This is a genomic window from Nonomuraea sp. NPDC059007 (assembly GCF_042740555.1).
GTDB lineage: Bacteria > Actinomycetota > Actinomycetes > Streptosporangiales > Streptosporangiaceae > Nonomuraea.
Genome location: NZ_JBHYJD010000036.1, coordinates 22051 through 114758, shown reverse-complemented (window position 1 = coordinate 114758; position 92708 = coordinate 22051). Strand labels below are relative to the sequence as shown.

The window sequence follows — 92708 nt, the reverse complement described above, 5'->3', positions numbered from 1 at the left end:
CCCAGGTGGTGCTCTGGGCGACGCCGGAGTTGTTGTTGCCCGATGCGTCGGCGACCGTCGAACCGGTGCCCTCTTCCAAACCGAAGGCAGCCACCAGACCTTCCAGCGATGCGTTGGCTGTCGTGAAGGCCCAAGAGTGGGGGGCCATCACGTTGTCCGCGTAGTCAGTGGCTTTCGTAACCTCGACCGTGTACCTGGTGTCTGCTGCAAGCGGTGCAGAAGGGGTGAACGTGAGCGTCCTATTAGCGTAAACAGGCGTTCCCGCCACAGCGCCGCCATCCTGCTTCTTCACCTGGATGTCGCTGCCTCTAACCGCTTCGCCGAAGGTAGCCCTGATGGTCGTGATGATGGGAACACCAGTTGCATCACGAGCGGGTGAAGTCTCCACGACCGTCGGAAGAGTTGTATCGGGTTCCGGTTCGACAGGCGGATCCGACTCATGTGGCAGGGGCGTCTGCTGCTCCGCGTCCTGGATATCGAACTCGCTACCTGATTCCTTGGCTTGCTGCGCTTCCTCCCAACTCGGGCCGACGGGATCAGGACCGACGGATTGCGTAGCCCGCGCGCGAGCAGGATCGTTGGCCAGGGCCTCGATCTCGTCATAGGTGCTTGCCTCGGGCTCTGTGTATCGCCAAGCAACTGCGCTCACTGGTCGGTCGGCGGGCGTGTACTGGATGAACAGGACGGGGCCGCGGGGGGTGAAGGGGTAGGTGTCGTAGCCGCCATATTCGTGGGAGCGGTAGTAGCGCCAGTTCTGTGTGCTGTCGGGTTCGATGACGGAGTTGAGGCGGACGCCGAGGTCGGGGGTGCCGTTCATCCAGGCCTGGACGATGAGCTCGATGGAGTAGTAGAGCTCGCCTTCGCCCTCGGGGCAGCGGGTGGCGCTGTAGGCGCCGCGGTTGGCGACGTGGCCGGACAGCACGGTGGAGGGCTGGTTGTTCCAGCTGATCGTGCCGGTGTTCCAGGGGCTGGTGACGCGTTGCAGGTCGATGCCGGGACTGTCGGTGTCGCTGCAGGTGTGGGAGTCCTGGTTGTGCAGGCGCAGGTCGGCGTTGTGGACGGTGCCGCCTTCCAGCGGGGTCCCGCTGATGTGGAACATGATGTATGTGCGGTGCGTACGAGAGCCGCTGTGCGACTTGCCGGCCAGCAGCCATGGCAGAGTGGCGTTGGCGCTGCCGTCCGGCAGCACGTTGCTTACATGGGTGTCACCCGCGATCCCTGTCCCCTCCCATGTCTCCGACGCTGTGGTCACTGTCACTGGGTAGGTGGTGGTTGGATCGTTCAGGAAGGTCGCCGGCGCGGTGTAGATCACGTTATTGCCGTCTATTTTGGCCTTGGCTTGGCTGATGTTGCCCTTGTCGGGATCTCTCATAGCTGCTGCATCGATCACTGGTGCGGCCGCAAGATCCGCGGCTTCTTCACCTGTCGCATTCAGAAGACCGGGGGTCTTGTCCGCCCCGATACCAAGCTTCGTTCCACTAGACAGGCGCATCGGCACACGTAACTCTAGGGCGTTGGTGGGTCGCTGGCGGATCACCACGTCGTGCCGGAACCCGCTGGGCATGACGGAGACAACCAGGTCGATGCCTGGCCCATATGCGGAAGGATATGTGGCTACATTCCCTTTAACAGTCGGCTTGGGCAGCGTGCTCGGAGAGGCGAAGGCCATGCGGCCTTTTTCGCCGGAGAAAGTCGCGACGGTAGAGTCGTTGCCACGCGATAGGACCAAATCGCCTGGAGCGGTCTTGGGTCGCAGCGCACCATCCTTTTCGACCAAGGTGAGGTCGATTGGGCGCCAGCCGTCGTCTGTCTTGACCCGGATCGGGACACTGGACAGTTCGGCACGCAGGGTCTTCCCGTCCGGATTGGCATAGTAGGTCGCAGTCGCCGAGCGTAGCGCCTCGACCTCGACTCGCTCGTTGACTTCCTTGGCCTTTGCCAACGCGACATCGGTCGGGTTCGGGGCGGCGGTCCGCGCTACCTTGGCGCTGGGAGGCGGGGATGGCGGCGGTCCTTGCGCGATCGCCGGAGCCGTAAGAAGCGATACCGAGAGTGTCAGAGCAGCGATCATGTAGAAGTACCGGCGTGCGCGAGACAGTAAGCCGGACGCTAATCGATAGGTAGACACCGTAGCCTCCCGTCGAGGTTGGCAAAACAGTCCCGATCATCACATAAGATACGAATAAATGAAAGAGCGCCTTTAGTAATGGGAAGGGCGCACTCCGTTAATGTCGGACCGCCGTGTAGAATAAATGTAGATGTACTGTTGTAGTGTGCCGCTCGAATATTGAGTTGCGTACGCTGGGCTGCAGTTAAGCAGCGTGTTGGTATTCGCTGATCATGCCTGCGACGATGGATCTTCGGCGGATGGACCGCAGGGCGTTGAGATGGGTCGCGTCACGGACGGTCTAGGTACCGAATATGTGTCACGGGGCTTGATCTGGGGTTTTGCTGTGTTCGATGGCTCGGCTCCTGCAGGATCGCAGGATGGCTCTGCGGCTGTGGTACTTGATCGTTTTACGGGTATTCGGTTGGATCGCGCTGCTCGCCCGATCGCAGGCGTGTCCGATGCCAAAGCTCTGCGCCTGCCGAAAATTCATCCGTGCAGTTCAAGCAGCATGTGCGTACTGGCGGAGGACTCCAGCCGTTACGGGAGTTGACGCGCTGGTCGGACACCTCGCCGTAGCCGGCACCGCACCGCTGCCCGACCTCGGCGTCCACCATCATCTGCGTCTGCAGGCGTGGGCATGACGCCGTCCCATCAGATCGCCGTGCCGGCCCTCCTCGACGTCAGCGGGACGGCAAGGAGGGCACGGTCCTCGGGAGCGAATCTCGCCCTGGTGCCGGCGCCAAACTGCCGTTCGCGAACGGTGATCTGGTGGCGGAGGGCGATGATCTCGATGTCCTTGTCTCGATCGCCCCTACGCAGGAGCCGCGACGCGGCGAAGGCGTTCGTGACGGCGAGACAGGCCAGGCGAAGCGGCACGGCCGATCGTCGTTCCGCATGCGTCTCCCTCTGCCGAGGGCCGGAGCCGGCGCATGCCGTGCAAGGCCAACTTCGCTGTGAGCTGGGCGGACGCAGGTATCAACAGGCGCATAGTGCGTCTGGCCCAGCCCCACCGACGCGGATGGCTCGGCCGGCCAGGTGATCGACACCTTGCTCGCTCACGCTCCGTCGAGGGCCCTGAGCCTGAGTTCCTGGTCGGCGGCGAGGGCCAGGAGTTCGTCGTCGTGGCTGATGACGAGCACGGTGGTGCCTTCGGCGGCGAGCTCGCGCATGATCCGCGCGACGGAGTGCAGGTGACGGCGGTCGACGCCGGAGCTGGGCTCGTCGAACACGACGATCCGGCGAGCGCCGAGCCGGGCTGCGGCGACGACCAGGCGTTGCTGCTGCCCGCCCGAGAGGGACAACGGGTGCCGGTCCCGCAGGGACTCGAGGTCGAGGTCACGCAGGAGGCCGCCGACCTGCTGCGCGCCGGACCCGCTGAGTCTGAGCTCGGCGCTCACGCTGTCGGTGAACAGTTGCCGTTGCACGTCCTGCATGACGAGACCGCTCACGCGCTGGCGTTCGGCCCGGCCGAGCCGCCGCCCGTCCAGCGACACCTCACCCTCGTGCCGTTGCAGGCCGGTCAGTACGCGGGCGAGCGTGCTCTTGCCGGCACCGTTCTGCCCGGTCACGGCCGTGATCGCGCCGGCTGGCAGGTACGCCTCCTCGATGTCCAGCACCCGGCGGCCGTGGAAGGCGCACCGGACGCCGCGCAGGGTCACGCCTGCCCCCGAGCGCCGCGCCGAAGGCGTACCACCGTCGACGCTGGGGCCCCGGGCGAAGACACGGAGTGCCTCCGGGCGCCGGACGGGGTTGAGGGAACGCAACCCTTCGGCCGCCAGGGTGTCGTCGTCGAGGGCGGCGAACTCCGCACCCCGCCACTGCGCGTCGACGCGGCCCTCGCGCAGGGCGACGACGCGGTCGGCGACGCCGCGCAGGAAGTGCAGGCGGTGCTCGGCGATGACGATGGTCGCGCCGCTCGTACGGAGCCGGGCCAGCGTGGCCGTGAAGCGCTCGATCGCGGCGGCGGACAGGTTCGAGGTGGGCTCGTCGAACAGCAGCAGCGACGGATCGTGAGCGGTCGCGGCGGCACATGCCACCTGCTGTTGCTGTCCACCGGACAGGTTCTGCAGCCGGCGTCCGACGAGAGGGCGCAGGTGGTGGCCGGTGGCGACTGCGCTCACACGTTCCCTGATGCGCTCGGCTGGCTCGCCGAAGTTCTCCATCGCGAAGGCGAGTTCGGCCTCGCACTCGTCGGTGAAGAACTGGCGGCGGGGATGCTGGAGCACGGTGCCGGTGCGGCGGCCGACCTGGTCGAGCGTCAGGTCGGCGACGGCCTGCCCCTCGAGGTGCACGGTGCCGTCGAGTTCGCCGTCGTGGAAGTGCGGGATGAGGCCGTTCATGAGCCTGAGCGCGGTGCTCTTGCCCGATCCGCTGGGTCCGCACAGCACGACCGTCTCCCCTTGCCGCACGTGCAGGGTGAGGCCGTCGAGCGTGGGGCTTGTCGCGCCGGCGTAGGTCCAGCGCACCCCGTCGATCCGGATCACCACAGGACCGTGGCCGTGCCCAGCGCCAGCGCGGCGAGAACGGCCGCGCCGTCTGCGGCGGCGAGCCGCGGCGGGCGCATGGCGGTGGGGCGCGCGGTCGAGCCGAGCCCGCGTAGCAGGGCGGAGGCGGACAGGTCCTCGGCCACGCGCAGGCTGGAGGCGATGAGCGGGACCGTGAAGCGTTCGATGCCGAGCACGGGGTGGCGCAGCATGCCGCCCCATCCGCCGATCCCCCGCAGCCGCATGGCGTCGTACACGGCGCGGGCCTCGGCGAAGATCGTCGGCAGGAACCGCAGCATCACGGCCGCGGAGACGGTGATCGCTCTCGGCACCCGGGCGGCGCGCAGCGCCGCCGTCAGCTCCGTGGGAGAGGTCGTGGAGATCAGGTGCAGGGCCACGCCGCCGATGGCGACGAAACGGACGAGGTACGCGGCCAGGGTCGCGACCATGCCGACCGCCGGATGCGGGAGGAGTACCGGTAGCAGGTAGGCGACCGTTCCGATGGCGGCGGCACCGGCCGGCAGGGCGAGCGCGCGTACCCAGGCACCCTCGTTGAGCGCGAGCAGCACGCCGAGGACGAGCGCCGCGGGCACGAACGAGGCGCCCTGCGGGGCCATGACCACCAGGCTCGTCGCGAACACGAGCAGCGCTTTGGTCCGCGGGTCCAGCCGCAGCAGCGGGCTCGGGCGAGCCGCCGTCGCGGCGCGCCCGCGCGACGCCATGGTGCCGGTGCTCACGCCAGGCCCGCCTTCTCGAAGTGCTTGCGGGTCAGCCGCACGCCGAGCAGCCCGCCGAGCAGGCCGAAGACGATCGTGGAGACGTCGAAGGCGAGCAGGACCGGCGGGGAGAGCAACGTCTGCATCTGGCTGACGAAGTCGGCGCCCATCGCCTGCATCGAAGGTCCGGCGAAGTAGGCGTCGCGGTCGTAGAAGATGGGCATCATCGGCCCGGCGTACCAGGCGGAGTAGACGGCGTAGGCGAGCACGCTCAGGCGGCGTGAGGCGTACCGGCCGGCCCAGATGATCAGCTCCGCGGCCAGCGCGCAGCCGATGGTGATCACGAAGCTGATCAGCGGATGCCCGGTGAGCATGAGGAATCCGCCGGTGATGATCGCGAAGACCGTGACCATGCCCGCGTGCCGTACCCGGGTGAGGAACAGCACGAACGGGACTCCGGCGGCCACGATGCTCGCGACGAGGGCGGCCAGCATGACGGCCGGGTTGAGGAAGCCCAGCATGTTGATCGCGAACACGACGGCGAGGTAGAGGGCGCCGAAGACGCCGATGTTGATGAGGTCTCTCGGACTCATGCGCAGGTCGAGACGGCGCTCGGGCGGAGTGGTCGTGGTCACGGTGTTCCCTTCGAGGCGAGTTGCCAGCCGCGGGCGCGTACCCGCTCGTTCCAGAAGCGGGCGTAGGTGCCTCCCGCGGCGAGGAGCTCGTCGTGGTCGCCCTGCTCGGTGATCTTTCCTCGGTCGAGGACGAGGATGCGGCCGGCGGCGACCACGGTGGACAGGCGGTGGGCGACGACGATGACGGTGCGGTCGCGGGCCAGTTCGGTGATGGCGTCGGCGACGGCGGCCTCGTTGGCCGCGTCGAGGGCGGCCGTGGCCTCATCCAGGAGCACGACGGGAGCGTCCTTGAGCAGGGCGCGGGCGATCGAGACCCGCTGCTTCTCACCGCCGGACAGGGTCGAGCCCGCCTCGCCGACCCGGGTGTGCCAGCCGTCGGGGAGGCGTTCGACGACCTCGTCGAGCCGCGCGATGGCGGCCACGCGGTCGAGGTCGGCGTCGCTCGCGTCCGGCGCGGCCATGCGGAGGTTGTCGGCGATGGTGCCCTCGAACAGGTAGACGTCCTGGAACACCTGTGCCGTCAGCCGGGACACGCCCGCACTCCCGAGCTCGCGGACGTCCCGCCCGCCGATGGCGACCGTGCCCGCGTCGACGTCGAAGAAGCGGCCGATGAGCTTCAGCAGCGTGCTCTTGCCCGCGCCGGACGGCCCCACGATGGCGGTGAAGCTCCCCGGCGGGATCGTCACGTCGACGCCGTCGAGGACGACCGGGCCGTCCTCGTAGCCGAAGCGGACTCCGCGCAGCTCGATGCCGGAGCCCGCGGGCTCGGCGGGGCGCTCCGGCTCGGGCAGCGGTGGCACCGCCAGCAGCGCGCGGACGCGCCCGATGGCGTCGGCGTTGACCTGTACGTGCCCGGCCAGCTCGCCGAGCTGGGTGATCGGGTCCAGCATGCGCAGGGTGACGATCAGTACGCCGATCATGACCGGAAGCGCGATGGCGCTCTGCAGGGTGAGTGCGACCGCGAGCGCGATGACGGCCGTGACCACGAGTTGCAGGGTGCCGAAGAACACGATCAGCCCCCACGCGCCGCGGATCGTCAGGCGGGACTGCGACCCTTCCTGACGGATCAGGGACTCCTCCAGCGTGCCCATCTCCGGCCGGTCGAGCACACCGTAGGCACGCAGGACCGGCTGCTGGCGCGCGTACTCGACGATGCGGGAGGACGTCGCGCCGATGTCGTGCTCGTAGTCGTCGTCGTTACGGCGGACGATCACCATGAGCAGCCGCAGCGCCAGGGCGCACACCACCGCGCCGGCGGTGAAGGCCAGGCCGATCCGCCAGTCGAGCAGGAAGCTGCCGATGATCATGACCGTGGGCGCGGTCACCCCGACGACGACATGCCTCAGCAGGTGGGCGGGGATGTTGGCCACGTCCATGGTGCCCTTGCCGAGTATGCGCCCGACCGGTCCGGTACGGTCGCCGCCGAACCAGCCGATCGGGAGCGTGGCGAGGTGGCTGCCGATGCGCTCGTGGAAGCTGGTGAGCACGTCCGTGCCGACGAGGTAGCCCAGCGAGGTGCTCTTGGCCAGCAGCACGTGATGGACGCCGACCGCGGCGACGATCGCGCCCAGCCAGAGCCAGAACCGGCTCCAGTCCACGGGCGGGCTCGTCAGGCTCGCGACGAGCGGCGCCACGAACAGGAAGCCCAGTCCCTGCAGGACTCCCTGCGCCGCCTGTGCCATGAGCATGACCCGCAGATGACGCCGGCCCTTCTCGTCCAGCACCTCGGACAGGTATCGGATCATGGTGATCATCAGCGCGTCTCCGTTCCGGCCACGATGTCCTCGCGCGTGCGCTGATCGTGCTCCCAAAGGCGCGCGTAGAGCCCGTCGAGAGCCAGCAGTTCCTCGTGCCGTCCCCGCTCCACCACCCGGCCGCCGTCCAGCACGACGATCCGGTCGGCGCCGCGCACGGTGCTCAGCCGGTGGGCGATGACCAGCACGGTGCGGTCGCGGGCGACCTCGCTCAGGGCGTCCTGGATGCGGGCCTCGTTCTCCGGGTCGGCGCTCGCGGTCGCCTCGTCCAGCACCAGCACCGGCCGGTCGGCGAGGATCGCGCGGGCGATGCACACCCGCTGCCGTTCGCCGCCGGACAACTCGGCGTCCTCACCGGCCACGGAGTCGAGTCCGCGGGGCAGTTCGTCGAGGCGGTCAAGGATCTGTGCCTTGGCGGCGGCGGCGCGAACGGCCGCGTCGTCGGCGTCCGGGCGGGCCAGGCGGATGTTGTCCCTGATGCTCATGCGCAGCAGCGCCGCGTCCTGGAAGACGAAGGCCACGTGGCGGTACAGCTCGGCGGGGTCGATGTCACGCAGGCCGACGCCGTAGAGCTCGACGGTCCCCTCCTGCGGGTCGTCGAAGCGGGGCAGCAGCTTGGCCAGCGTGGACTTGCCGGAACCGGACGGGCCGACCAGCGCGGTCACCGTGCCGCGTTCGAGGTCCAGGTCCACTCCGTCCAGCGCCACGGTGTCGCCGTAGGCGAAACGGACTCCGCGCATCCTGACCACGGGGCCCGGCGTGTCCTGGTCGGGCACGATCGGGCGGGCCGGGACGGGCAGTTCGGGGCCGGAGAGCACGTCGCGGATGCGCCGGGCCACGCTCATGGCCGTGACCAGCGGATGGATCGACATCATGACCGTCATCAAGCCCGCGGTGGTGACCGTACCGAACACCAGGAAGGCGATGAAGCTCTCGACCGGCAACTGACCCGCCGCGGTGAGCGCGCCTCCCGCGCTCGCCATGACGACGAGCACGCTGGGCGGCGACAGGAGGATCTCCGCGATGACGCCCGCGGAGCTCGTCGAGCGGGCCCAGTCCAGGAAGAACCGCGCGAAGCTCCGCGAGACGTCCCGGAAGCGGCTGCTGGCGGCGCCGGGCGCGCCGAACGCCTTCACGACGCCGATGCCGTTGACGAACTCGACCGCGGCGCCGTTGAGGCGGGTCAGCCACTCCATGAACTCCGGGTACTTCGTGCCCGCGTCGGCCATCGCCCGCTGGTAGACGACCAGCCCGACCACCATGGGCAGCAGGCCGACCAGGGCCATGCGCCAGTCGACGACCACGAGGTACACGATCGCCACCACCGGCGGGACCGCAGCCGCGGTGACCTCCACCACGGAGTGCGCGATGAGCTGGTGAAGTGCCGCCACGTCGTCCTCGACGGTCTTCTTCACCGTTCCGGAGTTGCGATCGGTGAACCAGCCGAGGGGGAGCCTGCGCAACTTGCCCAGCAGGGCGCGGCGGATGCCGAAGGAGACCCGGATGTCGGCCAGATGTGTCAGAACGCCCGCGCTGAAGGTGCCGAGCTGCTTGACCGCCAGCGCCACGAGCGCGAGCACGATGATCGGCCACACGTCCGTGTCCCCGCGCAGCAGGCGCCGGCTGATCTCCACCACGGCCACCAGGGGCGCCATGCCGGCGAGCGCGCTGACCGCGGTCAGGAGACCGCAGCCGATCAGTGTGGCGCGTGCCGGAGCCAGCACCGATGGCGCCCGCTGCGCCGTTGCCATCAAGGACATTCCCCCACCTTTCACATCAAGCCGGACAGCGAGAGAGTAACGATAATCATTTTCGAGCGCTAGAGGCATCTCGCCCCGCGAACTCTTGCGTACTTAGTACACTAAAGCAAGGGTAGCCTTACTTCAGAGTCGGCAGTAGGCTCGCGCCACTACAGTGGAGGGAGTGATCGCCCGTTCGAGTGCCAGCCGACGCCGCCAGTTCCTCACCCGCGAGGTGGTGGTGGCCGCCGGGCGCCGGGTGGCCGAGTCCGAGGGCATCGAAGGGCTGACCATCCGCCGGGTCGCCGCCGAACTGGGCGCGGCGCCGATGGCGATATACCGGCATGTCGAGGACAAGCGCGAACTGATCCTCGCCCTGCTGGACGACGTGGCGAAAGGGCTGCCGCCGCTACCAGGCGACGAGGGCACGCCGCAGGAGCGCCTGGTCACCGCGTTCGCCGGGCTGGACGCCTATCTCGCGCGGCATGTGTGGGTCGTCGAGATCCTGCGGCAGGGCGAATGGTTCGCTCCGCGGGCCACCTTGATGTTCACCTGGGCCCTGGACCGGTTCGGCGACCTCGGCCTCGACGACCACCGCGCCACCGACGCCTACCTCCAGCTCTGGTGGTACGTTCTCGGCCACCTGAGCTTCCTGCCCGCCGCCGCCCCCGAACGACGCAGCTCCCGCGAGGAACTGCTGGCGTCCGCGGCGGAGGACCCGGAACGCATCCACCGCGTGTTCCGCGCCTTCGACCACGAGAGCGCCTTCCTGACCGGGCTCCGCACTCTGGTGGACGCCCTCGCCCGTCCCGGCCGCGACTGATCCGATCGCCGGGACCATACCGATGCCGTCGTTTGAGCGCGAAGTCATCGACACCCAGCACGCGTGGGGTCCGCAAGAGGTGGCAGCGACACTCGCATGAGCAGGCGCAGCGCCGTGGACCTCGAGATCGTGATGGCCAGGACCGCTGACAGTCGGGCACCAGCCCGGCCTGCCAGTTCCTTGGCCACCGCGCCTAACTGGCCGGTGAGCCTGTTCGTCCAGACCCGCAAACACCACACCCGTAAGATCGTCGATCTTCAGCACGGCCCAGGCCGGCAGATGATCACTCAGCGCCACCACCGATTACGGGGCCAGAGCCGACCATCCGCGAAACGATCAAACCCGCGTCCACCGCAACGAGCCGGAGGATAAAGAACAGCTCAGGCGTATCCCTTTGACCAGGGGTCGCCGTCGAGCGGGGTGAGCTCGAAGGCGGGGTGGAGTCCGGCTTCGGCGTTGAGCACCCAGGCGACCTCCCCGTAGGGAGCGACCAGCCAGCGTCTGCCCTCGTGTTCGATGACGGTCACGGGCTGGGTGCGCAGGCGGCCGCTCTTGCGGCCCCGGGTGGTCAACAGGTGGCAATGGGGGATCAGACCGGCACGGATGAGCACGCCGACGATCACGTTGCCCGCCCGTGTGATCCGGCTCGCACGGTACGGTCCGGTCGGCCCGGCGACCTTGCCGGAGTGGCCGGTGGTCATGTCATGCACCTTTCATCGGTCGTGTGGTGGAGGCGTCGCTCAGAGCGGCCTTTGTCATCTTTTGCCTGCTCTCTTCGGCTTCAACGCGGCGGCGATGACCGCGGCGACGTCGTACTCGTCGACCGGTGCCGGCGAGGCGTCGGGGAAGGCGTTGTACACCGTGTCCTCGGCACGGATGGCGGGCGCCCATGACAGATCGTTGGCCATGAACGCGGGCCGGAGGCGCGTACGGCGTCCTCGTTGGCGCGATGCTGCCGCACGATCACGCTGGGCTCACCGGGGAGGAGGCCGAGGACAGCAGGACGATCCTGCGTACACCGGCCTTACGCGCGTTCGCCAGCAGGTCGGCGAGGGGCCACCCCGGTACGGGGAACAGCTAGACCACGTCCACCCTCGAACGCCACCCCGGCGGACGCCGCCACCAGGAGATCGCCGGGCATCGTCGGGACGTCTGGTGAGCGTCCGTACTTCCGCGCCTGCCGCGGTGAGTTCGCGAACGACCCGGCTGCCCGGTCACAAGGATCATGCGCTTACTCCTCCCTCAGATGTTCAGCAGGGCAATGCTGTAGACGACGATCCAGGAGGCCCAGCCGAGCCAGCCGAACAGGCCCGTCAGTGCGATGCGGTTGGTGCTGTCGGCGTTGTACGGAGCGGCCGTGGAGGAAATGAACAGCAGGGCGGCGCTGATCCAGCCCAGCCACGCGTGCCAGGCGGGGATGAACGCGAGGCCGGCTCCCGCGGCGGTGAAGCCGAGTACCGCGATGGCCAGGAAGACCTGGTTGAACCCGAAGAGCACGTTGCTGAACGCCCACAGCCCGGCTACCGAGCCGCGGTGATGTCGGGCGGCCGCGGTCATCCCGAAGCGCAGTGATTCGACCACCATGAAGGTGGCGTTCTGCATGAGGACGCCGGCGAAGCCGGTCAGGGCCCAGATATTGCTGGCGGTCTGGTCGCCGCGCCAGAGCACGGCGAGCAGACCGGCGGCGAACAGGGTGGTGAACAGCCAGCTGGCCGGCGCGAAGACCGAGGGGAGGTTGATGCGTTTGCCGACGGCGGCCAGCGCGTCGGTGTTCGCCTCCAGGGATTGGCCGGAGGTGGGGAGCGGGAGCCCGGCCCGGACGTAGATGACGTTGATGACGACTGCGAGCAGGACGAATCCGATGCCTGCCGCGCCCGCCAGACTGGTGACGGTCACGGCGCCAACCAGTTGAGTTTACGATGCATATATTGAATATAAGCGGCGGAAGGAATTGATGCAATCATGGAGAACGAGCCAGGACGACGCCGCTACACCTCACTGCGCCGCGTGGCACAGGCACATCAGACGCGAGCGGAGATCGCCGACGCCGCGCGCCGGCGGTTCCTGACACAAGGATGGGGGGGCGACCACCGTGCGCGACGTCGCTCGGGAAGCCGGGGTCGCCGTCCCGACCGTGTACGCCGCGTACCAGAACAAGGCAGGGCTGGTCTGGGCACTGGCCGACGCCGCGGACCTGGCCGCCGACCTGCCCCAGGCGATCGACGAACTGGAAGCCACCACCGACCCCCGGCGGCACCTGGCCGCCATGGCCGGTTACGACCGGCGCCTCTCTGACGGCCACTCCCTCCAGCCCCCGCTTGTCCTGACATGGATCTCAGCGGACTTTGGAGAGGTGGCCTGGTGAGGGGCTATCCGATCTTGCGTACGCGCCGTGGATGGCCTGGCTGGCGCTGGCTACCACTCGACCAGGAGCTGGTCCACGCCGTAGACCGCCCTGTCCGTCCGCATCGGCACCTGCTCGGGAGCACAGCGAGCTTCAGCGTCGGGAAGCGCCGCGGCAGCGCGGGATAGGCGATGCGCATCTCCATACGGGCGAGCTGCCGGCCGAGGCACTGGTTACACGCCGTGGCCGAACAGGTCCGGATCGGTGAAGCGTGCGGGGTCGCGGTTGGCTCCGGCCATGGGGAACTTCTTGGTACGTCGGCGTGGTTCATGATCATCTCTGTCGGGACCAGTCGCCGTAGAGTTCGACGTAGGCCTGCCCGCTCACCGGCCGGCCGGCGTAGGTGCCGGTGACCGCCGAGTCCGCCTCGTACAGTCCGGAAGGCTGGCCGGGGTAGCGGATGTCGAGCTCCTGGTCGGTGACGAGAGACCGCACGGTGAGATCGGCCCGCAGGCCCGGGATCTTCACCTTCCATCGGGTGGGATAGTTCTGCCCGGTCAGGGGGCTGCGCCAGTGTCCTCCGGCGTTCTTCGCGAGAGGGACCATGGGCGCGATCGTCTGGCGCCCGTCGCGGTGCAGGATCGTGGCGTACGCTTTCTCGTCGCGGGTGCCGACCAGGTCCCAGACGTTGAGGCGGTCACCGTTGCCGAGGTGGACGGCCATCCAGGTCCAGCGCTTGATCTTGGACCATTCCCAGTCGCCCCATTGCCGGTCGAGCCATGACTCCCCGCGTACGGCGTGGGTCGTTCCCTTGACGGTGAGGTGCCCGCTCGTCTTCAGGCTGGGAAGTGAGTAATAGTAACTCTGGCCTTCGGCGAACGGGATCAACCCGGTTCCGCCTGGGTAGAGAGCCGGTCCCGAGTGCCGCAGGACGAGCTCGACGCGGCCGTCGGGGAGGGTCGCCTTGAGGGTCATCGCCTCCATCGGGCCGGTCAGTGATGCCTTGGGCGTACGAACGTCGAGCTTGGAGTCCGAGAAGCTCACCTCCTCCAAGGGGAACCGTTCAACGAGGGAGTAGTGTTTTCCGTTCTTCTCGTCGGTGATGGCCGCGTGCACCTCCGGTCCGGCGCTCGACCGGTTGATCGTGACCTCGTAGCCGAAGCGACGGTCGCCTGCCCGCACGTGCCCGACGACGTACCACCACTCGAAGGGGGACGACGGGTGGTTCGCCTGGTCCGCCGGCAACCGGACGAATTTCGGAAATCCCCGGTCCGGCTGGGCCACCTTCGTCATGGGCGCCGCCGATGCCGGGGTCACCGCTCCGGCCAGCCCGACGGCGGTCAGGCAGAGAGCGACCGCGATGTGTTTCTTGCGCATGGTCCTTCGTTCCTGTCAAGGGTGGGTGTGTTGAACCGCCGGCCGTCTGGTCCACCAGGTGGCCACGGCCGTGGCGAGGAGCACGGCGACCACCGTGTACAGCGCGGCCGGCATGGCCTGGACCAGGTTCGTCCCGGTTTGCAGGAGCGCGCCGACGACGGCCGTGCCGAGCACGGTGCCGACCTGGCGCAGGGTGCTCACCACTCCGGACGCCGCGCCGGAGAGCTCCGGCGGGACCTCCCGCATGGCCAGCGTGTTGGCCGGCGCGAACACCGCGCCCGCGCCCACTCCGCACAGGAGCATCCCGGGCAGCAGCGCGAGGGCGTTCGTCTGCCCGTCGCTGAACAGCGCCAGCAGGACGAACCCGGCGGCGAAGACGGACAGGCCCAGCCCGAAGATCAGTCGCGGGTTCACCCGGTCGGCGAGCCTGCCGGCGAGCGGCGAGATGATCAGGGTTGCCAGCGACGGCGGTGCCAGCATCAGTCCCGCCTGCGTCGGTGAGAGCCCGAGCACCGACTGCAGGTAGAGGGTATAGGTGATCAGCAGGCCGGCCGTGGCGAACAGGGCGGCCATGAGCACGGCGTTCATCAGCCCGAAGTTGCGGTCGTGGAAGAGCCGGAAGGGCAGCAGCGGCGTGCGCTCTTGCGCCGAGCGTTGCTGGGCCAGGAAGGCGCCGAGGAGGAGGCCGCCGAGGCCGGCCAGGTAGAGCTCGCCGCCCAGGAGCGCGAACACCAGCACGGACAACCCCGCCGACGACAGCAGCACGCCGATCGGATCGAGCCCCGCCCGCCCCTGCCGGGGGGCGCCGCCCGGCGGGATGAGGATGCGGGCGGCCACGAACGCGAGCACGCCGAGCGGCAGGTTGATGAGGAACACCGACCGCCAGCTCAGGGTGTCGACGAGCACGCCGCCCACGGCGGGGCCGGCGATGGTGGCCAGCCCGGCGACGCCACTCCACACGCCGAAGGCCGCGCCGCGCCGTTCAGGCGGGAAGGCGGTCATGATGATCGACAAGGTCTGCGGCATCAGCAGCGCGGCCCCGGCGCCCTGCAGCACGCGTACGGCGATGAGCTGCGCCGGATCCTGCGCCAGGCCGCACAGCCCCGAGGCGATGGTGAACACCGCCAGGCCGGCGAGAAACACGGCACGGTGCCCGTAGCGGTCGCCAAGGCGGCCGAAGGTCAGCAGCAGTCCGGCGAAGGCGAGCGTGTAGCCGTTGAGCGCCCATAACGCCTCATCCAGTGAGGCGCCGAGGTCGGCCCGCAGGCCGGGGATCGCGATGTTGACGATGGTGGTGTCCAGCATCGTCATGAAGAAGGCCAGGCAGACGGTGGCGAGTACGCCTCTCCTCAATTCAGTGCTCCCTTCCGAAGCGCCTTCAGCATGATTTTACGCACCATATATTCAATATAGTCACCGGAAGCTCGGCCCGGACGCCGGGGTGCGAGACGCGTACCGCTCGGAACATCTCACTGCGATCAGGCGGTGGCGATCGACGCATTGACGGCCAGGCCGTTCGAGGTCGCCGTGCTGGTCTTGATGGTGACGGTCTGCCGGGTGGTGGTCAGCGGCGGGTGTAGATGACGGTCGAACTGGTGGGCGGCAGGTCCACCAGATCACCCGGCGCGGCCTGTGCCGGTACGGCGGCGAAGATAGTTGTTTCGTGATCTGCTGAGGCCAGGATGTGTGGCGGGGTTCAATGGCGACCATGATGCGTAGAGGTCTATCCGCCGCTGTCGTCGCTATCGCGTTCGCCGCTCTCACATCGTGTTCTTCGGCTTCTTCGGACGGGTCCCGCTCCGGGTCGCTGGCGTCCGACTCCACGCCTTCTCCCCAGGAGACGGCCACGCACCCACCCTCGCCAACGGGGCCGTGCGCTGGCGGAACGTGTGAGGTCAAGGTCGCCGTGGGCGACGTGGTGACAGTGCCGGAAACATACGGCCTCGGGCCGATCGAGGTGAAGGCGATCACCCGCGACGCGGTCGAGATGGCCGCGCCGCTGACGGGGTCGGGCTACAGCCTTTCGGGCTGTAACGGTGGTGGCGGCGTCTCGGCGTCCAAGGACGGCGTGGTCGGCGGTGTCAGCTTCAGCTGCGGCAAGGGAGCCGTCGCGACCATCAACAACAGCATGAGCCTGGAGATCGTCAAGATCCACGACACCACCGCTGTCCTCCGTATCAAGCCCGCCGGGTGATGCACGGCCCGGCCCGACCATGCGCTGCCGACCGATCCGCGGTCGAGACTGGCCTGCGGACGCACCGTTCGCCGTGCGACGGCAGGACGGCTCGCCGGCCCGTCCTCCAGCGTCGGACACGACCAGCGGCTACCGGTGACCGGTGGCGGCCCAGCGGGTGGCCAGGATGGTAGCCGACGGGGTAGCCGGCAGCGGCGGTGAACCGGGTCCCGCAGCCGGGAGGGTCCGGTAGGAGTACCGCGACCAGTCCGTCGCCGTCGCCCTGGTCGAAGACCTCCGGCGCGGTGATCCGCATGGGCCGTCTACCAGGTGACGGGCAGTTCGTGGATGCCGTACGCGAGGTTGCCGTGCTTGTAGGGCAGCTCGTCCACCGGGACGGCGACCCGCAGGGTGGGGATGCGCGCGAACAGAGTGGAAAAGGCGATCTCCAGTTCTGCCCGGGCGAGGTTCTGCCCGAGGCACTGGTGTACGCCGTAGCCGAAGGCGACGTGGTGCCCGTTGCCGCGGTGCACGTCGAGCCGTTCGGGCTCGGGGAACACCGCGGGGTCCCAGTCGGCGGCGGCCAGCAGGGCGAAGACCCCCTCGCCCGCGCGGATCCGGGTGCCGCTGAGCTCGGTGTCCTCGGCCGCGATGCGGGTGGTGACGAGGTCGGCGATGCTGAGGTAGCGCAGCAGTTCCTCGATGGCAGCGGGGAGCAGCTCGGGGTTCTCTCGCAGGGCGGCGAGCTGGTCGGGGTGCTCCAGCAGGGCCACGGTGCCCAGCGAGATCATGTTCGCCGTGGTCTCGTGGCCCGCGTTCAGCAGCATCAGACACATCATGAGCAGCTCATCGCGGCGGAGCTCGCCGGCGGGCTCCAGGCGCTCGGTGACCAGCTTGCTCAGCAGGTCGTCGCCGGGTTCGTGCTGCTTGCGGGTGATCAGGCCGTCCATGTAGGCGCGCAGCTCACCCAGCGCGGCCGCGAACTGCCCGGCGGTGCTGGTCCCTGACACGCCGACCTTGCTCCTGCTCTGGAAGAACTCGTGGTCGTCGTACGGCACGCCGAGCAGCTGGCAGATCACCAGTGACGAGACGGGGAGCGCGAACGCCTCGACCAGGTCCACCGGCGGAGTCGTGGCGACCAAGTCGTCGAGCAGCCGGTCAACGGTGGCCTGGATGCCGGGCCGCATCGTCTTGACCCGCTTGAGGGTGAACTCCTGGATGAGCATGCGCCGGTAGAAGCTGTGCTGCGGCGGATCCATCCGGATGAACGGCGGGCGCCGCAGGACCTGCGCCTGCCCCGGCAGGAGCGTGGGGAAGCCGGGCCGGGTGCCGTCGGCGCTGAACGCCGGGCTGCTCAGCACGGTCCGGACATCCTCATACCGGGTCACCAGCCAGGCGGTGCCGCCGGTGGGCAACCGCACTTCAGAGACGGGTTGCGTGGTGCGTAGCCGGTCGTATTCCGGAGGCGGGGCGAACGGGCACCGCCGCGGGAGCGGGAAGCTCCCGCTGTCAGAAGTCGTGGTCGGGGACATCAGCCTCACCTCAATAAACGGAGGAGAACCCTTCGCTTGCTTTTGGCGCTAAGCTAACACAACCGAAGGGATTGCCTCCATATCAACGAGATGGGTGCCGGTTTGACCGAGAACACCACCCGGCTGCGGGCCGACGCCCGTCACAACCGTGAGCAGATCATCGTCGCGGCCCGCGAGGTCTTCCTCGAGCAGGGCATCCACGCGCCGCTGGAGGAGATCGCCCGCCGCGCCGGCGTCGGCATAGCCACCCTCTACCGCCGCTTCCCCGACCGCCACACGCTCGTCCTGCAGGTCGCCCTGGAGAACCTGACCTTGGTCGGCGAGGAGTTGGACCGCGCCACCGCCGCGCACCCCGACGCCTGGGGCGCTCTCGTGCAACTCGTACGCCGCCTGGTGGAGTTGCGGCTCAGCGTCATCATGCCGGTGCTGCTCCCCGTCCTGGAGGAGGACGCACGCGGCGAAGGGGGAGCCCTGAAGGCGCGACGCGACCAGCTCTACGAGCGGATGGAGCAGCTCACCCGCGCCGCCCAGCAGGAGGGGCGGCTCCGCCAGGGCATCAACCCCATCGACATCTGGCTCGGCGTCGTCAAGTTGTCCCGCCCGCTGCCCGTCATCGGCGCCGAGCTGAACGAGCTCATCACCGGCCGGCAACTGGAACTGTTCCTCGACAGCCTCGGCGGACTCCACCCCACGACGCCAGACACCTACGAGCCGCTACGCCGGCAGCCGCTCACCCTCGACCACCTGGACCGCCACCTCAAAACGGCAGACTAACGGCGACCCAGCACCCCGTGACGCACAGGGATTGGGCCAGGGGGCGACCCGCCGTTTAACGTGGGCAACATGCCATGATCACGCGGCAGCCACGAGCCCTGGCCGGCCGGACCGCGATGACGGCCCCATCGGAGAGCTCACGCCTCCGACCGGCCCGGACAGAGGGCTAGCGACGGACCGGATACCGCAGGTGCACGGCACGCCGGCTCTGGATGACGACCGGGTCGTCGAGCAGGAGATGCCCGCCCTCGATCTTGGAGAAGTACGGGATGCCCTCGCCGAACAGCACCGGTACGAGGCTGACGCACACCTCGTCCACCAGACCGAGGGCGAGCGCCTGCTGCGTCACGTTCGCGCTGGCGATCGTGACGTTCCGGTCGCCGGCGATCTGTTTCGCCCGATTGATCGCCGCTTCGACGCCGTTGACGAACGCCGTGGTCGGCCACTTCTCGGCAGCATCCGCCGGTGGCCGGTGCGTGACCACGACAACGGGCGCGCCGGCCGGATGCTTGTCGTTCCAGCCCTTGGCGATGTCGAACAGGCGGCGGCCGGCGATGAGCGCGCCCGTGTTCTCGGTCAGCTCCCGCCATGCCTCCGCACCCGCGTCATCGACCTTGAGCGAGATGTCCTCGTTCGGGTTCGGCACGGCCACGTCTCCGGACTCGTACCAATCGAACAGCTCGCCAACCTGGTCATCCGGTTGCGCGATATATCCGTCCAGCGACATCGTCATGTGGCTGAAGATCTTGCCCATGAGCGTCCTCCTCTTACTGCTCGGCCCGGTGGTTCCCGGCCCGTCTTACACGGTCCTGAGGTAGACCACTTTCAACGGCCGAACTCATCGCGCCCAGACAACTGATCACAACCCCACAGTGCGAGGCCGAGCCAGCCCCGCTGCGTCCCACCCCGGATCCGATCACAGACCCCGGTCGAATCATCGACCCGCACATCCGCCGCCGAAACCTGCTCGACGGCGTCCGCCACGAATACACGCATGCCGCTTGACCTGAACGGACGTCATCTTCGGCAGCCACAGTGCCCAAGGCGTCGAGATACTCGTCGAGCCGCGGCGGCGCGGCAGGCTTCGCGCAGTTCGTCGTCGGATTAGGGGCCCAGGCGCAAGCAGCCATAGTCCGTCGCGGGTGGCGCCGTTGGGTGGCACTGGGTCAGAGTTCGCTGTCCTGGGTCTCGCCCTTGGTCCAGTAGGCGGTCAGGTGCGTGGCGGCGCGGTCCAGCCCGGCGGTGCTGGTGTAGTGGCGCCGCAGCGCCCGCATGCTGTCGCGCTCGCCGCCGCCCCACACGCGTCCGGCGCCCGGCGGGAGGTGTAGTGCGGTCGCGTGCTCGTACAGCAGGCTGCCGTGTTCGCGGTCGTGGCGGTGGAGCCAGGTGACGGTGGCGTCGGCGCGGGTGGGCAGCGGCTGTTCCTCGTCACGGTCGGCGACCTCAATGGCGGCCAGCACGCGGTGACCGGCGGGAAGCTCGTCGAGAATGGCGCCGATGGCAGGCAGCGCGGTCTCGTCGCCCAACAGGAGGGTCCAGTCGGTGACGGGGTCCAGCGGGTAGGCGGGGCTCGGGCCGAACCAGATCACCTCGTCACCCGGCCGGACGCGCTCCGCCCAGCCGGAGGCGAGCTGGCCGGGGCCGTGCAGGACGAAGTCCATGTCGACCTCGAGGCGTTCTGGCCTGTGGTGGCGGATGGTGTAGCGGCGCAACCTCGGCTGGGCGAAGGGCAGCAGCGCCTTGGCGGCCTCGGTCGTGAAGGGGCGGGGCAACTCGACGCCGGGCTCGTAGAAGTACAGGGCGACGTGCTGGTCGCTGCCGTTGCTGCGGAACTCCGCCAGGTCCGGGCCCGTGAGGGTGAGGCGGGCCGTGCGGGGTGTGATATGCCGCACAGTCCGCACGGTGGTCACGTGGATACGCCCCGGCCTGCGGCTCCGGCGCTCTCCGGTCGAGGTCGTGCTCATGACGTACGGGCTCCCCACGGCTGGTTCGTGATGATCTGTTCATGAAGATACTGCCGCGTCGCTATAGGTTAGGCAAACCTAAGTTTTCAATGGCGAAGGAGTGACCGTGGAGCGTTCGCGTATTTTGTCGGGGCCGGTGGGACGTAGACGGTTCCTCGTCGGGCTCACGGGCGCCGCGGCGGCGTTGGGGCTCACGGCCTGTGGCGTGAGCGCGTCGGAAGGCACTCGGCAGGCCGGCCGTTCCGTGCCGCCGGGCGGCGGCGCCACCCGCGGCCTCGTGACGGACAACGGAACGATCCAGGTGCCCGAGAACCCTCAGCGGATCGTGGTCCTGGCGAACTACGAGGCCCTGATGCTGCTCGACCTCGGTCTGGTCCCGGTGGGCATCCCCGACGGGACGGCCAGCGAGCAACTCCTGCCGCCGGAGGTGTACGCGCGGCTCAAGGACGTCCCCACGATCGGCGCCGCGGGCACCCCCAACGCCCAGGCCATCGCCGCGCTGAAGCCCGACCTGATCATCGACCAGTTCTACAAGGACAAGTCGGCCGCGCTCACCACGATCGCCCCCGTGGCCTACTTCGACTGGGCCTCCAGCCGCGCGCTGTGGCACGAGCAGATCGCCAAGGTGGCCAAGGCGGTCAACCGGGAGAACGTCCTGGCCGAGAAGAAGACGGAGTACGAGCGCCGGCTGGCAGAGGTCAAGGCCGCCTACGCCAAGCAGATCGCGTCCACCACCTGGGCGCCGCTCAGCGGCGGCCCGAACGGGAAGTTCTTCCTCGGAACGCCGCTGGCTACCGTGATGCGCGACGTGGGGCTGCGCATCGGCGCCGGGCTGCCGGAGAACGAGGCGGGCTTCGTACCGAAGAGCTATGAGGAAATGGACGTGCTCGACGGCTGCGACGCGCTGATCTACCCGGTGCAGTTCGACGGCAAGCCGACGCCCACGACCCAGCAGTTGCTGGACCACAAGCTGTGGAAGGGCGTGCCCGCGGTCAAGGCCGGGCACGCCTTCTCCTCCAAGCACTTCGTGATGGCCAACTACAGCTTCGCGATCAGCACGGTCGACGAGATCGAGGGCATGCTGAAGCAGCTGTGACGGCGCCGCCCCCGCCACGGCGGGAGCGGCCCTTCTCAGGCCACACCGGTGCCGCGCCGCCTGAACAGCACCCAGGCCAGATACATCCCGCCCAGCACGGCCGTGGTCACTCCGACCGGGAGCAGGTTGTTGCGCTGCGACTCCCCCGCCACCTCGACCCAGCCGATCCGCTCGTCGATCCACACCAGGGCCGGGAAGAACTGGCTGGAGACGAAATGGGCCGCTGACAGCAGCGCGGCGCCCACGGTGGCGGCCGACATCAGGCTGACGCCGGGGGCACGACCGGCCAGCAAGGCGATCTGCGGCGCGGCCAGCGCCACGAACGGGATGGGCCCGGCGCTGGCCACCGCCACCCCGCACAGCCCGATGCCCACCATCGTCAGCGCGAGCCGCGAACCATTCACCGCGACACCCAGTCCGGTCGCCAGTTCGTCACCGAGCTCCAGCATCCGCAGCCGCCTGCCGAGCAGCAGCGCCACGGGCAGCAGGACCGCCATCGCCACCGCCATGATCCGTACCGAGCTCCAATCCCGCCCGTTCAGCGTCCCGACGAGCCAGACGTGGGCGTTCTGCGCGTCGTTGAGCGCGGACCTGGTGAGCAGGTAGGAGTTGACCGAACCGAGCATGGCCGTCACACCGAGCCCGATGAGCACCAGCCGGATGCCGTGCAGGCCTCCCCGGCTGGCGAGTACGGACACCAGCAGGGCCACGACGAGACCGCCGGCGACCGCGCCGGCGGCCACCGCGGCGGCGGCTCCGCTGAACAGCACGATGACCAGGATGGCGCCGGTCGCGGCGCCGCTGCTGAAACCGATCACGTCCGGGCTGGCCAGAGGGTTGCGTGAGACGCTCTGGAAGATCGCGCCGCTGGTGCCCAGCGCGGCACCCGCCAGGATCGCCAGCAGCGCCTGCGGCAGCCGTTCCTGATTGACGAAGTGGACGGCGAGCCGGTCCCCCGTCCCGTGGAACAGCGCCTCGGCCACCTCCGGCAGCGTCACCGGGTAGGTGCCCACACACAGGCTGACCAGCAGAAGAAGCCCGGCCAGCAGCAGGGCCGCCGCGCTGATGAAGACAGTGCGCCGGTGCGCGCGGAAGCTGATCCGCCCTGACCACAGCCGGACCGGCCAGGCCCGGCCCCCGAGGAACCCGCCCTCACGACGGGTCTCGGTCGTCGTCACAGTGACGCCTCCCTGCGCCTGTACACCATCGCGATGAAGACGGGCGCGCCGATGATCGCGGTCACCGCGCCCACCTCCAGTTCGTCATCCGGCAGCACGACCCGGCCGATGATGTCGGATGCCAGCAGTAGCACCGGCGCGAGCAGCATCGAGTAGGGCAGCACCCACCGCAGGTCCGGCCCGGTCAGCCGGCGCGCCACCAGCGGGACCACCAGGCCGACGAAGCCGATCGGGCCCGCTGCCGCCGTCGCCGTTCCGCACAGCAGGGTCACGGTGACCACGGCGAAGGCTCTGGTCCTGACGATCCGCGTACCGAGAGCCCGGCCCAGTTCCTCGCCCAGGGCGAGCGAGTTCAGCGGTCTCGCGAGGAACAGGGCGACCACCAGCCCTGCGGCCACGAACGGCACCAGTTGCAAGACGAGCTCCGGCTCCCGCCCGGCGAGCGAGCCGACCATCCAGAACCGCAGGTAGTCATAGGTGGCCGAGTCGAAGACGGTCAAACCGGCGATCACGCCGCTCAGGCAGGCGCTCACCGCGGCCCCGGCGAGCGCGAGACGCACGGGAGTCGGCCCGGCCCTGCCGGACGCGCCGAGCATGTACACGATCACCGTGGTGATCGCCGCGCCCGCGAACGAGAACCAGACCAGCGAGCCGAAGCTCGCCAGGCCCACCACACCGATGCCGAAGACCACCGCTGCGGACGCTCCCGCGTTCACGCCGAGAAGTCCCGGATCGGCGAGCGGGTTGCGGGTGATGGCCTGCATCACCGCTCCCGCCACCCCGAGCGCCGCGCCCGTCATCAGCCCGGCGAGCGTGCGCGGCAGGCGAAGCTGCCGGATCACGTCGGTGGTGTAGGAGCCGTCGCCGTTCCAGATAGCGGTCCACACCTGGGCGAGCGTGGTGTCCTTGGCGCCGATCCAGGTGCTCAGCACGACGAGGAACAGAACGAGCACCGCGAGCGCCAGCACGCCGCCACCGCGTAGCACGGCACGCACGGGGCGCGGCTTCCCCCGGCCGGCGCGCGAGCCCGGCGCCCGGATCGGGACCTCGCCCGGGCCTCGCCGGACCCGCCTGCCGAACACAACCACGCGCACGATGCAGCCTTCCCTTGCGTCCAGGAATCGCGACGGGTCCGCCGACTCGGCCGACTCGTAGCAAAGTTAGGCTAACCTAACCGCTCAGCCGAGCATCCCCGGAGCCGCACATCGAGACCCTCGGGATCGCCGCGGCGAGTGACAAGCTCGGGCCGCTCGTGTCCCGTGCCGTCCACGCCCACCGCCCCACCCGCATCAAGCGGTCCGCCGACGAACACGCCGACCTCGTCGCCCTCCGCCGTGCTCGCGAAGCCGCGCAGGTGCGTGAACTGATGGCGGTGATGTCGAGATGACCGTCTACACCTCACGGGCAGAGGCGTACGCCGACCTCGGGCTGGGCGGCTCCGACCGGTGAAGCTCCCCCTCCACATCGCCCCCAGGTTCGAGGGGCCCTTCAGTCGATCGCGCCGACGCTTCGTGTCTCCATCGTTGATACGCTGCTCGACCTCGCCGACGACCCGACACCGCCTGGAGCCATACCGTACGCCGACATTCCGGGTGCCTACGAGCTAGTGACGCCGGCCTTCCGCGCGCTGTACACCTACGGCCCCGACCTCACACATGTATCGGTGTGGGTGCTTCATGGCTGGGGCTCAACGGCTCAGGTTGCGGAAGCGGCGCACCGACAGCGGGAGGAACACGGCGATCAAGGCGAGCGGCCACACGACCGCCATGAGGATCGAGTTCTGCGCGAGCCATGAGTCGCCCCCGACGCCGGGGTTGTCGAAGAGCAGCCGGGCCGCCGCCACGGTAGACGACAACGGGTTGGCCTCCGCGACGGCCCCGAGCCACGAAGGCATGAGCTCCGGCGCGACAAAGGTGTTGGTGATCATCGCGAACGGCAGCACCAGCGGGAAGAGCACCGCGGCGCTCTCGACCGACCGCAGGAGCAGGCCGATGTAGATGCCCGCCCAGATCAGGGCGAAGCGGAGCAGCAACAACAACCCAACGGCGGCCAGGAACGCGAGGACTCCCCCGTGCGCCCGCCACCCCACCAGCAACCCGCACGCCACCAGGACTCCCAGGTCGGCAGCGGCGCGGACCATGTCGGCCAGGCTCCGCCCGGCGACGATCGCGAAGGGCGAGATGGGCATGGAACGGAATCGGTCGGTGATCCCCCGTCCGGAGTCGGCGGCGACCGCGGACGCGGTGATGACCAGACCGAAGACCATGGTCATGCCGAACAGCCCGGGCATCAGGAACTCCCGGTAGTTGCCCCCGCCGGGGACGACCATCGCGCTGCCGAAGACGTACCCGAAGAGCAGCACCGACACCACCGGGAACAGCAGCCCGCCGACGACCTCCTCCGGCGAACGCAGCCAGCGGGTCAGGTCGCGCCGTGTGATGGTCCAGCCGTCGGCCAGGGCCCACCGCGTCCTGGCGGCTCGGGTGCGGGGTGTCACGATCGTCATCGGCCTGCCTCTTTCTCATCGGTGGCCGTCTCGTGGCCGGTCAGACGGGCGAAAACCTCGTCGAGCGTGGGGCCGCGCAACGCGACGTCCCGTACGTAGACACCGGCGTCCTGGAGCCCGCGTAGGGCGTCGGTCAGCGTGCCGGTACGGTCGCGTACCGGCACGACGAGCCGGTTGGCCTCGATGTGGATCCGCGGCGCGATCCCCGTGACGGCCGTGAGCACCTCGGCCGCGCGCTCGCACGCGTCCGCCCGGTCCACCACGATCTCGAGCCGGCCGCCCCCGACTGCCGACTTCAGCTCCCCCGGAGTGCCCTGCGCGATGACGCGACCCCGGTCGATGACCGAGATCTGGTCGGCGAGCTGGTCGGCCTCGTCGAGGTAGTGCGTGGTGAGCAGGACGGTGGTGCCCTGCGCGACCAGCGTCCGCACCTGGTTCCACACCTCCATGCGGTGCCGGGGGTCCATGGCCGCGGTCGGCTCGTCGAGGAAGAGCACCGGCGGCGCCGTGATGAAGCTGATCGCGAGGTCCAGCCGCCTGCGCATGCCTCCCGAATAGGTCTTGGCGGCGGCCCCGGCCACCCCGACCAGGTCGAACTGCTCCAGCAACTCCCCCGCCCGGCGCCGTGCCTCCCGGGCGCCGAGGTGGTAGAGGCGGCCGAACATTTCCAGGTTTTCCCGGCCGGTCAGCACCTCGTCCAGGGCGATGCTCTGGCCGGTCAGCCCGATTCGGTAACGCGCCTCGGCGGTCTCGCGTACGACGTCGAAGCCGCCGACCATCGCCCGGCCCGCGTCGGGGCGCAGCAGCGAGGTCAGGACGCGTACCGCCGTCGATTTTCCCGCCCCGTTCGGGCCCAGCAGGGCGCACACGGCGCCGTGGGGCACCGCGAGGTCGAAGCCGTCCAGGGCTTTGGTGGTGCCGTAATGCTTGCACAGCCCGTCGGCGAGGATCGCGTACCCGGCCGTTGCCATGACCGCACCTCCTGATGTTAACTCCACTAAGTATATGCGTCGATATACTTACATGAGAGTACGCTTGGGAGCAACAAAGTGAGCGGACCGGAGGAGCCGATGGCAGCGCACGAGGACCAGGCGGAGCCCCGGCGGCGGCTGCCCCGAGCCGAGCGGCGTGAGCTGATCCTGGCCGCCGCCACCCGCGCCTTCGCCAGGGCCGGCGGCTTCGCCCCGACCAACCTCGACGACGTCGCCGAGGAGGCGGGCATCTCGCGGATGATCCTCTACCGCCACTTCGAGTCCAAGGCCGACCTCTACCAGGCGGCGATCGACCGCGCCGCCGGCCGGCTCCACGAGGCGGCCACCGGAGAAGGCGGGCTCGGCGAGCACAGCGTGCCCGCCATGGTGGAGTGGGCCGCCCAGGACGCCGACGCGTTCCGGCTGCTGTTCCATCACGCGGCCCGCGAGCCCGACTTCCGCGACGAGATCGACCAGTTGCGCGCGGGCATGGTCGCCGCCGTCCACCCGCACATGCGCGAGCTGACCACGGACCCGGAATGGTCGAGATGGGCGGCGCAACTGGCCACCACGACGGTCATCGAAGCGATCATCATCTGGCTCGACAACGGCCGGCCCGACCCCGACCTGGCCGCGGAGCGCATACTGACCGCCGTGGACGGCGCCTATCGGGCGATCGGCCCGCAACCGCGATGACCTCGGCCTGCAACACCCCGGCACTGCGCCTGCCGAAAATTATGTCCGTGCAGATCAAGCGGCGTGTGAGTATTCGCGGAGGATTCCGCCGAGCCGATCGTGTCGGCGGATGTTCAGGTGGATGATGCGCGCCGGTTCGGTGATCGGGTCCGGGGCGACGCGTAGTGGGGCCACCTGGTCGAGGGTTTGATGGGCGCGATGTTCGTTGGAGAACTTCTCGTACTCGGCCAGGGCGTGGCGTGATGGCGATGGCGCCAAGCACACGGACGCGCCTGGTGGCGTGCTCGATGACGGCCAGGATGTACTGGCGCTGCGCCCGTTCAGGGTGACGGTTTCCATGAAGTCGCAAGCCAGGAGCGCGTCGGCTTGTAATCGCAGGAGCCCCACCGGTCCTCCTCCACGAACGAGCGGCAACCGCCCATGCCACCCAGGGCTTCGCAAGGCCATGACCTGGCCGGACGGGATTTTCGGCAGGCGCAGAGCTGACCACCCTGACCTTGGGACGGCCGGGCATGGGACAACCGCGGCGTATTGTCGCGCTTCGTCCTGCGGCTCATCCGCGTGGCCACCGAGGATGTCGAGCTGCCGTCCGGCAAGGTGAAGAAGGGTGAGGGCGTCATCGCCTCCTTCACCGGAGCCGACTTCGACCCGAGTGTCTTCCCCTCCCCCGGCACCCTGGACCTCGACCGCACTCCCGATCGACCCTATCCCGCCTTCGGCCGCGGCCTTCTACTACTGCCTCGGCGCCAACCTCGCCCGAGCCTCCTCGGCGTTCTCGTCCAGCGCCTGCCCGATTTGTCGCTCGCCGTACACCCCGACGACGTGACGTGGACCTTGGACAGCCTCGTTCTTCGCCCGCCGAGCCTGCCCGTGAGCGAATGAGCGTACTTCCCAGCGCCAACTCCTTTTCTGTATGGCGTACAGTGTAGGCTGTACTGTGTATGTCATGAACAGTTAATTAAGGAGCGCGCCATCGACGAGGAGTTCGAGATTCCGACGGTCGTCGCCCGGATGTGGGGGCGGGAGCCGAGGACATCCCAGGGGCCGCGGCCCAGCCTGAGCCTGGAGCGGATCACCGAAGCCGCCATCCGCCTCGCGGACCGCGAAGGGCTGGCAGGCGTGCGGATGGGCAGCGTAGCCGCACGCCTCGGCGTGTCCACGATGGCGCTGTACGGATATGTCGCCAGCAAGGATGACCTTCTGATCGCGATGGCCGACGCGGCCACGCCTGAGCCTCCCGAGCCCGGCGAACTGTCGTGCCGGGCCTACCTGTCCGCCTGGACGCGAGCCAACCGCGACTTCCTGCTCGGTCACCCCTGGCTGCTGGAGGTGTCACCGCTGGCCCCGCCAACCGGGCCGCGGGCGCTGCGATGGCTGGACCACCTGCTGATCGTGCTGACCGGCGCCGGAGTGGCTCCAGGTGAGGCGGTCAACATCGCCACCAGCCTGTCCACGTACGCCGTCAGCGCCGCGTCTCTCGCCCACAGACTGCGGGACGGCACAGGCATGACGGGGCCAGGGGCGTACAGCGCACTGCTCTCCCATCTGGTCGACAAGCCCCGTTTTCCGGGCCTGTCGGCAGCCCTCGACGCCGGCGCCATCGGCAGCGCCCCCGAGTGGGCGGACGACGACCACGCCTTCGGGCTCAGCCTGTTGCTCGACGGCATCGAAGCGCTCATCACCAAGCGAGCGGAGGAAACACAATGATCGACGTAGTATGCGCCGCCGACCTCCACGAAAGCTACCGCCGGTCCATCGCCGAGATTTTCGTCGACGGATTCGGCCCCGATTTCGCCTTCTTCTCCACCGACCACGGAAAGCTCACCGACGTTCTCCAGCACACGCTGGTGCTCGACCTGTTCTACGTCGCTCTTGTCGACGACCGGCCGGCCGGGATCGCCGCGTGCACCAATGGCAGACAGTTGTCATTCCGGCACGACAAGCGCGAGTTGCGCAGGCATCTCGGCTTCTACAAAGGCACCATTGCCCATATCGTCTTCGGACGGGAGTTCTACAAGCCTCTCCCCTACACCAGGGACAGGCTGGCCAGCCTCGAGTTCGTCGCCACCGGAGCGAGCTACAGGGGAATGGGCGTCGCCACCACCCTGCTGACCCACCTGCTCGCCCTCCCCCAGTACGACGAGTACGTGCTGGCGGACATCGCCGACACCAACACGGCCGCTCTGGGCCTGTACGAAAAACTCGGCTTCCGCGAGTTCAAGCGTGAGAAGGTGAACCACACCAAACGGACCGGCATCAACGCCTACGTGTCCATGCGGCTCGTTCAGCCCTGAGCGGGCGTTCCGCGAGTTGACGTCTCTTTCGGCGCTTGGGCAGGGTAGGACGGGCAGACGGGGGATGTCGTTGCCGAGCTATGGACGTGGCCCGGGCTCGGTCTCAACGAGGACGCCCTGGCCGACCAGGCGTTTGAGCTTGGCGCGGATCTTCTCGGTGTTCTTGGGGATGATAGGCAGGTCCAAGGCCTGACACAGGTCACAGGCGCGAACCTGAAGGACCTGCGCAAAAGGTACGGCCGCGCAGGTCCCAGAGCCGCAGAAGGCCGTCCCCATCGGCGGTCAGCGCGATCGGCCTGCCGTTGACCGTGACGGGCACGATGCGGGGCACCGGGCGGACGGGACCGGCCGATTCCGTCCCGTGCCCGGGTCCCACAGCCTGATCGTGCTGTCCGCGCAAACGTGGATGCCCGACTGGAAGATCGGATTCGTGCGAGCCCTCAAAGCGGACTATGTCGCCATCGGTGCTTGGTGGTGGGTCAGGAGAGCCCGTACGGCGGTGCGGATCAGCTGGCTTGGGGACTCGGGCACGCCGGTGGTGAGAGCGGTGAAGAGAACGCCCAGCACGCTCATCTCCAGAAGCATGGCGTCGTCCTGGCTGATGTCGATTCCGGCGGCGCGGCATTGGCGGACGATGAGATCGCTTCGGCCGTGCAGGGCGTCGGTCAGCGTGTCTCGCAGGCGGGGGTTTCTGGTGCTTTCCAGGTGTAGCTCGAACAGGGCCAGCGGATGGTGCCGGCCGTCGGTCAGCATCGTGGTCAGGACGGCGACCAGCGCTTCCTCCAGATCGGCTGGCGAGATCGGCCGGACGGTGTAGGCGGCCACGCGTTCGCCGAGCCGGTGGGTGATCCGCTCGATGACCCCGTTGAGCAGCGCGTCGCGGGTGCGGAAGTAGCGTGAGGTGGTGCCGGCCGGTACGGCGGCGGCGGTGTCGACGGCTCGGTGGGTCAGTCCGCGTGACCCCTGCTCGGCCAGCACCGTGATGGCCGCGTCCGCTAGGTGGTCGCGGCGCTGTGGGTTAGGCGGTGGCACGGTTTCCTTCCCTGTCGGTGCGGTTGGCTGGACCACACCATTTCACCAGAGCCGCTGCTATACCGGTGTGATCGCCGGCCCAGGCCACGTAGCCGTCCGGGCGGATCAGCGTCGCCTCGGGCCCGGTGCCGTGAAGGGGTGTGGCGTGCCGTACGCGATCGCGCCAGGGGGTGGGCACGCCCTTGTCGGAGAGCAGGACGAAGGTGCCGGCGCGCAGTACCTCATACAGACGGCCGGCGTCTGTCGGGCCGTCGGCGGCTCGGCGTCCGGCCAGCGGGTGAGCGTCCGGTTCGCCGGATGGGTAGGCGAACTCCAGGCCGGACAGCCTGCCGAGGATGCGGCGGCGGCCTGGACCGGTGTGGAGCAGGGTCGCCATGACGCGCCGGCTGATTTCCAGGCGCACTCGGGAGCCGCTGAGCACCAGCCCGGTGAGGTGGTCGGTCATGGCCAGGACGGCGGAGCCCACGGGGTGCCGCTCGGCGTGGTAGGTGTCGAGCAGCCAGGGCGGGGCCCAGCCGTGCAGCGTTGCGGCGAGCTTCCAGCCCAGGTTGGCGGCGTCCTGGATGCCGGTGTTCATGCCCTGGCCGCCGATGGGCGAGTTCACATGGGCGGCGTCCCCGACCAGGAAGACCCGCCCCGATCGGTAGCTGCGGGCCTGGCGGCGTTCGGCGACGAAGCGGGAGAACCAGCGCGGCTCGCTCATCCCGTAGTCCGTGCCCGCGATGGTGCGGAACGCCTCGCGGATCAAGGCGAAGCGTGGGTCGTTCTGCTCCTCGCGCAGCCACGCGCCGACCCGGAACCAGCCGTCGCCGAACGGGAGGGTCACCACCACGCCCTGAGTGCCGACCTGGGTGATGGGTGGCGGCTCGGAGGTGGGGATGCGGACATCGGCCAGCAGCATGGGCAGGCTGTAGGCCGCGCCAGCGAAGCCCACGCCGACCAGGTCGCGGACAGTGCTGTGGGCGCCGTCGGCACCGATGACGTACCTGGCCTCCAGCTCGCCCCCGTCCTGAAGCTTCAGCCGGACGGATTCGGCGTCCTGGGTCAGGCCGGCCACATCGGCGTTGCGGCGGATCTGTACGCCGAGTTCGGCGGCGCGCTGCTGAAGGAGCATCTCGGTGCCGTTCTGGGGCACGAGCAGCAGCATCGGATATCTGGTGTCGAGCCGCCCGAAGTCGACCCGCGAGGCGTAGGCGGGATACACCGTCCTGAGCGGGTTGCCTGCCGCGACCAACTCGTCGCCCATGCCCCGGGCATCGAGCAGTTCCAGGGCTCGGGCATGCAGACCAAAGGCCCGCGTGACGTTGGACTCGCTGCCGCGCTTGTCCACGATCGTGCAGGGAACGCCCGCCAGCGCGAGCTCGCAGGCGGCCATCAGCCCGGTGGGACCGGCTCCCACGATGACGACGTCGTGCATAACACTTCTCCGTTCGCTACATATGTATCGCTACATTTATAGCGCATAGATGGCCGGCAGTGCCTGCCCTGTTCGCCAGCCCTTCCGTGCTGTGCGCTGATATTTTCCGGACGGAGGTTTCTGGACGGTGTCGTGCCTGGTCACTCAGAGCAGGAGGGCGGCTGCGGTCAGGAGAGCATTCACCAGCCGATCGGATGCGTCATCTCGTGGTTGTCCGTGGTGCAGGTCATCTCGTTCGCTGACAATGCTGGCCATCCTCGCCATCTGTGCCCTGCTCGCCGTCGGCATGATCCTGCCGCCGTAAGGCCGGCCGCCATCCCGCTCGGGACACACAACGTGATCGTCAGCCCCATGCATTCTGCGCCGGTGGGTGGTGCGCGGAGCGCCATCGCCCTGGACGGAACCGAGCTATCCGCGCACCACCTCGACTGGAATGCTCAGCCTGCGACGGGGAGCCTGCTGTTGGAGGTCACCGGAGGCGCCGCCTCGGGCAGCGGCCCCCGGTCGTCGACCGCGACCGGCACGGATGTGACGGCGCCGCCGCAGGTGGCCGAGGCCAGGTCGACGGTCCGGTACTGGCCGCCGCCCACCGGCACGGCGACCGAGACACCGGTGACCGTCATACCGCCGTCGGCGTTGCGCTGCTGCTTGTTCAGCGTGACGGTCGCGGTGCCGTAGCCCTTCAGCCTGACCGGCACGGCGGTGTTGGGAGGCGGCGCCGACCCGACCTCGGTGCCGTCGACCACGGCGCCCACCATGTTCGCCCTGCCTTGCCCGCCCGTGCACTGCACCTGCACGGCCTCGGCCGTGAGCTTGGACTCCAGGCCCTTCACTCCCACAGCCCGCGAGTCGGCCCGCTCACCCTGCGCGTTCACCTCCAGCGCCTCGGCGTTGATCAGCTTGTTCTCCGGCTGCTCCGTCACACTCATGCGGGCCGGCCTGCCGCCTTCCGAGCGTACGGCGGGCATCGGCGCGATCCCGAGCAGGTCGGTGGCCGCCAGCCCGAACGCGCTGGCTCCCGGAGGTTCCGTGGCCGCCTGCGAGGCCGGCGCGAGCACCGCCATCGCCAAGATCGCGGTCGAGACGACGAAAGCAGATTTCTTACCCATCATTCCCCCTACATGGATATGAGGACGACAGTGCCGAGTGGCACCTTCGCCAGTGCACGCAGTGCCGCTTCGGGCACCCGCACACACCCGTGACTGATCGCCTTGCCGTACACGGAAGGGTCGGGCCAGCCGTGCAGCGCCACCGTGCCCGGGCCGCCGCCGTAACTGTCCAAGGTCTCGGAGTGGGCCCCGGTGGGCAGCACCAGCGAGCCGCCGGCCAGCAGCGACCCCAGCACGAACGTGCGTCCCACCGGCGTCGGCGTCTGCCGCGCTCCGACGGCCACCGGCCAACCGCCGATCCTGTGCCCGTAGCGCAGGAGCGTCAGCCGGCGCTCGGCGATGTCCACCCGGACCAGATACGCCGAACGAGCCAAGCGCGCCCCGGGGCCGGTGACCACCCACCCCGTCGAACCGTTCGGCCGGGCGGGCAGCAACACGCGCGCCCATCCCGGCACCCGCTCCACCACGGGAACCCACGTCGGATTGCCCAACTGACGCGCGGGCAACATCGCGACCGCACGCCCCGCCGGCCGCTCCCGAACAACGGCCGCGCCGACAGGATGCAGCACAACGCCATCCCAGGCACTGAAAGGGGCAGGGTCGGCGGGCAGGGCCGCGATGGTGGCATGGGTCGTCGCGTACGGCAAACGCGTCGCTCCGGCCGGGGCAGCCCCAACCGGCAGCAGCAACGCCGCCACGACGATTCCGGCATTCCTCACCCGTACTGGCAACACCCGCTTGACGCTATGGGCCCTGCCACGCCTGCCCGGCGATATGACAGAGACAGGAACCACCGTTTACCCGCAACATTCCCTCAACGCTGGCGCTGACGGGCGATACACGCCGCCCGCACGCATGTAACCGGCATGTTCCGCCCTCCTGCCCGGACAAGGCGGCTGCGTGTCGCCACCGCCCTGGTGCCGCACCTGAGCCGAGACACCTCGCTGTGGAACGAGGATTCCCGCCGGGCGAAGTCATGCAAGCGCTCCGTCGCGGTAGGGGCCCATGTCCGCCAAGGCGCGCTCCCAGTAGAAAAGGGCGCCAGACGTTCTCCGTCCGCGGATGGGCCAATCTGCTCGGTGACGCCGGTCATGCCGTTCTTCCTTGTCGAAACCAGACGTGGTGCGTGTCAGGGTGCGGCCCGGGGGGCGGACAACGCAGCCAACCCCAAAGATCACATCGGCCGGATCTGAGCTGAAGTGGCTGGATCTGCGGCTGCGGGGCGGTTCGGGCTCGTGCCTTCGTTTTGCAGGGACGAAAACGCAGGGCGATCGGCGGGGTTCCGGGGGTGCGCTGGCGGTTTCGGGGACGGCGATCAGGACGGTCCCGGCCGCCGCCAGCCGAGCTTGTAGAGGTTGTAGAGGAAGGTGGCCAGGGGAAGGTTCTCCAGTCGGGTCGCGGGTGTGCGGAGTTCCCGGATCAGGCTTGCTCGGCTGGACGGTCAGAGGCTGGCGTGGCCGTTCCGGAAGTACCCGCGGAAAGTGATGTCGGATCGGGGCACCCCGCGTTCGCCGACCAGATGCCTGCGTACGCCGGTAGCGAGCGAGGACTCGCCCGCCGTCCAGGTGTAGAAGCGGCCGTCGGGAAGCTGGGCCTGCCGTACCGCCTGCAGGACGAGGGCGCCGGGCTTGGCAGCAGGGTCGTTCCTGGGCAGCCAGTGGATCGTGGTGCCCGCGGGCACTCACCGGCATCCGGATGCCGGTGAGTACGGTTTGGATGCCGATGCTGGCGAGGATCTCCTCCACGAGGGTAAGGAACTTGCCGTCTCGGTCGCGAATCAGGAACCGTGCCCGGCAGCCCGCGTCCTCCAGATCCTTGACGAGATTCCTGATCGTCTGGGTTACCCAGGTGGTGGAGGCTCGCTCGGGTGCTGGGTCGATGCCTTCGCGCTTGAGGATCTCCCAGACCGTGGATGGCGCGACCTTCAGGCCGAGCGTGGTGAGCTCGCCGTACACCCGCCGATATCCCCAAGACGGGTCCTCCTGGACCAAGCGCAGCACGAGCGCGCGCGGACGGAGCGGACCGTGCGCGGGCGCCCTCCCCGCTTTGGCCGGCAGGTCCGGGTATGCTGCCGTTTCACGATCTCGGGATGCCAGCGCAGGATGATGTCCGGGCGGACGACAAGCCGAAGCCGGCACAGGACCGCTCGGAGCAGCGAAGTCAGGAGCGCCGCCAGGAAGAAGCGGTCTTCAGGGGTGAATCTCACCCGCGCATCGGCGCCGAACTGCCGTTGCAGGACCATGAGCTGATGGCGCAGCGCAAGAATCTCGACATCCTTATCCCGATCACTCAGGTGGATCGCCGGGTGGTGCAGGAGATCGCCGGTCACGCCTCAGTGACCTCGCAGGATCCGTACTCCCATGTAACCGACTCCGACAGCGTTGAGGCCGTGGAGATGGTGGCCGCCAAGAGACGGCAGAGCCGTTCGTGAGCGGCCCCCGCCGTTACTGCGGCGGCAGCGCCCACCCCCCGGCGAACGCGCCGACGCGGTCGACTGCGGCGACAACCGCCGACGCCGCTACAACCGCGAACGCTTCCCAGCCGAGCCGCTTCCGCGGCCTCGGTCTCGACGACCACCGCGCCACCGACGCCTACCTCAAGCTCTGGTGGTACGTTCTCGGCCACCTGAGCTTCCTGCCCGCCGCCACCCCGAACGACGCAGTTCCCGCGAGGAACTGCTGGCGTCCGCGGCGCAGGACCCGGAACGCATCCGCCGCGTGTTCCGCGCGTTCGATCATGAGAGCGCCTTCCTGACCGGGCTCCGCACTCTGGTGGACGCCCTCGCCCGTCCCGGCCGTGACTGATCCGATCGTCGGGACCTCCGACACTCAGCCGCGGTCGAAGGTCTGGGCGATGACCAGGCAGGCGAACGCCGCCAACGCGAGTGCGCTACGGACGAGGTGCAGGCCCAGCCACCGCCGCCGGCTCTCTTCCCAGCCGTCGGGCAGGAGGTCGGGATCCCAGCCGTCCACGACCCGGTTGAGTGAATCCAGGCCCGTCAAGGTGAGGACCACGCCGAGGATCACCATGACCAGGGCCGCCACGACGAGACCGAAGGCGAACCATCCGCGGCGCCACGACCAGGCCGCCACGACGACCAGGGCAGCGATGCCGGCCAGCAGCAGCGGCGGCATGGCCCGGCCGTAGTCGGTGTTGAGCGCCTGCCAATACCGGACGTACGCGGGTCCCGGCAGGCGCGCCACGGAAGGAGCGAGCACCACGAACACCACGCCGCCCGCGTACAGGCCGACCAGCAGCAGCGCGACCACCCTGGACGCGGCGTACACCACGGACACGGCACACCCTCCCTTGTCACAAGTTAACTAGACGCACACATTTTCATTAGACGCTTATACAGTCAATATGTCTCTGGAATCATGGTGCGCGATGACTGAGCAGAGCAAGCGCCGCCCGTACACCAGCGCCCTACGCCAGGAGCAGGCCGAGGCCACGCGCCGGAAGATCGCGGACGCCGCGCGGAAACTGATGATCGGGAAGGGCTACGCCGACACGACCATGGCCGAGGTCGCCCGCGAGGCCGGCGTGGCACTCCAGACGCTGTACACGTCCTCCCCCGGCGGCAAGCCCGCCCTGGCCAAGCTCGTCTACGACATCACCTTGGCCGGCGACGCCCGTCCCCTGCCGCAGAGCGGCCGCCCCGAAGTCCAGGCGATCATCGACGAGCCGGACCCCGTGCGCAAGCTGGCCGGGTACGCCACGATGGCCACCGGCATCCTCCGGCGCATCCAGCCCGTGCACCGCGTCCTGCGCGCGGCCGCCGCCGCCTCCCCCACCGACGCGGGACTCCAGGAAGTCCTGACCGACATCGAACACGAAAGGCTGAAGGGCAGCCACGCACCGGCCCGCCACCTGCACGAGCTCGGCGCCCTGCGGCCGGGCCTCACGCCCGCCGGAGCGGCCGCGCAGATCTACGTCCTCACCTCGACCGAGAACTTCGAGAAGCTGACCGAGGTCTGCGGATGGACCGAGGCCGCGTACGAGGAATGGCTCGCCTGGATCCTCGCGACCACCCTGCTCCACCCCTGACGAGCGCACCGGCCACCCGCCCGTACGCGCGCCCCCCGGGCTTGGGGTGGGAGTCAGGCCCCGTTCTCGTCGGGTCCACGAACAGCGCGCCCCCGGGGCAACGGGTGTGGAAGACGGTGACGGCGGCGCCGCATAACGTCGGCCCCATATCCGTCGGGAAAGGATGCCGGACATGCGGCAGGAAGACCGCCCCACAGCGCTGGTGACCGGGGCTTCCACCGGGATCGGCGAGGCGTTCGCACGGGAGCTGGCCCGCCGCGGCCACGACCTGGTCGTGGTGGCGCGTGGCGCCGACCGGCTCGACGCGCTGGCCGCCGATCTGAAGGACGCGTTCAGCACGGTGACGGAGGTCCTGCCCGGCGACCTCACCGACCGGACGCAGGCGGCGGCCGTCGAGGAGCGGCTGGCGGACGCCACCCGTCCCGTCGACATCCTGGTCAACAACGCGGGCGCGCTGACCTCCGGCCTGTTCGCGAAGCTGCCGATCGCCGGCGAGGTCGCCCAGGTGGAACTGAACGCCGTGGTGCCCGTCCGGCTGACGCACAGCGTGCTTCCGGTCATGCTCGATCGCGGCAAAGGCGCCATCGTCAACGTCTCGTCGATCGCCGGTGAGGCCCCGACGCCGTTCGGGGCGACCTACGGGGCCGCGTACTCCTTCTTGACCGCCTTCAGCCAAGCCGTCCACATGGAGGTGCGCAGGTACGGGGTGACGGTGACGGCGCTGCTGCCCGGCTTCACGGCGGCCGCCGCCGACCCGGCGCGGCGCGTTCAGGACGCCGGCCGGGTGGTGCGCGACGGCCTGGCCGCGGTGTCCGCCGGCCGCCCGGTGTGCATACCCGGCCGCCGGAACAAGACGTCGGCCGCCTTCGCCCGGCTGGCTCCCCGGAGCCTCGTGCGGGCCGTGATGGAGGCGAGCCGCAACCCGTGAGCGATATCCCTGAGGTCAAGCCCGGCAGCTGGGGAATCGATGCGGCCACGGCCCGGCTGACGTTCCGGCTGAGCCATCTGACCCTGCGCACCGTGAGCGGACGGTTCAACGCGTTCGCGGGAGAGATCATCGTGGAACCCGACCTCCTCCGGTCGTCCGCCGACGCCGCCATCGAGATGGCCTCGATCGACACCGGCGACCCGGAGCGCGACGCCTTCCTGCGCTCCCCCGCCTTCTTCGACGTCGAGTCCTTCCCGGAGATGCGCTACCGCGCGGAGAAGGTGCGATCGGCGGCCCGGGGGCTGATGGCCGACGGCGCGCTCACTGTGCGCCAGAACATCGGCGCGCTCCGCCTGGACGTGCGCTGGCTCGAGCCCGAGGAAGTCCCGGGAGGCGGGACGCGGCTGTTCGTCTCCGCGATGGGCAGGATCGACCGGCACGATGTCGGCGTCGCCATCGGCTCCCGCCTGATGGACAGCCGTGCCGTTCTGGGGCGGACCGTGCGCGTCAGCCTCACCGGCCACGCGGTCCTGCGCGACTGACCACCGCGGGACCGCGTTCCGGCGCCGCTCACGTCAGCTTGGCTCCTCGGCGCCGTCCAGGACGCCGCCGACCTGCCGGGCCAGCAATCGTACGTAGGCGCCGCCGGCGGCGACCAGTTCCTCGTGAGTGCCCTGCTCGGCGACCTTCCCCCGGTCGAGGACCACGATCCGGTCGGCGGTCCTGATCGTGGACAGGCGATGGGCGATGAGCAGCGTGGTCCGTCCCCGCCGGACGGCTCGCACGGCGGCCTGCAGCGCCTCCTCGTTCTCCGCGTCGAGGTTGGAGACCGCCTCGTCGAGGATGAGGATCGGGCAGTCGCGGAGCAACGCGCGGGCGATCGCGATGCGCTGACGCTGCCCGCCGGACAGCTGGGCCCCTCTCTCACCGCACATGGTCTCGAACCCTTCGGGCAGCCGGGCGATGAACTCGTCCGCCCGAGCCTGCCGGGCGGCCTCGGCCACCTCGTCGTCGCCGGCGTCGGGACGACCGAGTCTGATGTTCTCCCCCACCGACCGGTTGAACAGGTAGACGTCCTGCGGCACGATCGCGACCAGTTCCCTGATGTGCTCCTGGGGCAGGGTGCGCAAGTCCCGCCCGCCGATCGCCACCGCCCCCTCCTGCGTGTCCCAGAAGCGCAGGAGCAGGTGGGCGCAGGTGGATTTGCCCGCTCCCGAGTGGCCGACGAGGGCGACCGTCTCGCCGGGCCGTACCTCGAAGGAGGCACCGTCGAGGGCGGGCGGCCCGCCGGAGCCGTAGGCGAAGCGGACGTCCCTGAACTCCACGTGCGGGGCAAGCGGCTCGCGCGGCGCGCGGGCGTCGCCGTCGTCGACGGCGGGGCGCTGCCGGGTGACGGCGAAGATGCGGCGGGAGGCGGCGCGGATCTGTCCCAGCGCCCGTGCGGTCCCCGAGACCTCGATCACCGGGCCGAACGCCGAGAACGCGAGGACCACCACGGCCGGCAACAGCGCGACGGTCAGCTCTCCCGAGGTCACGAGCACGGCCGCCAGCACCAGCACCCCGACCAGCCCGCCCGCGACCAGTCCGTCGGTGACCGCGGCCTCTACGCCCGAGCGGCGGCCGTAGGCGAGTTGCCGTGCCTGGAGGGAGGCGGTGCGCTCGCGCAGCCGGCGCGCGTAGTCGGAGCCGCGGCCGAAGCTCACCAGTTCGCGCATGCCCTGCACGCCGTCGACGACCTCTGCTCCCAGAACGCCCAGCTCTTCGCGCAGCTTCGCGCCCTGCTCGTCGGCCTTGCCCGCCAGCCACACCGGTACCGTGGCCATCAGCACCAGGAACACGCCGACCAGCAAGGCCAGCAGCGGGTGGAAGAAGGCCAGCACGGCGGTCGAGGCGGAGGCCACCAGCGCCGCCACGGCGTAGTCGATGACGGTGTGCGCGTAGAACCACTCGGTGGTCTCCACGTCCGCCATGACCGTTCCGGCCAGATCGCCGGTGCGGCGGCCGAGGAGGTAGCCGGGGGCCCGCCGTTCCAGGCCGTCGAACAGCCGCACCCGCATCAGCGCGAGCAGCCGATAGGCCAGGTCGTGCGCCACCCACATCTGCCACCAGCGGGCCAGCGCCGCTGCGACGACCAGTGTGACCAGCAGCCAGAAGATCGTGGTCAGCGGACCGGCTCCGGAGCCGGTGACGGCCTCGCCGACCATCCACGCGCCCACGGCGGCGGCGGCGACGCCGAAGCCGTGGGAGAGCAGGCCGGACAGCAGGGTCAGCCCGGCGAGCACCGGCTGGCCGAACACCATGGGCACCAGCGCCAGAATGGGCCGTGCGGGAACCGAGGGGGCGTTCATCCCGTCACCTCCTGCGCGGCGACGAGCCGCGCGTAGTCGCCGTCGCGTCGCATGAGCTCGCGGTGGTCACCGATCTCGCGGATGGCGCCGTCCCGCATGAGCACGATCCGGTCGGCGTCGCGGACCGTGGACAGCCGGTGGGCGACGACCAGCGTGGTGCGCCCGGTGGTGACGCGCCGCAACGCGTCCTGGATGACGGCCTCGCCGGCGGCGTCCACGCTGGAGGTCGCCTCGTCGAGCACCAGAATCGGCGCGTCCTTGAGCAGGGCGCGGGCGATCGCGATGCGCTGGCGCTGACCGCCCGAGAGCGTCAGGCCCCGTTCGCTCACCTCGGTGGCGTATCCGTCGGGCAGGGCCGCGATGAAGTCGTGGATGCCGGCCGCCCGCGCGGCCTCGACGACCTCCTCGTCGCTCGCGTCCGGACGGCCGAGCCGGATGTTCTCGGCGACGGTGCCGGTGAACAGGTAGGTGTCCTGGGCCACGACCGCCACCATCGCGCGCACGTCGGCCAGGGCGGCCTCGCGGACGTCGACTCCGCCGATCCGCACACGCCCTTCGCCGGCGTCGAAGTAGCGCAGCAAAAGTGCCACCAGCGTGGTCTTGCCCGCGCCTGACGGCCCGACCACGGCCACGGTCTCACCCGGTTCGATGTCCAAGGTGAAGTCGCGCACGGCGGGGTGTTCCCGCCCCGGGTAGCGGAAGGTGACCCGGTCGAAGCTCACCCGCGGCTGCCCCAGCGGCCTGGGCGACTCGGGCTCTTCCACCAGTTGCCCGGCGTGCAGGAGCTCGTCGATCTGCTTGCTGGAGGAGATGCCGGTGTATCCGGCGTGCCAGTACTTCGACAGGTCGCCCAGCGGCCGGAAGCACTCGCGGGCCAGGACGAGCACGATCAGGAGCGTCAGCAGGTCGACGGAGCCCGCGGCCAGGCGCAGCGCCGCCACGCCGACCGCGAGCGCGGGCCCGGCGAGCATGCCCAGCGTGGTGACTCCGGTGTCGACCAAGGAGACCGCGAGCTGGCGCATGGTCGCCCCGCGGAGCTCCTCGGCCCTCTCCGACAGGGAGACCCGTTCGCGCGCGGTGGCGTTGAACGCCTTGAGGGTGGTCATGCCCTGCATGACGTCGAGGTAGTCGGAGCTGAGCCGGCCGTACGCCTGCCAGTTCTCCTCGCCCTTGCGGGCGAGCATCTTGTCCAGCAGACGCGGGCTGAGCAGGACCAGCAGGATGCAGATCCCGATCAGCGCCACCGAGATCGGGTCGCGGGTGGCCAGATAGATCAGGATGCCGGCGGGACCGAGCAGGCTCAAGGCCACGGTCGGCAGGTAGCGGCTGTAGTACGCCTCCAGGGCCTCGACCCCGTCGACGAGCACGGTGCGCACGTCCCCGCTGCGCCGCAGCGTCAGGTATCCGGGCCCGAGCAGCAACAGCTTCTGGTAGAGGCGGCCGCGTACCCGTTCCTTGACGGCGTGGGCCGTGTGCTGCGCCGCCACCTCCGCGAGCACCAGGAGCACGAGCCGGCCGGCCACCACGGCGGCCAGCCAGACCAGCAGCCACAGCCCGTCGCCGAGGCCCTGCCCGGTCAGCAGGCGGGCGAACACCAGCGCCACCAGCACGCCCTGGGCGATGTAGGTCGCCGTCACGGCCAGGCCCAGAGCGATGTTGAGCGTCAGCGGTAAGCGGATGTCGCCTGCCAGGGCCAGCAGGCGGCGATGCACCATCATGTCGTTCTCCGTCTCAGGTGTAGAGCTCCTCGTCGTGCTCATTGATCTGGATCAGCAGGCCGTCGGGGTCGGCGAAGACGACCGAGCGCCCGAACGCCTCGTCGGCGACCCCGCGCACGGGCGCGACGCCTGCTTCGCCCATGCGGGTCACGAGGTCGTCCAGGGACTCCTCACTGACCATGCAGAGCGCCACCGCGCCCGCCGGCAGCGGCGCGTCGGGCTCCGGCGGCGGCGTGTCGCCCGCGGGCGCGCCGACGTGCAGCCCTACCCAGCCACCGCCGTCCGCGGCGAGCTCGGCCCATTTCCCGCTGCGTCCTTCGGCCCGTACGGCCAGCCCCAGGGCCCGGTAGAAGCCCGAGGCCCGCTCGACGTCCGAGGTGTAGACCACCGGCATCACGATCATGATTCCTCGTTCTCCGTGCCGCCGAGCGTCGCCAGGTGCTCCCGCAGCGCACGTTCCACCAGCGCGGACAGGGTGATGCCGCTGTCGATGGCGGCGTGCTTCACCGCTCTGATCAGCTCGGGCGGAAGGTAGACGTTGAACTGTTGAGGCTTCATAGCTTGCTAGCATACTAGTAAGCTATCATTTCAAGACGTCCCGCCCCCATGGCGTACACCCGGTCGCAGAGCGCGTGGAGCATGTTCTGGTCGTGGCTGACCAGCACGAGCGCGGTGCCGTCCGCCGTCACCTGCTTGAACAGGCGCAACATCCCCGCCACGGTGGTGACGTCCAGCGCGCTCGTCGGCTCGTCGGCCACCACCGCGGCGGGCGAGGCGGCCAGCGCCCGGGCGACCGCGACCCGCTGGCATTGCCCGATCGACAGCTCAGAGGGAGTCGCGTCCAGATCGAGGCCGCCGAGCCCCACGGCGTCGAGCCGCTCGGCGGCCAGCGCGCGCCGCCCGGCCCGCGGCAGGCTGCCGGCGATGGCCACCGGCTCGGCGACGCTGCGCCAGATGGGCCAGCGCACGTCGAGGCTGGCGAACGGGTTCTGGAAGACGGGCATCACGTAGCCGGGCCGGGGCGGGTCACGGTACGGCCGGCCGTACCGGCGACTCCAGGCGGCACGTCCGCCGAGCAGGACCTTACCCTCGTCGGGTGGCTCCACGGCGGCGAGCAGGCGCAGCAGCGTGGACTTGCCCGAGCCGGACGGGCCGTGGACACCGACGATCTCTCCCTCGCGCACCGCCAGGTCGGCATGGCGCACGGCCTGGATACGGCGACGCCCCAGGGCATATCCCCGGCTGACTCCACGGACCTCGATGACCGGGCTCCGCTCAGGCATGGGACACCGCCCAGCAGGCGACGCCGTCGCGCAGCGCCGGGACCTCGTGCCCGCAGCGCTCCGTTACCAGCGCGCACCGGGACGCGAACGCGCACCCGGCCACGGGTTCCGCGGGAGGGGGCGGCCTGCCGGGCAGCGGCTCGGGGAGGCCGGCGCCCGGTTTGGGAACGGAGGCGACCAGAGCCGCCGTGTAGGGATGACGGGGTGCGGCCATCACCTTGCCCGCCTCGCCGACCTCCACCAGGCGCCCGGCGTACAGGACGCCGACCCGGTCCGCGTGCTCGGCGATCAAGGCCAGGTCGTGGCTGATGAGCAGCAGGCTCCTGCTGGCGGCGCCCAGCAGGGTCAGGACCGAGCCCGCCAGTTCGGTGTCGAGCGCGCTGGTGGGCTCGTCGGCCACCACCAGCGCCGGGCGGTGCGCGACCGCCGCCGCGATGGCGGCCCGCTGGAGCATGCCGCCGCTCCACTGGTGCGGCCACTGGCGTAGCCGGGCGGCCGCGTCGGGGATGCCCATCTCGCTCATCAGCGCGGCGACCGCGCCCGGCGGAGGGGTACGGCGGTGCGCCCGCCATGCCTGCTCGACGTGGTGACCTACCCGGCGCAGCGGGTCGAAGGCCGTGACCGGGTCCTGCGGGACGTAGCCGATCTCGAGGCCGAGGACGTCCCGCAGGGCACGACGGGTCGCGCCGACGAGTTCCCGGCCGCCCACCCGGATGGAGCCCGAGGACCGCGCCCCCGGAGGCAGCAGCCCGAGCATCGCCCGCGCCAGCGTCGTCTTGCCGCACCCCGACTCACCCGCCAGCGCGAGGACCTCTCCTTCGGCCACCTCCAGGTCCACTCCGCGCACGGCGTGCCCGCCTCCCGGATAGCGGACCTCGAGCCCGGAGACGCTCAAGGCGCTCATCGCAGCCTCCTGGGATCCGCCGCCTCCGCGGTGGCCTCGCCCAGCAGGATCGCGGCCAGGATCACCACCACGATCGCCGCCGACGGGGCCAGGAGCAGCCACGGGGCGTCCGACAGGTACATGCGGGAGTCCGACAGCATGACTCCCCATTCGGCGTGCGGTGGCTGCGCGCCCAGCCCCAGGAACGACAGCCCGGTCACCGCCATGATCGTCTGTCCGACGTCCAGGGCGGCCACGACCAGGACGTGCGCGGCGGCGCCCGGCAGCAGATGCGCCGCGGCGGCACGCGGCCACCCCGCGCCCGCCAGGCGGGCGGTGAGCACGTCCGGGCGCTCGCGTCCGGCCAGCACGTGGCTGCGCGCCAACCGGGCATAGGGCGGCCATGCGGTCGCGGCCAGCGCGAACACCAGGTTGCCGAATCCCGGTCCCAGGGCGCCGAGCAGCGCGAGCGTCAGCACGACACCGGGGACCGCGAGCGCCATGTCCACGAGCCGCATCGCGATCACGTCGATCACGCCACCCGCGACCCCGGCCAGCGTGCCGACGACCAGCCCGGCCGCCACACTGATGAGCAGCACCAGCCCGGTGGCCTCCAGCGAGCGTGCCCCTCCGTCCAGCAGGCGGGCGAGCTGGTCGCGGCCGAACTGGTCGGTGCCGAGCCAGTGCGCGGCGTCCGGCGGGCGAAGAGCCGCGTCGAAGTCGGCGACGTCCGGCTCGTAGGGCACCAGAGCCGGCCCGGCCAGGATGGCCAGGAACACCAGGCACAGGATGCTCAGGCCGGCCGCGGCCTCGCGGCGGCGCAGCAGCCGGGGAAGCACGCCTCGCACGGGAGGCGTCGACGCGACGGGTTCGAGCACGGTCATGCGCGGCTCCCGGTTCGCATTCTCGGGTCGATCCACACGGCGGCCAGGTCGGCCAGGAGGCTGACCACGACCCAGGTCACGCTCATCACCAGCGCGAAGCCCTGGACGACCGGCAGGTCCCGCGCGGTGACGGCCAGCACGATCTCGCGGCCCAGCCCCGGCCACGAGAAGACGTTCTCGACGACCGCCGCACCCCCCAGCAGAAACCCGACGGTCATGGCCAGGACGGTCACGAACGGCACCGCGGCGTTCGGCAGGGCGTGGACCAGCAGAACGCGCAGGCGGGAGGCGCCGCGAGCCGCGGCCACGGTGACGTGCTCGGCCCGCAGCGCCTCCAGCAGGCTGCCGCGCAGCAACCGTGACCAGCGGGCGACGGGATACAGGGCGAGCGCCGCCGCGGGAAGCCACACCTGGGCCCAGCCGCCATCGCTGACCACGGTCCCGGCTCCCCAGCGCACGACCACGAACTCGATCAGCAGCAATCCCGCCACGAACGAGGGCACGGCGGCTCCGGCGAGCGCGACGAACCGTCCGGCCGCGTCCGGCCAGCGCCCGGGGACGGCCGCGCCGGCCAGCGCGAGGGGCACGGAGACCACCAGCGCCAGGAGGATGGTGGCCAGCGTCAGCCGCAGGGTCGCCGGAGCGCGCTCGGCGATGACCTGGGTGACCGGCAGCCCCAGCCGGGCCGAGGTGCCCAGATCGCCGCGGACCACGCCGCCGAGCCAGCGCGCGTACTGCTCGGGCAGGGGCCGGTCCAGCCCCAGATCGGCACGGGCCTTCGCGAGCTGCTCGGCGGTCGGCGCCGAGACGTGCCTGGCCTGCAGATAGCGGACCGCCGGATCGCCGGGGACGAGCGGCAGCAACGCCCACACCACGACGCTCGCCAGCAGCGCGGTGACCAGCGCCTGCGCGAGGCGGCGCGACAGCGGACGCAGGTTCACGGGCGTCCGGCGAACGCCGCGTCGATGAAGACGAAGCCGGGGTCAGGGGTGAAGTCCCGGAACCGTTGGTTCACGAGGGCGTCGACCGGACGGAACCCGAGCACCGCCGCGTAGGCCCGATCGGTGATCACTCCCTGGGCCTTGCCGAGGTCGGCGCCCGCCTGGTCCAGCGGGGTGGAGTGCATGCGGGCGATCAGGCCGTCGAGTTCGGGATCCTTGACTCCACCGAAGTTCGCCCCGCCGCCGCTGCCCAGCCAGGCCGCCATCGAGTCCACCACGTTCGGGCCGTCCAGCAGCACCGACAGCACCACGATCGTCCACTCCTGCGGCCACGCCTTGGCATCGTAGGTGTCGTCGACGCGGGCCATGGTCACGTCGAAGCCGAGCGGACGCACCTGCTCGCGCAGCGCGATGCCGAACGCCTCGTGCTCGGTGTCTCCGGCCTGGAAGAGATAGGTCAGGCGCAGGGGTTTGCCCTCTTTGGCCCGCACACCGTCCGTGCCCGCCTTCCACCCGGCCCCGTCGAGCAACGCCGCCGCGGCCCCCGGCTCGCTGCGCTGTGTCGTGGCGGCGAAGGGCAGCGAGGCGGGCACCAGGCCGGTGGCCTGCTCATAGATGACGCCGCCTGCCACGACCGTGGGCAGCTTGGCGTAGTCGAGGCCCAGCGCGAAGGCCCGCCGTACCGCCGGATCGTCGAAGGGCGGGCGACGGAGGTTGAACTGCGCGAAGACGGCGCGGTTGGCGACGCTCGCCCGCCGGTAGGTGAAGGGGCCGTTCTGCTTGGCGGTCTTCACGATCTCGGCGGGAGGGGTGATCGCGATGTCGGCCTCGCCGCTGCGGACGGCGGCCACCCGGGCGGTGGCGTCGGGCATGGCGAGAACGCGCACGCCGGGCAGGGCGGGCTTGGTGCCCCAGTAGCCTGCGAACGCCTCGGCGGTGATCGACTGGGCGTCGACGGCGACGGGTTTGTAAGGACCGGTGTAGATGCCCGCGGCGAGCAGTTTCTTCTCGTCGGCGCCCGCCGTCTCGGCCGCGGCGACGTCGTAGATCTGGTAGTAGCGCACGAGCGAGCCCAGGTCGCGCGGAATGGCGGCGGTCGGCTTCTGCGAGGTGAACGTGATCTCCATTGGGCCTGACGCCTCGATCTTCGCCTTGGCGACCGAGTCGTTGCCGTACCCCTGCGCTGCCCGCTTCTTCAGCGCCTGGATCACCGCCGGGGCGTCGACGGCCTTGCCATTGTGAAAGGTGACGCCCTCCCGCAGCCGCAGCCGCCACGTCTTAGGATCGGTCCGCTCGATGGAGGCCGCCAGCCAGGGTTCGACCGTGCCGTCCGGGCGGGCCCGTAGCAGGTGCTCGCCGATGCCGTAGCTGGCCAGGGAGTAGTGCCAGAACGCGTCCGGCTTCAGGCTCGTGCCCGTCTCCGGTACGGCCAGCCGCACGGCCGCGGGCTTGGCGGCGCCCGTGGCCGCGGGCTTGGCAGGTTCGCCCGCGCAGGCGGCCAGCGTCGTGGCGAGTACGAGCGCGGCCACCGCGATCAGTGGCCGGGCGGGCTGGTCCATGTGTGCTCCTCGCCGAACGGTTCTGCCGGATCGATGGGGTAGTCGATCGAGACCCACCCGGAGTTCCCCGTTAGGTCCGCCATGTGGCGACATGTTCAGCCAGACGGTCGGCGGCCCGCGGCAGTGTTTCGGGTGCCAAGGGCAGAGGCACGTGGGCGGGGCCGCGGGCGAGGAATCGGCGCAGCGCCGAGGTGAGGAAGTCCGCCGTGGTCATCCCGTCCGCCGCGATCCGGGCCGCCCGCTGGACGAGTTCGGGCTCCGGCCTGCCCAGAACCGGCTCGAAGGCGGCCCGCTGCCCCGGCCACGGGCAGGCATAGGGGTAACCCTCCTCGGCCAGCCGGTCGGTGGCCAGCATCGTGCTGATGGTCCAGCCGGGCAGGACGAATGGCGTGATCCCGGCGCTGGCGCACTCGTGGAGCGTGCTCATCCCCGCCGGGATCAGCACGTGACCCGCCGCGCCCATCAACGTGGCGTAGCCGGCCGCCGGTACAGCGGAGTGCACCTCGACCGCGGGATGGTCCGCCCAGCCGTACGGCAGGAGCGCCGTGAGGTCCCTGGAGCCGCCCGCGACCACAACGCGAGCCCTCTCCACGAGCACGGGCAGCACGGCGGCGAGGAACCAGCGGGCGAAGGTGGCGAGGTGATGGCCGGTGCCCGACATGCCCATGCCCCCGAAGCCGATGACGGCCAGGTGGGGGCGGCGCGCGGCGCCCGGACGCCACAGGGCGGTGTCGACGATGGGCGCCACGGGCTCGCCGTGGGGATGGGGCCCGAAGCCCGCCTGTACCAGATGAAAGCGCAGGCGGGCCGGATCGGGCTCGGCCGCGGGCCGGGCGAGCGGCCACAGCCAGGGCAGCACGTCCACGACGCCGACCTCGTGCCCCTGCTCCAGCGCCCAGGCCGCGAACTCCGGGTTGGTGATCGACACGACCAATGCTTCCGGTGGCAGAAGCCCGGCGCAGAGGTCCGGCCGCAGGGTGTTCACGTCGTGGTGGGCACAGCCGGGCCGCTCGCGCAGCAGGTGCCGTGCCGACTCCCCCGTCGCAAGGAGGTGGATCTCCTCGTCCGGGATCCGCGCCAGAGCCGCCAGCGCCGTGGCGGCCGGGCCGAAGCCCAGATTGGGCACGTCCACATAGATCGTCATGCGTGCGGCAGGGGGAAGTAGTTCAGCTCCTCCTCAGCCAGGGGCCGGTCCCGCCAGCCGAGGCTCACCGGGTGGTCCTGGATCCGGCGGCGGCCCAGGAAGGGGAAGGCTGCCGGGAAGTTCGGCACCAGGCCCGGGATCAGCACGCGGACCACGCGCAGTCCGGCCTTGGCGACGTCCTGCGTGGTCAGCTCCACGTAGACGATCTCGTAGCCCCGCGCTTCCACCAGCCGCTGATACGTGCTGAGAGAGCGGTCGGGCAGACGGGGAAGATCGTCCATGGTGCGGGTCGCCGGGGTGTCCAGCCAGGGGCGCACGGTGTCGGCCGCCCGCGGGTCGAGGAAGACCTGCTGCTGACACATCAGGTCGTTGACGTCGCGGAAGCCGGGATCGTAACTGTCGAGGTAGGCCCGGTCGGCCCGCCACGGCTTCAGCGGCGCGCTGACCCAGCCCTCGGCGATGGCCGTGCGCGTGAGCCCGCCGGGATCGTCGAGGTCCCTGCTGCCGTCCTGCAGGGTCAGCGCCTCGGTCCACGCCTTCCTGGCCGCCTCCACCGGGTCGGGGCGGGCCGCGAAGCCCACGTTGAGCAGGCCCTCGTCCGGCTTCTCCACGACGCCGGCCATGACGGGGACGCCGAACTCGTTGTCCAGGTGGATGAGCCGGGCGCGCTGGCCCATCTCGGTGGGCCTGCCCGCCCACAGGGCGTCCAGCTCGGCTCCCGGTCGTACGGCGGGCAGGGGGTGCGCGTTCATCCACCAGATCATCGTGATGTCGCGTTCGATGATCTCCTCGATGCCCGAGGTGATCGCCCATTCCAGCGACGGTCCGGCGGCGATGCCCGGATAGTAGAGATAGTTGGTCGGGGGAACCCGCGCGTAGTCGTCCATGTACCAGTTGACGTAGACCAGGCTGGCCGGCACCCAGATGTCCCGGCCGGCCGTGAGCGAGCGGCCCCGTACCCAGTGCGTGGGCAGGTCCGGCTCGAAGCGGACGAACGGAAAGCCCGGCGAGTCGTACAGCCGATCCGAGTACAACACCAGCCGCCCGGGGTCCAAGGCGTGCTCGCCCTTGAGCTCCGCGAAGGTGGCCTCGCGGACGTCGACCTTGTCGGTGACGCAGTTGCCGCAATAGCGCTCCACGGCCTCGCCGATCGCCGACAGCCGGGCCCCTTCGGGATCGCCGAACCTGCTGCCTCCGCACACGATGTTGTTGGCCCAGGTGTAGAGCCTGCGCATGTCGGCGACGTTGCTCTGCACCGTGACGAGGTCGCGGGGGATCGACTCGTGGTGCGGGAAGACCGGCAGCCCGGTGATCAGCCCGGTGCGCGGGTCGACCAGCGCCTCCTGGTCCAGCGGCGGCCCCGGATCACGCAGCGGGCGATCGGGAAGCGGCAGTAGGGGGTGGCGGACGGTCTCCAGGGTCCGCGGATCGAGCTCCAGCTCGGCCCAGGACATCCTGGCCTCTCCCGCGTCCTCGCGCAGCCACCTGTCCAGGTCGAGCATGAAGGCGGAGACCATCCAGCGCAGTTCCCCCTCAGGCGGGAGGTACGGCCGGCCGTACGCGAGCGGAGCCATCAGCGCCTCCTCCACATCGGGCAGCTCGGTAGCGGTACGGCGGCGGCCGAGCAGGTCGCGGTAGTCGGGGGCGCGTCCCGGTGCAACGGCCGGGCCCGCCCATCCCCTGCCCTGGTCGAGATGGAGCTGCGCCCAGCGCACGCCCGCGGCCGCGCAAAGGTCGTTGAGCCATTCGAGAAAGGGCACGTCCAGCCGGTCGCGTAAGGCGATCACCACGCTGCCGGGGTTCGCGGCCAGCGTGGCGTCCAGCTCGCCGGAAGCGGCCACGGTGAGCGGTGTGTGCGCTCGCGCCAGGTCGATCAGCAAGGCATCGCCGACGGCGACCACGGTCGCCGGGAGCCGCGGCTCGGCATCGCCGGTGGTCAGGCAGCCGGTCTCCAGCAGGTGGGTCAGAAGCTCCTGGTACGCCCCGGGATCCGGAGTGCCGTGGACGAGTTCGGCGGGCGAGCGGGTGCCGTCACAACGCTCCAGAAGTTCCCGGATCGCCGGCAGCGGGGCCGCGATCTCGAAGACGGCGCCCGAGGGCGTGGTCACGAGGCTCGCCTCGTCACCCAGGGGACGGAGTTCGACGCTGGTGACACGTGGTCCGGCTGCCATCCGGCTTTCTCCTTTCGCTGGGCCGGGCGGCCGGAGGCGGGCGGCCTCCGGCCTTGGACCGGCCTTACTTCCAGGTGAACGACGGAGCCAGGCTGGTGTGGTGGTTGTGCGGGGCCAGGAGCTTGGCCACGCCCTTCTTGGCGATTCGCTTGATCATGGAGTTCTCCCTCCGGAGCCGGTGCCGAGATCACGGCACGCGGCACAAGCTATGCCGGGAAAGCACGGACGTCTTCCACCCGGTGCTGGCAGAAGTGACGCGCTTTGTGGTGATATTTCCCGCGAAACCAACAGCTGTTGAAGGGGCAGGCGCACGGGTGCGCCCGGCGTGGACGGGGCTTGGGCGGCTGAGGCCGTCAGTCGTCGGGGAGGGAGGCGACCAGACCGTGGCGGAAGGCGAACGCGACGGCTTGGGCGCGGCCGGAGACGCCGAGCTTGGCCGCCATGTGATGGACGTGTGATCGCACCGTCGCCTTCGACAGCCGGAGCATGGCGGCGATGTCGCCATCGGTCAGCCCCTTGGCCAGCATCGCCAGCACCTCCCGCTCGCGCCCGGTGAGCCTGGCGGCCTCAACGGGCACCTGAGTACTGCCCGGCCCCGCGGTCATCGCCCAATCGAGCAGCCGCCTGGTCATCGAAGGGGTCAGGCACGCGTGGCCCGCGGCCACCGCACGGACCGCCCGCCCCAGCTCAGAAGCGGTGGAATCCTTGCCCACCACGCCCCGTGCGCCCGCCCGGAGGACGTCGAGCAGCCTGCTCTCGTGCTCCGGCGCGGCCATCAGCAGCACACGCGGCGACGAGTCCAGCCCGAAGGCGGTGAGCTTGTGTACCAGCCCGGTCAGATCGGCCAGATCGTCGGAGACGCCGAGCAGCACCACGTCGGGCTGGGACTTCCTGGCCTGCTTGATCGCCTCAACGCCGTCGCGCGCCTCGCCCACGATCTGGATGTCCGGCTCGCGCGAGAGAAACGCCCGCACGCCCGCGAGTACGAGGGTGTGCCTGTCACAGGTCAGGATCCGGATTCCCACGTCGTTCTAGAGCGTCCGTGTGAAGGTGTGCAACGCTCTCATGGTCCATCCCCGTTTGCTTGGCGCCTTGTCACCATTCACCCAAGATGGTCGTCGCCAACACGCGTGGAGTTCCATGCGGTTCGCCATCCGCCGTCGTCCGACAGCTGTTCCAGCAGGCTCTCGCGTGCCCTCGCCACCCGTGACCTGATGGTTCCCACCGGGCACCCGCACACCCGGCCGGCCTCCTCGTAGGACAGGCCCAGCACCTGGGTCAGTACGAACGCCTCCCGGCGCGCGACGGGCAGAGCCGCGATCAGAAGGCGGAGCTCGATCTCCCCCGCCATGTCCGGGGCGGTCTCGGCACCGGCGGGCTGGGCGAGAACCGCTTCCTCCATCCGGCGCACGCGGACCCGTTTCCTGATCGCGTCGGCCACGACCCGCCTGGCGATCGACAGCAGCCAGGTCCTGGCGCTCGCCTCGCCGCGATAGCGCTTCAGCGCCACGCAGACCCGGGCGAAGGTCTCCTGCGTGAGGTCGTCGGCGCTGTCCACGTCGGCGAGCGCGGCACACAGCCGCCAGACCTCGGGCGACGCGGCGGCGACGAACTCACGTAACGTCTCCGTGTCGCCGTGCCTGGCCGCGATGGCGAGTCGCGTGAGTTCGTCCATGGGTTCCTCTTCGGGGGGTGGAGATGGTGGCATGAATCAGGGAGCAGCCGCGGAACCCCGTTCGGCCCGGCGGCGACTACCTGCACGAGAGAGGCGAACCGATATGCAATGCAGGCAGGCTCGAGAGGCGTTCTCTGTATTGATCGACAACGAGGAGCCGGAGGTCGGCATCCATGAATTGCGCGCGCACCTGGACGCGTGCCAGGCATGCGGCGACTGGCTGAGCCGGGCCGGTGAGCTCAGCCGCGGCCTGCCCGGCTTGTTGCCGCCCCCGCCCGACCTCACCGACCGCGTCATGCGCCACCTGGCCTCGCGGCCCGTGCCGCCCGCCTGGCCGCTACGACTGGCGCGCGTGCTCCTGGGCGCCCTCGCCACCTGCCAAATCGCGATTGGATACGCAATGGTTATTAAGCCCGACTTTATTTTAGATACAGGCCCCATCCACGACATTCGGGAAATAGGGGCATTCAACCTGGCGCTCGGGGTCGGGTTCCTCACCGCGGCGCTGCGGCCGCACACGGTTTGGGGCATACTGCCCCTCGCGACAGCGGGTGCGGTGATCCTCACCGCGACCGCGCTCTGGGATCTGTACGGCGCCGCCACCGAGCCCTTGCGGGAATCCCACCATGTGATCGTGATCGTGGGCTGGGCCGTACTGGTGTGGCTGGCGCGGCTCATGCGCAACCCCCCGGAGGCCGACGGTGCACGGCCGGGCGGACTGCCCGCACGGCCGGGAGGAGGGCGCACGGCCACGCCACCGGGGGCGGCGGCCTGACCAGCTGAGCATGACAGGTCGGCATGCTGGAGGCACCACCGATCGACCTGAAGGACGCGCTCCGATCTTAGGTTTATCACACTACATTAGAAAATGATTATCAAATCTACCGCAATTCCATCCGCATGACAGGGGCTCCGCGCACCGACGCCCTGGGGCCGAGTGCGCCGCCGCCCGGTCGCCCCGGACCTTCCGTCGTCCAGCGGCGAAGCGTACGCGCTGACCAGCGGGCCCAGGTCGAGGACGACCCGGGCGAGAGCGCGGACCGGCGGGATCTCGGCGCCCTTGCGCCAGACCAGTCCCCAACGGACCGGCGGGCTGTCGTGGATGAGCACGTAAGTGACGCCGGGGCGGGCATGGTAGCGGGTGGCATGGGCGCTCAGGGGCTGGACGGCTTCCCCGGCCGCGACCCGGGTGAACAGGTCTTCCAGGCTCGCCACCGGCTCGGGAGAACGTTCGATGGACCGCCCCTTGGGGGTGAAGAAGGGGGTGTAGGCGTTCTCCCAGTATTCGGGGACGTTGCGCCGGCCGTTCGTTCGCCCGTCGAGGACGGGCACGTCGCCCAGCGTTTCCAGCGAGACCGGTCCCCGGGACAGCGGGCGGCCGGAGGTGGTCACCAGGACGCGTGGCTCAGTGAAGAGCACCGGGCCGGTGGTGAGGTCGGGCTCCCCGACGGACAGCCAGGCGACCAGGGCCCCACGGCGGCGAGGGCCGGCTTGCCCCCATCGGGGAGTGGTTCCGGCAGGCCGACACCATCCTGCTGGCCTATCGATCAGGGCGTGGTGTACGGCACCAGCCCGCTCACATGCTCGTCGGCCCGCACCTGGGTGCCGGTGGGCGGGAAGGCACGCTGGGCGCAGTCGTCTCGGTCACACACCTTGCAGCCCAGGCCGATCGGCATGACCTGCGGAGTGGCGAGGTCCAGACCGTCGGCGTAGACGAGCCGGTGGGCGTGCCGCAGCTCACAACCGAGCCCGATGGAGAACAGCGACCCCGGTGAACCATGCCGGGGAGGGCGGCGCTCCACGGTCCGCGCGACCCAGAAGTAGCGCCGCCCGTCGGGCATCTCGGCCACCTGGCTCAGCAGGCGGCCAGGGGTGGTGAAGGCGTCGTAGACGTTCCACAGCGGGCAGCTTCCGCCCGCCCTGGTGAAGTGGAAGCCGGTGGCGGACTGGCGCTTGGAGATGTTGCCGGCCCGGTCCACGCGCACGAAGGAGAACGGTACGCCGCGCATGCGGGGGCGCTGCAGGGTGCTGAGGCGGTGACAGACGGCCTCGAAGCCCACGCCGAAGTCGGCGGCGAGCCGGTCGAGGTCGTAGCGGTGATGCTCGGCCGCGTCGCGGAAGCGGCGGTACGGCAGGAGCAGCGCCCCGGCGAAGTAGTTGGCCAGCCCGATCCTGGCCAGCGCCGCGGCGTCGGCATCGGTGAACCCCGCGTCCGCGACCAGACCGGCGATCAGATCGGCGTGCTCAAGCAGGGCCAGCTGGGTCGCGAGCTGGAAGGCGCGCTGGGAGGAGCCAAGGCCCGGCGCGAGGTGTAGTACCCGGGTGTGGGGGTCATAGCGGCGTCGCGCGCTCCCGTCCTCCGCGACGCGCACGCCGTGACCGGCCAGCCGGGCCGCCGCGAGCCGTCCCGGGTCATCGCCGTCGGCCAGCGATTCCGCCGCCCGGTCCAGCTCGTCGACGTAGTTGTGCCGGTCGTAGAAGAAGTCGCGGACCAGCTCGTACGGCGCGGGCGCGACGGGCTGCGCGCCGGCCAGGACGGCGGCGTGTTCTGTGGCGGCCAGGTAGCGGCGGTGCAGTCCGGCTACCGCCCGCGCGATCTCGGGGCTGGCGGCGGCCAGGTCCGCGAGGGCGACGGCGGAGATCTCCTGACCGGCCAGCGCCTCGCGCAGGTCGGCGATGAGCCGGGTGCCGTCTTCGGGGGCGAAGAATTCGGGGTCGAGGCCGAAGACGTCGCTCAGCTGGAGCAGGACCGGAGCCGTCAGCGGCCGCTGGTTGTGCTCGATCTGGTTGAGATAGCTGGCCGAGATGCCGAGCAGCTCCGCCAGACGGACTTGGCTGACCTTCCGGTCGCGGCGCAGCGCCTTCAGCCTCGGCCCCACGAAGATCTTGCCCATGAGGACAGCCTATGCGAAGAACACTCTTCACAAATTTCGCAAAATCGCTCTCATGCTTCGCGAAACTTCGCAGATGACGTCACTGGCCTGCCAGAGCGGCCACCTGTGATGCTCGCAGGACAGCCTTCGCCGTCTTCGCAAGGAGTCGTATGGTCACCCATGTCGTCCGGGTCAGCCCCAGTGCCGACCGGTTGCCGGTCACCGGGCAACTGGCCTGGAAGCTCGCCGAGCTCGCCGTGCACGCCCCCTCCCCCGACCCCGACGTAGCGGAGATGATCGCCAACAGGGTGATCGACAACGCGGGTGTCGCCGCGGCGTCGTTGCTCCGACCGCCGGTGGCGGCGGCCCGGGACCAGGCGCTGGCGCATCGCGCGGCTTCGGGCGGCGCCGGCGTCTTCGGGGTGGCCGGGCCGTCCGTCTCACCGGAGTGGGCCGCCTGGGCGAACGGCGTCGCCGTACGGGAGCTGGACTTCCACGACACGTTCCTGGCCGCCGACTACTCGCATCCGGCCGACAACATCCCGCCGATCCTCGCCGTCGCCCAGCATCTGGGGCGGACAGGCGCGGAGCTGGCCCGCGCCATCGCGGTGGCCTATGAGGTCCAGGTCGCGCTGGTGGGCGGCATCTGCCTGCACGAGCACAAGATCGACCATGTCGCCCACCTCGGCCCGTCCGCGGCGGCCGGGATCGGCGCGCTGCTCGGGCTGCCGGTGGAGGTGATCTATCACGCGATCGGCCAGGCCCTGCACACCACCACCGCGACCCGCCAGTCACGCAAGGGAGAGATCTCCTCCTGGAAGGCGTACGCGCCGGCTTTCGCCGGGAAGGCGGCGATCGAGGCGGTTGACCGGGCGATGCGCGGCCAGGGGGCGCCCGCGCCGATCTACGAGGGTGAGGACGGCGTCATCGCCTGGCTGCTGTCCGGCCCCGGCGCCGAGTACGCGGTGGAGCTGCCCGCGCCGGGCGAGGCGACCCGCGGCATCCTGCGCACGTACACCAAGGCGCATTCCGCCGAGTATCAGGCGCAGGCCCTCATCGACCTGGCCATCGACCTGCGCGCACGGATCGGCGACCCGGCGAAGGTGGAGCGGATCACCATCCACACCAGCCACCACACCCACCACGTCATCGGCAGCGGCGCGGGCGATCCGCAGAAGTATGACCCGGCCGCCAGCCGGGAGACGCTCGACCACTCCCTGCCCTACATCTTCGCCGTCGCCCTGCAGGACGGCGCCTGGCACCATGTCGACTCCTACCTGCCCGAGCGGGCGGCCAGACCGGACACCGTCGAGCTGTGGCGGAAGATCGCCACGCTGGAGGACCCGGAGTGGACCGCCGCCTACCACCACCCCGAGCGCCGTGCCTTCGGCGGCCGCGTGGTGGTCGAGCTCGCCGACGGCAGCACCATCGAGCAGTCCCGCGCGGTCGCCGACGCCCACCCCGACGGCGCGCGGCCCTTCGCCCGCGCGGACTACATCGCCAAGTTCCGGGCGCTGGCCGCCGGAGCTGTGAGCGAGACCGAAAAGGATCGCTTCCTGGACCTGGCCACCCGCCTCGCCGGCCTGACGGCCGCCGAGGTGGCCGCGCTCAACCTGGAAGCCGGCATCGGCTCCGTGCCCGGGACGAAGGGAATCTTCTGATGCTTCACTCCCGCACCACGCCGCACGACAAGCGCCGCGCTCTGCGCGCCGGGCTGTCCGGGGGCGAGCTGCTGCGCCTTCCCGGCGCGATCAACCCGCTGTCAGCCCGCGCCATCGAGCGGGCCGGATTTGACGGCGTCTACGTGTCCGGCGCCGTGCTCGCCGCCGACCTGGCCCTGCCCGACATCGGCCTGACCACGCTCAGCGAGGTCGCCGAACGCTCGCAGGCCATCGCCCGGGTCACCGGCCTGCCCACCCTCGTCGACGCCGACACCGGCTTCGGCGAGCCGATGAACACCGCCAGGACCATCCAGATCCTGGAGGACGCCGGACTGGCCGGATGCCACATCGAAGACCAGGTCAACCCCAAGCGCTGCGGCCACCTGGACGGCAAGACGATCAGCCCGCTACCCGACGCGGTGCGCCGCCTGCGCGCCGCCGTGGACGCCCGCCGCGACCCCGACTTCGTCGTCTGCGCCCGCACCGACGTACGCACCACCGGCGGACTGGCCGCGACGATCGAGCGAGCGAAGGCGTTCGCCGAAGCCGGAGCCGATCTGATCTTCCCCGAGGCGCTGGCCGACGCCGCCGAGTTCGAGGCCATGCGCAAGGCGGTCGACGTGCCGATCCTGGCCAACATGACCGAGTTCGGCCAATCGACCCTGCTCACCACGACGACCCTGCGCGACCTCGGCATCAACGTCGTCATCTACCCCGTGACCCTGTTCCGCCTGATCATGGGCACGGTCACCGAGTCCTTGAAGATCATCGACGCTGAGGGCACCCAGGCCGGGCTGGTCGAGCGCATGCAGACCAGAGGCGAGCTGTACGACCTGCTGGACTACTCCGGCTACGCGACCTTCGACGCCGACGTGCTCACCCACGGCTACCGGGAGGACCGATGACCATCAGCAAGGGCCTGGCCGGCGTCGTGGCGGACACGACCGCGATCTCCATGGTCAACCCCGACAGCAACTCCCTGACCTACCGCGGATACCCGGTGCAGGAGCTCGCCGCCGCCTGCGGCTTCGAGCAGGTCGCCTATCTGCTGTGGCACGGCGAGCTGCCGGATGCCGGGCAACTGCGCGCGTTCGAGGCGGCCGAGCGAGCCCGCCGTACCCTCTCGCGCACCACGCTGGACGTGCTCGCCAAGCTCCCGGAGAGCTGCCACCCGATGGACGTGCTGCGCACCGCAGTCAGCCAGCTCGGCGCTGAAGACCCGCGCGAGGACGACGCCGACGCCAACCCGCACGCCGCGCTCGACCTGCTCGCCCGCCTGCCCACCGTCGTCGCCCTGAACCAGCGCCGCCGCCGCGGACAGGCGCCGATCCAGCCCGACCCCGAGCTGGGCTTCGCGGAGAACTTCTTCCACATGTGCTTCGGTGAGATCCCGGAACCCGAGGTCGTGCGCTGCTTCGAGATCTCCCTCATCCTCTACGCCGAGCACAGCTTCAACGCCTCCACCTTCACCGCCCGCGTGGTCACCTCCACGCTGTCCGACCTCTACAGCGCGGTCACCGCCGCCATCGGCGCGTTGAAGGGACCCCTGCACGGCGGAGCCAACGAGGCCGTCATGCACATGTTCGCCGAGATGAGCGACCCCGAGGCCTGGCTGGCGCAGGCCCTGGCGGACAAGCGCAAGATCATGGGCTTCGGTCACCGCGTCTACAAACACGGCGACTCGCGCGTGCCGACCATGGAGGCGGCGCTGCGCGACCTGGCGCGGCTGCGGAACGCCGACGATCTCATGAAGCGGTACGACGCTCTCGCCGACGCGATGGCACGGACCAAGGGAATTCACCCCAACCTGGACTACCCGACCGGCCCCGCGTACCACCTCATGGGCTTCGACATCCCCACCTTCACCCCCATCTTCGTCATGTCCCGCATCACCGGCTGGAGTGCTCACATAGCCGAGCAACTGACTGCGAACTCCCTCATCCGCCCCCTCAGCTCCTACGTCGGCCAAATGGAGCGACACCTCCCGTGACACTTCTCTCGACACGTGATGTGGGGTGTGGCTCTCGGGCCACCCGGTGGGACGGCTGACGGCACCGGCGCGCGGGCTGTGCGACGCCCCTGCCCGCGGCCCTTCTACGCGACCTCGGTTCGACGACCGCGCTGTCGGCGACCGGCCAAAATGTCGCAGAGCATGATCCCAGGCGGAGAGACAGACGTCCCGTCAAACCGCACGTGTACCTCATTTCAACGGGGGAGGCTACCGGCCCGTTATGCTTCCTTCTGCGGCTGGTCCGGCCCTCACGAGGGACCGGCGTAAGAGGGAACCCGGTGTGAATCCGGGACTGCCCCGCAGCGGTGAGCGGGAACGACCGCCGTCCACACAAGCACTGGGCTCCGGCCTGGGAAGCGACGGCCAGTAGACACGTGTGAGACGCCCGCGAGTCCGAATACCTGCCACCGCCCGTGTGCCACCCGGCACGCGGCCCCCAGGGGTTCCGCGAGGGAAAAGGACCCGACGTGAGACAACGCACCACCGTGCTCGGACGCCCGGCGGCCACCGCCGATCTGTGGGAAGGCTGGCGGAACTTCCGCCTGACCGACCTGCCGCTCCACGACCCCGCCTTCGCCTCGGCCGCCACCTTCGGCGTGACCGGGCCGCTGACCCGGGCCACCCGCTTCCGGCTCGACCGCAATGCGCCGCTGGCCGCCTACCATGAGGTCAGGCGGCTCGGCTTCGAGATGCGGCCCGTGCTGCCGGGGCCGCTCGCCTTCCTGCGGAGCATGGGCGGCGATCATCGGCTCCGCCTGCTGGACGCGTTCCTGGAGCCGTACGCGGAACTACTCGAACGGCTGGCCACCGCCGGAGCTCAGGAGGTCCAGCTCGACGAACCCCCGCCGGCCGATCCCGCGGACCTGCGTCACCTGGCGTACGCCTACGAGCGGCTGGGCGAGCTGAGCAACCGCCCCCGGCTGCTGGTGTGCCTGTGCTCGGGCGAAGCCGGTCCAGCGCTGGCCGTGCTGGGCGCGTCACGGGTGGAGAGCATCGCGGTCGACTTCGTGACCACGCCCGGCAACCTCGACGGCCTCGCCCGATTGGGGGGCCTGCCTCGCACGACGATCGTGGCCGCCGTCGTGGACGGCTGCTCGCCCGGCACCGGACAGGTCGATACCGCAGTGACCACATGCGCGGCGGTTTCGGAGCTCGCCGACCAGCTCGTGGTGGCCGCCTCCTGCTCCCCCGGGCAGCAATCGCCCTTGGAGACCGCCGCCGCCGTGGTCAAGATCGGCCGTGTCCGATGGGCGGGACTCAACCGTGTCTGAACCCTTTCCCGGTTCGGTCGAGCGGGTCAGGGGCCGAGCCGAAGTAGGTGGCGCGTAGCTCATCCCACGCTGCCAGCCGGTCGAAGTCGGGAGGATCGAGGATCTGCTGGCGGTCGGTGAGGAAGGGGTTGGGCAGCAGGACGGTCATGAGCTGTTCGTCGCGGCCGTTGAACAGGCGCACTCCCCAGGAGGTGGGGATGCCCTCGTCGTCGACGCGGCGATACAGCTCGGCCCGGGCGCACCGGCGGATGGCGCCGAGTTCGGGGCCGCTGGCGGTGTGCTCGCCGATGCACAGGTGGAAGTGCCAGCGGCCGAAGTCGACGGTGACGTAGCCGTCGTACATGCTGATGCGCTCAGGGGCGTTGGGCGCGGCCACCTCCCAGGCCGCGCCCTGGATGATCACGCCGAACCAGATGTGTTCCCAGTGCCGCTCGAACAGGAAGGTGACCAGGTTCAGCAGGTTGTCCTCGTCGGTGGGCAGGGGCCAGACGTGCAGGGTTCCGTTGCCGTGTTCCTCGACGACCGTGTGGTTCACGATGGGGCTCCTGACTGGTTTCGGGGGATGAGGGCGCAGTCACCGCACTTGCCGCCGCCGGGCAGTCGGTAGTACAGGCAGCAGCTGCGCCGGACGAAGAACGGGCGGCCGGGCTCGGCGAGGTCGCCTGTGCCTTTCAGCAGCTTGGTCCGCAACAACTCGCGACCGATGGGAACCGCCCGCGCGGTCAGCTCGGGGTGCCGGCGCAGCACCGCGCGGATGCTCCCGGCCAGGGAGGAGGCGGCGTTGCCCCACAGCAGGCCGGGTGCCAGCTTGACGATGCCGCGGGTGGTTTCGGCGAGTGGTTCGAGCAGTTCGGTGACGACGTTGCGGTAGATCGGCTCGATGGCGGCGCTCGGGTCGGCGGCCTGCCATCCGGTCGGGCGGGCGATCCGCAGCGGCAGCGGTCCGCTGGGGACAGGTCGCCAGTGCAGGTCTTGCGGCGGCAGGTCGAGCAGCAGGTCGTGGACGATGAACGCGCCGAGAACGGGCGACCACAGGCGCGCGGCCAGGCCCTGGAACAGGATCGAGGCGGCGACGCGCCTCTCCTGGGTACCGAGCCGCTCTGCGACGGAGTCGATGCGGCCGGCCAGGGCTGACGGGTCTGCGGACAGGTCGGTGAACGGCTGCCATCCGTCACCGGGTGGACCGACTTCCAGTTCGAAGTAGCCGCCCAGCGTGCTGGTGCCGGCCACGGCGACGGCGGGGGCGGCCGGGAGAAGGACGGGGTGGTCGTGCAGGTGCCGAGCCCAAGCCGCGACCTCGGGGATGGTGGGGAACCAAGGGGTTCGCCCGTCGTAGGCGGCCGCGTATCCGCCCTCCCTGTGATCCACGGCCAGTTGGACGGCCCCGGCGGCATCCCGGCGCCAGCCCTCCCTGGCCAGGGCGCGCTCCAGCAACGGGTCGTCGGGCAACCGTACGGGGCGGGCGCGTGCCGGGTTCAGCGTGAACACTCCTGCCTGCCGGTCGAAGGACAGCTCCTCGCCGTCGAAACAGGCGCCGATCAGGCCGTTCTCGGTCAGTTCCTCCGGTGTACCGGTGTGCAGGACACCCTCGGCCGTGACCAGCCACACCCGGTCGGCTACGCGAAGTGCCAGCTCCAGGTCGTGGGTGGACACCACGATGACCAGACCACGATCACGGGCCAGGGTACGCAGCAGGCCCATGAGGGCGACCCGAGAGGTGACGTCCAGGAAGGCCGTGGGCTCGTCCAGCAGGATCACCGAAGGTTCCTGGGCCAGGGCGCGGGCGATGAGGACACGTTGCCGCTCGCCGTCCGACAGTTCGCTGACCTGGCGTTCGGCGAGATGACCCGCGTTGACCGCGCTCAGCGCCCAGGAGACGACCGCGTGGTCGGCCGGGCCGAGCCGGCCGGTGAAGCCGGTGTGCGGGTGGCGGCCGAGTCCGGCCACCTCCCGCGCGCTCAGCAGGGGCGGCAGGTCGCGTTCGGTGAGGACGGCCGCCAGCTTGCGAGCCACCTCCGCGGGAGACAGCGAGCCGAGGACCTCCCCGTCGAGGTGCACCCGTCCGGTCAGCGGCGGCTGGAGCCCGGCCATGGTTTTCAGGAGGGTGGACTTGCCGCTGCCGTTGGGGCCGATCAGCACGGTCAGCTCGCCGGGAGCGGCGCTTGCGGCCAGGCCGTCCAGGACCCTCCGCTCCCCTCGTCCGCGGCGTGCCGGGTAGCCCGCGCACAGCGCCTCCAGGCGCAGGGACATCGTCACACCGCCAGTCCGGTCCGGGCCGCGCGGCTGCGCAGCAGCAGGGTGACCACGACGGGCGCGCCGACGATCGTGGTGACGGCGTTCAACGGCAGCACCACGCCGCTGCCCGGCGCCTGCGTGGCCACGCAGCACAACAGGGCGGTCGCCCCGCCGAGCAGGATCACGCCCGGCATGAGCAGCCGGTGATCGGCCGTGCCCAGCAGCAGCCGGGTCACATGGGGTACGGCCAGACCGAGGAAGGCGACCGGGCCGCAGTAGGCGGTCACCGCCCCGGCCAGCACCGAGGCCACCAGCAACGTGAGCGTGCGCACCAGCCGGACGTGCACGCCCATCGTGCGGGCGTAGCTCTCACCGAGCAGCAGCGCGTTGAGCGGCTTGACCCCGGCCAGCGCCGCGCCCAGGCCCGCCAGGCCCACGGGTGCGAACAGCGCCAGATCCGCCCAGGTCGTCCCGGCGAAGCTGCCCAGGCCCCAGCTGATGAACTGCTGCGCCCGCTGCGGATCGGTGTAGACCAGGAGCAAGGTGATGACCGACACCGAAGCGGACCCCACCATGACGCCGATGACGAGCAGGGTCACCACCGAGTGCACTCGCCGGGACAGCGCGAGCACCAGCGCGAGCACGGCCGCGGCACCGGCGGAGGCGGCGACCACGACGCTCGCCTTGCCCAGCCCGGCCAGCCCTGCGGTGAACGCCCCGGCCGCACCGCCCATCCCGGTCGTGACCAGGGCGACACCCAGGCTGGCGCCCGAGCTGACGCCGAGGATGTACGGCTCGGCCAGTGGGTTGCGGAACAGCGTCTGCATCTGCACGCCCGCCGCCGCCAGGGCCGCTCCGGCCAGCGCCGCCGTGATGGCGCGCGGCAGCCGTACCGTCCACATGATCTCCTGAACGGCGGGGTGGGCGGCGGGAGAGCGGATCAGTGCGGCCAGCGCCTCGCCCAGCGGGACGGGTGTGGAGCCCAGCGTGACCGCCAGCGCGAACGCGGACGGGACCGCCGCCGTCATCGCGAGCAGAGCAAGCGCCCGGCGGCGGTAGGCCACTGGGACGACCGCGAGAGCCGTCACTTGGTCATCTTCTGGTAGAAGGCGAACTCGTGGCCGGGGGCGAGGTCGGGGTGGAGGATGGCGACCAGGTCAGCGAGGATCAGGTCGGGGCGGGCGACGCCGCGTTCGTAGAAGTCGTTGCCGCCGCCGGGTCCGAGCGCCTTGTTCGACGACCAGATCTCGCCCGAGGTGAAGGCGGCGAACTTGGCGTAGCGCGGGTCGGCCTTCTCCACGTCCGATAGGCCCTTCCACTCAGCGGCGGTCGCGAGCCAGACCTTGGCGTCCTTGGCCTTGGCCAGCACCGCCTCCAGGTCCAGCGTGCTGCTGCCGGGGCCGGGGGTGTCGGCCCAGGCGTAGCTGCCACCCGCGTCCTTGATCAGCTGGGCGACGTAGCTGCCGCCGTTGGCGATCGACCACTGACCCTCGTACATCTGGCCGGGCAGCACCGTCACCGGCGTGACCGCCTTGACCTTGCCCGTCAGCGCCCGGTAGTCGCTCTCGATCTTGTCGAACACCTGGGTCGCCTGCTGCTCGGTGCCGGTCAGCGCGGCCATCAGCTTGATCCATTCGGCGCGGCCCAGCGGGGAGCTCTCCAGCCACTCGGCGTTGGCGACGATCTTGACACCTGCCTGGCGCAATGGGCCGTAGGCCTTGTCCTCGGTGCCGCCGGTCATCAGCACGCCCGGCTTGGCGGCGATGACCTTCTCGGTGTCGACCTCCTGACCCTTGGCGTACTCGGTGATGGCGCCCTCCTTCACCTTCGCCAGCACCTGTGCCGAGGTGATGAACCCGGCGGAGGCCACGCCTTTGAGCCGGTCGAGCACGCCGAGTTCCGTGACGAAGGGCAGGTGTGTGGTGGAGGCCGAATACAGCGACTCGATGGGGGTCTCGACCACGGTGGCCCCGGCCACCTTCGGGTCGGGCGTGCCGCAGCGCAGCAGCACGTACGTCTCCGGCTTGGCACCGGGTGTGGGCTGCTTGACGGTGATCGTCTGGTAGTGCCTGGCGTAGGTGAGGGTGAAGTTGCCGGCGTGCTTCAGCGTCTGCTTGGCCGGGAAGTAGTCCTTGGCCGGGTCATAGGCGGTGACGCAGCGGCCGTCGGCGGCGGCCGATGGCCTGACGGGCTGGGCCGTACCCGCGCAGCCGGTGACGAGCGCGAGGGCGAGCAGTGCTCCGCCGACAGGGCGAAAGAAACCCAACGGATTCTCCTGGAGGGGAAGGCCGCGACCGCCATTCCTCGACAGCGATCACGGCGTGCGAGGGGGCGGCGCTCCAGGAGGGAGACGGTCGTGCTCACGGTCCATCCTCTCTTGGGGAGATCCGCCCCAATTTCTCGAGGAGGCGACCGCGTGAGTCTCCTGGCTCTCGGGTCAGCGCCTACCCCGGCCTTCCCACCCACGAGAGGCAGTGGCATTGTCGGGGCACGCTCGCCGATCACAGTGGCGGGACCGCGCCGGATTCACACCGGCTTCCTCGTTCCGCCGTCGCCTACGCCGATATCGTCGCACACGTCTTCAGGACTTATCCGGGCGAAGCCGTGTCGAGGGGAACCGGCCTTGACCAGCCCACGATTCCTCGTGCACGACTAGGACTCTCCAAGAAACGCAATGAGCTCGGTCCGGTCCGATGCCCGTGGGCGAAGACGTCGAGGCGGTGTGAAGCGGTGCAGTTCGAGGATGGGCGGCAGCGGGACCAGTCCTGGGCCGCCGGCGCTGATCCAGTCGGCGACGTCCGTGGTGGCGCCCTCGTCGTTGACCAGCGCAAGCCACACCGGACGACCGCCGGCGGCCCGCCCCTCCGGCGTCGGCTGCACGATGACGACGTTGGCCTGGTCGCACACGTCGAGGCAGTCGGTGACGCGGACGTCGGAGACCTCCGCCAGCCGGCGGATCTGCTCGTCATGGTCGAGGGCGGGCACCTTCCGGACGCTGCCGCAGCAGCAGTCCCGGCACACGGTGATCCTTTTCACGGATTCCTTTCATGAGTACGACAGGGTGTGACTCAGCAGCGCTCGCCGCCCCCACCGGCACGCCAGGAGTAGCAGGCGGGGATCATGACCGGGTTCAGCGAGATCAGCCGGACGCTCCGGCCGATCGGAGTGGGAAAGTCGACGCCGACACACCAGGGCTTGGGGGTGTCGCCGCTGCAGTTGGGGCTCTCTCTCTTGATACGCAACGCCTGTGCGGTGAGGTTCATGTGCGACAGTACGGCGCCGCCGTGGCCGCCCCAGGTGTCGACGGTGTAGGTCGTCCCGCCGTTGAGCTGGTGGGCGTTCCAGGAGCCGACGGTCATGTCCTGGGTGTTGCAGGGGTCGCTGGCGTTGGTGTCGAAGTAGGCGCCGGGCAGGTTGCTGGACCACCCCAGCCCACCGTTGCGCAGGATCCAGAAGTCGTTGTCGTTGCAGCCGCCGTTGACGGACAACACCTTGGTGTCGTGCTCGTAGGCGTAGAAACTGTAGCCGGAGCCGTAGGCGCCGTTGCTGTTGCTCAGGCCGAAGAAGGAGTGGCGGATGCCGCGGTGGCCCTGCTGGTTCAGCGCGAGGGTCATGCCCCGGTCGGGCACGTCGAGTTCGGCGGCGACCGCCGCGGAGACGGGCTGGGGGCGGACCGCGCTCACCCTGTCGTCGATCACGGTGACGGGTGTGGTGGACGGGACGGCCGTCTCCGCGGTCACGTAGCCCTTCAGGACGTTCTTGACCTGGGCGGCGGCCTGAGCGGGCACGCGGAGCGCGTCGATGTACAGCGGCTTGCGCTCGCTGAGGTTCCACGTGTCTTCGAACGTGGTCAGTGCGGCTGCCACGCTGCCCTCGGGGGCCAGATAGCCGCCGCGGAACTCGCCTCGATCACCACCGAGAATCTCCAGCGCCGTCGTGCTCAACGATCCCAGCTCCTGCCGCAGGTGCGCGACGGGTGTGGGCGTGAGCTTGAGGACGAGCGTGTCAGGTGTCTCGGCCTGAGCGACCGGGCTCGCGAACGCGGCCATGAGGGCCGTGGCCGCGACGACCACAGCGGTCCGATGTGCTAATGACATCATTCTCCCCGTTCGTTGGTTGTTGACATCACCAAGCCGCGCCGGGCACGCAACCCCACAAGCACGGCCAGGAGGATCGCGAAGGCGTTCCACGCCAGGTAGATCCCGGGCAGCCCGAGGCCGAGGGTCAGGCCGAGCAGCCAGGAGAGCGGGATGAGCAGCAGGTAGTCGCAGGCGACGTTCGCCAGCATCACCGAGCGGGTGTCGCCCTGGGCGCGCAGGAAGCTGCCGGAGGCCATCGCGGGCACCATGGGCGCCAGGCTCAGCATGGCCAGCGGCACCACCTGCCAGGCCAGCGCGACGACCTCGGGGTTGTCGCTGAACCACGACAGGACGGTGGTACCGCCGAGCAGGAGCAACCCGGCCGGCACGGCGAAGACGATCAGCAGCAGCCGGGTCCCGGTGCGCCGCCAGTGCACCGCCCGGTCCGTCTGGCCCGCGCCGATCTCCTGCCCGGCCAGGATGACGATGGATGCCGAAGCCGAGGCCATCACGGTGAAGACGATGAGCAGCAGATTGTCCACGATCCGGTACGCGGCCAGCTCCGGGGTGCCCATCCGGGCGGCGAAGCCGGCGAGGAGCGCCTCGTTGAGGTAGCCGACGCCCATCGCGCTCATCTCCGGCCAGCCGATGCGCCACAGGTCCCGTGCCACGGGCCGGCCGCCGGCGGCCACGCGGGGCAGCCGGGCGCGGCCGTACGCCAGCAGGAACGCGGTGCCCGCGACGGTGGCCGCCAGCGTGGCCAGGGCCGCGCCGGTGACGCCGAGCCCGGCGGAGAAGATCAGCCACAGCCCGAGCGGCAGGTTCACCAGGTTGACCAGCAGTGCGTGCCACATCGCCGCCCGGGTCACCCCGACCCCGGAACAGGCGCTCTGCAGCGTGAAGGAGGCGGCGGCGAAGGGCACCGCGAACGCCAGCACCCGCAGGTACTCCACGCCCGGCCCGGCCAGCTCGGCGGAGGCGCCCAGCAGGCTCAGCACCGGTCCGGCGACCGCGTACAGAAGGGCGCCGATCGCGGCACCGGCCAGAAGCGAGGTACCCAGCCCGACGCGGACGACCCGGACCACGGCCGCGGGCGTGCCGGCGCCGTGCGCCTGTGCCACCTTGATCTGCACGGCGGTGGCCCAGCCGCGTACCACGACCAGGGCGATCAGGTAGACGGGCGCGGCCAGCGCGAAGGCGGCCAGCGCGGTCGTGGAGTGGCGGGCCAGCATGACGGTGTCGACGACGTTGACGACGATCTGCGTCAGCCCCGCCACCAGCAACGGCACCGTCAGTGCCCACATGCGTCTCACAGCACGGCCCGTGCCGCTTCCAGGAGGGCCGGGTCGCGATCGAGCAGGATGACCGTGTCCACCCGCGACTCCCGCCACACGGCAAGCCGCTCGGTCATGGCCTCGATCGGGCCGATCAAGGCCACCTCGTCGAGCAGCCGGTCGGGCACCGCGGCCGTGGCGGCGTCACGGTCGCCGGCGGCGAAGTGCTTGCGGATGTCGTGGGCCGCGCCCTCGTACCCCATCTGGACGACGACGTCGGCGTAGGTGTTGCGCACGCCCGGTGAAGCCGCACCGATCAGATGGGCGTAGAGCGGACGTAACCGCTCCCTGCCCGCCTCGACGGTTGCCGCGTGCGCGACGTACAGAATGGGGCAGATCTTCACCTCTCCGGCCGTGCGACCGGCCTTGGCGATGCCCGCGTCCAGCGGAGCCAGGATGGCGGCCTCGTGCTCGGGCGCGTACATCCCCGACAGCCACCCGTCGGCGAGCTCACCGGTGAGCGCCAGGTTGCCGGGCCCGATGGCCGCCAGATACAGCGGGATGCGCGGGCGGAGCGGGGTCATCTCCGAGCGAACCGGCCGCGCCCGCCCCGTCGAGCCCGCCCCGGTGTACGGCAGGCGGTACAGCTCCCCGGCGTACTCCACCCGATCCTCGCGCGCGATCGCCTTGCGCACGATCTCGACGTACTCGCGGGTGCGGCGCAGCGGCCGGTCGTACGGCAGGCCGTGCCAGCCCTCCACGATCCACGGCACCGACAGCCCGAGGCCGAGCTGGAACCGGCCATGCGACAGCACGTCCAGCGTCATGGCGGTCATGGCCGTGGCGGCCGGAGTGCGGGCCGGGATCTGCATGATCGCGGTGCCCAGCTCGATGCGCTCGGTCACGGCGGCGAGGTAGCCGAGCACGCTGACGGCGTCAGGTCCGTACTCCTCCACGCTCCACACGGAGTCGACGCCGATGCTCTCGGCGTGCCGGATCGTCGGCAGCACCTCCTCCATCGGCTCGCCGCCGTAGCCCATCGCAAGTCCGAGCCGCATGTCTTGTCTCCTCCTGGGTTCACGCGAAGGGCAGGGGAACCGGGGTCAGATCTGATGACGGCGGGATCCGGGTCCCGCCGAGAAAGGGGAACGCGGCCGGGGCGTTGCACAACAGCCCGGGCACGATGACCCGGGCGACATGCAGGTCCGTGCCCGGGACGGTGAGGTCCACGGCGTAGGCCCGGAAGCTCGCCTCACCCGTGGCGGGCGATCCTGCCGGGTGGCGCAGCCGGTCGAGCGTCTCGCCCTGCAGGCGTTCGTCCAGGTAGAGCTGGACGTGCAGGCGCACGTCGTTGACCGAACGCCAGCCGCGCCGCAGGTCGTCGAGGTAGCGGCGGTCGGCGCGGCGCGGCAGGTACGGCGGCCCGGGGTCCACGCGCAGCAGCGCGCGTCCGGTCTCGTAGGTGCCGATGGCTTCGGTGAACGCCTTGGCGGCGGCCTCCTCGATGGTGTCCCGGCAGGCGCTGCCGAAGCCCACGACTCCGCGCTCGCGATCCTCGGCGAAGACCCCCGCGACGATCGCCCCGAACTCCGATGGAATCTCCAGCAGCGTGACCCTCAGCCCGGATTCCGCCGCTTCTTCCATCGCTGCGGCCAGCGGGCCTGTCCCGGGCGCCGGCAGCGGGGCGGCTTCGTGGCGGCCGGCCCACCAGAGCGTGACCGCGTCACGTTCCAGCACTTCACGCAGGGCCGCCCGCCTCGCCCGCTCCCGCGTCGGGCCGGCTGCGGTTCCGGCCAGGACCGGATAGTTCGTGTACGGCTCGCCGCGGCGTGGGCCGGTGAAGTAGTTGACGTAGGCCAGCGAGGCGGGCACCAGGACCCGCTCCCCCGAGGTCAGGTCCTCGGCGGGCACCCAGGCGATCTCCAGCTCCCTGGTCATCGGGACGAACGGAAAGCCCTTGGCCGCGTACTGGGCGGGTGAGTAGAGGGCGAAGTCCCGGGGGTCGAGCGCGGGTTCGGCGAGGTCGCGGTGGGCGGCCCTGATCAGGTCGTCGGGCACCTGGTTGGCGCAGTGGCGTTCGACCGCCTCACCGATCGCGGCCAGACGAGCCGCGTCGTCGTCACCGAGGGCCGCGCCGCCGGTCACCTCCGTCCCTTGAACAGCGGTGTACGAGACCATGCCGGCGACGACGGGGTGTAGTGGCCGGTCCCGGCGCACTTCGCGGATCATGAGCAAGACCTTCCTGGGTGTGCCGGGACCGGGGAAATCAGGTCTTACTCGTCGTCGTCCTCACGCCACTCGAACGGCGAGTCCACCGCGGGGGTGTGGGACTTCAGGCAGGTCTGGGGGTCATCGGGTTCGGCGAAACCGTGGTGCGCCATGTGCGTCCTCCTTCGGTGTTCTGCACGCATTGTGCAGTTGCGAACTCTTCGCGAGAACTTTAGGCACAGGCCCGTCGGGATTTCAAGAATTCATGTGTCCAGCAGCGCGCAGTCGCCGCATTTATCGCCGTCCGGCACCCGGTAATAGAGACAGCACGTGGTGCGCCGGAATGCGAGTTCCGGTGAGGTGAGGGAGCCTTTCCCGGCCAGCCCTCCCATGGCCAGCAGCCGGTTCACCAGCCGGGTGGCCGAAACAGCCAGCTCCGGCCGGGCACTCGCGACGGCGCGTCCGGCTTCGGCCACGGCCGAGGCGGCGTTGCCGTACAGCAGGCCGGAGGCGACCTTCACCCGCAGGCCGCGCGCGAACGGTTCGAGGTGGCCACGCACCACCATGTCATAGAGCAGGGCGGTGACCTGCTCTTCCGTGCCGGCACGCCAGCCGGCGAGCGTGGGAAGCCGCAGGCGGGCGTCGGCGTCGGCGCGGTCGAGCCGGGTCAGGTCGGGGATCACTCCGTGGGTGAGCACAGCGCCCACGACGGGCGACCAGAGGCGGGCCGCGTGGCTCAGCTGAGCGATGGAGGCGCCGATGCGCAGCTCACGGGTGCCGTACTTGGAGGCGGTGGCCGCGACCAGGTCGGCGAATCCACCCGCGTAATCGGAGGCCACGTCATGCCATCCCGCGGGGTCGCCGCCAAGATGCGGAGCGAAGAACGAACCGAATTCGGTTATTTCCTCAAGTGCGCTGCGGACGGACTTTTCCGGCGCCGCTTCCATAGTTCCAGGCTCCATTCTCAAAAAGGGCATGACTAAATGGGCCGGACGGCGAATCCGGCAGTTTTTTGGAGAGGTCAGGAACTACTCACGGCGGGACCGAGCGGTCGGCGGCGCGCCATCGTCGTTCAGGCACCATGGCCTGCTCCTCTCCGGGGAGATCCGCCCCAGTTCGTCGAGGAGGCGAGCGCGTGAGTCTCCTGGCTCTCGGGTCGATGCTCGTCCCCGCCTTCCCACCCCGGAAGGTGGTGGCGTTGAGGGGATCCGCTCGCCGATCACAGTGGCGGGACCGCGCCGGAGTCGCACCGGCTTCCTCAGTCCGCGCTCGCCTTTACCCGGCCATCATGACACGGATCCGGTCAGTTGGGCCGATATGAGGCGGGTGTAGGCGCCGTCGCGGGCCAGCAGCTCCTCGTGGGTGCCGGTCTCGGCGACGCGGCCCGATTCGAGCACCACGATGCGGTCGGCGGTCAGGATGGTCGACAGCCGGTGCGCGATGACCAACGTGGTCCGGTCACGGCGGACGGAGGCCATGGCGGCGGCGACCTCCTGCTCGCTTTCGGTGTCGAGGTTGGAGACGGCTTCGTCCATGATGAGGATGGGCGCGTCCTTGAGGATGGCCCGGGCGATGGCGATGCGCTGGCGCTGGCCGCCGGACAGGCGGGTGCCGAGTTCGCCGGGCAGGGTGTCGTAGCCGTCGGGCAGGCCGGTGACGAACTCGTGGGCCTGGGCGGCCGTGGCGGCGGCGATGACCTCCTCAAGGGTGGCGTCGGGGCGGCCGAGGCGGATGTTGTCGGCCAGCGGGATGTTGAACAGGTAGACGTCCTGAGGCACCAGGGTGATGCGGCGGCGCAGATCGTCCTGGGGGAAGTCGCGGATGTCGTGGCCGCCGATGGTGATCGATCCGGAGGTCACGTCCCACAGGCGCATCAGGAGGCTGGCGCAGGTGGACTTGCCGGCGCCGGAGTGGCCGACGAGCGCGACGGTCTGGCCGGGTCCGAGGGCGAAGGTGACGCCGGTCGCCGCCTCGGGGAGGGCGAGGCCGTACCGGAAGGTGACGTCGGTGAAAACCACGTGAGGAGCGATGGGGCCGGGCGGCGGCGCGCTGACGCGGTCGGTGACCGGGGCCGGGGTGTCGAGGAGCGTCATGATGCGGGCGCCGGCGGCGGTGACGAGGTTGAGGTCGCGGGCGACGTCGGTGACGGCGACGACGGGGGCGAAGGTGGCGGCCGACAGAACGACGGCGACGGGAAAGAGCAGGGGCTGCAGGGAGCCGGCCGTTACGAGGAAGGCGGCGGTGAGCAGGACGGCCAGCAGGCCGAAGGTGGCCAGGGCGTTGGTGGCGGCGTGTTCGAGGCCGGAGCGGCGACCGTGGGCGAGTTTGGCGGCGAGCAGGAGTTCGTCCTGTACGGCAAGGCGGTCGAGCTGGCGCTCACCGGCGCCGGAGGTGATGAGCTCGCGCAGGCCCTGGAGGGTGTCGACGGCTTCGGCGTTGAGTTCGCCTACCCGGGCGCGGAGTTCGGCGCCCTGGGCTTCGGCGCGTCGGCGCAGCCACCTGGGAACGAAAGCCAGCAGCACCAGCGCGGGCGCCAGCGCGAGGGCCAGGGCCGGGTGGAAGACGCCGAGGGCGGCGAGCGCGGCGACAGGCACGGTGGCGGCGCTGACCAGCGGGCTGAGCGTGTGGGCGAACCACAGCTCCAGCTGCTCGACGTCGGAGATCGCGGTGGCGCCGAGGTCTCCGGAGCGGCGTTCCAGCAGGTAGCCGGGCGCCAGGCGGTCGAAGGCGGCGTAGACCCGGCCGCGCACGTCGGACAGCACGCGGAAGGCGGCCACATGCGCGAGGTAGGACTCCAGCCAGGGAGTGAGGGCGAGCAGCGGCAGGAGCAGGCCGAGGGCGATGAGGCCACCGCGCAGCTCGCCGGGCGTGGCCCCGGTGATGGCTCGGCTGACCACCCATGCTCCGACACCCGCCGAGGCCAGCATCACGACGTGGTGGGCGATGCCGCTGACGACGGCGGCGACCAGCAGCGGCCGGTGCGGGCCGAGCAGGCGCAGCAGGGCGAACATCAGACGGATCCTTCCTGGGCGGCGACCAGGCGGGCATAGGCGCCGCGCCGGTCGAGCAATGTTCGATGGTCGCCTTCCTCGACGATGCGGCCGTCGGCCATGACGATGACCCGGTCGGCGTCGCGGACCGTGGACAGCCGGTGCGCGATCATCAGGGTCGTGCGGCCGCCGGCCAGCGTGTCGAGGGCTTGCTGGATGCCGGATTCGTTGGCGGCGTCGACGCTGGAGGTGGCCTCGTCCAGGACGAGGATGGGGGCGTTCTTCAGCAGGGCGCGGGCGATGGCGATGCGCTGGCGTTCGCCGCCGGAGAGTTTGAGGCCGCGTTCGCCGACGATGGTGTCCAGGCCTTGGGGCAGGTCGTGGACGAAGCCGGCGCGGGCCGCGCCGATGGCCGCGTCGAGTTCGGCGTCGCCGGCGGCCGGTCGGGCCAGGGTGAGGTTGTGCCGGACGGTGCCGTGGAAGAGGTAGGTGTCCTGGGAGACGACGGCGACGAGCGAGCGCAGCTCGTCCAGGGGCAGGTCATGGATGTCGGTGCCGCCGACCGTGATGCGGCCGCAGGTGGCGTCGAAGAAGCGCAGCAAGAGCGCGGCCACGGTGGTCTTGCCGGCACCGGAGCGGCCGACGAGCGCGACCCGCTCCCCCGGCTCGATCTCCAGGGTGAAGTGGTCGAGGGCGGGGCGGTCGCGTTCGCGGTAGGTGAGGCTGACGTCGTGGAAGGCGACCGCGGGCGGTCCCGAGCACGCCGTCGACGAACCCTGCTCCTGCGCCGGGGTGTCCAGTACCTCGAAGACCGCCCGCAGGGACGGGACGGCGTTGTAGCTAGAGTGATAGGCCGCCTCGAGCTCCTTCAGCGGCCGGAAACATTCGGCGGTCAGCATGAGCACCAGCAGCAGCCCGGTCACCGTCAGCTCGCCCGCGGCCAGCCGCAGCGCGCCAACGCCCAGCGCCACCGCCGTGCCGAGGCCGATGACGAAGGCGACGCCGCCCAGGTAGAGGACGACGATCGCCATCAGCCGGATGGAGTCGCGGCAGAACGCCTCGGCCAGCCTGGCCAGCTCGCTGCCGCGCCGGCCGCTGGCGTTGAACGCCTTCAGCGTGCCCATGCCTTGCAACGCGTCGAGGTTCTCCGCGTACAACCCCTTGTACCCGCGGAACCAGGCGTCGTTGCGGTTCCTGAGCACCCGGTCGGAGGCCAGGGGCAGCACGGGCATCAGGACGGCGCAGGCCAGCACCACGATTCCGATGACCGGGTCGAGAGTGAACAGGAACGCGGTCACGCCGACGGCCCCGATCAGCGCGGCGGCCAGTTGCGGCAGGAACCGGCCGAGGTAGGCGTCCGCGGTCTCGATCCCGTCGACCAGCGAGCTCTGGGTCGCACCGGTCCTGCCCTGCTGCGCCCAGCCGGGTCCGAGCGTCAGCAGCTTGGCGGTCAGCCGCCGCCGCAGCTCCTTCTTGATCCCGGCCGTGGCCCGCAGCGCCGCCACCTCTCGTACGGCCAGCGCCAGACTGCGCCCGAGCTGCAGCACGACGATCCCGGCGACGGGCCAGCCGATCGCGGCCACGCCGTCACCGGCGAAGATCCGGGCCAGGCAGTGGGCGACGAGCACGCCCTGGCCGACGTAGGTCGCGGTGATGGCCAGCAACAGCCCCACCACCCCGGCCAGGCGTAGCCGGACCTGCGCTGACAGGCTCAGCAGCCGAGAGATCACTGCTCCTCCTTGAGCTCGAAGACGAGCTGGGTCCGCTGTACGGCACGCACGCCGTACACCTGGGAGATGCGCTCCGGCGTCAGCACGTCGTCCGGAGGGCCGCCGGCCAGGACGCGACCCGCGTCCATGAGGTACAGGCGGTCGCAGTAGGCGGCGGCCTGGTTGAGGTCGTGCAGGGCGGCCAGCGTGGCGACGCCCAGGCCGCGGACCAGGCGGAGGATCTCCAGCTGGTGGCGGATGTCGAGATGGGAGGTGGGCTCGTCCAGCAGGAGCAGGCGGGATCGCTGGGCCAGGGCGCGGGCCAGGAGCACGCGTTGTTTCTCGCCGCCGGACAGGGTCCCGTAGAGGCGGCCGGTGAGATGGGTCGCGGCGACGCGTTCGAGCGCCTGGGCGCAGATGAGCTCGTCGGCCTTGGTGGTGCGGTCGAGGGGGCGTTGGTGCGGGGTGCGGCCGAGGGCGACCATCTCGGCGACGGTGAAGTCCAGCTCCGTGGGGGCTTCCTGGGCGACGACCGCCGTGCGCCTGGCCGACTCGCGCGGCGGCAGCCGTACCACGTCGTCGCCTTCGACGGCGATGAGGCCGGCGTGTGGGCGGACGGCGCGGTAGACGGCGCGCAGGAGGGTGGACTTTCCGCAGCCGTTGGGGCCGAGCAGGCCGACGAACTCGCCGGGGCCGACCTCCAGGTCGGCTGCGTGGACGATCGGGCGGCCGTCGAGCCGGATGGCGACGCCGTTGAGGAGCAGGGTCATCCGCGCCTCCGCAGCAGCCAGAGGAAGAAGGGAACGCCGAAGACGGCGGTGACGATGCTGAGGGCCAGCTCCTGGGGCGCGGCGACGGTGCGGGCGGCGATGTCGACGAGCTGGAGGAAGAGCGCGCCGAGCAGTGCGGAGACGAGCAGGACGCGACGGTGGTCGGCGCCGACGAGCAGGCGGGCGGCGTGCGGGACGATGAGGCCGACGAAGGCGACGGCGCCGCTCGTGGCCACCAGGACGCCGACCAGCAGCGAGGTCAGCACGAACAGGCGGGCGCGTAGGGCGGTGACGCTGACGCCGAGGGAGACGGCGCTGTCCTCACCGGAGCTCAAGGCGTTGAGCGGGCGGTGCTGGACGAGCAGGTACGCGATGCCGGCGAGCAGGACGGCGGCAGGGATCGGCAGCATGTGCCAGCGGGCACCGCCGAGGCTGCCCAGCAGCCAAAACAGCACCTGCTGAGCGGCCCGGCCGCTGTGCGCCTGTTGCAGCACGTAGCTGTAGACGGCCTGGAACAGGTAGGCCAGGGCGACTCCGGCCAGCACCAGGCGGGCGGGGGTGATCCGGCCGGAGCGCTGCGCCAGCACGTACACCAGCATGAGGGCGAGCAGCGCGCCGAGGAAGGCCGCCACCGACAGCGGCAACCCGCCGAGCGCCGAGGCGCCGAAGATCAGGACCAGGACCGCGCCCAGTGAGGCGCCGGAGGAGACGCCGAGCAGGAACGGGTCGGCCAGCGGGTTGCGCACCAGGGCCTGCAGCACCGCGCCGACGACCGCGAGCCCGGCGCCGACCAGGAGTGCCAGCAACGCTCTGGGCAGGCGGAACTCCCAGACGATCTGCGCTTGCGCGGGTGTCCAGGAGGGGACGGCCGCGCCGGGGATCAGGCGGTCGGCGACGATGCCCCAGACCTGGGCCGGGCCGACGTGCACCGCGCCGATGCTGACGGCGGCCAGCGTGGAGCAGACGACGGCCAGCGCCAGCAGGGGGGCGACGACCCTCATCAGGCGAAGGCTTCGGAGTGCAGGAACCTGGCGATGTCGGCGATGGCGAGGATGTTGCGGTAGCCGGGGTGCTGGGCGGCGGCCGGTAAGGCCAGGAAGCGCTTGCCGCGGGCGGCGGGGCTGTTCTTGGCGATGGCGAACGCCTCGTCGGCCTTGGCGGTGGCGGCGGGCATCTTCTCACCGGACAGCACGGCGTAGTCGCAGACCAGCAGCGCGTCGGGCGCGGCGGCGGCGATCTTCTCGGCGCTCACCTCGGTGTAGTCGCCCTTGACGTCGGCCAGGACGTTCTGACCACCCGCGAGTGTGATCATCTGGTTGGTGAGCCCGGCTCCGCCGTAGGCGTTGACCGGCCCCTTGCCGCCGTCGGTGGCCAATACCTTGACCTTGGGCAGGGCGCCGACCTTCGTGGTGACCTCGGCCAGCTTGGCGCGCAGCTCGGTGATCAGCTTGTCGGCCCGCTCGGGCACGCCGAAGATGGCGCCAAGGTTGCGCAGGTCGGTGAAGGTGTCCTCGATCGTGAACTCCAGGGTCGTCGCCGCGTCGCACCAGCCGCCCAGGATGTAGACCGGGGTGCCGGCCGCGCCGAGCTCGTCCACGGTCGCGTACCCGCCGGAGGCGTCGAAGCTGGTCATCGTGTTGTCCAGGACGAAGTCGGCGCCCTGGGCGAGCATGACCTCCTTCTGCGGCAGCATGATCGACGGCGAGATCTCGGGGATCTTGTCGTACAGCTCCTTATGGCCGGGCAGGAAGGCGCTCTCGGAGAAGTCGGTACGGCCGGCCACCCGGTCCTGCAGGCCCAGGGCGAACAGGGTCTCCAGCGCGGGCTGGTAACCGGTGACGACTTTGGCCGGAGGCTTGTCGAAGGTCAGCTTGCGCCCGCAGTTCTCGACGGTGACGGCGGCGGCTTCGGGTGCCGCGGGCCGTTCGGGCGGGGACGCGCAGGCCGTGAGGATCAGCACCGACATCAGGACAGGAAGCAGCCTCATGACCGATGACTCCTTGCGAGGGGATCGCAGATGCGAATAAGTGGCAAGTTAGGCGGCTCGTGGCGGTGGGTCAAGGGTCGGTCACAGATGGCCGCTAATTGCCGTATTAGGGTTGTTGCGAATTACTCGCAACTACAGGTCCGAGGGGATACACGATGGGTCAGTACACGCTGCCCGACATGCCGTACGACTACGCGGCGCTGGAGCCCGCCATCACCGGCGAGATCCTGGAGCTCCACCACGCCAAACACCACGCCGCCTACGTCAAGGGCGCCAACGACACCCTCGACCGGCTGGCGGAGGCCCGGGACAAGGGCGAGTTCGGTGGCCTGGTGGGGCTGGAGAAGACGTACGCGTTCAACCTGTCCGGTCACGTGCTGCACACGATCTTCTGGCAGAACCTCTCTCCCGACGGCGGCGACCGCCCCGACGGCGAGCTCGGAGACGCCATCACCGAGCACTTCGGCTCCTTCGAGGCCTTCCAGAAGCAGCTCACCACCGCGACCGCAACCGTGCAGGGCTCCGGCTGGGGCGTGCTGGCGTGGGAGCCGCTCGGCCGCCGCCTGGTCGTCGAGCAGGTCTACGACCACCACGGCAACGTCGGCATGAACACCACCCCGCTGCTGGTGTTCGACGCGTGGGAGCACGCCTACTACCTGCAGTACCGCAACGTCCGCCCGGACTACGTGCAGAAGCTGTGGGGCCTGATCAACTGGGACGACGTCATCACCCGCTACAACGCGGCCAAGGGCTGACCCCCGTGAGCGGCGCGCGGCCCCGGGTCGGTCTCGTGGCCGCCGGCGAGATCGCGCGCCACCTCACTTCGGTGGCCGACGTCGGCGGGCGCAGCTTCACCCGGGCGCCCTGGCACGAGCCGTACGCGGCGGCAAGATCCGTCGCGGCCCGCCTGCTCTCGGACAGCGCGCGTCCCGGCTTCGTCCTGGCGCTCGCGCTCGGCGAGGATGAGGACGAGGAGGTGTACGGCTTCGCCTACGGCTACTCCTGCTCCTCTCTGGCGGTGCTGGCGGGCCGGGTGGCGGGCGACGACTTCACCCTCAAGGAGCTCGCGGTGCTGCCGGAGCGGTGCGGGATGCGGTACGGCGCGGCGCTTCACGACACGATCGTCGCCGCGGCAGGCGTCCGGCTGAAATGGCTGTCCACACATCCGCACGCGCGGGCGGCGCTCGGCCTGTACCGCAGCCGGGGCTGGCAGGTGGTCGGCCGGCCCGGGACGGAGCGCGTAGTCATGCGAAGGTCCGTTTGAGAACCTTGCTGCGGCAACGCGGTGTCGATCCCGAGAAACTCGCCCTCTACTCCCTCCGCCCAGAACGCGGCCAAGGCTTCCCCCTTCGTTCCCATCACCCCTCATTTGGAGATTCGAGTCAGCCGTCTCGCCACGAGTCCAATGAGCGGCCGGTGCCCGATCCAGCAGGGCGATGTCGGACTCGGTGTTGCGCTCCAGATACCGGCGTAGCGCCACCGCACAGAGCTGATGCTTGCCGGCGCCGGCGTTGTAGAGGTCCTGCGCGGAAGTGGAGGCCTACCCACGAGCCCAGAAGGCCTCCGGCACCGTCGAACTCCCCGCGGCACGCCAACGGCGCCGCCGGGGCGAAAATCGAGGCCCTGGGCGCGCGCGTTGTGGATGAGACGCCGCTGCGGCCCGCCAGCATGGCGACCACCATCAGGAAGGGCGGCATCGTGACCGATGGGCCCGTGACCCCATCTCACCTCACCCGTCGACGGTGTCCGGCGTGATGACCGAGTCGTAGTCGTAGGGCTCGTAGTCGACGACCACGTTGCGCAGGCTGTCGATGGCGTCGGGGTTGGCCAGCGGGCTGCCGCGCAGGCTGACGTGCTGGAGGTCCGGCAGGTCGCGCAGCGCGAGGAGACTGTGCAGGCGGGTGCAGTCGTCCAGCCGCAGCCGCCTGAGAGAGCGCAACCCGGTGAGGAAGTCGAGGTGCTCGATGCGGGAGCCGCTGAGGTCAAGCTCCGTCAGGTGGACGAGGTTCGCGATCCCGCCGCACCCGCTCAGCTCCCGGCAGCCGGTCAGCGCGAGTTTACGCAGGTACGTCAGGCCGGAAAGGCAGGTGAGATCCATCAGATTCTCGACCTCCTCCGCGTGGAGACTCAGCAGCCGCGGAGAGTTCGTGAGCGTCATGAGGTCGGCGGCGAGCACCGTTCCGGTCAACTTCAGGCTCCGCAGCCTCTCGCCGCCGGGAAGCTCGAACGTCTCGCGGCCGAATCCGGCCAGGCGCAACTCCAGCCGTTGCAGGTTCTCGCACTCCTCCAGAGCCGACGTCTTCGAGACACCTTCGCGCGTGAGGGCGCGCAGCGTGGTCAGCGCGGGCATCTCGCGGCAGAAGCTCAGAGAGCCGACCTTGCATCCGTTGATCGACAGAGTGCGTAGGTCACGGAGCGCGCGCAGAGCGGCGAAGCCCCGCGCGTTCACGCATCCGTCGAGAATGAGGATGCGCAGTTTGCGCAGGTCGGCCAGCGGCGCCAGATCTGTCAGCTTGTTGCAGCCGTCGAGGTGGAGTTCCTCGAGGCCGGTGAGGGCACGCAGCCGGTTCACGCCCGGGACGCCGCGGAGACTGAGCCTGCGCAGCGCCGTCAGCTTCTCGATCCCGGCCAGCGAGACCGGGCCCTTGTGCTTGCCGCAGTCGAGCTGGACCAGCTTGGACAGTCCGCGCCAGGAAGCGAGGCTGAGCGCGCCCTGCCCGACCGCCACGTCCAGGGCGGTCAGCTCGGTCAGACGGCCCACATGGCCGAGCAACGCCTCCGAGCGCACGTGTACGACGACCCCGGCGAGGCTCATGCGGGACAGCACCCGGTCCACGTACTCCCCGATCTCGAACCGTTCGCCGCAGGCCACGATCTCGTCGACCACTCGCTGTTCCCGTGCCAGCGGCGCATAACGGGCGATGACCTCGAGCCCCTCATCCCCGCCCAGCACCGCCGCCGCGTGCACGCAGGCCTCCTGGGTCGGTGGCGGCTCGCCGGTGAACCGGGTCAGCCACCTGACCATGCCCTCGCTACCGCCGATCAGTTCCGCCTCTTCGATCGTGCGGGGCGGTAGCACGTCGGTCAGCGCCGCGCCCGCCCGCTCCGCGATGGCCGTGGTCACGCGCCGGCCGGTCGAGATGCACTCGGCGGCGAGAAGAAGCAGGACGCGGCGCCGGTCATCGGCGGCCTCGTCGGCCGCGTCCAGGATTCCGCCGACCAGGCGGCTGGCCGACGGCCGGTCCAGCTCTGCGGCGGCGAAGGCGATCACCCTGTGCCAGCCGTCGTCGGTGATGTGCCGGGTGAGGTCACCGGTTCGGCCGGCGTGGGCGTACCCCAGCGCGGTCAGGTACTCCTGGAAGCTGCGGTGGGCGAACTCGGCCACCCCGGCGCTCGTCTCCCGGAAGACGATGGTCCGGTTGACGAGGATCTTCATCACGTCTCTGGCGCCGATCGTCACGTTCATCATGCCGGGCAGGCACTCCTTGACGATCTCCAGCACGGTCTTCTCCGGCAGCCGTAGCTCGGGCCGTTCGGCAGGGGTGAGCGCGCCGGGCGTTTTCACCGTCGGGCGCGGCTGTTCCCGCAGGCGCAGGTCCTCCATACGGACGCGGATCGCGGAATGCTCGCTCAGGTGGCAGGCCACTGCTTCGAGGAGGTCGAGGCGGTCCTGCTCGTTGAGCTCCAGGCCCACTCCGCGCGGGGCGCGTGCTCGCTCCCGTTTCCAGGCCAGGGCGCTGATGACCTTGTTGTAGAGCTCGCTACGGCTGCTCGGCGCAGTGTCGGAGAGGTTGTCGGCGTAGAAGGCGCAAAGCATGGCGCACAGCAGCGGCGTCTCGGCGATCTCCCGGACGGTGATCCTTCTGCGGAGGTCCCGCAGAAGGTCCTGGCGCCTGTCGCGGAAGTAGTCGCGGCGTTCCTGCGTCTCGAACAGGAGAAAGGAGTCGAACCACGCGTTGACGCACAGGATGATGCGGCCGTCGTCCATGGGATGGAGCCGCAGCGGCGAGAAGCGGTTCCCGGCGAACCACGACATGTTCGCGCCCTCAGGACGGGAGGTGACCACGTACCGCACGTCCGGATACTCGTCGAGAAGCTTCTCCAGCCAGGAGGAGAAGTCGCTGCGATGCAGTTCGGACAGCTCGTCGAGGCCGTCGAGGATCACCAGCGCCTTGCCCGACTCCAGGGTGGAGGTGATCCAGCCGGTCGGCACGTCCTTGCGCCGGTGCGAGGCCGCCTTGATCAGGTCGTCCCGCGTCGGGTAGATGTGCTCGGAGCCGGAGAACACGTTTCTGAGCTGCACGACGAACGGGATGAGACCGTTCCAGACCCGCAGCACCGGCGGGAAGGAGTGCCGGGCCGCGCACACCGCCAGCCACTGGCTGATGGTGGTCTTGCCCGACCCCGCCGTGCCGACGATGAGGATGCGGTTGGAGCGCGTGGAATTCTTGACGATCTGGGCGATGCGCTCGTCCACGGGACCGGCACGCGCGTTCTCCTCCTCGGCCGTCAGCGTGATGTAGGCGATCTCGATCGGCTGTCTCTTGAGCTCCATCGGCAGGTCGAGGCCGAACAACTCCATGTTCTTGTACGTGTGGATGATGTCGGCCAGGTAGAGAGCCTCGAAGGCGCTCATCTCCCGGGGCGTACGCGGGCGGAAGTGCGGCAGGATCACCCCGTTGATCGCGTCCTCGAGCAGTTCGTAGGTCCTGAGCGCCAGCACGAACGTGTCGACGGACAGTTCCGCCTGGAAGTCCGGCATGCTCTTGGCCAGGGCTACGACGTACTGACACGAAAAGTGCAGGAACCACTCGCCGTAATCGTGTGCGCCGCTCGACAGGTGGGCCCGCCGCCAGTGCCTGCGCGCCTCCGGCCGCAGCGGCGCGGCGATCTCCTCCACGTCGAACCTGCTCTTGGCCAGGGCCGAGCGGTCCAGCCGCGCCGACTCGAGGGCCCGGCAGACGCCGTCGACGGCCAGGTCACGCTCGGCGGCGTCGAGGTTCCTGAACTCCACCTGCTCGAAGCGGCGCAGCCGTTCCACCAGCAGGTCCCGTGCCTCCGTCAGCCGGTGCTCGAAGGTGTCGCGCGCCCTGCGCTCATCCTGTCTGGTGAAGACCAGGTTCGCCATGTCGGAGATGCCCTGGGCCCGCGTGGCGGCGCCGGGAAACAGCACCCGGAAGACCGAGAGCATGATCTGGTTGGCGAGCCGCTTGTTGCGATCGTCGACGGCCATGGACACCTCGTGCGGTCCCGGGCATCCAATCGTCCCACGGGCGCAGGGCCTCACCAAGGGGAACGGACACGCACGGACAGCCGCTCCCCGACCCACCCTTGCGTCACCGGCTTGCCGGCGCTCATCCCATCCCCAAACCCGCGTTGTACTGCAGACTCCTAGGAAGGGGTCATCCGGCTGTCTATAGTGACGGAGTGGAACAGAGTGATCTGCGCCATCAACTCCTGCTCTTAGGCCTGCGGGCTGAAACTGCCCAGGTCTACGAGCGGCTGCTCTGGGTCCAGCAGGCGAGTGAGGGGGAGCTGGCCGCGGCACTGCGCATGCGCCATGAGGCCGTGCGCGTCGCGCTGAAGGACCTGATCGCCTGGGGTCTGGTCGCCCGGCACGACATCCATGGCGCCGACAGGGTGGTGCGCGCGGTTGTTCCGGAAACCGGGCTGGAGGCGCTGGTTCATCGGCACCAGGCCGACCTGGAGCAGGCGAGGATCGCCGTGAGCCAGGCGTTCGAGACACACCGCAGATCCGCGCGTAAGGCCGACGTCGAATCGCCGGTCGAAGTGGTCACCGGCGCGGCGGTCAAGGTTCGCATCAGGCAGCTTGTGAACAGTGCCCGGCACGAGATCCGCCGGCTCGACCGGCCGCCGCATCTGTTCGGCGCCGCCAACAGGACCGAGATCGAGCAGCTCGGCCGCGGGATGCACTACCGGGTGGTCTACTCACGTGAGTGTCTCGAGCTGTCCGGCTATCTGGAGGACAACGTCAACCCCTGTATGGAGGCGGGCGAGCAGGCGCGGGTGACGGCCGTGCTGCCGGTCAACATGACCATCCTGGACAACGACTTGGCCTGGCTCGCCAGGCCGGCCGAGGGACCTGCGGCCGCGCTCACCATCGTCTATGCGGGAGGTCTGCTGGAGGCGCTGGTCGGGCTCTTCGAGATGTGCTGGACCACGTCGGTGCCGTTGCACCTGGCGGACGGCGGGAGCGGATCCATCAACCCTGCGGATCGCAAGCTGCTCGTCCTGCTCAACGCGGGAGTGAGTGACAACAGGGCGGCGGAGACGCTGGGACTGAGCCGTCGGACCTTCTACCGCCGCCTGGAGCAGCTCATGGCGCGGACGGCCACGACCAGCCGCTTTCAGCTCGCGGCCGCGGCCGCGCACCGAGGGTGGCTGTAGCGAGATGAGGGAGGAGTTACGTGGGGCGCTGGCGAACGGTCCGTTCAGCGCGGCGTTACGGCTGGCCGTACAGGAGAGCGGGCTGAGCCTCGACCGCCTCCAGCACCACCTGCGTGAGCAGGGTCTCTCGGTCAGCAGGACCGCGCTGAGCTATTGGCAGTCCGGGCGTACTCAGCCGGAGCGAGCCGACTCGATTCGTGCGGTGCACGTGCTGGAGGAGGTGCTCGCCGTACCGGCGGATTCGCTGGTCGGGCTGCTCGGCCCGCCTCGGCCCAGAGGCCGGTGGATCGGGCAGCAGGCCGCGGCCGCGCGAAGGCCCGACCAGAGCTGGGCCAGACCCGAGGGGCTGCGGCGCGTGCTGGCCCAGGTCGAGGCCACTCCCGACGACCTCTCTCAGCTGGTACGGCTGCGCCACAGCATGCTGGTTCAGCTCGACGCACACCGGCAGATCCGCACGATCACCGAGCAGGTGGTGGTACGCGCCCGCGCGGCGCAGGTGGGCCGGGACCTGATGGTGCATCGCTACTACATGGCGGGTGCGCAGGGCCCGGTCGTCGAGCGCGCCCGCGGCTGGCGCCCCGGCAGGATCAGGAGCGACCATGAGACGGGCTTCGAGGTGCACGAGATGATCCTGGACCGGGTGCTGCCCGAGGGCGGGATGGCGGTGATGGAGTACACGCTCGCCTTCCCACCCGGACACCTTGACCCCTATGCGAGCTTTCGGGTGGAACCCGGCATGCGCGAGCTGACCATGGAGGTCGAGTTCGACAGGGCGGCGCGGCCTGCGAAATGTCGGGCTTGTTTTCAGCCGTCGATCGATCGCCCGCGGCCGACCGGCGATGAGCTGTGGATCGGTGGCACGCTGGTCGCCGCCCACATCGTGTTCGACCCGGAGCCCGGGATCCACAGCATCATCTGGGAGTGGGACTGACCAGCGCCGGTGAGGTGGCGTCGGCGCGCAGCAGACGGGGTGCGTCGCTGCCGTCGGCCGGTACGGCGAACAGCGAGGGGCGCTCGCCGCGGACCGGCCGCGCGTACGCGACCGTGCCGTTGTCGAGCCAGGCCGCCTGATCGTCGATGTCGGCTCGCTCGGCGAGCGGGATCTCCTTGCCGCTCGCGAGTTCGAATACGTGGAGCCGCCACCGGTCGCCGACCCGCTTCTTGAATGCCAGGCGGGTGCCGTCAGGAGAGAGCGAGGGGCACTCCACGCCTGGCCGTATGGCGGTGAGCACCTGGCTGGACAGCCGGCCACGCATCAGCCAGATTCGCCCGGCCGAGCGCATCGTGACGTAGAAGGTTTCGTCGTCGGCGAAGGTCACGCCCCAGAAGTTACGATCCTCTCGCGTGTACGGCCGGCCGTTCACGACCACGGGGAAGTCCTCGAGCGAGCCGTGGTGCGCGCCGGTCACGGTGTCGTAGATGCCGGTGGTGGTGGCGAAGGCGCCGGGATCGTAGGAGTCGCCGGTGCGAAAGACGGTCCAGGCGGCCAGCCGCCCGCTGGGTGAGACCCGGGCCCGGCTGGGCGTGCCGTCGATGTGGATCGGCTCGGCCGTCGGCTTGCCGCTTCGCAGGATCACCGCCTCGAATCCGGCGGGTATGGCGACAGGACGCAGGCAGATGGTGGTCCCGCCCGCGGTGTGGGATCGCAGGCAGCTCGGCCCGCGGCGAACCGCGGTGGCGCCCGGCCTGCTGAGCGGTACGTCCGCCAGGGTGCGGCCGCCGTCAAGGAAGACCAGCAGGGGCTGCCTCGGCGCCGCGGCGGGCGGTTCGACCGGGCGGTCATCGCCTCTGATCGCCCAGGCGACGTAGCCCCCACCGGCCAGGAGGATGGCGGCGATCGTGGCGATCGCGATGAGGATGCGTCTCATGTGCCCGACCTCCAGGCGGCGAGCAGGGTCGACAGCAGGAGCGTGGCGCCGATCAGGAAGCACCAGCGCAGGTCGAGTCCGGTGGCCAGGAACCCGAAGCCGATCGCTCCTGCCATGCGGGCCAACGCCTGCCCGGTCTGGGTGACGGCCAGGCCGGTGGCGCGCAGGTGTGCGGGGAGCATGCCGGCGAGGTGGGCCATCAGCACGCCGTCGGTCGAGGCGTAGAACAGGCCGTGCAGCAGGAGGGCGGCGGCGACAGTGTCCGGATGGGCCACGAAAAGGTACGACAGTGCGAGAAGCACGTGGCCCATCAGGAAGATCCGCCATCCGCCGACCTTGTCGGCCAGCCTGCCCAGCGGGACCGCGGCGGCCAGGAAGACCAGCGAGGTGACCAGAGGGAGAAGAGGCAGCGCGGAGGCCGGGAGCCCGGCTTGGCGCTGCACCGCGACGAAAAGGATCGCGTCGCCCGCGGTCGCCAGGCCGAGGAGAGACGCGAAGAGCGTCACCCGGCGTAGTGGGCGCTCGGCCAGCAGGCGCAGCCCCTCACGCAAACCGGCTCCTGCTCGTGCGGCTTGTCGTCCGGGCGGGTGAGTCTCCGCCGGTGCGGCCGGCCGTACCGGATGATTTCGCACGAAGGCGGCGAGGATCACGATGCCGACCAGCGCCAGGCAGAAGCTGACGACGAACACCGCGTCGTAGGCGTCGCCGACCGCGCCCACCAGCGCGAAAACCGCGATAGGGCCTAGTAGCGCGCCGGCGGTGTCCAAGGCCCTGTGCACCCCGAAGGCGGCGCCGAGCAGCCGCGGCGGGGTGGCAGCGGCGATGAGGGCGTCACGCGGGGCGGCACGCAGCCCTTTGCCGGCCCTGTCCACCGCGATCGCCGCGCCGATCCCACCGAGCGCGCCGCCTGCCAGCGGGAAGGCCAGCTTGCTCAGCGCCGACAGGCCGTAGCCGCACAACGCCACCGCCTTGGGCCGCGACCACCGATCGGCCAGGTGGCCGCCGGCCACGCGCAGCAGCGCGCTCGCGCCGGTGTAGAGGCCGTCGAGCAGGCCGAGCTGAAGCAGGCCCGTACCCAGCCCGTACATCAGGTACATGGGCAGAAACGCGGCCACCATCTCCGCTGACACGTCGGTGAAGAAGCTGACCAGGCCGAGCGCGAACACCGTCGCGGGCAGGCCGCCCACGCGTAGCCGCCGCCGGGGTCCCGTGGAGGACACGTACGTCGAGGACAGATACACAGCACACCTCCGGGAAGGGGTGCGGGGCCGATGCGCCCCGCACCCCGCGGGTCGGCTAGAAGGTCAGGCTCCACGCGGTCAGGACGCCGTTGTCCTGCGCGAGGGTGTCCTTGACGCGTAACCGCCACGTCCCGTTGGCCATCACCGATGAGGCGTCCACGGTGGTGACGATGGCCACGTCGGCGCCGTCTTCCTTGTTGCGTGCCGCCTTGAGCGGGAAGACACGCCCGTCGGGGGCGACCAGCTCCACCGCGAGATCGCCACGGTAGGGGTGGGTGATCCGCGCCGTGACGCGCAGCGCGGCGGGGGCGTTGCCCTCGCGGCCGGTGACCTCGATGGGGCTCTCCACCGTGGCCTGGTCCGCGACGGGCACGTCGGTGTCGTTACTGAACGTCGCCCCGCCCGAGGTCGCCGATGTGACGCTCACGTCGTCGACGGCCGCCTCGATGAGGCTGGCCGTGCCGGTGTCGGCCGCTTCGACGAGGATCCGCACGCTCTGTCCCGCGAGGGACGACAGGTCCGCGGTGATCGGCGACCACGCGCCGTCGAGGTCGGTGGATGCGGTGCCGAGCCTTTCCAGGACCGTGACGGTGGTCGAGCCGATCACCTTGATCCGCAGGTAGTCGCCGGTGGAGGAGTTGTCCCGGTGTGCGAAGGTGTAGGACAGCTTCAGCGTGGAGGCGCCGGAAGGCAGTTGGATCGCGGGTGACCGCACGCTCGTGACGCCGCCGTCGACGTCGTGCGCGCCCGGCCCCGACCCGGCCAGCCTGCCGGTGACCAGCACGTTGGCGCCGCTGACCGCGTTGCCGAGTTGCTTGATGCCGGATTCGGCGGTCTCCTCGGGGTCGCCGCGCTCCCATCGTCCGCTGGTGGCGGTGTCGGTGCCCGCGGGGTTGACGGTCCAGCCGTTGTCCTGCTCGAAGTCATCGGCGAAGACCGGAGGGACCCCGATCACCAGCCGGACGGTGGTGGTACGGGTGATCGTGCCGGACGTCCCGGTCACGGTCAGCGTGTGAGTGCCCGTCGGGGTGGACTGCGCCACCGAGATGTTGAGGGCGGCGCCGGCCGTACCTCCATTCGCGACCGTCACCGATGACGGCGACAGGCTCGCGGTCACACCGGACGGCGCGGCGACCGTCAGGTTGGTGGTGCCCGAGAATCCATTGACGCTGGCCACGCTGACTCTGGAGCTGCCGGATGCGCCGGGCGCGACGGTGAGTGTGGCCGGGTCGGCGCTCATCGTGAAGCCAGGTTCGGTCGAGCCGGCCTTGTGGCAGGTGGCCGAGCCGGAGTCGGTGAAGGTACGGCCGGCGATCGGCACGAAGTCGAACTTGTAGCCGGTGGCCGAGAGCGTCAGCTTGAGCACACCGTGCGTGTTGGCGTTCTTGGCCTGGAGGTTGGCGGGGTTGCTCGAGCTGAGGCCATAGAAGCTCCTGCCACCGGTGCCGACCAGGATCTCTCTGATGCCGTCCGCCTTGGCGTTGCCTTGGTGGTCCTGAAGGGCCCAGCGCTGATAGTTGTGGTCGTGACCGGCCAGCATCAGGTCGGCCTTGTGGTCGTACAACGCCTTCCACAGCGGGCGGGTGCCGGTGGAGGGGCTGTGGTTGCCGACGTTGTAGAGCGGGTGGTGCAGGTACGCGGCCGTGCACGGCTTGGTGTTGGCGGCCAGATCCTCGCGTAGCCACTGCTCCTGGGCCGAACCCGCGCTCATCGAGATGTTGCTGTTGAGGGCGATGAAGTGCCAGTCGCCGATGTCCCAGCTGTAGTAGCCCTTCCCGCGGGCTCCCGCACGCGCTCCGAAGTAGTCGAAGTATCCGGCGGCGCCGCTGGTGTTGTACTCGTGGTTGCCCGGCGTGGGGTAGGTCTTGCCGAAGAAGGGGCCCCAGGTGCGATGGTAGGCGCCGCGGTACTCGCTGAGGGTGCCGCTGTCGTAGGCGTTGTCGCCGGTGGTGAAGACGGCCGCCGGGTTGATGGCGGTGATCAATTTGCCGGTTTCCGCGCAGGCGCTGCCGCAGATATCGCCCGCGCCCGCGACAACCACCTCAGCCGACTCGAGCGGCTGGGTGCCGGTCTGGACGCCGTCCACGGCGTACGTGCTGGCCGGGTCGGCGAAATGCGGCTTGACCTTGACACACTCGCCGGGGAACGCGCGGGTCGTGAAGGCCCGGCCGTGCCATTGGCGGCCGGCGAAACGGAAGCTGCCGCCTTTCGCGCCGATGATGGTCAGGTTGTCGTCGCCGCGCAGATCCAGCTCGGTGAAGCGCAGGCGCAGCCAGGTGGCACCGCGGCCGCACACCTCGCGCGCCGTCGTGCCCGATGCCGACGCAGGCCGGAGGACCGTGCCGGCCTCCGCCAGTTGCGGCACGTGGCCGGCCTTGACTGGTACGGGTACGGCTTGCGCGGGTGCCGTCGCGGGGATGCGGGACTCGGCTTGCGCGGTGCCCGCGCCGAGCGCCACCAGCATCACCAGGCATGTCGCGCCGGCCACGAGCCGGCGCCGATGCTTGTGATGAATCACGGAATGGGTCCTCTCGGATGGGGGGTGTGACTCCGTAGGCCCACGGCGGTACGGAAACTACCCGCCGTGACAGCCGCGTCAATGGCGCGTGACCTCATTCAGTGAATGCCGCGACCAGCCTGGATGCCCTTCGCCGAGGTGAGGCCGGGGCCCTGGCCGGCTCAACACTGGCCGTTCCGTGATTTGACGCCTCCGGCATGGGGCAACTGGACCCGATTTATCCGGATTTATCCAGATTAAATTCATTGATTGTGGCGCATTAGTGCCAGCGGCACTGGATGTCCCACAAGTGCGGTCTTTGGCGCGACGTTGTGGCCATGAGACGACGCATCCTCACCCTGGCCTTACGCGCGACGAGCGCCCTCGGCCTGGCCGTGGCCGCGGCAGCCGTACCATCTGGCGTCGCCCACGCGGATCCACCACCGGGCTGGCTCGTCGCGGCCGACCCCGCCGTGGCCATCCCCGACCGGTACATCGTCATCCTCAAGAGCACCGGGGATCTGCGGCGGCGTGCCACCGGTGGCCAGGCGGCTGGCCGAGCGCTACGGCGGCCGGGTCGAGCGTACCTACACCACCGCCGTCACGGGCTTCTCCGCCGCGATGAGCGAGCGGGACGCGCGGCGCCTGGCGGCCGACCCCGCGGTCGCCCACATTGAGCAGGACCAGATGACGACCGTCGCCGACCGCCAGGACAACCCGCCGAGCTGGGGCCTGGACCGCATCGATCAGCCCGACCTGCCGCTGTCGCGCTCCTACACCTATGCGGGCACGGCCCAAGGGGTCCGCGCCTACATGATCGACACCGGCATCCGGATCAGCCATGCCGACTTCGGCGGCAGAGCCACATACGGGCGCGACCTCTACGACGGCGACGACGTGGCGAGCGACTGCAACGGCCACGGCACCCACGTCGCCGGCACCATCGGTGGAACCCTGCACGGGGTGGCCAAGAAGACGTCGCTGATCGCCGTGCGCGTGCTGGGCTGCGATGGCAGGGGGCCCGGCTCCGGCGTCCTGTCGGGGGTGGACTGGATCGCGGCCAACGGCACCGCGCCCGCGGTGGTCAACGTCAGCGTGAAGCCCGCGGTCAGCTCGGCGCTGACCACCGCGATCCAGTCCTCGATCCGCCGCGGCTACACCTACGTCGCGGCCGCGGCGAACGACAACGCCGACGCATGCGGAGTCGGACCTCCTTCCGTGCCTGAGGTGATCACGGCGGGTGCGGCGAACTCCGACGACAGCCGGCGCAGCACCTCCAACTGGGGACGTTGCCTGGACCTGTTCGCCCCGGGAGGCGGCATCACCTCGGCCTGGCACACCTCCGACAACGCGACGAACACCATCAGCGGCACCTCGATGGCCTCGCCCCACGTGGCCGGCGCCGCCGCGCTGCTCCTAAGTGCCCATCCGGGCATCACGCCCGCGCAGATTCAGGAGTCCCTTGTGAGTTCCGCGATCACCGGCAAGGTGACCAACGCCGGTTCCGGATCGCCCAACCGGCTGTTGCACATCCCTCCCGCGACGCCGTCCTGCGGGCCGTTCACCGACGACCAAGGCGCCGAACTACCCGACCGCGCGACCGTCGAACGCAGTTTGGAGGTGACGGGCTGTGCGGGGAACGGTTCCACCACCTCCAAGGTCTCGGTCAACATCCGGCACAGCTACCGCGGTGACCTGGTCCTTGACCTGATCGCTCCGGACGGCACGGTCTACTCGCTCAAAGGCGCCGGCCCGGACGACTCCGCCGCGGACCTGGTCGCCGACTTCCCCGTCGACCTGAGCGCGGAGACCAGGAGCGGAACGTGGCGGCTGAGGGTGCGCGACGCCTACAAGGGAGACGCCGGAACCCTCACGTCCTGGAGCCTCACCCTCTGACCGGCGCGAGCCTGTGAAGGGACTGGACGTACCTTCGGGGGTTGAACAGGCCTGCTCGGTGGGCTTGGGCCGCCGCCTCCGTTCTCGTGGCGACGCTGAGTTTGGTGAGGATTCTGGCCACGTGGGTGGCGACGGTGTTGGGGGCGATGAAGAGGTCCTTGGCGATCTGGGGGTTGGAGCGGCCGAGGGTGAGCAGGCGTAGGACGTCCAGTTCGCGGCTGGTGAGGTTGAAGGGGCTCGCGGGGGTGGTGGTCGCCTCGCCGAGGCGGCCGCGGGCGATGAGATCATCGATGCGGGCCAGGAGTGGGGTCGTGGACGATCACCCGGGCCTCGTCCCATCGGCCCAGGAAGATCAAGGAGAAGGCGCGTGCAGCGGCGAGCATGCTGCCGCGAGATCGGGCCGGGCCGGGCCGTGCGGCTGCCTCCTGCCCGGCCCGGGCCGATTCCAGGCGCCCTGCGGTGCCGTCAAGCTGGGCCGATACCAGCTTCTCCGACCGTCATCCCCGGATCTCATCCGCGCTGCGTCCGGGCTGACGACTCCGCCGACCTCACCCATCTCTCGTCCCGAGTGTGTTTGAGCCGACGCCGCGGGGTAGAGCTCCACACTTGCGAAACCGGTAGCGACACCGAAGGGAGCGCGATACCCGCGCATCCACCCCGGACGCGCATACCCGGACATGTCCCTGACTCACTGGTCATCCTGGCTCGACCCTCGACCACCAGGAGGAACTGATGCTCGAACAGAAGCGAGACCCGTTCAGGCGACTCGCTCCCGCCGCCGCAGGCACCCTGCTGCTGTCCGCGGCTGTCATCGGCCTGGCACCGGCACCGGCCGCCGCACACAGCCTGTCTGCGGCTGTGCGCTCCTCGCAGGGATGCGGTTGGTCATCCGGCGGCTACAAGGTTCAGGATTCACGATCCGTCGTCAACCGCAAGGGCACCCGGTACGGCACGGTGTACCTGCTGTGGAGCAGCAGGTACGGGCAGAACTGCGTGGTGACGCTCAAGTCGGCCTGGCATGGCAGGGCGACCTTCACCCAGGCCGCGCTCTTCTACCGAAGTTCCGGCAGCGGCGCCGAGGGCGTCGAGGAGGACGACGGACGCTACCGCCACTACGCCGCGGCCAAGCAGAACACCGCCGGGCAGTGCGTCAGGTTCTACGGCGCCATCAGCAGCGGCGGCCACGGCGGACCCCTGGCTCAGGGCGCCCGCAACGGCTGGGGCAATTGCCGCTGACGCCGTCGGTGTCGGTGTCGGTGTCGGTGTCGGGCGTACTGTCCGCCCTCACCCATGACTGGAGAAACTCACCCGAAACCGCGCCCGCGTCGGCGTCGCCGGGGGGGGGCCACAGGCCCCCACCGCCCCGGCGCCGGGGCATCGCGCCGAGCGACCCCCCCACGGCCCGGCGCTACCACCACACAAAGGG

The 92708-nt window shown here is 70.1% G+C and carries 86 protein-coding genes, 1 pseudogene and 3 riboswitches; of the genes and pseudogenes, 25 read left to right on the top strand and 62 right to left on the bottom strand.

Annotated elements, in window-relative coordinates:
* From ACFWY5_RS41435 to ACFWY5_RS41405, 7 genes are all read right to left on the bottom strand, one after another.
* Nucleotides 1–2071: DNRLRE domain-containing protein (locus tag ACFWY5_RS41435; protein ID WP_379638110.1), on the bottom strand; the 2071-nt coding region annotated here is incomplete at its 3' end.
* 690 nt (nt 2072–2761) lie between these two features.
* On the bottom strand, nt 2762–2986 hold the full coding sequence (locus tag ACFWY5_RS41430) for a hypothetical protein (RefSeq protein ID WP_379638109.1): 225 nt from the start codon (nt 2984–2986) through the stop codon (nt 2762–2764).
* Between the two features lie 179 nt (nt 2987–3165).
* Nucleotides 3166–4593: an ABC transporter ATP-binding protein gene (locus tag ACFWY5_RS41425; protein WP_379638108.1), complete on the bottom strand. Its 1428-nt coding sequence runs from the start codon at nt 4591–4593 to the stop codon at nt 3166–3168.
* Nucleotides 4590–5330 carry an energy-coupling factor transporter transmembrane component T family protein gene (locus ACFWY5_RS41420; protein ID WP_379638107.1) on the bottom strand — a complete coding sequence of 247 codons (741 nt, stop codon included), beginning with the start codon at nt 5328–5330 and terminating at the stop codon, nt 4590–4592. The genes ACFWY5_RS41425 and ACFWY5_RS41420 overlap by 4 nt, the downstream gene beginning before the upstream one ends.
* Complete coding sequence (locus ACFWY5_RS41415) at nt 5327–5944, bottom strand: MptD family putative ECF transporter S component (RefSeq protein WP_379638106.1); 618 nt, start codon at nt 5942–5944, stop codon at nt 5327–5329. The genes ACFWY5_RS41420 and ACFWY5_RS41415 overlap by 4 nt, the downstream gene beginning before the upstream one ends.
* Nucleotides 5941–7698 (bottom strand): ABC transporter ATP-binding protein, encoded by a 1758-nt coding sequence (locus ACFWY5_RS41410; RefSeq protein WP_379638105.1) that lies wholly within the window; start codon nt 7696–7698, stop codon nt 5941–5943. The genes ACFWY5_RS41415 and ACFWY5_RS41410 overlap by 4 nt, the downstream gene beginning before the upstream one ends.
* Entirely contained in the window at nt 7698–9458 is a 1761-nt protein-coding gene (locus ACFWY5_RS41405; RefSeq protein WP_379638104.1) for an ABC transporter ATP-binding protein, read from the bottom strand. Before ACFWY5_RS41405 ends, ACFWY5_RS41410 begins: the two co-directional genes overlap by 1 nt.
* A 163-nt stretch (nt 9459–9621) precedes the next feature.
* Here ACFWY5_RS41405 and ACFWY5_RS41400 point away from each other — a divergent pair, with 163 nt between their 5' ends.
* Nucleotides 9622–10260, top strand: a complete 639-nt coding sequence (locus ACFWY5_RS41400; protein WP_379638103.1) for a TetR/AcrR family transcriptional regulator — start codon at nt 9622–9624, stop codon at nt 10258–10260.
* A 16-nt stretch (nt 10261–10276) separates the two neighbouring features.
* Here the strand turns inward: ACFWY5_RS41400 and ACFWY5_RS41395 are convergent.
* From ACFWY5_RS41395 to ACFWY5_RS41380, 4 genes and pseudogenes are all read right to left on the bottom strand, one after another.
* Nucleotides 10277–10478 (bottom strand): annotated as a pseudogene (locus tag ACFWY5_RS41395) (ISL3 family transposase); the annotation flags it as partial.
* A 162-nt stretch (nt 10479–10640) separates the two neighbouring features.
* Nucleotides 10641–10961, bottom strand: a complete 321-nt coding sequence (locus ACFWY5_RS41390) for a nitroreductase/quinone reductase family protein (RefSeq protein WP_379626606.1) — start codon at nt 10959–10961, stop codon at nt 10641–10643.
* A 54-nt stretch (nt 10962–11015) separates the two neighbouring features.
* Nucleotides 11016–11168: a hypothetical protein gene (locus ACFWY5_RS41385; RefSeq protein ID WP_379638102.1), complete on the bottom strand. Its 153-nt coding sequence runs from the start codon at nt 11166–11168 to the stop codon at nt 11016–11018.
* A gap of 334 nt (nt 11169–11502) precedes the next feature.
* Nucleotides 11503–12156 carry a hypothetical protein gene (locus ACFWY5_RS41380; RefSeq protein WP_379626610.1) on the bottom strand — a complete coding sequence of 218 codons (654 nt, stop codon included), beginning with the start codon at nt 12154–12156 and terminating at the stop codon, nt 11503–11505.
* Nucleotides 12157–12352: 196 nt separating this feature from the next.
* Between ACFWY5_RS41380 and ACFWY5_RS41375 the strand changes: the two genes are divergently transcribed.
* Complete coding sequence (locus ACFWY5_RS41375; protein ID WP_379638101.1) at nt 12353–12625, top strand: TetR family transcriptional regulator; 273 nt, start codon at nt 12353–12355, stop codon at nt 12623–12625.
* A 312-nt stretch (nt 12626–12937) separates the two neighbouring features.
* On the opposite strand, the gene ACFWY5_RS41370 is transcribed toward ACFWY5_RS41375, so the two are convergent.
* A complete protein-coding gene (locus ACFWY5_RS41370) occupies nt 12938–13981 on the bottom strand; it encodes a lipocalin-like domain-containing protein (RefSeq protein ID WP_379638100.1) in 1044 nt (347 codons plus the stop codon).
* A gap of 15 nt (nt 13982–13996) precedes the next feature.
* Nucleotides 13997–15334, bottom strand: coding sequence for an MFS transporter (locus ACFWY5_RS41365; protein WP_379638099.1), 1338 nt, complete (start codon nt 15332–15334; stop codon nt 13997–13999).
* Between the two features lie 553 nt (nt 15335–15887).
* Here ACFWY5_RS41365 and ACFWY5_RS41360 point away from each other — a divergent pair.
* The gene (locus ACFWY5_RS41360; RefSeq protein WP_379626616.1) at nt 15888–16175 is read left to right on the top strand and encodes a hypothetical protein; all 288 of its coding nucleotides are present in this window, start codon (nt 15888–15890) and stop codon (nt 16173–16175) included.
* 302 nt (nt 16176–16477) lie between these two features.
* Here ACFWY5_RS41360 and ACFWY5_RS41355 read toward each other — a convergent pair whose 3' ends face one another.
* Complete coding sequence (locus tag ACFWY5_RS41355; RefSeq protein ID WP_379638098.1) at nt 16478–17575, bottom strand: cytochrome P450; 1098 nt, start codon at nt 17573–17575, stop codon at nt 16478–16480.
* A 213-nt stretch (nt 17576–17788) separates the two neighbouring features.
* Between ACFWY5_RS41355 and ACFWY5_RS41350 the strand changes: the two genes are divergently transcribed.
* A complete protein-coding gene (locus tag ACFWY5_RS41350; RefSeq protein ID WP_379638097.1) occupies nt 17789–18460 on the top strand; it encodes a TetR/AcrR family transcriptional regulator in 672 nt (223 codons plus the stop codon).
* Between the two features lie 166 nt (nt 18461–18626).
* Here ACFWY5_RS41350 and ACFWY5_RS41345 read toward each other — a convergent pair whose 3' ends face one another.
* Together ACFWY5_RS41345 and ACFWY5_RS41340 are read right to left on the bottom strand one after the other, a co-directional pair.
* The gene (locus ACFWY5_RS41345) at nt 18627–19214 is read right to left on the bottom strand and encodes a dihydrofolate reductase family protein (protein ID WP_379638096.1); all 588 of its coding nucleotides are present in this window, start codon (nt 19212–19214) and stop codon (nt 18627–18629) included.
* A gap of 412 nt (nt 19215–19626) precedes the next feature.
* On the bottom strand, nt 19627–20352 hold the full coding sequence (locus tag ACFWY5_RS41340; protein WP_379626625.1) for a siderophore-interacting protein: 726 nt from the start codon (nt 20350–20352) through the stop codon (nt 19627–19629).
* A gap of 178 nt (nt 20353–20530) precedes the next feature.
* Here ACFWY5_RS41340 and ACFWY5_RS41335 point away from each other — a divergent pair, with 178 nt between their 5' ends.
* On the top strand, nt 20531–21520 hold the full coding sequence (locus ACFWY5_RS41335) for an ABC transporter substrate-binding protein (protein WP_379638094.1): 990 nt from the start codon (nt 20531–20533) through the stop codon (nt 21518–21520).
* A 35-nt stretch (nt 21521–21555) separates the two neighbouring features.
* Here the strand turns inward: ACFWY5_RS41335 and ACFWY5_RS41330 are convergent, their stop codons facing one another.
* The 4 genes from ACFWY5_RS41330 to ACFWY5_RS41315 all read right to left on the bottom strand — a co-directional run bounded on the left by ACFWY5_RS41330 (nt 21556) and on the right by ACFWY5_RS41315 (nt 26175).
* Nucleotides 21556–22698 (bottom strand): FecCD family ABC transporter permease, encoded by a 1143-nt coding sequence (locus tag ACFWY5_RS41330; protein WP_379638093.1) that lies wholly within the window; start codon nt 22696–22698, stop codon nt 21556–21558.
* The gene (locus tag ACFWY5_RS41325) at nt 22695–23792 is read right to left on the bottom strand and encodes a FecCD family ABC transporter permease (RefSeq protein ID WP_379638092.1); all 1098 of its coding nucleotides are present in this window, start codon (nt 23790–23792) and stop codon (nt 22695–22697) included. Before ACFWY5_RS41325 ends, ACFWY5_RS41330 begins: the two co-directional genes overlap by 4 nt.
* 593 nt (nt 23793–24385) lie before the next feature.
* Entirely contained in the window at nt 24386–25204 is an 819-nt protein-coding gene (locus tag ACFWY5_RS41320; protein WP_379638091.1) for an ABC transporter permease, read from the bottom strand.
* Nucleotides 25201–26175, bottom strand: a complete 975-nt coding sequence (locus ACFWY5_RS41315) for an ATP-binding cassette domain-containing protein (RefSeq protein WP_379638090.1) — start codon at nt 26173–26175, stop codon at nt 25201–25203. The genes ACFWY5_RS41320 and ACFWY5_RS41315 overlap by 4 nt, the downstream gene beginning before the upstream one ends.
* Nucleotides 26176–26274: 99 nt before the next feature.
* Between ACFWY5_RS41315 and ACFWY5_RS41310 the strand changes: the two genes are divergently transcribed.
* Nucleotides 26275–26871 (top strand): TetR/AcrR family transcriptional regulator, encoded by a 597-nt coding sequence (locus ACFWY5_RS41310; RefSeq protein WP_379638089.1) that lies wholly within the window; start codon nt 26275–26277, stop codon nt 26869–26871.
* Nucleotides 26872–26925: 54 nt separating this feature from the next.
* Here the strand turns inward: ACFWY5_RS41310 and ACFWY5_RS41305 are convergent, their stop codons facing one another.
* Complete coding sequence (locus tag ACFWY5_RS41305) at nt 26926–27258, bottom strand: hypothetical protein (RefSeq protein ID WP_379638088.1); 333 nt, start codon at nt 27256–27258, stop codon at nt 26926–26928.
* Between the two features lie 144 nt (nt 27259–27402).
* Here ACFWY5_RS41305 and ACFWY5_RS41300 point away from each other — a divergent pair, with 144 nt between their 5' ends.
* The 3 genes from ACFWY5_RS41300 to ACFWY5_RS41290 all read left to right on the top strand — a co-directional run bounded on the left by ACFWY5_RS41300 (nt 27403) and on the right by ACFWY5_RS41290 (nt 29165).
* Nucleotides 27403–27753, top strand: coding sequence for a hypothetical protein (locus tag ACFWY5_RS41300; RefSeq protein ID WP_379638087.1), 351 nt, complete (start codon nt 27403–27405; stop codon nt 27751–27753).
* Between the two features lie 129 nt (nt 27754–27882).
* Complete coding sequence (locus tag ACFWY5_RS41295) at nt 27883–28578, top strand: TetR/AcrR family transcriptional regulator (protein ID WP_379638086.1); 696 nt, start codon at nt 27883–27885, stop codon at nt 28576–28578.
* Nucleotides 28575–29165, top strand: a complete 591-nt coding sequence (locus ACFWY5_RS41290; RefSeq protein WP_379611119.1) for a GNAT family N-acetyltransferase — start codon at nt 28575–28577, stop codon at nt 29163–29165. The genes ACFWY5_RS41295 and ACFWY5_RS41290 overlap by 4 nt, the downstream gene beginning before the upstream one ends.
* Before the next feature lie 450 nt (nt 29166–29615).
* Here ACFWY5_RS41290 and ACFWY5_RS41285 read toward each other — a convergent pair whose 3' ends face one another.
* From ACFWY5_RS41285 to ACFWY5_RS41265, 5 genes are all read right to left on the bottom strand, one after another.
* Complete coding sequence (locus ACFWY5_RS41285) at nt 29616–30197, bottom strand: TetR/AcrR family transcriptional regulator (RefSeq protein ID WP_379638085.1); 582 nt, start codon at nt 30195–30197, stop codon at nt 29616–29618.
* Complete coding sequence (locus ACFWY5_RS41280) at nt 30184–31614, bottom strand: FAD-dependent monooxygenase (RefSeq protein ID WP_379638084.1); 1431 nt, start codon at nt 31612–31614, stop codon at nt 30184–30186. Before ACFWY5_RS41280 ends, ACFWY5_RS41285 begins: the two co-directional genes overlap by 14 nt.
* Nucleotides 31615–32051: 437 nt before the next feature.
* Nucleotides 32052–32723: a choice-of-anchor P family protein gene (locus ACFWY5_RS41275; protein WP_379611114.1), complete on the bottom strand. Its 672-nt coding sequence runs from the start codon at nt 32721–32723 to the stop codon at nt 32052–32054.
* A gap of 8 nt (nt 32724–32731) precedes the next feature.
* Nucleotides 32732–33421, bottom strand: a complete 690-nt coding sequence (locus ACFWY5_RS41270) for a L,D-transpeptidase (protein ID WP_379638083.1) — start codon at nt 33419–33421, stop codon at nt 32732–32734.
* 743 nt (nt 33422–34164) lie between these two features.
* Nucleotides 34165–34404 carry a siderophore-interacting protein gene (locus ACFWY5_RS41265; protein ID WP_379611112.1) on the bottom strand — a complete coding sequence of 80 codons (240 nt, stop codon included), beginning with the start codon at nt 34402–34404 and terminating at the stop codon, nt 34165–34167.
* A 384-nt stretch (nt 34405–34788) separates the two neighbouring features.
* Here ACFWY5_RS41265 and ACFWY5_RS41260 point away from each other — a divergent pair, with 384 nt between their 5' ends.
* Nucleotides 34789–35154, top strand: a complete 366-nt coding sequence (locus ACFWY5_RS41260) for a hypothetical protein (RefSeq protein WP_379638082.1) — start codon at nt 34789–34791, stop codon at nt 35152–35154.
* Between the two features lie 175 nt (nt 35155–35329).
* Nucleotides 35330–35527: a hypothetical protein gene (locus ACFWY5_RS41255; protein ID WP_379638081.1), complete on the top strand. Its 198-nt coding sequence runs from the start codon at nt 35330–35332 to the stop codon at nt 35525–35527.
* Nucleotides 35528–35551: 24 nt separating this feature from the next.
* Here the strand turns inward: ACFWY5_RS41255 and ACFWY5_RS41250 are convergent, their stop codons facing one another.
* Nucleotides 35552–36019, bottom strand: coding sequence for an anthrone oxygenase family protein (locus ACFWY5_RS41250; RefSeq protein ID WP_379638080.1), 468 nt, complete (start codon nt 36017–36019; stop codon nt 35552–35554).
* Between the two features lie 91 nt (nt 36020–36110).
* On the opposite strand from ACFWY5_RS41250, the gene ACFWY5_RS41245 reads away from it, so the two are divergent.
* The 3 genes from ACFWY5_RS41245 (at nt 36111) to ACFWY5_RS41235 (ending at nt 38240) form a co-directional block, all read left to right on the top strand.
* Complete coding sequence (locus ACFWY5_RS41245) at nt 36111–36770, top strand: TetR/AcrR family transcriptional regulator (RefSeq protein WP_379638079.1); 660 nt, start codon at nt 36111–36113, stop codon at nt 36768–36770.
* A gap of 172 nt (nt 36771–36942) precedes the next feature.
* On the top strand, nt 36943–37698 hold the full coding sequence (locus tag ACFWY5_RS41240) for an SDR family NAD(P)-dependent oxidoreductase (protein ID WP_379638078.1): 756 nt from the start codon (nt 36943–36945) through the stop codon (nt 37696–37698).
* Entirely contained in the window at nt 37695–38240 is a 546-nt protein-coding gene (locus tag ACFWY5_RS41235; RefSeq protein ID WP_379638077.1) for a YceI family protein, read from the top strand. The genes ACFWY5_RS41240 and ACFWY5_RS41235 overlap by 4 nt, the downstream gene beginning before the upstream one ends.
* A 33-nt stretch (nt 38241–38273) precedes the next feature.
* Here the strand turns inward: ACFWY5_RS41235 and cydC are convergent, their stop codons facing one another.
* From cydC to ACFWY5_RS41170, 13 genes are all read right to left on the bottom strand, one after another.
* Nucleotides 38274–40046 carry a thiol reductant ABC exporter subunit CydC gene (gene cydC / locus ACFWY5_RS41230; RefSeq protein ID WP_379611105.1) on the bottom strand — a complete coding sequence of 591 codons (1773 nt, stop codon included), beginning with the start codon at nt 40044–40046 and terminating at the stop codon, nt 38274–38276.
* Entirely contained in the window at nt 40043–41764 is a 1722-nt protein-coding gene (gene cydD / locus ACFWY5_RS41225) for a thiol reductant ABC exporter subunit CydD (RefSeq protein ID WP_379611104.1), read from the bottom strand. Before cydD ends, cydC begins: the two co-directional genes overlap by 4 nt.
* Nucleotides 41765–41777: 13 nt before the next feature.
* Nucleotides 41778–42167: a VOC family protein gene (locus tag ACFWY5_RS41220; protein WP_379638076.1), complete on the bottom strand. Its 390-nt coding sequence runs from the start codon at nt 42165–42167 to the stop codon at nt 41778–41780.
* Complete coding sequence (locus ACFWY5_RS41215) at nt 42164–42322, bottom strand: CopG family transcriptional regulator (protein ID WP_379611102.1); 159 nt, start codon at nt 42320–42322, stop codon at nt 42164–42166. Before ACFWY5_RS41215 ends, ACFWY5_RS41220 begins: the two co-directional genes overlap by 4 nt.
* A gap of 14 nt (nt 42323–42336) precedes the next feature.
* Nucleotides 42337–43047 carry an ATP-binding cassette domain-containing protein gene (locus ACFWY5_RS41210; RefSeq protein WP_379638075.1) on the bottom strand — a complete coding sequence of 237 codons (711 nt, stop codon included), beginning with the start codon at nt 43045–43047 and terminating at the stop codon, nt 42337–42339.
* Complete coding sequence (locus tag ACFWY5_RS41205; protein WP_379611100.1) at nt 43040–43951, bottom strand: ABC transporter ATP-binding protein; 912 nt, start codon at nt 43949–43951, stop codon at nt 43040–43042. The genes ACFWY5_RS41210 and ACFWY5_RS41205 overlap by 8 nt, the downstream gene beginning before the upstream one ends.
* Nucleotides 43948–44814 (bottom strand): ABC transporter permease, encoded by an 867-nt coding sequence (locus ACFWY5_RS41200; protein ID WP_379638074.1) that lies wholly within the window; start codon nt 44812–44814, stop codon nt 43948–43950. The genes ACFWY5_RS41205 and ACFWY5_RS41200 overlap by 4 nt, the downstream gene beginning before the upstream one ends.
* On the bottom strand, nt 44811–45755 hold the full coding sequence (locus ACFWY5_RS41195) for an ABC transporter permease (RefSeq protein ID WP_379611097.1): 945 nt from the start codon (nt 45753–45755) through the stop codon (nt 44811–44813). The genes ACFWY5_RS41200 and ACFWY5_RS41195 overlap by 4 nt, the downstream gene beginning before the upstream one ends.
* Entirely contained in the window at nt 45752–47314 is a 1563-nt protein-coding gene (locus ACFWY5_RS41190) for an ABC transporter substrate-binding protein (protein WP_379638073.1), read from the bottom strand. Before ACFWY5_RS41190 ends, ACFWY5_RS41195 begins: the two co-directional genes overlap by 4 nt.
* Nucleotides 47315–47384: 70 nt before the next feature.
* Nucleotides 47385–48458: a hypothetical protein gene (locus tag ACFWY5_RS41185; protein WP_379638072.1), complete on the bottom strand. Its 1074-nt coding sequence runs from the start codon at nt 48456–48458 to the stop codon at nt 47385–47387.
* Nucleotides 48455–50629, bottom strand: coding sequence for a YcaO-like family protein (locus tag ACFWY5_RS41180; protein ID WP_379638071.1), 2175 nt, complete (start codon nt 50627–50629; stop codon nt 48455–48457). Before ACFWY5_RS41180 ends, ACFWY5_RS41185 begins: the two co-directional genes overlap by 4 nt.
* 353 nt (nt 50630–50982) lie before the next feature.
* Complete coding sequence (locus tag ACFWY5_RS41175) at nt 50983–51654, bottom strand: response regulator transcription factor (RefSeq protein ID WP_379611092.1); 672 nt, start codon at nt 51652–51654, stop codon at nt 50983–50985.
* A 77-nt stretch (nt 51655–51731) separates the two neighbouring features.
* On the bottom strand, nt 51732–52304 hold the full coding sequence (locus ACFWY5_RS41170; protein WP_379611091.1) for a sigma-70 family RNA polymerase sigma factor: 573 nt from the start codon (nt 52302–52304) through the stop codon (nt 51732–51734).
* Here ACFWY5_RS41170 and ACFWY5_RS41165 point away from each other — a divergent pair.
* Entirely contained in the window at nt 52279–53079 is an 801-nt protein-coding gene (locus tag ACFWY5_RS41165; RefSeq protein WP_379638070.1) for a zf-HC2 domain-containing protein, read from the top strand. The genes ACFWY5_RS41170 and ACFWY5_RS41165 overlap by 26 nt on opposite strands.
* An 86-nt stretch (nt 53080–53165) precedes the next feature.
* On the opposite strand, the gene ACFWY5_RS41160 is transcribed toward ACFWY5_RS41165, so the two are convergent.
* Nucleotides 53166–53723, bottom strand: coding sequence for a LysR substrate-binding domain-containing protein (locus ACFWY5_RS41160; protein WP_379638069.1), 558 nt, complete (start codon nt 53721–53723; stop codon nt 53166–53168).
* 128 nt (nt 53724–53851) lie between these two features.
* A complete protein-coding gene (locus ACFWY5_RS41155) occupies nt 53852–55198 on the bottom strand; it encodes a short-chain fatty acyl-CoA regulator family protein (RefSeq protein WP_379638068.1) in 1347 nt (448 codons plus the stop codon).
* A 149-nt stretch (nt 55199–55347) separates the two neighbouring features.
* Between ACFWY5_RS41155 and ACFWY5_RS41150 the strand changes: the two genes are divergently transcribed.
* The 4 genes from ACFWY5_RS41150 (at nt 55348) to ACFWY5_RS41135 (ending at nt 60120) form a co-directional block, all read left to right on the top strand.
* On the top strand, nt 55348–56838 hold the full coding sequence (locus ACFWY5_RS41150) for an MmgE/PrpD family protein (protein ID WP_379638067.1): 1491 nt from the start codon (nt 55348–55350) through the stop codon (nt 56836–56838).
* Nucleotides 56838–57743 (top strand): methylisocitrate lyase, encoded by a 906-nt coding sequence (gene prpB, locus ACFWY5_RS41145; protein WP_379638066.1) that lies wholly within the window; start codon nt 56838–56840, stop codon nt 57741–57743. Before ACFWY5_RS41150 ends, prpB begins: the two co-directional genes overlap by 1 nt.
* Nucleotides 57740–58828 carry a bifunctional 2-methylcitrate synthase/citrate synthase gene (locus tag ACFWY5_RS41140; RefSeq protein WP_379638065.1) on the top strand — a complete coding sequence of 363 codons (1089 nt, stop codon included), beginning with the start codon at nt 57740–57742 and terminating at the stop codon, nt 58826–58828. The genes prpB and ACFWY5_RS41140 overlap by 4 nt, the downstream gene beginning before the upstream one ends.
* A 241-nt stretch (nt 58829–59069) precedes the next feature.
* Nucleotides 59070–59273: riboswitch (cobalamin riboswitch) on the top strand.
* A gap of 43 nt (nt 59274–59316) precedes the next feature.
* Nucleotides 59317–60120 carry a hypothetical protein gene (locus ACFWY5_RS41135; protein ID WP_379611084.1) on the top strand — a complete coding sequence of 268 codons (804 nt, stop codon included), beginning with the start codon at nt 59317–59319 and terminating at the stop codon, nt 60118–60120.
* On the opposite strand, the gene ACFWY5_RS41130 is transcribed toward ACFWY5_RS41135, so the two are convergent.
* The 15 genes from ACFWY5_RS41130 to ACFWY5_RS41060 form a co-directional block, all read right to left on the bottom strand.
* Complete coding sequence (locus ACFWY5_RS41130; RefSeq protein WP_379611083.1) at nt 60107–60655, bottom strand: hypothetical protein; 549 nt, start codon at nt 60653–60655, stop codon at nt 60107–60109. The genes ACFWY5_RS41135 and ACFWY5_RS41130 overlap by 14 nt on opposite strands.
* Nucleotides 60652–62370, bottom strand: coding sequence for an ATP-binding cassette domain-containing protein (locus tag ACFWY5_RS41125; protein WP_379638064.1), 1719 nt, complete (start codon nt 62368–62370; stop codon nt 60652–60654). The genes ACFWY5_RS41130 and ACFWY5_RS41125 overlap by 4 nt, the downstream gene beginning before the upstream one ends.
* 2 nt (nt 62371–62372) lie before the next feature.
* Nucleotides 62373–63443, bottom strand: coding sequence for a FecCD family ABC transporter permease (locus ACFWY5_RS41120; RefSeq protein WP_379638063.1), 1071 nt, complete (start codon nt 63441–63443; stop codon nt 62373–62375).
* The gene (locus tag ACFWY5_RS41115; protein ID WP_379611080.1) at nt 63440–64621 is read right to left on the bottom strand and encodes an ABC transporter substrate-binding protein; all 1182 of its coding nucleotides are present in this window, start codon (nt 64619–64621) and stop codon (nt 63440–63442) included. The genes ACFWY5_RS41120 and ACFWY5_RS41115 overlap by 4 nt, the downstream gene beginning before the upstream one ends.
* A 131-nt stretch (nt 64622–64752) precedes the next feature.
* Nucleotides 64753–64949, bottom strand: a riboswitch (cobalamin riboswitch).
* Nucleotides 64950–65007: 58 nt separating this feature from the next.
* Nucleotides 65008–65391, bottom strand: coding sequence for a (2Fe-2S) ferredoxin domain-containing protein (locus ACFWY5_RS41110; RefSeq protein WP_379611079.1), 384 nt, complete (start codon nt 65389–65391; stop codon nt 65008–65010).
* A gap of 32 nt (nt 65392–65423) precedes the next feature.
* Nucleotides 65424–66452 carry a hypothetical protein gene (locus tag ACFWY5_RS41105; protein ID WP_379638062.1) on the bottom strand — a complete coding sequence of 343 codons (1029 nt, stop codon included), beginning with the start codon at nt 66450–66452 and terminating at the stop codon, nt 65424–65426.
* Complete coding sequence (locus ACFWY5_RS41100) at nt 66452–67738, bottom strand: MATE family efflux transporter (RefSeq protein ID WP_379638061.1); 1287 nt, start codon at nt 67736–67738, stop codon at nt 66452–66454. Before ACFWY5_RS41100 ends, ACFWY5_RS41105 begins: the two co-directional genes overlap by 1 nt.
* Before the next feature lie 5 nt (nt 67739–67743).
* Nucleotides 67744–68766 carry an LLM class F420-dependent oxidoreductase gene (locus tag ACFWY5_RS41095; protein WP_379638060.1) on the bottom strand — a complete coding sequence of 341 codons (1023 nt, stop codon included), beginning with the start codon at nt 68764–68766 and terminating at the stop codon, nt 67744–67746.
* A gap of 19 nt (nt 68767–68785) precedes the next feature.
* On the bottom strand, nt 68786–69937 hold the full coding sequence (locus ACFWY5_RS41090; protein ID WP_379638059.1) for a YcaO-like family protein: 1152 nt from the start codon (nt 69935–69937) through the stop codon (nt 68786–68788).
* A 242-nt stretch (nt 69938–70179) separates the two neighbouring features.
* On the bottom strand, nt 70180–70755 hold the full coding sequence (locus ACFWY5_RS41085) for a (2Fe-2S)-binding protein (RefSeq protein ID WP_379638058.1): 576 nt from the start codon (nt 70753–70755) through the stop codon (nt 70180–70182).
* A 298-nt stretch (nt 70756–71053) separates the two neighbouring features.
* Nucleotides 71054–71177: riboswitch (cobalamin riboswitch) on the bottom strand.
* A gap of 25 nt (nt 71178–71202) precedes the next feature.
* Nucleotides 71203–72927: an ABC transporter ATP-binding protein gene (locus ACFWY5_RS41080; RefSeq protein WP_379638057.1), complete on the bottom strand. Its 1725-nt coding sequence runs from the start codon at nt 72925–72927 to the stop codon at nt 71203–71205.
* On the bottom strand, nt 72927–74636 hold the full coding sequence (locus ACFWY5_RS41075; protein ID WP_379638056.1) for an ABC transporter ATP-binding protein: 1710 nt from the start codon (nt 74634–74636) through the stop codon (nt 72927–72929). The genes ACFWY5_RS41080 and ACFWY5_RS41075 overlap by 1 nt, the downstream gene beginning before the upstream one ends.
* The gene (locus ACFWY5_RS41070; protein ID WP_379611070.1) at nt 74633–75385 is read right to left on the bottom strand and encodes an ABC transporter ATP-binding protein; all 753 of its coding nucleotides are present in this window, start codon (nt 75383–75385) and stop codon (nt 74633–74635) included. The genes ACFWY5_RS41075 and ACFWY5_RS41070 overlap by 4 nt, the downstream gene beginning before the upstream one ends.
* Nucleotides 75382–76386 (bottom strand): FecCD family ABC transporter permease, encoded by a 1005-nt coding sequence (locus tag ACFWY5_RS41065; protein ID WP_379638055.1) that lies wholly within the window; start codon nt 76384–76386, stop codon nt 75382–75384. Before ACFWY5_RS41065 ends, ACFWY5_RS41070 begins: the two co-directional genes overlap by 4 nt.
* Entirely contained in the window at nt 76386–77372 is a 987-nt protein-coding gene (locus ACFWY5_RS41060) for an ABC transporter substrate-binding protein (RefSeq protein WP_379638054.1), read from the bottom strand. Before ACFWY5_RS41060 ends, ACFWY5_RS41065 begins: the two co-directional genes overlap by 1 nt.
* Nucleotides 77373–77527: 155 nt before the next feature.
* On the opposite strand from ACFWY5_RS41060, the gene ACFWY5_RS41055 reads away from it, so the two are divergent.
* Both ACFWY5_RS41055 and ACFWY5_RS41050 read left to right on the top strand, forming a co-directional pair.
* Entirely contained in the window at nt 77528–78127 is a 600-nt protein-coding gene (locus ACFWY5_RS41055) for a superoxide dismutase (RefSeq protein WP_379611066.1), read from the top strand.
* Between the two features lie 5 nt (nt 78128–78132).
* Nucleotides 78133–78636 carry a GNAT family N-acetyltransferase gene (locus ACFWY5_RS41050; protein WP_379638053.1) on the top strand — a complete coding sequence of 168 codons (504 nt, stop codon included), beginning with the start codon at nt 78133–78135 and terminating at the stop codon, nt 78634–78636.
* A 465-nt stretch (nt 78637–79101) separates the two neighbouring features.
* Here the strand turns inward: ACFWY5_RS41050 and ACFWY5_RS41045 are convergent, their stop codons facing one another.
* Nucleotides 79102–82605 (bottom strand): NACHT domain-containing protein, encoded by a 3504-nt coding sequence (locus ACFWY5_RS41045; protein ID WP_379611062.1) that lies wholly within the window; start codon nt 82603–82605, stop codon nt 79102–79104.
* 194 nt (nt 82606–82799) lie between these two features.
* On the opposite strand from ACFWY5_RS41045, the gene ACFWY5_RS41040 reads away from it, so the two are divergent.
* Nucleotides 82800–83780: a helix-turn-helix domain-containing protein gene (locus ACFWY5_RS41040; protein WP_379611061.1), complete on the top strand. Its 981-nt coding sequence runs from the start codon at nt 82800–82802 to the stop codon at nt 83778–83780.
* Nucleotides 83781–83784: 4 nt separating this feature from the next.
* Entirely contained in the window at nt 83785–84711 is a 927-nt protein-coding gene (locus ACFWY5_RS41035; protein WP_379638052.1) for a hypothetical protein, read from the top strand.
* Here ACFWY5_RS41035 and ACFWY5_RS41030 read toward each other — a convergent pair.
* From ACFWY5_RS41030 to ACFWY5_RS41020, 3 genes are read right to left on the bottom strand one after another with little or no spacing between them, the layout of a single operon-like run.
* On the bottom strand, nt 84692–85648 hold the full coding sequence (locus ACFWY5_RS41030) for a TolB family protein (protein WP_379638051.1): 957 nt from the start codon (nt 85646–85648) through the stop codon (nt 84692–84694). The two genes, ACFWY5_RS41035 and ACFWY5_RS41030, sit on opposite strands and share 20 nt — an antisense overlap.
* Complete coding sequence (locus ACFWY5_RS41025) at nt 85645–86889, bottom strand: MFS transporter (RefSeq protein WP_379638050.1); 1245 nt, start codon at nt 86887–86889, stop codon at nt 85645–85647. Before ACFWY5_RS41025 ends, ACFWY5_RS41030 begins: the two co-directional genes overlap by 4 nt.
* Nucleotides 86890–86944: 55 nt before the next feature.
* Nucleotides 86945–89407 carry a proprotein convertase P-domain-containing protein gene (locus ACFWY5_RS41020; protein ID WP_379638049.1) on the bottom strand — a complete coding sequence of 821 codons (2463 nt, stop codon included), beginning with the start codon at nt 89405–89407 and terminating at the stop codon, nt 86945–86947.
* A 510-nt stretch (nt 89408–89917) separates the two neighbouring features.
* On the opposite strand from ACFWY5_RS41020, the gene ACFWY5_RS41015 reads away from it, so the two are divergent.
* Nucleotides 89918–91282, top strand: coding sequence for a S8 family serine peptidase (locus ACFWY5_RS41015; RefSeq protein WP_379638048.1), 1365 nt, complete (start codon nt 89918–89920; stop codon nt 91280–91282).
* Here ACFWY5_RS41015 and ACFWY5_RS41010 read toward each other — a convergent pair.
* A complete protein-coding gene (locus ACFWY5_RS41010; RefSeq protein WP_379611140.1) occupies nt 91272–91562 on the bottom strand; it encodes a response regulator transcription factor in 291 nt (96 codons plus the stop codon). The genes ACFWY5_RS41015 and ACFWY5_RS41010 overlap by 11 nt on opposite strands.
* Before the next feature lie 452 nt (nt 91563–92014).
* Here ACFWY5_RS41010 and ACFWY5_RS41005 point away from each other — a divergent pair, with 452 nt between their 5' ends.
* Nucleotides 92015–92518, top strand: coding sequence for a hypothetical protein (locus ACFWY5_RS41005; RefSeq protein WP_379611054.1), 504 nt, complete (start codon nt 92015–92017; stop codon nt 92516–92518).
* Nucleotides 92519–92708 lie beyond the last annotated feature (190 nt).

Bases quoted from the DNA above. Each gene is read 5' to 3' on its own strand.
- ACFWY5_RS41370 (WP_379638100.1), bottom strand. From the start codon at position 13,981: ATGCGCAAGAAACACATCGCGGTCGCTCTCTGCCTGACCGCCGTCGGG.
- prpB (WP_379638066.1), top strand. From the start codon at position 56,838: ATGCTTCACTCCCGCACCACGCCGCACGACAAGCGCCGCGCTCTGCGC.
- cydD (WP_379611104.1), bottom strand. From the start codon at position 41,764: ATGATGGTGCATCGCCGCCTGCTGGCCCTGGCAGGCGACATCCGCTTA.
- ACFWY5_RS41140 (WP_379638065.1), top strand. From the start codon at position 57,740: ATGACCATCAGCAAGGGCCTGGCCGGCGTCGTGGCGGACACGACCGCG.
- ACFWY5_RS41260 (WP_379638082.1), top strand. From the start codon at position 34,789: ATGCTGCCGTTTCACGATCTCGGGATGCCAGCGCAGGATGATGTCCGG.
- ACFWY5_RS41105 (WP_379638062.1), bottom strand. From the start codon at position 66,452: ATGTCATTAGCACATCGGACCGCTGTGGTCGTCGCGGCCACGGCCCTC.
- ACFWY5_RS41410 (WP_379638105.1), bottom strand. From the start codon at position 7,698: ATGATCACCATGATCCGATACCTGTCCGAGGTGCTGGACGAGAAGGGC.
- ACFWY5_RS41245 (WP_379638079.1), top strand. From the start codon at position 36,111: ATGACTGAGCAGAGCAAGCGCCGCCCGTACACCAGCGCCCTACGCCAG.
- ACFWY5_RS41090 (WP_379638059.1), bottom strand. From the start codon at position 69,937: ATGATCCGCGAAGTGCGCCGGGACCGGCCACTACACCCCGTCGTCGCC.
- ACFWY5_RS41310 (WP_379638089.1), top strand. From the start codon at position 26,275: ATGGCAGCGCACGAGGACCAGGCGGAGCCCCGGCGGCGGCTGCCCCGA.
- ACFWY5_RS41005 (WP_379611054.1), top strand. From the start codon at position 92,015: ATGCTCGAACAGAAGCGAGACCCGTTCAGGCGACTCGCTCCCGCCGCC.
- ACFWY5_RS41240 (WP_379638078.1), top strand. From the start codon at position 36,943: ATGCGGCAGGAAGACCGCCCCACAGCGCTGGTGACCGGGGCTTCCACC.
- ACFWY5_RS41150 (WP_379638067.1), top strand. From the start codon at position 55,348: ATGGTCACCCATGTCGTCCGGGTCAGCCCCAGTGCCGACCGGTTGCCG.
- ACFWY5_RS41070 (WP_379611070.1), bottom strand. From the start codon at position 75,385: ATGACCCTGCTCCTCAACGGCGTCGCCATCCGGCTCGACGGCCGCCCG.
- ACFWY5_RS41155 (WP_379638068.1), bottom strand. From the start codon at position 55,198: ATGGGCAAGATCTTCGTGGGGCCGAGGCTGAAGGCGCTGCGCCGCGAC.
- ACFWY5_RS41290 (WP_379611119.1), top strand. From the start codon at position 28,575: ATGATCGACGTAGTATGCGCCGCCGACCTCCACGAAAGCTACCGCCGG.
- ACFWY5_RS41390 (WP_379626606.1), bottom strand. From the start codon at position 10,961: ATGACCACCGGCCACTCCGGCAAGGTCGCCGGGCCGACCGGACCGTAC.
- ACFWY5_RS41215 (WP_379611102.1), bottom strand. From the start codon at position 42,322: ATGAAGCCTCAACAGTTCAACGTCTACCTTCCGCCCGAGCTGATCAGA.
- ACFWY5_RS41100 (WP_379638061.1), bottom strand. From the start codon at position 67,738: ATGTGGGCACTGACGGTGCCGTTGCTGGTGGCGGGGCTGACGCAGATC.
- ACFWY5_RS41095 (WP_379638060.1), bottom strand. From the start codon at position 68,766: ATGCGGCTCGGACTTGCGATGGGCTACGGCGGCGAGCCGATGGAGGAG.
- ACFWY5_RS41190 (WP_379638073.1), bottom strand. From the start codon at position 47,314: ATGGACCAGCCCGCCCGGCCACTGATCGCGGTGGCCGCGCTCGTACTC.
- ACFWY5_RS41180 (WP_379638071.1), bottom strand. From the start codon at position 50,629: ATGGCAGCCGGACCACGTGTCACCAGCGTCGAACTCCGTCCCCTGGGT.
- ACFWY5_RS41170 (WP_379611091.1), bottom strand. From the start codon at position 52,304: ATGGACGAACTCACGCGACTCGCCATCGCGGCCAGGCACGGCGACACG.
- ACFWY5_RS41060 (WP_379638054.1), bottom strand. From the start codon at position 77,372: ATGAGGCTGCTTCCTGTCCTGATGTCGGTGCTGATCCTCACGGCCTGC.
- ACFWY5_RS41205 (WP_379611100.1), bottom strand. From the start codon at position 43,951: ATGAGCGCCTTGAGCGTCTCCGGGCTCGAGGTCCGCTATCCGGGAGGC.
- ACFWY5_RS41200 (WP_379638074.1), bottom strand. From the start codon at position 44,814: ATGACCGTGCTCGAACCCGTCGCGTCGACGCCTCCCGTGCGAGGCGTG.
- ACFWY5_RS41045 (WP_379611062.1), bottom strand. From the start codon at position 82,605: ATGGCCGTCGACGATCGCAACAAGCGGCTCGCCAACCAGATCATGCTC.
- ACFWY5_RS41125 (WP_379638064.1), bottom strand. From the start codon at position 62,370: ATGTCCCTGCGCCTGGAGGCGCTGTGCGCGGGCTACCCGGCACGCCGC.
- ACFWY5_RS41315 (WP_379638090.1), bottom strand. From the start codon at position 26,175: ATGGCAACGGCCGGGTACGCGATCCTCGCCGACGGGCTGTGCAAGCAT.
- ACFWY5_RS41165 (WP_379638070.1), top strand. From the start codon at position 52,279: ATGGCGAGTCGCGTGAGTTCGTCCATGGGTTCCTCTTCGGGGGGTGGA.
- ACFWY5_RS41275 (WP_379611114.1), bottom strand. From the start codon at position 32,723: ATGGGTAAGAAATCTGCTTTCGTCGTCTCGACCGCGATCTTGGCGATG.
- ACFWY5_RS41280 (WP_379638084.1), bottom strand. From the start codon at position 31,614: ATGCACGACGTCGTCATCGTGGGAGCCGGTCCCACCGGGCTGATGGCC.
- ACFWY5_RS41320 (WP_379638091.1), bottom strand. From the start codon at position 25,204: ATGACGATCGTGACACCCCGCACCCGAGCCGCCAGGACGCGGTGGGCC.
- ACFWY5_RS41345 (WP_379638096.1), bottom strand. From the start codon at position 19,214: ATGGGCAAGATCTTCAGCCACATGACGATGTCGCTGGACGGATATATC.
- ACFWY5_RS41065 (WP_379638055.1), bottom strand. From the start codon at position 76,386: ATGAGGGTCGTCGCCCCCCTGCTGGCGCTGGCCGTCGTCTGCTCCACG.
- ACFWY5_RS41220 (WP_379638076.1), bottom strand. From the start codon at position 42,167: ATGATCGTGATGCCGGTGGTCTACACCTCGGACGTCGAGCGGGCCTCG.
- ACFWY5_RS41210 (WP_379638075.1), bottom strand. From the start codon at position 43,047: ATGCCTGAGCGGAGCCCGGTCATCGAGGTCCGTGGAGTCAGCCGGGGA.
- ACFWY5_RS41185 (WP_379638072.1), bottom strand. From the start codon at position 48,458: ATGACGATCTATGTGGACGTGCCCAATCTGGGCTTCGGCCCGGCCGCC.
- ACFWY5_RS41055 (WP_379611066.1), top strand. From the start codon at position 77,528: ATGGGTCAGTACACGCTGCCCGACATGCCGTACGACTACGCGGCGCTG.
- ACFWY5_RS41030 (WP_379638051.1), bottom strand. From the start codon at position 85,648: ATGAGACGCATCCTCATCGCGATCGCCACGATCGCCGCCATCCTCCTG.
- ACFWY5_RS41385 (WP_379638102.1), bottom strand. From the start codon at position 11,168: ATGGCCAACGATCTGTCATGGGCGCCCGCCATCCGTGCCGAGGACACG.
- ACFWY5_RS41295 (WP_379638086.1), top strand. From the start codon at position 27,883: ATGTGGGGGCGGGAGCCGAGGACATCCCAGGGGCCGCGGCCCAGCCTG.
- ACFWY5_RS41035 (WP_379638052.1), top strand. From the start codon at position 83,785: ATGAGGGAGGAGTTACGTGGGGCGCTGGCGAACGGTCCGTTCAGCGCG.
- ACFWY5_RS41405 (WP_379638104.1), bottom strand. From the start codon at position 9,458: ATGTCCTTGATGGCAACGGCGCAGCGGGCGCCATCGGTGCTGGCTCCG.
- cydC (WP_379611105.1), bottom strand. From the start codon at position 40,046: ATGAACGCCCCCTCGGTTCCCGCACGGCCCATTCTGGCGCTGGTGCCC.
- ACFWY5_RS41080 (WP_379638057.1), bottom strand. From the start codon at position 72,927: ATGTTCGCCCTGCTGCGCCTGCTCGGCCCGCACCGGCCGCTGCTGGTC.